Below are 115,343 nucleotides of genomic sequence, written 5' to 3' on the forward strand. Positions count from 1 at the left end.
GCAAGACCGAAATGGACGCGCTGGTGGCCTACCTGCAAGTGCTCGGCACTGCCATCAAGAGCAAGAGGTGAGCCATGGTTCTTGAAATGAGTACTGGAATGATCCGCGGCCTGGGCACGGTCGTGGTGTTCATCGCCTTCATCGGCCTGACCCTGTGGGTATTCAGCAGCAAACGTCGTCCAGAGTTCGCCGAAGCGCGCCTGCTGCCGTTCGCCGACGAACCACCTGCCGACATCGCCCCCCCCCAAGACCCTGCAACAAGGAGTACCCGGCCATGACCACCTTCTGGAGTACGTGGATCTGCGTACTGACCATCGGCAGCCTCATCGGCCTGACCTGGTTGCTGATCGGCACTCGCAAGGGCGAGACCAAGGGCAGCGTCGACCAGACCATGGGCCACAGCTTCGACGGCATCGAGGAGTACGACAACCCGCTGCCGCAGTGGTGGTTCCTGTTGTTCGCCGGCACCCTGGTGTTTTCCGTCGGCTACCTGGTCCTCTATCCGGGCCTGGGCAACTGGAAAGGCATCCTGCCAGGCTACGAGAACGGCTGGACCGGCGCCCATGAATGGGAAAAGGAAATGGCCAAGGCCGACGCCAAGTTCGGGCCGATCTTCGCCAAATTCGCCGCCATGCCCGTGGAGGAAGTGGCCAAGGACCCACAAGCCTTGAAGATGGGTGGCCGCCTGTTCGCCTCCAACTGCTCGGTCTGCCACGGTTCGGACGCCAAGGGTGCCTTCGGCTTCCCGAACCTGGTCGACAGCAACTGGCGCTGGGGCGGCGCTGCCGACACCATCAAGACCACCATCATGGGCGGCCGCATGGCGGCGATGCCGGCCTGGGGTGAAGTGCTGGGAGAGGCCGGGGTCAAGAACGTGGCCGCGTACGTACGCCACGATTTGGCCGGCCTGCCTCTGCCGGCGGACAGTGGTGCCGACCTGCAAGCCGGCCAACAGGCCTTCAGCACCACCTGTGTCGCCTGCCACGGCGCCAACGGCCAGGGAACCGAAGCCATGGGCGCGCCGAACCTGACGAAACCGGCCGGCTTCATCTACGGCACCAGCCTGGCACAGTTGCAGCAGACCATTCGCCATGGTCGCCAGGGCCACATGCCAGCGCAGAATGAGTTGCTGGGCAATGACAAGGTGCAGCTGCTGGCCGCCTACGTCTACAGTCTGTCCCACACCGCCGGTGCCGAGCGCCTGCAAGCCGAACACAAAAGCGAATAAATCTTGACCGCGTGAACAGCCGCATCCGTCTGGATGCGGCTGCTCCGTGTCCCTGCGCGACGCATTGTCGCACCCTCCCATAGTCTTTCTTTCGGTTCCCCGGAATCGGGTCTAAGCTTGCCTTTGCGTGCGCTGGCGACTGCCGGTTTCAGGTCGACCCGACCCGATGCGTTCGACAATCGTTCGTCAAAAAGGCCGCAAAGGCAGGTGAATACCGGCTGTTGCGACAGTTGCCTGGCATCACCCGAACGCTGTGTTTGAACACACCCCGTTACAACCGACCTGACCCCCTCGCCTCATTCCTTCGTTGCGACATTTTGCCGTGGGCCATTTTTGTCCCTACAAGGAACATGGAAAGGCCGCAGAATCAGCTTTGGAAAGCATTGACCCAGGTCATGGCGCGTTGCAATGACCCCCCGCTTTCTCCATACTTGCGACCGATTTTTATCCTAATAAAACACCCAAACCGTGGAACCTTAGAATGAGCACAGCAATCAGTCCGACTGCTTATAACTATAAGGTAGTCCGCCAGTTCGCCATCATGACGGTGGTCTGGGGGATCCTTGGCATGGGGCTCGGTGTCTTCATCGCCTCGCAACTGGTCTGGCCGGAGTTGAACTTCGATCTGCCATGGACGACATTTGGACGCCTGCGCCCGCTGCACACCAACCTGGTGATCTTCGCCTTCGGTGGTTGTGCATTGTTTGCCACTTCTTACTACGTCGTGCAGCGAACCTGCCAAACGCGACTGATCTCCGACAGCCTCGCCGCCTTCACCTTCTGGGGCTGGCAAGCGGTCATCGTCGGTGCGATCGTGACCTTGCCACTGGGTTACACCACCACCAAGGAATACGCTGAGCTGGAATGGCCCCTGGCTATCCTGCTGGCCATCGTCTGGGTGACCTACGGTCTGGTGTTCTTCGGCACCATCGTCAAGCGCAAGACCAAGCACATCTACGTCGGTAACTGGTTCTACGGTGCGTTCATCGTCGTGACAGCCATGCTGCACATCGTCAACCACGCTTCCCTGCCGGTCAGCTTCTTCAAGTCGTACTCGGCCTATTCGGGCGCGACGGATGCGATGATCCAGTGGTGGTACGGCCACAACGCCGTAGGCTTCTTCCTGACCACGGGCTTCCTGGGGATGATGTACTACTTCGTGCCGAAACAGGCCGAGCGTCCGATCTATTCCTATCGCCTGTCCATCGTCCACTTCTGGGCGCTGATCACCCTGTACATCTGGGCCGGTCCTCACCACCTGCACTACACCGCACTGCCAGACTGGGCGCAGTCCCTGGGCATGGCGATGTCGATCATCCTGCTGGCGCCAAGCTGGGGCGGCATGATCAACGGCATGATGACCCTGTCGGGCGCCTGGCATAAGCTGCGCACCGACCCGATCCTGCGGTTCCTGGTTGTGTCGCTGGCGTTCTACGGCATGTCGACCTTCGAAGGCCCGATGATGGCGATCAAGACCGTCAACTCCCTGAGCCACTACACCGACTGGACCATCGGCCACGTACACGCTGGTGCGCTCGGCTGGGTTGCGATGATTTCCATCGGCGCCATCTACCACATGATCCCGAAACTGTTCGGTCGTGCGCAGATGCACAGCACCGGCCTGATCAACGCGCACTTCTGGCTCGCGACCATCGGCACCGTGCTCTACATCGCCTCGATGTGGGTCAACGGCATCACCCAAGGCTTGATGTGGCGTGCGATCAACGATGACGGCACCCTGACCTACTCGTTCGTCGAAGCCCTGCAAGCCAGCCACCCGGGCTATATCGTCCGAGCCCTGGGCGGCGCGTTCTTCGCCAGCGGTATGCTGTTCATGGCCTACAACGTGTACCGCACCGTTCGTGCCTCTGACCCGGCTGAAGCTGAAGCCGCCGCCAAGATCGCCGTAGTTGGAGCTCACTGATGAAGCACGAAGCAGTAGAGAAGAATATCGGCCTGCTGGCCTTCTTCATGGTCATCGCCGTGAGCATCGGCGGCCTGACCCAGATCGTTCCGCTGTTCTTCCAGGACGTGACCAACAAGCCGGTCGAAGGCATGAAGCCACGTACCGCCCTTGAACTGGAAGGCCGTGACATCTATATCGCCAACGGTTGTGTCGGCTGCCACTCGCAGATGATCCGTCCGTTCCGCGCCGAAACCGAACGCTATGGCCACTATTCGGTCGCCGGTGAAAGCGTCTGGGACCACCCATTCCTGTGGGGTTCCAAGCGTACCGGTCCGGACCTGGCCCGCGTTGGCGGCCGCTACTCCGACGACTGGCACCGTGCGCACTTGTACAACCCGCGCAACGTAGTGCCTGAGTCGAAAATGCCGGCCTACCCGTTCCTCGTAGAAAACAAGCTCGACGGCAAAGACACCGCCAAGAAAATGGAAGTCCTGCGCACCCTGGGCGTGCCTTACACCGACGAAGACATCGCCGGTGCCAAGGATGCCGTCAAGGGCAAGACTGAAATGGACGCGCTGGTGGCCTATCTGCAAGGCCTGGGCACCATCATCAAAAGCAAACGGTGATTCTTTATGGATATCGGGATGATTCGCGGCCTGGGCACCGTCGTCGTGATGGTGGCCTTCATCGGTCTGGCCCTGTGGGTGTTCAGCCCCAAGCGCAAGTCGGAGTTTGACGACGCGACCTTGCTGCCGTTCGCGGATGATCCCGAAGCCATCAAGCACGTCGAGCAAGCTTCTAGGAGTAACAAAGAATGACTACATTCTGGAGTCTGTACGTCACAGTCCTCAGCCTGGGAACGATCTTCTCCCTGACCTGGCTGCTGCTGTCGACCCGCAAGGGCCAGCGCGCCGAGCAGACGGACGAGACCGTCGGCCACTCGTTCGACGGGATCGAGGAGTACGACAACCCATTGCCGAAATGGTGGTTCATGCTGTTCGTGGGCACCATCGTGTTCGCCCTCGGTTACCTGGTGCTCTACCCTGGCCTGGGCAACTGGAAGGGCCTGCTGCCAGGCTATAACTACCTGGACACCGAAAAGCAGACCGCCTTCGCCAACGGCCAGACCGGCTGGACAGGTGTTCACGAGTGGGAAAAGGAAATGGCTCGCTCGGACGCCAAGTTCGGTCCGATCTTCGCCAAGTTCGCCTCCATGCCGATCGAAGAAGTCGCCAAGGACCCGCAAGCCCTGAAGATGGGTGGCCGCCTGTTCGCCTCCAACTGCTCGGTTTGCCATGGTTCCGACGCCAAGGGTGCCTATGGCTTCCCCAACCTGACCGACGCCGACTGGCGCTGGGGCGGTGAGCCGGAAACCATCAAGACCACCATCATGGGCGGTCGTCACGCCGTGATGCCGGGCTGGGCTGCCGTGGTCGGCGAGCAAGGCGTCGCTGACGTGGCTTCCTACCTGGTGACCAGCCTGCACGGCCGCAAACTGCCGGAAGGCGCCAAGGCCGATCCGGCCAACGGCCAGAAACTGTTCGCGGCCAACTGCGTGGCCTGCCATGGCCCAGCCGGCAAAGGCACGCCCGCCATGGGCGCACCTGACCTGACGCACCCTGCGGCGTTCATCTACGGTTCGAGCTTCGCTCAACTGCAGCAGACCATCCGCTACGGCCGCCAGGGCCAGATGCCTGCCCAGGCTGACCTGCAAGGCAACGACAAGGTCCACTTGCTGGCCGCCTATGTCTATAGCCTGTCTCATGGCGAAAAGGCTCCGGCCGCTGACGCCCAGTAAGACGAGTAGCTGATACACCAAAGGCCCCGCCAATCTGATTGGCGGGGCCTTTTTGTTACCGGCCGAAAACCTGGGTAAATCTGTTTCGCCTGTCGGCCACCCGCCCCGGTAGCAACATGCCTACATCGGCGTGGCAGTGCTCGACCCGTGGGTTGGCTGATGCATATTCGGCAGTCATCACAAGATGCCCTTCGGCTCGCCAACGCCACAGAAAGTCTATAGTCAATTGATCTGAGTCATGACTTGTTACATCCGCTACACCATTCTATGCAGACCCCCAACGCGACCAAAGGTCGCACCCTTGGGCTAGAGCGACAGGCGTATCATTGCGCCACCGCAACACCCTTTCTGACCGTGGTCGGCACGTACTGGCCCCGGCACTTTTCCACTGCCGTGGGATGCATTCGATGAGTAACCAGATTCCGGTACATGACGTCACCCCGCCTGCCAAGGACGCGAACAAAAGCGTCGACCTGTATGCCTCTCGGGAAAAAATCTACACCCGCGCCTTCACTGGCCTGTTCCGCAACCTGCGAATGGCTGGCGGCGCGCTATTGTTCCTGCTGTATTTCGGTACGGTCTGGCTGAACTGGGGTGGTCATCAGGCCGTCTGGTGGAACTTGCCAGAGCGCAAATTCTTTATTTTCGGCGCCACCTTCTGGCCCCAGGATTTCATCCTGCTCTCGGGGATGTTGATCATTGCCGCCTTTGGCCTGTTTTTCATCACGGTCTATGCCGGACGAGTGTGGTGTGGCTATACCTGCCCACAGAGCGTGTGGACCTGGATCTTCATGTGGTGCGAAAAAGTCACCGAAGGCGACCGCAACCAGCGCATCAAGCTCGACAAGGCCCCCATGGGCGCCAACAAATTCCTGCGCAAGCTCGCCAAGCACAGCCTGTGGCTGCTGATAGGTTTCGTCACCGGCATGACCTTTGTCGGTTACTTCACGCCAATCCGCGAACTGGTGTTCGAGTTCTTTACCGGCCAGGCCGATGGCTGGTCGTATTTCTGGGTGGGTTTCTTCACCCTCGCCACCTACGGCAACGCTGGCTGGCTGCGTGAGCAAGTGTGTATCTACATGTGCCCTTACGCACGCTTCCAGAGCGTGATGTTCGACAAGGACACCTTGATCGTTTCCTACGACCCGCGTCGTGGCGAAAGCCGTGGCCCGCGCAAGAAGGGCGTTGACTACAAAGCCCTGGGCCTGGGGGATTGCATCGACTGCACCATGTGCGTCCAGGTCTGCCCTACCGGTATCGACATCCGCGACGGCCTGCAGATCGAGTGCATCGGCTGCGCGGCCTGTATCGATGCCTGCGACAACATCATGGACAAAATGGATTATCCACGCGGCCTGATCAGCTACACCACCGAACACAACCTTTCGGGGCAGAAAACCCATAAACTGCGCCCGCGCCTGATCGGCTATGCCTTGGTGCTGCTGACCATGATGAGCCTGTTGGCGGCGGCGTTCTTCATGCGCTCGCTGGTGGGTTTCGACGTCAGCAAGGACCGCGTGCTCTACCGTGAAAACGCCGAAGGCCGGATCGAGAACGTCTACAGCCTGAAGATCATGAACAAAGACCAACGCGACCACACGTATGTCCTGGAAGCCGCCGGCCTACCCGACCTCAAGCTGCAAGGCCGGCGGGAAATCAAGGTCGCGGCCGGCGAGATCTACAGCCAGCCGGTCGAGCTGTCCAGCGCACCGGAACAACTGCCATCGAGCACCAACGAGGTGACCTTCATCCTCAAGGATGCCGATGACGAAAGCGTACATGTCGAAGCCAAGAGCCGGTTCATCGGCCCACAAACTCGTTGAGAGAACTGAACATGCCTGCAGCAACCGCCTCCAGCCCTTGGTACAAGCACCTCTGGCCGTGGATCATCATCGCGATCCTGACCTGTTCGGTGACACTGAGCCTGACGATGGTGACCATTGCGGTGAAGAACCCGGACAACCTGGTCAACGACAACTATTACGAAGCCGGCAAGGGTATCAACCGCTCGCTGGAGCGCGAATTGCTGGCCCAGACCCTGCAACTGCGTGCCAACGTGCAACTGGACGAGCTCACCGGTGAAGTGAACCTGCGCCTGAACGGCAACAGCCGTCCCCAGACCCTGGAACTGAGCCTGATCTCGCCGACCCAGCCGGAGAAGGACCGCAAGATCGTCCTGACCCGCAACGACAGTGAACCGGGGCGCTACGTCGGCCAGTTGACCGACAAGGTCGAAGGCCGGCGCTTTGTCGAATTGCTGGGTGTGGAGAACGACAAGACCTGGCGCCTGTTCGAAGAAGAACAGATCAATCACGGCCAGGACCTCTTGCTTGGCGATGAACCGCTGCAAGGCGCTGAAGACCTGAAGAAATAAACGACGGCGCTTCTGATCGTTCCCACGCTCCGCGTGGAAACGCGGCCCGGGACGCTCTGCGTCCCTTCTAAGCGTGACGCGGAGCGTCACAGGATGCATTCCCACGCAGAGCGTGGGAACGATCATTGGACAACGTTCTGTGAACACGCAATGACCACTCCACAGCCCTGCTACCACTGCGCCCTGCCCGTCCCCCCGGGCAGTCGCTTCACCGCCGTTGTCCTCGGTGAAACCCGCGAGCTGTGCTGCCCGGGCTGCCAGGCGGTGGCCGAGGCCATTGTCGCCGGAGGCCTGGAAAGTTATTACCAGCATCGCAGCGAAGCGTCGGCCAATCCCGAATCCCTGCCCGTCCAGTTGACCGATGAACTGGCGCTCTACGATCGCCCTGACGTACAGCAATCATTCGTGCGCCATGAAGGCGAACTGGCCGAAACCACCCTGTTGATGGAAGGCATCAGTTGCGCCGCCTGCGGCTGGCTGATTGAAAAACAATTACGCAGCCTGCCGGCCGTGGCCGAAGCGCGATTGAACCTGTCCAATCATCGCCTGCATGTACGTTGGGCCGACGCTCAACTACCGCTGAGCACGCTGCTCGCCGAATTGCGCCAGATCGGCTACGTAGCGCACCCGTACCAGGCCGACCAGGCCTGTGAACAACTCGCCGCACAAAACCGCCTGGCCCTGCGCCAATTGGGCGTGGCCGGTCTGTTGTGGTTCCAGGCGATGATGGCGACCATGGCCACCTGGCCGGAATTCAACATCGACCTGAGCCCGGAGATGCACACCATCCTGCGCTGGGTTGCCCTGTTCCTCACCACGCCCATCGTCTTCTATAGCTGCGCGCCGTTCTTCAAAGGCGCCATGCGCGACCTGCGCACCCGCCACCTGACCATGGACGTTTCCGTGTCCCTGGCCATCGGCAGTGCCTACGTTGCCGGGATCTGGACGTCGATCACCGGGGTCGGCGAGCTGTACTTCGATGCCGTTGGCATGTTCGCCCTGTTCCTGCTGGCCGGCCGTTACCTGGAACGCCGGGCTCGGGAACGCACGGCTGCCGCCACCGCCCAACTGGTCAATCTGTTGCCGGCCTCGTGCCTGCGCCTGGAGGATAACGGCCAGAGTGAACGCATCCTGCTCAGCGAATTGCGCACCGGTGACCGGGTGCTGGTGCATCCCGGGGCAGTCCTGCCGGCCGATGGCAAGATCCTGGATGGCCAGTCCAGCATCGACGAATCGCTGCTGACCGGTGAATACCTGCCACAACCTCGCCAGGTGGGCGACGCGGTCACCGCCGGCACGCTGAACGTCGAAGGGGCCTTGACGGTCGAGGTGCTGGCCCTCGGGCAAGACACCCGGTTGTCCGCCATCGTGCGGCTGCTGGAGCGGGCCCAGGCCGAGAAGCCGCGACTGGCGGAAATCGCCGACCGCGCCGCCCAATGGTTCTTGCTGTTCTCCTTGGTCGCCGCTGCCGTCATCGGGCTGGTGTGGTGGCAACTGGACGCTTCGCGCGCGTTCTGGATCGTCCTGGCGATGCTCGTCGCCACCTGCCCTTGCGCGTTGTCACTCGCCACGCCGACCGCCCTCACCGCCGCTACCGGCACCTTGCACAAGCTCGGCCTGCTGCTGACGCGCGGGCATGTGCTGGAAGGCCTGAACCAGATCGATACGGTGATTTTCGACAAGACCGGTACCCTCACCGAAGGCCGCCTGGCGTTGCGCGCCATTCGGCCATTGGCGGCCCTCGACAGTGATCAATGCCTGGGCTTGGCCGCTGCCCTGGAGAACCGCTCGGAACACCCCATCGCCCGCGCCTTCGGCCGCGCGCCATTGGCCGCCGAACAGGTGCAAAGCACCCCCGGGCTGGGGCTGGAAGGCCTCGTGGCGGAACAGCGCCTGCGCATCGGTCAGCCGGGTTTTGTCTGCGAACTGAGTGGCGCCGTCGTACCGCAAATGCCGGACGAACCCGGGCAATGGCTGTTGCTCGGCGATGAGATCGGGCCCTTGGCCTGGTTCGTCCTCGATGACCGCTTGCGCGTCGAAGCCCCGGCGCTGCTGGCGGCCTGCAAGGCACGGGGCTGGCGGACGCTGCTGTTGTCGGGTGACAGTTCGCCCATGGTTGCCAGCGTCGCCGCCGAACTGGGCATCGATGAGGCTCGCGGCGGCCTGCGCCCGGACGACAAACTGGCCGTGTTGCAGCAGTTGCATCAACAGGGCCGCAAGGTGCTGATGCTCGGCGATGGGGTGAACGACGTGCCCGTGCTGGCGGCAGCGGACATCAGTGTCGCCATGGGCTCGGCCACCGACCTGGCCAAGACCAGCGCCGACGCGGTGCTGCTGTCCAACCGCCTCGACGCCCTGATCCACGCCTTCAGCCTGGCCCGACGCACCCGCCGGGTGATCATTGAGAACCTGGTGTGGGCAGGGTTGTACAATGGCCTCATGTTGCCGTTCGCCGCCCTTGGCTGGATTACCCCGGTGTGGGCGGCGGTCGGCATGTCCATCAGTTCGTTGACCGTGGTGTTGAATGCGCTGAGGCTGACACGTCAGCCCAAGACGCAGGTTTTCGACGCCACGCCCGATACCCGCCCGCTGCCGGCCTGAGCCGCGCGGGCATGGAGTTCCGACATGCCAGCTCTCTACGTGATGATCCCGGCCGCGCTGCTGATCGTGGCCATCGCCGTGTACATTTTCTTCTGGGCCGTGGACAGCGGCCAGTACGACGACCTCGACGGTCCGGCCCACAGCATTCTGTTCGACGATCAGGACCCGAACCACAAGGCGGCGGTGGACGAAGCCAGCGGCGAAGCCCGCAAGCCGGACGACAAGGCCCCGCCCCATGCTTGACCTGGCACCCCTGTTGGTTTCTGCGGTCATCCTTGGCCTGCTCGGCGGTGGACACTGCCTGGGCATGTGCGGCGGCCTGATGGGCGCCCTGACCCTGGCGATTCCCAAGGAACAGCGTAGCCGACGCTTCCGGTTGCTGCTGGCGTACAACCTGGGACGGATCCTGAGCTACGCCACCGCCGGGTTGCTGATCGGCCTGGCCGGTTGGGCCGTGTCCAACAGCCCGGCAGCGATGATCATGCGGGTGCTGGCCGGCTTGCTGTTGATTGCCATGGGCCTGTACCTGGCGGGCTGGTGGAGCGGCCTGACTCGCATCGAAGGTGTGGGACGCGGCTTGTGGCGACACATCCAACCCGTCGCCAACCGTTTGCTGCCGGTGTCGAGCCTGCCTCGGGCCTTGCTGCTCGGCGCGCTGTGGGGCTGGCTACCGTGCGGCCTGGTCTACAGCACCCTGCTCTGGTCCGCCAGCCAAGGCAATGCACTGGACAGCGCGCTGCTGATGCTCGCCTTCGGCCTGGGCACCTGGCCGGTGCTGCTCGCCACGGGCCTGGCCGCCGAACGCGTCACCGCCCTGCTGCGCAAACGCAGCGTGCGCATGGCCGGTGGTTTGTTGGTGATTATTTTCGGGGTATGGACACTGCCGGGGCCGCATCAACATTGGCTCATGGGGCACTGACCGAGTTGCCCCAATCGCGAGCAAGCTCGCTCCCACATGGAAAGTCTCCTGTGGGAGCGAGCTTGCCCGCGATGAGGCCTGCATCGACAACTCCGATGCCCCGTTGACGCAAATCAAAACGGCCACGCCCACGCGCCCCTAGACTCGCCCCATGCCAGTCTATCCGGGGAATGCCCGCATGCTCGACACCATTTGTTGGGACTCAAATCTTATCCGCCGTTACGACCTGGCGGGACCACGCTACACCTCGTACCCCACGGCGGCGCAGTTCGGCAGCCAGGTGGGTACCTTCGACCTGCTCCACGCCCTGCGCGACAGCCGCAAGGCCCTGCGGCCGCTGTCGCTGTACGTGCACATACCGTTCTGCGCGAACATTTGCTACTACTGCGCCTGCAACAAGGTCATCACCAAGGACCGCGGCCGCGCCCACGCCTACCTGCAACGCCTGGAACAGGAAATCCAACTGATCGGCTGCCATCTGGACCCCACCCAGCGCGTAGAACAGTTGCACTTTGGCGGCGGTACCCCGACGTTCCTCAGCCACGATGAGCTGCGCCAACTGATGGCCAAGCTGCGCCAGCACCTGAACCTGCTGGACGACGATTCTGGCGACTACGGCATCGAAATCGACCCCAGGGAAGCCGACTGGTCGACCATGGGCCTGTTGCGCGAACTGGGTTTCAACCGGGTCAGTATCGGCCTGCAAGACCTTGATCCAGCGGTGCAGCGGGCCGTCAATCGCCTGCAAAGCCTCGAGGAAACCCGCGCAGTGGTCGAAGCCGCCCGGACCTTGCAATTCCGCTCGATCAACATTGACCTGATCTACGGCCTGCCCAAGCAGACCCCGGAAAACTTCGCCCGCACCGTCCAGGAAGTCATCCACCTGCAACCGGACCGGCTCTCGGTGTTCAACTACGCCCACCTGCCGGAACGCTTCATGCCCCAGCGGCGCATCAACAGCCAGGACTTGCCGACCCCGGAGCAGAAACTGGCGATGCTGCAAGGCACCATCGAACAACTGACCGCCGCCGGCTACCGCTACGTCGGCATGGACCACTTCGCCCTGCCCGACGACGAACTGGCAATCGCTCAGGAAGAGGCCACGTTGCAGCGCAACTTCCAGGGCTACACCACCCATGGCCATTGCGACCTGATCGGCCTTGGCGTGTCAGCCATCAGCCAGATCGGCGATTTGTATTGCCAGAACAGCAGTGACCTGAACCATTACCAGAACACCCTCGCCGACGGGCAACTGGCGACCAGTCGCGGGCTGATCTGCAATGCCGACGACCGGTTGCGGCGCGCGGTGATCCAGCAGTTGATCTGTCATTTCCACCTGCCCTTCGCCGAGATCGAGCAAACCTTCAACATCGACTTTCGTGGTTACTTCGCGCCGCAATGGCCGCAATTGCAGGCCATGGCCGCGGATGGGCTGATCGAGCTGGATGACACCCATATCCGGGTATTGCCCGCCGGGCGCCTGCTGGTGCGATCCGTGTGCATGGTATTCGATGCCTACTTGGACCAGCACAATCGCCAACGCTTCTCCCGAGTCATTTGAGCGCGACAATTTGACGACGACATCGCACTGGCCGGAGTGCCATCTCTGGGGTACCCTTACGCCTTATGCGTGATTTCCCACAAGGATTTAAGAAATGTCCGAGCCAGTCAAACTGCGCGCCCACAACCAGGCCCATTGCAAGGATTGCAGCCTGGCCCCCCTCTGCCTGCCGCTTTCGCTGAACCTGGAGGACATGGACGCGCTGGATGACATCGTTAAACGGGGCCGCCCGTTGAAAAAAGGTGAATTCCTGTTTCGCCAGGGCGATACCTTCGATTCGGTCTATGCGGTGCGCTCGGGCGCCTTGAAGACCTTCAACCTGAGCGATGGCGGCGAAGAACAGCTCACCGGCTTCCACCTGCCCAGCGAACTGGTGGGCCTGTCCGGCATGGACACCGAGTCCCATCCGGTCTCGGCCCAGGCGCTGGAAACCACCTCGGTGTGCGAAATTCCCTTCGATCGCCTGGACGAGCTGGCCATACAGCTGCCGCAACTGCGCCGCCAGTTGATGCGGGTCATGAGCCGGGAAATCCGTGACGATCAGCAAATGATGCTGCTGCTTTCGAAAAAAACCGCCGACGAGCGTATCGCCACGTTCCTGGTCAACCTCTCGGCACGCTTCCGCGCCCGTGGGTTCTCGGCCAACCAGTTCCGCTTGAGCATGTCGCGCAACGAAATCGGCAATTACCTGGGCCTGGCGGTGGAAACCGTGTCCAGGGTCTTCACCCGCTTCCAGCAGAACGAGTTGATTGCCGCCGAAGGCAAGGAAATTCACATTCTCGACCCGATCCAGCTCTGCGCCCTGGCCGGCGGCTCGATCGAAGGCTGATGGCCGCGCGCGGCTGAGGGATGTTCCCAGCCGCGCTATACTGCCGCGTTTGCAGCTCAGCCAGGACACCTCCACGATGGTCTTTGACTCCTTCGATATCAAATCCCTGATCCGCCCCGTGATCGATTTCCCCAAGCCCGGCGTGATCTTTCGCGACATTACCCCCCTGTTCCAATCCCCGACCGCCCTGCGACTGGTCATGGACAGTTTCGCCCACCGGTATGTCGAGGCCGAGTTCACTCACATCGGCGCGATGGATGCGCGGGGTTTCCTGATTGGCTCGATCCTGGCCTACCAGCTGAACAAGCCGCTGATCTTGTTCCGCAAGCAAGGCAAGCTGCCGGCCGATGTGCTGGCCGAGGGTTACCAGACCGAATACGGCGAAGCCTTCCTTGAAGTGCATGCCGACAGCTTGTGCGAGGGTGATTCGGTGGTGATGTTCGATGACCTGATTGCCACTGGCGGCACGCTGATCGCCGCCGCCAACCTGATCCGCCGCATGGGCGCCAAGGTCCACGAAGCCGCGGCGATCATCGACCTGCCGGAGCTGCTCGGCTCCCAGCGCCTGGAGGACATGGGGATTCCCACGTTCTGCCTGACGCAATTCTCGCTCAGCGAAAAATAATCCTCGGCAACGAAACACAACCCCTGTGGGAGCGAGCCTGCTCGCGATAGCGATGTGTCAGCCAGCATAGATATTGGCTGATCTACCGCTATCGCGAGCAAGCTCGCTCCCACAGGGGATTGGTTGCTGTTACAACGCGATCGGCTTGCGCCCCGCAAACGAATGCGCCAGTGTCCCGCCATCCACCAACTCAAGCTCCCCACCCAGCGGCACGCCGTGGGCGATGCGCGAGGCGATCAGGCCTTTGTTGTTGAGCAGTTGGGCAATGTAATGGGCGGTGGCTTCGCCTTCGACCGTCGGGTTCGTAGCAAGGATGACTTCCGTGAACGTACCCGCTTCTTCGATCCGCGCGATCAACTGTGGAATGCCGATGGCTTCAGGCCCCAAGCCGTCGAGCGGTGACAAATGGCCCTTGAGCACGAAATAACGGCCACGAAAACCGGTCTGCTCTACCGCATACACATCCATCGGCCCTTCCACCACGCAGAGCAGGCTGTCGTCCCGACGCGGGTCGGCACATTGCGGGCAGAGGTCGTCTTCGGTGAGGGTGCGGCACAAACGGCAATGCCCTACGCCTTCCATGGCCTGGCTCAGGGCCTGGGCCAGGCGCGAACCGCCGCTGCGATCACGCTCGAGCAATTGCAACGCCATGCGCTGGGCAGTTTTCTGACCTACACCCGGCAACGTTCGCAGGGCATCGATCAGTTGGCGAATCAAAGGGCTGAAGCTCATGGAGGAAATGTCCGACATAACAACGAGACGCGGTTTATACCCGCGCCTCCGATTAGCGTCAAATACTCAATCCTGCGCGACCCGCACCACCAACTTGCCGAAGTTGCGCCCTTCCAACAACCCGATAAACGCCTGTGGCGCATTCTCAAGGCCATCGACCACGTCCTCACGGAACTTGACCTTGCCATCGCGCACCCAAGGGGCCATGGCGCTGATGAACTCCGGCTGACGGTCACCGTAGTCGTCAAACACGATAAACCCCTGGATCCGCACGCGCTTGGTCAGCAAAGTGCGCTGCAACTGCGGCAAGCGATCCGGGCCACTCGGTGCTTGATGATCGTTGTAGGAAGCGATCAGGCCACAGAGCGGGATCCGCGCCTTGGCGTTGAGCAGTGGCACGACAGCATCGAAGACCTTGCCACCGACGTTTTCGTAATAGATGTCGATGCCCTTGTCGCAAGCCTGCGCCAGCTCCTCGGCAAAACGTGCGCTCTTGTGATCGACACAGGCGTCAAACCCCAGCTCGTCGACCACGTACTTGCATTTCTCGCTGCCACCCGCGACGCCGACGACGCGCAGGCCCTTGATCTTCGCCACCTGGCCAACCACCGAGCCCACCGCACCCGAGGCCGCCGCGACCACCAGGGTTTCCCCGGCCTTGGGCTGGCCAATGTCCATCAGCCCCATGTAAGCGGTCATGCCCGGCATGCCCAGCACACCCAGGGCCATCGACGGGCTCGGCAGCCCCGAAGGGACGGGCATCACGTTGCGCCCGTCGCTGATGCCGTGGCTCTGCCAACCGGTGGCCCCCACCACCAGATCACCCTCCTGGAATTTCGGGTGCATCGAGCGCTCCACGCGGCTCACGGCGCCGCCGGTCATCACCTCGTCGATTTTTACCGGAGCAGCGTAGGAAGGCGCGTCACTCATTCGCCCGCGCATGTAAGGGTCCAAGGACAAAAACTGCGTCTTGAGCAGGATCTGCCCCTGCGCCAGGTCCGGCAGCGTCACGTGCTCCAGGCGGAAATTGTCCGCGGTTGGGGCGCCGTGAGGACGGGAGGCAAGGACGATGCGCTGGTTGGAGGTCGATGCTTGTGACATGGAAGCGTCTCCTTGATCGTTGAGTGGCACGTATAGGGAGCAGACCATTGCCGAGGGGGCGGCGTTCGATGTTTGTTCAGCGGGTACTTGTGGGAGCAAGGCTTGCTCCCATAGGCAAGGTTTCGCTCGCCCTAGACAGAAACAAAAATGCCAGGCGCGATGCCTGGCATTGTGTGTAGCCCATCCCGACCGGGATGGCGAATCAGAACGGCAGTTTCATGCCCGGCGGCAGTTGCATGCCGGCCGTCATGCCAGACATCTTGTCCTGGCTGTTGGCTTCGATCTTGCGCACCGCGTCATTGACGGCGGCGGCGAACAGGGCTTCGAGCATTTCCTTGTCGTCTTCGCTCATGCCTTCGACCACGCTTGGGTCGATGCTGACGCGCTTGATGTCGTGGCGACCGGTCATGACCACGGTCACCATGTCGCCGCCGGACTTGCCGGTGACTTCGGCGTTGGCCAGTTCTTCCTGCATCTTGGCCATTTTTTCCTGCATTTGCTGCGCCTGCTTCATCAGGCCGGCCATGCCACCTTTCATCATGGGAATCACCTCGAAAGTACTTGGATAAACAACGCGCCCGGCCCGTTCGGCCCGGCGCCTTCAGTTATGAGCCCTGGGTGACCGGGGCCTCGACAGGTTCGATAGTATCGTGACGGACCACGGCGCCGAACTGTTGCATCATCTGCTGGATGAATGGATCACCGTGGATCGACTCCTCGGCTTCGCGCTGACGGTCGGCACGGCGCCGGGACGCGGCCTGGGCCGGGGTCTCCTGCTCGGGCTTGATCAGCTCGATGGTCAGCGTCAGGGTGCGCTGGTGATACTGGTTCAGCGCATCGTTGAGGCGACGTTGCTGGGTCGCGTTGAACAGTGCGCTGTGGGCCGGGTCCAGGTGCAGCAGCCAGTGGTCGCCTTCCACGGCCATCAGCGTGCAGTTGGCGGCAATACTGCCGGTCATGCCGCTGATCGGCAGTTTAGGAAACAGCTCCAGCCATTGCAGGGCCAGCCCGGTGGCCGGCATCGCCGCGGGTTCCGGCTCGGGCTCCGGGGCCGGCTCAGCGGCGTGCTCACTGGCCAGGTCGTCCAGGTAGCTGTAGGCCGAATCCATGTCTGGCTCGATGTAATCCTCGTCCAGCGGCGGTTCGTCGTCCTGATCGAGGCCTGGCGTGGCGACATCGACGTCGGCCACTGTTGGTTCGGGCACCGGCGCGGCGACCCACTCCGGTGCATCGGGCACCACACTGTCGGGCGTCGGCAAAGGCATCGGCGGCAACTCGGGTTGCTCGGCGATGGTCTCCAGGACCGGCTCCACGGCAGGTTGCTGGACAACCTCGGGCTCGATCGGATCGTTCCAGGGCAGATCGACAACGGCTTCAGCGACCGGTTCGGGCAGCGCCTCGACGACCGGTTCAGGTTCTGGCTCAGGGGCCGCGACAACGGGTGTCGGAGCCGGTGCTGCCACAGGTGCCGGCGCTACCGGAGCCGAAGCCACTGCCGGCGCAACGACGGGCGCGGCAGCCACTGGCTTGGCGGAATCAGCTGTGGCCTGGCTGATCCCCACTGGCTTTAGCGCTTGCCTCGGGACGTCCGTCGTATCGGCTGGCCGGAACGCCAGCATTCGCAGCAGGACCATTTCAAAGCCGCCGCGCGGATCCGGTGCCAGGGGCAGGTCGCGACGACCAATCAGACCCATCTGGTAATAGAACTGCACGTCTTCGGCCGGCAACGCCTGGGCCAGGGCCAGTACGCGATCACGGTCGCCGTGGCCGTTGTCGACGCCATCAGGCAAGGCCTGGGCGATGGCGACCCGGTGCAGCACATTGAGAATTTCCGAGAGCACGCCATTCCAGTCCGGGCCCTGCTCGGCCAGGTGACGCACCGCTTCGAGCAACGCCTTCGCGTCGCCTTCGATCAGCGCATGCAAAACGTCATAGACCTGGCCGTGATCGAGGGTACCGAGCATGGCCCGGACATCCGCGGCCATGACCTTGCCTTCACCGAAAGCGATGGCCTGGTCGGTCAGGCTCATGGCGTCGCGCATCGAACCATCGGCGGCGCGGCCCAACAGCCACAGCGCATCGTCCTCGAAGGGCACGTTCTCGACGCCCAGTACATGCGTCAGGTGCTCGACGACCCGTTCCGGCGTCATGTTCTTCAGGGAGAACTGCAGGCACCGCGACAAAATCGTTGCAGGAAGTTTCTGCGGGTCGGTGGTCGCCAGGATGAACTTGACGTAGGGCGGCGGCTCCTCAAGGGTCTTGAGCAGCGCATTGAAGGAATGGCTGGAGAGCATGTGCACTTCGTCGATCAGGTAGACCTTGAAGCGCCCACGGCTCGGCGCGTACTGCACGTTGTCGAGCAGCTCGCGGGTGTCTTCGACCTTGGTACGGCTGGCGGCGTCGATCTCGATCAGGTCGACGAAACGGCCCTCGTCGATTTCCCGGCAGACCGAACACTCGCCGCAGGGCGTGGAGGTAATGCCGGTTTCACAGTTCAGGCACTTGGCAATGATCCGCGCGATGGTGGTCTTGCCCACGCCGCGGGTGCCGGTGAACAGGTAGGCATGGTGCAGCCGCTGGCTGTCCAAGGCATTGATCAGGGCCTTGAGCACATGGGTCTGGCCGACCATTTCGCGGAACGAGCGCGGACGCCATTTACGTGCAAGAACCTGATAACTCATCGAAAACCGTCGCATCGAAGGAACATAAGCGGCTAATGCTAGCGGAGCAGGGGCGAAATTGCATCCGGTGTGCTCGTCTAATCTGACTAAGATTGGATCAGGGACTCGGTTGTCGACGCGGTTTTGCACAGTCAGGAGAGTTTATGCGCTCAGCCATGGGGGCTTTGCTGTTGTTGGGTACAGGTTGTTTTGCTGATGAAGTACCTTTGCGTTTTGCCGTTACCGACGGCTGGGCGATGCCCATGGTGCAGATCGAACGGGGTCGCCCGACCCAGGGCATCCTTCCCGACATAATGACCAGCCTGGCGACCCGGATGGGACTGCCGGCGCAATTCCATGTCCTATCCCGCGCCCGGCTGGACGGCGCCATGAAACACGGCGAGATCGACATGCGTTGCTACGTCAGCCCCGACTGGGTAAAGGACAGTGGCGATTACCTATGGAGCGTCCCGTTGTTTTTCCAGCGCGACCTGCTCGTCGCCACGGCAAGCGCCCCTGCGGCGGTCACACTAGCCACGTTGCCGGAACAGCCCATCGGCACGGTGCTCGGCTATACCTACCCGACCTTGCAACCCTTGTTCGACCGCAGCCAACTGCACCGCGACGACGCCCGCAGCCAGGAACAAGTGCTGGCGAAACTGCTGGCCGGGCGTTATCGCTACGGGATCAGCAACCAATGGGCGCTGGACTGGTTCAATCAACGTCATACCGCTGATCGGCAACTCCATGAGGTGGCAGTGCTTCAGGAACAGCAGTTGAGCTGTTATGTGCGCAACGATCCGAACATTCCAGCACAACGCATTCTGAGGACCCTGTTGAACATGAAAACCTCCGGGGAGATCGACGCGATCATCCAGCTTTACACGGGCCGCAGTGACGCATCGCAGGCCAGGAGCGAGGCCCCCTCCCCCTGATCGCCTGGCCGCTGCTGCCATTGCGACGGCGGGATGAACCCCTGCACCCAGCCGGGTATCCGTTCGGGCGGCATGGGCCGGGCGATGAAATAACCTTGTGCCACCTCACAGCCCAGGTTCAGCAACAGTTGGCCATGCTCAAGGCTGTCCAACCCTTCGGCGACCACCTCACGGCCAAACGCCCGGGCCAGGCCGATCACCGCTTCGGTCAGTGCCAGGTCGTCGCGATCATGGAGAATGTCGCGAACAAAGGTCTTGTCGATCTTGATGGTTTGCGTGCGCAAGTGCTTGAGGTCGTTGAGCGAGCAGTAGCCCGTGCCGAAACCACCCAGAGAAAACCCCACGCCCAAGGCATGGCAGGCCTGGAGGCAGGCGCTGACGTGGGCAAGGTTTTCCAATGCGACCGATTCGACAATCTGCAGATCCAACAGGCGTGGCGGTACCGCCGGATGCCGTTCCAACACCTGTCGCAACCGCTCGACAAAATCCGCCCGCTGGAAATGCCGCGCCGAGATATTGATGCTCACCGGCCAGCCCTGCCCCGCTTGCTGCCATTGCTGCAACTGGGTCAGTACCTGCTCCATGACCCACTCGCCGATCTCGACAATCAGGTCGGTCTCTTCCACCAGCGGCAGGAACTCCCGTGGCGGCACCAGGCCACGTTGCGGATGCTTCCAGCGCAGCAGCGCCTCCATGCCGACCACGGTGCCATGACGCATGTTGACCTTGGGCTGGAAATGCAGCCGCAACTCGTTACCGGCCAGTGCCTGGCGGACCCGCTCGACGGTCTGGTAAGTGGCTCGCACTTCCTTGTCCCGGGACACATCGAACAAGTGGAAACGATTGCGACCGCTTTGCTTGGCCACGTACATCGCCTGGTCGGCGTGGCGCAACAAGGTCTCGGCGTCGTCGTTATCCCATGGGAACAATGTGACGCCAATGCTGGCGAAGACCTTGATGTCCTTACCGTCAATGCCATACGGCATGGAAACGGCGATCAACACCCGGCTCAACGCGGCATGCAACTCATCCATCCCACGCACATGGCGCAGCACCAGCACGAACTCGTCCCCACCCAGCCGCGCCACCACGTCCTCGCCACGCACGATACTGCGCAGGCGCCTGGCGACCTCCACCAACAGCCGATCGCCACTGGCATGACCATAACCGTCATTGACCGCCTTGAAGCCATCGAGGTCGAGCATGCACACCGCCAGAGGCAAGTTTTCCGCACGGGAAAACTCCAGGGCCTGGTCCAGCAGATCGGACAGATAAGTGCGGTTGGGCAACCCGGTCAACACATCGTGACCAACCCGCCATTGCAGGGAATGCAGCAGGCGACGCTTTTCGCTGACATCGAAGCGAATTGCCAGGTAGCGTTCGATTTGTCCTGTATCGTCATCGATCACTGGTACCAGGGTCGTGTCGACCCAGTGCAGCGTACCGTCCTTGGCCCGGTTGCAGATTTCCCCTTTCCAGACCTGGCCCAGGGCAATGGTGCGCCACATGGCGCCGAAGAACTCGTCAGGGTGCTGGCCGGAATTGAGCAGGCGATGGTTCACACCCAACAACTCATCGCGCCGGTAACCAAAAAGGCTGCAAAATTGATCGTTGACGTAGGTGATGCGCCCGCTCAGATCGGTTTCGGAAAAAATCGCGGCGGCGTCAACGGCTCTGCGGTACTTCTTATCCATCGAAGCAGTCATCCATGAGTCAGGCTCATTTGTCGCGCGCGGTTGCACCGCCTTCAAGACAGGCGAAAATCAACTAGGCTCAAACACTTTGAGGGAAGCTGGAGCGCGGGCCCTGGCGGTGCTAAGGGAGAGCTTCAGCCCTTGCCGTGTATCGCGGCAAGAAACGCAAGGCCCGGTCTTTGCACACACCCCGGCTTCTGAAGCAAGTCACCAAATACCCGTGCCAAAGGCCGATTCTACGAAACACATCACACTTTGCAAAGCAAGGTGATGGATCACGCGGTTGTCTAATGCGAAAATCTATCGTTAAGTTCTTGATTCTAAATGGGAATTAAGCGATGCAAATTTCAAGTTTGGGTCCAGCCATCAGACGCTACCGCAAAGTAGCGGGGCTTACTCAGGCTGAACTTGGCGAAAAAACCGGTTTTGACCCCAAAACCATCAGCCGCTTCGAAACCGGCACCTACACCCCCAGCGTCGAAGCCTTGTTCCTGCTTGCCAATGTGCTGGATGTACAACTGAAAGCCTTTTTTGCCGACATGGGCGATGAGGACGAACAGCGGGCGTATCTGTTCGGCGTCATACACAAAGCCACCTCCAAGGACCTGGGCAAGCTGATCGCGGCGGTCGACCAGGCCTTGTCCAAGCCTTGATGCAGATGTGAAAGAGAAGCCGGGGCTGCCGAGGGGAGGCAGGCCGGGCTTTTCTTTGGCGTTCGTTTGCCCGCTCGACTAATTCCGAGGGTGACGCAAGACATAATGTCACGTTGACATCGCCAGCTACGAACCTCGACTATCAACGCGCTGATTCCTGCGTCCCTATGGCGCCTATGACTCGTCGACACAATAAAATCCAAGGGGACACTGTGCATAAATTTTCGATCATTCTTGTCTCGATACTCGCTACCGGCTGCACCGCCAAATACGCACAGCAAGACGTATTCTCCAACCAGGCAAAACTTGATCGACAAATGCCCGTCACCATCGCCACACCGGTCGACGGCAGCTACGAAACAACGCCTTACCCGGCATCCGGCGATATGACAGCTGCCGCCGTTAAAACGGCCTTTTCTTATTACACCAACCGCGTGACGGTAATGGGCGCGTGCCGTGAATTGAGCTGCCTGAGACAGAACGGACCTTCTGGTTACTACGTCATCCCGGAAATCCTGCATTGGGAAGAACGCGCCACAGAATGGTCGGGGCTTCCCGACAAGATTGAAGTAAAACTCGCCATTTATGGCCCGACAGGAGAGCAGCCGCTGGGGTCCTCGGTCCTGTCCGGCAAAAGCAAATGGGCGACCTTTGGCGGGGATCATCCACAGGATTTGCTGCATGAGCCGATTGCTGAGTATGTGAAAGCTCAATACTGATCCAATCGGTCTACGATAGGAACTCGGTCCGTCGATGCAGGACGGGCCGGACTTCCCCTTCAGCACTCGTTTGCCCTGGCCGCGGCAAAATCCGGATAGCAGAAAGCAATGACCGATATCGATCAGCGAAACAAAAGAAATGATTGGAATTTGACAAACCTTGCGAACGAAGGTTTGGGCGTTATGGAGGCAACCCCACCAGCCACACCCCGGCACACAATGTTCCCGCTGTGGCTGCTTCCTTCCGGATCTGACCAGGTTCACGGGTAATCGTTGCGGGGGGACCGATGGGGTCACCATAACGACGCCCGCCTGACGGCGAGCCGCGCCATTGTACCTATCTGGCAAGAAGTTACAACCGTTCGTGCCGGATTAAAAAACTGAAGATGTTCAAGCACTTGCTGTGGGAGCAAAGCTTGCTCGCGATGATGTCGGCACATCAGGCATGGATGCAGGCTGCTCTCACAGAACTACAACAACACCTCATCCGCCCGACCACCCTCTTCCTGGATCACCAGGTGGATGAAATGCAGCTTGGTGATGACGGCAGCCGGCACGACGAACGGGTAGAAATCCGGCTGGCCCATGCTGCGGGACAGTTCGTTGAGCATGCCAGCCAGTTCGATCCAGGCGTTGACGAACGAAAGAAAAGCCGCACCGCCTGCATGTTCGGCGTCGTACAAGGTCTCGGGCGGGAACGGCTGGTAGTCGAAATCCATTTCCCGAGCGCTCATGCCGAAACCCAGGGCGGTGTCCACCGCGTCCATCATGTGCAGGTAATGGGCCCAGGTTTCGGCCCAGTCCTCCCACGGGTGCATGGTGGCATAGGCGCTGACGTAGCGGGTTTGCCAGTCCAGCGGCGCGCCTTGCTGGTAGTGCTGCTCCAGGGCGTCGGCGTAGCTGGCGCGCTCATCGCCGAACAGCTCGCGAAAAGCCTCGAGCCAATGGCTGTTGGCGACCAGCCGGTCCCAGTAGTAGTGCCCCACCTCATGCCGGAAATGCCCGAGCAAGGTGCGATACGGCTCGCGCATCTGCTGGCGCACGTATTCGCGATGGGCATCGTCAGCTTCCTTGATGTCGAGGGTGATCAGTCCGCTGGCGTGACCGGTGGTGGGTGGCGTGCCGTCGGGATCGACACCGATGAAATCAAACGCCAAGCCGATATTTTCGTCGACGGTTTTCGGGATGACCGGCAAGCCGAAAGTAATCAACTGCGCGACCAGACGACGCTTGGCGGTCTCGACCTTGCGCCAGCGTTCGGGATTTTCCGGGATCGACAGGTCGGGAATAGTACGGTTCAGGCTACAGGCGATGCACAGGGTATCGCGCCCATTGTCCGGCAGCAGCCAATTGCAGGCCGCCGCAGTGTCGAGGTTGGCGCAACGGCGGAACAGCCCGGCTTGGGGATCGGCGTCCAGGGTCCAGGTCCCGGCTTGCTCGCCGGGTTGCAAGGACGTCAGGCGACTCTGCTCAGGTTGATAACCCAGCGCCGCCAGGCAGGCCAGGCATTGGCTATTGCGAAAAAACAACGACTGGCCACAGCGGCACGGCCAGACCTTGCTGTTACGTGACCGATCGCCCAGGAACGGCGCGGCGATGCGTGAGCTCAGTTGTTCGAAGAAGCGGTACATGGCGATCTCTCCCTGGAGCCTGCAAGACTAGATCACCCCACTTCCATGATCGTTCCCACGCGTTGCGTCATAGTGCCCGATAAACCGTGGCGAGGGAGCAAGCTCCCTCGCCACAAGAGCCAACCCGGCTAAACCGTGATGCCATGCTGACTCAGAAAGACGACAAACGCCTCTTCATCCAGCACCTTGAGCCCCAGCTCATTGGCCTTGGTCAATTTCGAACCGGCACCCGGCCCCGCCACCACGCAGTGGGTTTTCGCCGACACGGAACCGGCGACCTTGGCCCCCAGGCTCTCCAGCTTGTCCTTGGCGACGTCGCGACTCATCAACTCCAGCGAACCGGTCAGCACCCAGGTGTGACCTGCCTCGGGCAAGCCTTCGACGACCTTCTTCTCGCTCTGCCAATGCATGCCAAAGTCGCGCAACTGTTGCTCCGCTGCCTCGGCCTGCTGACGGTTGGCGGCAACGGCGAAAAACTCGCGCACGGCGTTGGCCTGCTTTTCCGGCAACGCCTGGCGCATGTCCAGCCAGTCAGCGTTCATCACCGCCTCGAGTGAACCGAACTTGTCTGCCAGTTTCTGCGCCCCTCCCGGCCCGACCGAGGGGATGTTCAGTTTGTCGAGAAAGCCACCCAGGGTCGTGCTGGCAGAGAACTCGGCGCCCAACTCGCCCTGGTCCTGGATCTCCAGGCCGTGGTGCAGCAGGTCCTTGATCACCTGGCGGTTGTGTGGATCTTCGAAGAAGCTGTGGATCTCGTGGGCCACTTCCAGGCCGACGTCGGGCAGGTAGGTGAGTACCTGGGGCAAAGCCGCTTGTACGCGCTCCAGCGAACCAAGAGAGCGAGCCAGGACCTTGGCGGTCTCCTCGCCCACGTCCGGGATACCGAGGGCGTAGATGAAACGCGCCAGGCTCGGCTTCTTGCTGTCGACGATGGCCGCCAGCAAGTTCTTGCTCGACAGTTCGGCGAAACCTTCCAGGTCGACCACCTGCTCGAAGGTCAGGGCATACAGATCGGCGGGCGAACCCACCAGCCCCTCATCCACAAGTTGCTCGACGCTCTTCTCGCCCAGGCCCTCGATGTCCATGGCCCGGCGCGACACGAAATGAATGATCGCCTGCTTGAGCTGCGCGCCACAGGCCAGGCGACCGACGCAACGGTACACCGCACCTTCGCTGATGGTTTCACGGCCCTTGCTGCGCTTGATCAGTTGCGTGCGCTCGACATGGGAACCACACACCGGACACTGCCGGGGGATCTCCACAGGGCGGGCATCGTCCGGGCGGCGCTCGGTGATCACTTGCACCACTTGCGGGATCACGTCGCCGGCACGGCGGATGATCACGGTGTCGCCGATCATCAGGCCCAGGCGCGCCACTTCGTCCATGTTGTGCAACGTGGCGTTGGCCACGGTCACGCCAGCGACCTTGACCGGTTTGAGGCGCGCCACGGGCGTCACGGCGCCAGTGCGGCCGACCTGGAACTCGACGTCCAGCAACTCGGTGAGTTCTTCAGAGGCCGGGAATTTATGAGCGATGGCCCAGCGTGGTTCCCGAGCGCGGAAACCCAGTTCGCGCTGAGAAGCGATGCTGTTGACCTTGAACACCACCCCGTCGATTTCATACGGCAACGCGTTGCGCCGCTCACCGATGTCGCGGTAGTAATCCAGGCATTCGTCAATGCCGTGGGCCAGCTTCAATTCACGGCTGATGGGCAAGCCCCAGGCCTTGAGCTGCTTGAGATTGCCGATGTGGGTATCGGCAATGTCCGCGGTCACCTGGCCGATACCGTAGCAGCAGAATTCCAGCGGGCGGTTGGCGGTGATCTTCGAATCCAGCTGGCGCAGGCTCCCCGCCGCCGCGTTGCGCGGGTTGGCGAAGGTCTTGCCACCCGCTTCCAGTTGCGTAGCGTTGAGGCGCTCGAAGCCGGCCTTGGACATGTACACCTCGCCGCGCACTTCCAGCAATGGCGGCCAGCCGCTGCCCTGCAGCCTGAGGGGAATATTGCGCACGGTACGCACGTTGACGCTGATGTCTTCGCCCGTGGTGCCATCACCGCGCGTGGCTCCGCGCACCAGCATGCCGTCCTGATACAACAGGCTGACCGCCAGGCCATCGAGTTTCGGCTCGCAGCTGTATTCCACCGCCGCGCCACCGCCCAGCAAATCGCCCATGGGCAGATCGAGGCCTTCGGTCACCCGCCGGTCGAATTCGCGCATGGTGGTTTCGTCGAAGGCGTTGCCCAGGCTGAGCATCGGGATCTCGTGACGCACCTGGCTAAACGCCGACAGCGCCACGCTGCCGACGCGCTGGGTCGGGGAATCGCTGGTCACCAGCTCCGGGTGTTGCTCTTCCAGGGCCTTGAGCTCGTGGAACAAGCGGTCGTACTCGGCGTCCGGGATGCTCGGTTCGTCGAGGACGTGATAGCGGTAGTTGTGCTGATCCAGCTCGGTGCGCAGCTGTTGGATGCGGGTTTCAACGGCGTTCATGGGTGTTCTCTCATAAAGCAAAAGAGCAGCCTAGGCTGCTCATTCTCAATACTTCGATCGCGTGCAGGAGCTGCACTCGTCAGCTCCTGCAGGCCAGCGATCTTTGGCCTCAGCGCTTCTGGGTCAATGCCCGGCGCTCGAATTCGACGATGCGCTGGCGATAGTGCTCGATGGTCTGGGCAGTCAGCACACTGCGCTGGTCATCCTTGAGTTCGCCATTGAGCTCCTGGGACAGCTTGCGAGCCGCGGCCACCATCACGTCGAAGGCCTGCTTGGGATGACGCGGGCCCGGCAGGCCGAGGAAGAAACTCACCGCCGGCGTGCTGAAATGATCGATGTCATCCAGGTCGAACACGCCAGGCTTGACGGCGTTGGCCATGGAGAACAGCACCTCGCCGTTGCCGGCCATGCTCTCGTGACGATGGAAAATGTCCATCTCGCCGAAACGCAGGCCGCTTTCCAGGATGTTCTGCAGCAACGCCGGGCCCTTGAAGCCGGCCGGGTCGCGGCAGATCACGCTGATCACCAGCACTTCTTCAGCCTGGGCCTGGTCTTTGTCGGCGCTCGAGGTTTTGTTCTCGTCCGGGAAATCGCTGTCGCGACTGCTGAAGCTCGGGCCACCATCCAGGTCGAGGTTCAGGTTCAAATCACCCTGGGACGGCTCGCTGTTGCGCTTGCCGCGCTTGGAACTCGACTCCCGTGGCTCACGGGCAGGCGCGCTCATCGACGGCAAGTCGTGTTCGTCCAGCTGCGGCTCCTTGTGGGTGTCCAGCACCCGGGGCGGGCCTAGCAGTTCGGCGCTGTCATCCTCATCGGGCAGGTTCGAAAGGCTGCGGTCCAGGCGAAACTTCAGTTTCCCCTTACCGCCGCGCATGCGGCGCCAGCCGTCGAAAAGAATACCGGCAATGACAATGATGCCGATGACGATCAGCCACTCGCGCAGACCGATTTCCATGTAATCCCGTGCCTCTATAAAAATGCTGAAAAATAAGGGGCTTAGCTATTTGCAAACCGCTTTAAAACGTGGCGCCAACTCTATGTTCTGAATGGCGTTTTGCCCACGCATACGAAAAATTGACATTAAACTAGCACGACCAAAGATAACTTTACACCGTCTGTCGCACAGGCTTGTGTCCAATCTGTGATTTGAACAACAGGCCCCAGGGTAAAAAATACCTACAGCGTTCCAAGTAGAAGCCCTACAAACCGTTCTTCAGGCATCCACCATTGCCATGGCCTCCTCCACATCCACCGCCACCAGCCGCGAACAGCCCGGCTCATGCATGGTCACCCCCATCAACTGATCGGCCATTTCCATGGCGATCTTGTTGTGGGTGATGTAGATGAACTGCACCGTTTCAGACATCTCCTTCACCAGCCGTGCGTAACGGCCTACGTTGGCGTCGTCCAGTGGTGCGTCGACTTCGTCGAGCATGCAGAACGGCGCCGGGTTCAATTTGAAGATGGCAAAGACCAGGGCCAACGCGGTCAGCGCCTTTTCGCCACCGGAGAGCAAATGGATGGTGCTGTTCTTCTTGCCAGGAGGACGCGCCATGATTGTCACCCCTGTATCGAGTAAATCTTCGCCCGTCAGTTCCAAGTAAGCGCTGCCGCCACCGAAAACTTTTGGGAAAAGTGCCTGCAAACCGCCGTTGATCTGATCAAAGGTATCCTTGAAGCGATTGCGGGTTTCCTTGTCGATCTTGCGAATGACGTTTTCCAGGGTCTCCAGCGCCTCCACCAGATCGTCGTTCTGAGCGTCCAGGTAGCGCTTGCGCTCGGACTGCTGCTGGTACTCGTCGATGGCCGCCAGGTTGATTGCCCCCAGGCGCTGGATGCGCTGGGCAATGCGTTCCAGCTCCTCCTCGGCGTCCTTCTCGTTCGCCCCGGCCACCAGGGTGGCCAGCACGCCGTCGAGGTCGTAGCCGTCTTCCAGCAACTGGTCCTGCAAGGCTTTGCGCCGCACCGTCAGGGCCTGCCACTCCATGCGCTGCTGTTCCATCTGGCCGCGAATCAGTTGCGATTGCTGCTCGGCCTGGCTGCGGCGCTTTTCGGCGTCGCGCAGTTCACGGTCGGCGTCCTCCAGGGCGATCTGCGCCGTCTTGAGCTCTTCGTCGACGCTCATGCGCTTGTCGAGCAACTCTTCGAGCTTGAGGCGCAGCTCCTCCAGCGGCGCTTCACCCTCCTCCAGATTGAGGCTCAACTGCTCGCGTTTTTCGGTCAGGCGTTCGGACTGCATTTCCAGCCGTTCCAACGCCTGGCGCGTGGAATCGTGCTGAGCCTTGAGCGAGCCCAGGCGCACCGCCAACTGATGGGCATGGTCCTTGTGCTGGCGTGCTTCCTGACGCACCCGGTCCAGGCGCTCGCGCAGGCTGTCGCGCTGGGCCAGCAGCAGTTCGCGCTGCTCGGTGTCCAGCGCCATGGCATCGAGGGCTTCCTGCAGTTGCAAGCGCGCCTCGCCGATCTGTTCGTGCTCCAACGCCCGCTGCTCGCCCAGTTCGGCGATTTCTTCTTCCAGGCGGGTGCGGCGCAGCGCCAGCTGTTCAACCTTGGCCTTGCCGGCCGACAACTGCGCCTTGAGCTCGCCTTGCTGGCGCGCTTCATCCTGCAATAGCCGCCGCAGGTGTTCGCGGCCGTTCTCCTGCTGACGCTGTTGCGCCCGCAGGTTCTGCAATTCGGTTTCCAGGGCTTCGACGCTGGCCTCGCGCTCTTCGCGCTCTTCGCTCAGGCGCTGGATTTCCTGACCACGGGCAAGCATGCCGCTCTCGGCTTCGCTGGCCCGGCGTACCCGCAGGAAATGCCGGCCGACCCAATACCCGTCACGGCTGATCAGGCTTTCGCCGACCGCCAATTGCCCACGCAGGGCCAAGGCTTGCTCAAGACTGTCCACCGGTTTGACCTGCCCCAGCCAGGGCGACAGGTCAACCTGGGCCTCGACCTTGTCCAGCAAGCTGCCGGGGATTCGTACGCCGTCGTCAGCCGGGCTGAGCAGGCGCAGATCGCCCTGGGTGAAACCCGACAAATCGAAGCCGCCAAAGTCATCCACCAGCACCGCCTGCAGATCGGCACCCAGCACGGTTTCCACCGCCAGCTCCCAACCGGCATCGACCTTCAGGCCCTCGGCCAGTCGCGGACGCTCGGCCAGATGCTGATCGCGCAGCCATTCGGCGGTGCCGGTGCCTGGGTCCAGCGCGGCTTGCTGCAGGGCTTCCAGCGAGGCCAGGCGTCCATTGAGTCGCTGCAATTCGCCCTGGCCCTGCTGCTGGTTCTGCAAGGCCAGTTGCAAGGCCTGGCGCAGTTGCTCGAGCCGTTCGACCTGGGCATCTTCGCTGGCCTGCAAGTCTTCGAGGGTGGCTTCACTGGCCGCCAGTTGCTCGCTCAGATCCAGAATCGCCGCGTCCTCCGGATCCGCCGCGAGCAAGGCGCGCTCTTCGGACAGGCGGCGCTGACGTTCGGCCAGGCGCTCCATGCTGGTTTCCAACTGCTGGATGCGCGACTGCTGGACTTCAGCCTGGCGCCGCGGCTCGGCCGAGGTCAGGTTGAAACTGTCCCACTGCTCTTGCCAGCCGTGCATGGTCAGCTCGGCTTCCTCCAGGGCTGCGGCGGCCTCTTCGGCGGCGGCGCTGGTGATTTCCTGCTCTGGCGTGAGCCGGTCCAGTTCTTCGCCAAGGGTCAGCAGCAGCGTGCGGTCGTGACCCAGGTGCGATTCGGTTTCCAGGCGCGCCCGCTCGGCTTCCTTCAAGTCATCCTGCAACTGCCGCAGTCGTTGTTGACCATGCTGGATGCTCTGCTCGACCCGGGCGATGTCGCCCCCCACGGAATAGAAGCGCCCCTGCACCAGATTGAAGCGCTCGGACAGGTCGTGGTGTCCGTCACGCAGGCGTTCGATGGCGGCGTCGGCGTTGCGTTGCTCGGCCACCAGGGCTTCGAAGCTGACTTCCTGGTTGCCGATGATCGCCTCACGCTGGCCGACCTGCTCGTTCAACGCTTGCCAGCGCAGGGCCGACAGCTGGGCCTTGAGCTGGCGCTCCTCACCCTTGTATTCCTGGTACTTCTTCGCGGCCTCGGCCTGACGGTGCAAACGCTCGAGTTGGCGTTCGAGTTCTTCGCGCAGATCGGTCAGGCGCGCGAGGTTCTCGTGGGTGCGACGAATGCGGTTTTCAGTCTCGCGCCGCCGCTCCTTGTATTTGGAAATACCGGCGGCTTCTTCGATGAAGTTGCGCAGGTCTTCGGGCTTGGCCTCGATCAGCTTGGAGATCATGCCCTGTTCGATGATCGAGTAGCTGCGCGGGCCCAGGCCGGTACCGAGGAAGATATCGGTGATGTCGCGACGCCGGCACTTGGCGCCGTTGAGGAAATAGCTGTTCTGGCTGTCGCGGGTCACTTTGCGACGAATGGAGATTTCCGCATACGCCGCGTATTCGCCGACCAGGGTACCGTCGGAGTTATCGAACACCAGCTCGATGCTGGCCTGGCTCACCGGCTTGCGGCTGGTGGAGCCGTTGAAGATGACGTCGGTCATCGACTCGCCGCGCAGGTTCTTGGCCGAGCTCTCGCCCATCACCCAACGCACGGCATCGATGATGTTCGACTTGCCGCAACCATTGGGCCCGACCACCGCCGCCATGTTACTGGGGAAGTTCACCGTGGTCGGGTCGACGAAGGATTTGAACCCCGCCAGCTTGATGCACTTGAGCCGCACGTTCAGGCCTTCGTCAAGGCAGAGACCACCAGGTCGCAACTGCGCTGGGCGTAGGCCGTGAGCACGATGCGGATCTGCGGTAAATCACGGGCCAGCACAGCGGCGAGCAGGCGCTGGAACAGGTCGAGGAACTCGCTCATTTCCGCCTTGCGCTGGTCCAGGGCCAGGAAATAGGCACGGCTCATGGCCGGTTGCAGGTTCTCGACGGTTTCCTGCAAGTACGGGTTGTCGGCAAAGGGATAGGCGGCGCGCATCACGCTGAAGCTTTCATCGACGAAGGTACGGATGTCCTGGCGCGCGTAGGCGTCGTTGAGACGCTGCTGGATCGCTACGAACGGCGCCATGTCGGCCTGCTCTTTCCAGCCATGGGCCACGGCGTTGCCCAGCAGGATGTACAGCTCGCTCATCAGCGTGCAGAGGCTGCGCACCTTGTGTTCGGTGAGTTCGGTGACGTGGGCGCCACGGCGCGGCAGGATCGCGATCAAGTGGCGTCGTTCCAGGATCAGCAAGGCCTCGCGGACCGAGCCGCGGCTGACGTTGAGTGCCAGCGTGACCTTCTGCTCCTGGATGCGCTCTCCCGGTTTCATTTCACCGCGAATGATGCGTTCGGCGAGGTGATGGGCGATTTGCTCGGCGAGGCTGTCCGGGGCCTTGAACGTCATGGTTGTCCTTCAAACTCTTCGATTTGCACAAGCGGCGCAGTGTAGCGCACTCGATACGTCATGGCGCAGGGCCTGTACCGGGTTTTTGGCACGATTCAAGCAAAAAAAGTTTGAGCTTTCCTGCTGAAACAGAACCTGTGGAAGAACCTGTGGGAGCGAGCTTGCTCGCGATAGCGGTCTGTCATCTTGCATCCATACTGAATGTACCGCTGTCATCGCGAGCAAGCTCGGCTCCCACAGGGTTCTACAGTGTCCATAGATCGTTGTTCATCGACCAAGTGGAATTTCTTGACCTTTAAGTCAGAAAATCGTTGACCGAAAAGTCAGAACTGATAAATTCAGCCCACGTCGATACAACAATAATGAGTCTGCGAGGCCTTCCGTGATCCAGTTTTTACTCAACCAGGAACTCCGTAGCGAGCACGCCCTGGACCCGAACCTGACCGTGCTCAACTATTTACGCGAACACGTTGGTAAACCAGGCACCAAAGAAGGCTGCGCCAGCGGCGATTGTGGCGCGTGCACCGTGGTGGTGGGCGAATTGGAAACGGACGCCGATGGCCGCGAACGCATTCGCTATCGCAGCCTCAACGCGTGCCTGACCTTCGTCTCGTCCCTGCACGGCAAGCAACTGATCAGCGTCGAAGACCTCAAGCACCAGGGCCAACTGCACAGCGTCCAGCAGGCGATGGTCGATTGCCACGGCTCGCAATGCGGCTTCTGCACACCGGGCTTCGTCATGTCGCTGTTCGCCCTGCAAAAGAACAGCGAGCAACCCGACGCCCATAAAGCCCACGAAGCCCTGGCCGGCAATCTCTGCCGTTGCACCGGCTACCGGCCGATCCTGGCCGCTGCCGAGCAGGCCTGCTGTGGCCAGCAGCCAGACCAGTTCGATGCCCGCGAAACCGAAACCATCGCCCGCCTCAAAGCCATTGCGCCGACCGAGACCGGCGAGCTTAACAGTGGCGACAAACGCTGCCTGGTGCCGCTGACCGTCGCCGACCTGGCCGATCTCTACGATGCCTATCCCCAGGCGCGCCTGCTGGCCGGCGGCACGGACCTGGCCCTGGAAGTCACGCAATTTCACCGCACACTGCCGGTGATGATCTACGTGGGCAACGTCGCCGAACTCAAGCGTATCGAACGCTTCGACAATCGCCTGGAAATCGGCGCCGCCGCCGCCCTCTCCGATTGCTACGAAGCCCTGAAAGCAGAGTACCCGGACTTTGGCGAATTGCTGCAGCGCTTCGCCTCGCTGCAGATCCGCAACCAGGGCACCCTGGGCGGCAACATCGGCAACGCCTCACCGATTGGCGACTCGCCGCCCCTGCTGATCGCCCTCGGCGCGCAGATCGTGCTGTGCAAGGGCCAGACCCGCCGCACCCTGGCCCTGGAAGACTATTTCATCGACTACCGGGTCACCGCCCGCCAGGAAAGCGAATTCATCGAAAAGATCATCGTGCCACGGGCCAGCGCCGAACAGGCGTTCCGCGCCTACAAGGTCTCCAAGCGCCTGGACGACGACATTTCCGCCGTGTGCGCGGCGTTCAACCTGCGCATCGACAACGGCGTGGTCCGCGACGCCCGCGTGGCCTTCGGCGGCATGGCCGCGACGCCCAAACGCGCCAAGCATTGCGAAGCGGTATTGATCGGTGCGCCGTGGACCGACAGCAGCGTCGAACGCGCCTGCCTCGCACTGGCCGAAGACTTCACGCCGCTGTCGGACTTCCGCGCCAGCAAGGAATACCGCCTGCTCAGCGCCCGCAACCTGTTGCGCAAATACTTCATCGAACTGCAAACGCCGCACATCGAGACTCGGGTGACCGCTTATGTCTAACCATCACACCGTAGAGAAGACCCAAGCCGAACTCGCCGAGCTGTTCGCCCGCGACCTGACCACCGGCGTGGGCCGCAGCGTCAAGCACGACAGCGCCGCCAAGCATGTGTCCGGCGAGGCCCAGTACATCGATGATCGCCTGGAGTTTCCGAACCAGTTGCACGTCTATGCCCGGCTGTCGGACCGCGCCCACGCCCGGATCATTCGCATCGATACCACGCCCTGCTACGCCTTCGAAGGCGTGCGCATCGCCATTACCCACCAAGACATCCCTGGCCTGAAGGACATTGGCCCGCTGTTGCCGGGTGATCCATTGCTGGCCATCGATGACGTGCAGTTCGTCGGCCAACCAGTGCTGGCCGTCGCCGCCAAGGACCTGGACACCGCGCGCAAGGCGGCGATGGCGGCCATCGTCGAATACGAAGACCTGGAACCGGTGCTGGACGTGGTCGAGGCCCTGCGCAAGCGGCACTTCGTGCTCGACAGCCACACCCACCAGCGCGGCGATTCGGCCACGGCACTGGCGAGCGCCGAGCATCGCATCCAGGGCTCGCTGCACATCGGCGGCCAGGAACACTTTTACCTGGAAACCCAGATTTCCTCGGTGATGCCCACCGAAGACGGCGGCATGCTCGTCTACTGCTCGACCCAGAACCCCACTGAAGTGCAAAAACTGGTGGCCGAGGTGCTGGGCGTGTCGATGAACAAAGTCGTGGTGGACATGCGCCGCATGGGCGGCGGCTTTGGCGGCAAGGAAACCCAGGCCGCCAGCCCGGCTTGCCTGTGCGCCGTCATCGCGCACCTCACCGGCCAGCCGACCAAGATGCGCCTGCCCCGTGTCGAAGACATGCTGATGACCGGCAAGCGCCACCCCTTCTACATCGAATACGACGTCGGCTTCGACAGCACCGGACGCCTGCACGGCATCGCCCTGGAACTGGCCGGCAACTGCGGTTGCTCGCCGGACCTGTCGGCCTCGATCGTCGACCGGGCGATGTTCCATGCCGACAACGCCTACTACCTGGGCGATGCGACCATCAACGGCCACCGCTGCAAGACCAACACCGCGTCGAACACCGCTTACCGCGGTTTCGGCGGGCCCCAAGGCATGGTCGCCATCGAAGAGGTGATGGATGCCATCGCCCGGCACCTGGGGCTCGATCCGCTGGCCGTGCGCAAGGCCAACTATTACGGCAAGACCGAACGCAACGTCACCCACTACTACCAGACCGTCGAGCACAACATGCTCGAGGAAATGACCGCCGAGCTTGAAGAAAGCAGCCAGTACGCCGAACGCCGCGAAGTGATCCGTCGCTACAACGCCAATAGCCCGATCCTGAAAAAGGGCCTGGCGCTGACCCCGGTCAAATTCGGCATTTCCTTTACCGCCAGTTTCCTCAACCAAGCCGGGGCGCTGATCCACGTCTACACCGACGGCAGCATCCACCTGAACCATGGCGGCACCGAAATGGGCCAGGGTTTGAACACCAAGGTCGCGCAAGTGGTGGCCGAGGTGTTCCAGGTGGAAATGGACCGCGTGCAAATCACCGCGACCAACACCGACAAGGTGCCGAACACTTCGCCCACCGCCGCCTCCAGCGGTGCCGACCTGAACGGCAAGGCCGCGCAGAACGCCGCCGAAACCATCAAGCGGCGCCTGGTGGAATTCGCCGCGCGACAGTACAAGGTCAGCGAAGAGGACGTGGAATTCCACAACGGCCATGTGCGGGTGCGCGATCACATCCTGACCTTCGAGTCGCTGGTGCAGCAGGCGTATTTCGCCCAGGTTTCGCTGTCGAGCACCGGCTTCTACAAGACCCCGAAAATCTACTACGACCGCAGCCAGGCCCGTGGCCGGCCGTTCTACTACTACGCCTATGGCGCGGCCTGTGCCGAGGTGATCGTCGACACCCTCACCGGCGAGTACAAGATGCTGCGCACTGACATCCTCCACGACGTCGGCGCCTCGCTGAACCCGGCCATCGACATCGGCCAGGTCGAGGGTGGTTTCATCCAGGGCATGGGCTGGCTGACCATGGAAGAACTGGTGTGGAGCGACAAGGGCAAGCTGATGACCAATGGCCCGGCCAGCTACAAGATCCCCGCCGTGGCCGACATGCCGCTGGACCTGCGGGTCAAGCTGGTGGAAAACCGCAAGAACCCCGAAGACACGGTGTTCCACTCCAAGGCCGTGGGCGAGCCGCCGTTCATGCTCGGCATCGCCGCGTGGTGCGCCATCAAGGACGCCGTGGCGAGCCTGGGGGATTACCGGCACCAACCGAACATCGACGCCCCGGCAACACCGGAACGGGTGTTGTGGGGGTGTGAGCAGATGCGCGGGTTGAGGGCGGTGGAGGTTGGGGAAGCTGAAACCGAGTTGGCTTCGCTTTAGACCGCGGCGCGGCCAATCGCGAGCAAGCTCGCTCCCACATTGGGTCGGTGTTCACAAATCCCCTGTGGGAGCGAGCTTGCTCGCGATGAGGCCGGAACAGACAACAAAGATGTCGAGGTGAATATGTACAACTGGATCAGCGCCCTCGCCGACCTGCAAACCCGCGGTGAACCGTGCGTGCTGGTGACGATCATCGAAGAGCTCGGCTCCACCCCGCGCAACGCCGGTTCGAAGATGGTCATCAGCGCCAGCCAGACGTTCGACACCATCGGTGGCGGACACCTGGAATTCAAGGCCATGGAAATCGCCCGGCACATGCTCGCCAGCGGCCAGCAGAACACCCATCTGGAGCGCTTCAGCCTCGGTGCGAGCCTGGGCCAGTGCTGCGGCGGCGTCACCGTACTGTTGTTCGAACCCATGGGCCAGGTCCAGGCGCAGATCGCCGTGTTCGGCGCCGGCCACGTCGGCCGTGCCCTGGTGCCGCTGCTGGCGAGCCTGCCCTGCAAGGTGCGCTGGATCGACTCACGGGAGGCGGAATTCCCCGAACACCTGCCCCATGGCGTGCGCAAGATCGTCACCGAGGAGCCACTGGATGAAGTCGACGAATTGCCCGTCGGCAGCTACTGCATCGTCATGACCCACAACCATCAGCTCGACCTGGAACTGAGCGCCGCGATCCTCAAGCGCAACGACTTTGCCTACTTCGGCCTGATCGGCTCGAAGACCAAACGGGTCAAGTTCGAGCATCGCCTGCGTGATCGTGGTTTTGACAGCAGCACCTTGCAGCGCATGCGTTGCCCGATGGGCATCGGCGAAGTCAAAGGCAAGTTGCCTGTGGAAATCGCCATCTCCATCACCGGCGAAATCATCGCCACCTATAACGCCGACTTCGGCCAGCACACCGCCCGCGCCGAACCGATTGCCAAGCTGCTGCCGGCCTCGCGCCGCAGCCAGGCGAACCGTTGAACACTCGTTGAGAATTCCCATGCCCCTGACACGCAAAGCCTACCGCGCCGCCCTGCTCCACAGCCTCGCCGACCCGGCCGAAGTCGGTATCGAGGCGTCCTATGAATATTTCGCAGACGGTTTGCTGGTGGTGGAAAACGGCCAGATCAGTGCCATCGGCCACGCCCATGACCTGCTGCCGACCCTGGCAACTGACATCGAAATCACTCATTACCCGGACGCGCTGATCACCCCCGGCCTGATCGACACCCACATCCACCTGCCCCAGACTGGCATGGTTGGCGCCTATGGCGAGCAATTGCTGGACTGGCTCAACACCTACACCTTCCCCTGCGAAAGCCAGTTCGCCGACAAGGCCCACGCCGATGCCGTGGCCGATATTTTCGTCAAGGAACTGCTGCGCAACGGCACCACCACCGCACTGGTGTTCGGCAGCGTGCACCCGCAATCGGTGAATTCGTTTTTTGAAGTGGCCCAGAAGCTCGACCTGCGGATGATCGCCGGCAAAGTGATGATGGACCGCAACGCCCCGGACTACCTGGTCGACACCGCCGAATCCAGCTACACCGAGAGCAAGGCGCTGATCGAGCGCTGGCACGGCAAGGGCCGCCTGCACTACGCCGTGACCCCGCGCTTCGCCCCCACCAGCACTCCGGAACAACTGGCCTTGGCCGGTCAGTTGCTGGGGGAATACCCAGACTTGTACATGCAGACCCACATCAGTGAAAACCTGCAGGAGGTGCAATGGGTCAAAGAGCTGTTCCCGGAGCGCAAGGGCTACCTGGACGTCTACGACCACTACCAACTGCTCGGCGAACGTTCGGTGTTCGCCCACGGCGTGCACTTATGTGACGACGAATGCGCTCGCCTGGCCGAGACCGGTTCGGCCATAGCCTTCTGCCCGACCTCGAACTTTTTCCTCGGCAGCGGCCTGTTCAACCTGCCGATGGCGCAGAAGCATAAAGTGAACGTGGGGTTGGGCACCGACGTGGGTGGCGGCACCAGTTTTTCGCTGCTGCAAACCCTGAACGAAGCCTACAAGGTGATGCAGTTGCAGGGCGCGCGGCTGAGCCCGTTCAAGTCGCTGTACCTGGCCACCCTCGGCGGCGCCCGGGCCCTGCGCCTGGAGGACAAGATCGGGACGTTGCAACCGGGTACCGATGCGGATTTCCTGGTGCTGGACTACAACGCCACGCCGCTGCTGGGCTATCGCCTCAAGCAGGCCAAGGACATTGCCGAGCGGTTGTTCGTGTTGATGACGCTGGGGGATGACCGGACGGTGGCGCAGACTTATGCGGCCGGTAAATTGGTGCATCAGCGGTAGATTTTTGATCGTTCCCACGCTCTGCGTGGGAATGCCTCAACGGACGCTCTGCGTTCGGCTTTTGGGACGCGGAGCGTCCCGGGCTGCGTTCCCACGCAGAGCATGGGAACGATCAGGGTCGGGGGGGTTAGAGCTTAGCGGTCGACCGCCCAGGCTTCTTGCTCTGCAGCAGGTGCGAGAACACCGCATGCAAGTCATCCGACGCACTTTCCTCGTCGAGGTTGAGCTTGCTGTCGATGTGGTCCATGTGATGCATCATCAGGTCCACTGCCAGCGTCGCATCGCGAGCCTCGATGGCGTCGATCAGCTGGGTGTGTTCGTCATAGGAACAGTGGGAACGGTTGCCGCTTTCGTACTGGGCGATGATCAGCGACGTCTGGGACACCAGGCTGCGCTGGAAGCTGATCAGCGGGGCGTTCTTCGCCGCTTCGGCCAGCTTGAGGTGGAACTCGCCCGACAAACGGATGCCGGCGCCGCGGTCGCCACGGGAGAAACTGTCGCGCTCATCGCTGACCATCTGCCGCAGCTCAGCCAATTGTTCGGCCGTGGCGTGCTGCACCGCCAATTCGGTGATCGCCCTTTCCACCAGGCGCCGGGCCATGAATACCTGGCGAGCCTCTTCGACACTCGGGCTCGCCACCACGGCACCGCGGTTGGGCCGCAGCAACACCACGCCTTCGTGAGCCAGGCGTGACAGCGCCCGGCGAATGATCGTGCGGCTGACCCCGAAAATCTCCCCCAGTGCCTCTTCGCTCAACTTTGTACCGGGCGCCAGGCGTTGTTCGAGGATGGCCTCGAAGATATGCGCATAGACAATATCGTCCTGGGTTCCGCTGCGGCCGGCTTTACCGGCTCGCGGTTGTTTCTTGAGGGGCTGCAACTGTTCGTTCATGGGCACTCGAGTCGGGAGAACTGCGGCGAATTGACCGTGACTGTAATACGGCACAGCGGGTCGCTGGCAAGTATCGCGTAAAAAACAGCTCGATTGTACACAACCTCTGATGGCAACACGACTGTACGGCTGTTTGCGGGCATGGCTGTATTGCAATCGGCTACTGCGTTGAGTTTAGGCTTCAAACCCAAAACCTGCGGCGCGATCAAGCCCAGTCAATCTACAACAAGGACCACCGCCCACCATGACCGAAGTCACGACCACACCACTTCGTCCATTGGCCGATACCTCGCCTTCAGCCATCGTCGCCGGGTTCATTGCGATGATGACCGGCTACACCAGTTCCCTGGTGCTGATGTTCCAGGCCGGGCAAGCGGCAGGGCTGACCAGTGGGCAGATTTCTTCGTGGATCTGGGCGATTTCCATCGGCATGGCGGTGTGTTCCATCGGGTTGTCGCTGCGCTATCGCACGCCCATCACCATCGCCTGGTCGACACCCGGCGCGGCGCTGCTGATCACCAGCCTGGGCGGTGTGAGTTACGGCGAGGCCATCGGCGCCTATATCACCTGTGCAGTATTGGTGACGATCTGCGGCCTGACCGGCAGTTTCGAGCGCCTGGTCAAGCGTATTCCAGCCTCGCTGGCGGCGGCGTTGCTGGCGGGGATCCTGTTCAAGATCGGCAGCGAGATCTTCGTCGCCACCCAGCATCGCACCGGCCTGGTGCTGGGGATGTTTTTCACCTACCTGATCGTCAAGCGCCTGTCGCCCCGCTACGCGGTACTGGCGGCACTGTTGATCGGTACGGCGCTGTCGGGCCTGCTGGGGCTGTTGGACTTCAGCGGCTTTGCCCTGGAAGTCGCGACGCCGGTCTGGACCACGCCGCACTTTTCCCTGGCGGCCACCATCAGCATCGGCATTCCGCTGTTCGTGGTGGCGATGACCTCGCAGAACATGCCCGGCATCGCCGTGCTGCGGGCCGACGGTTATAACGTGCCGGCCTCGCCGTTGATCACCAGCACCGGCATCGCCTCGCTGCTGCTGGCACCGTTCGGCTCCCATGGCATCAACCTGGCGGCCATCAGCGCGGCCATCTGCACCGGCCCCCACGCCCACGAAGATCGCAACAAGCGCTACACGGCGGCGGTCTGGTGCGGGATCTTCTACGGGATTGCCGGGGTGTTCGGCGCCACGCTGGCGGCGTTGTTCGCGGCGCTGCCCAAGGAGCTGGTGCTGTCCATCGCGGCCTTGGCGCTGTTCGGGTCGATCATCAATGGCTTGAGCATCGCCATGAGCGAAGTGAAGGAGCGGGAAGCGGCGTTGATCACCTTCATGGTCACGGCGTCGGGGCTGACGCTGTTCTCCATCGGTTCGGCGTTCTGGGGGATTGTGGCGGGGGTGTTGACCTTGCTGATCCTGAACTGGCGTAGCGCCTGATCGTTCCCACGCTCTGCGTGGGCATGCAGCCCGTGACGCTCCGCGTCACTGGACGCGGAGCGTCCCTAGAGGCATTCCCACGCGGAGCGTGGGAACGATCAACCCAACAGACAGGCACAAAAAAACCGGCGCCCGAAAGGGCTGCCGGTTTCTGACCATCAAGCGACCGGATTGATCGGCTTTTCCGGGTACCAGACGTCCATCAGTGGGCTGACTTCAACGCTGGTCAGCTCAGGACGTGCCTTGAGCCAGGCTTCAACGGCAGCGCGCTGCTCTTCGGAAACCGAGCCACGCTTCTGCAGGCAAACCAGACCGTAGTCGTCACCGCCGACGTAGCCCAGGCCGTTGGCTTCCATGGCTTCTTTCAGGAAAGCGTCGAGGAAAGCGTCAATAGCCTCATCGGCCAGATCTTCTTTGAAATCCAGGTTCAGTTCGAAACCCAGCTCTTGAAATTCATCCACGCACAGTTTTTTGCGCAGACGCTGGGAACGGTTAGTCGCCATTGGAACAATCCTCATAAGTAATAACGGCCGGCACTTTACCAGTTTGATGCGTCGATTGCCCGACTGATCGGGCGTATCGGCCTACCGTCGGTAAAAAATAGCAGCCGAAGGGCTCAGGCACGGCCCAAGCGGCTGCGGCTTGGGGCATAATGCCGACACTTTCGTGACCGTTGAGGACGTTCATTTTCATGTCCTCGTTATTTCCCCCTCGCCCGTAGGGTTTTATTTCAAATGATCAAATCTTTGCGTCCACTGCTTCTGGCCAGCCTTCTTCTTCCCCTGGCCCTCCCTGTCACCAGCCACGCCGCCACGATCAACACTGCCCTGTCGCCCAACGTGCAAAAGGCCCTCAAGGCCAGCAAGCTGCAGGATGACGCGCTGTCCCTCGTGATGGTGCCGCTCAATGGCCCCGGCACCCCGACCCTGCACAACGCCGACGTTTCGGTTAACCCCGCTTCCACCATGAAACTGGTGACCACCTACGCGGCCCTGGAAATGCTCGGCCCCAATCACCAGTGGAAAACCGAGTTCTACACCGACGGCACCCTCAACGGCGGGATCCTCAACGGCAACCTGTATCTCAAGGGCGGCGGCGATCCCAAGCTGAACATGGAAAAACTCTGGCTGCTGATGCGCGACCTGCGGGCCAACGGCGTGCAGCAGGTTACCGGCGACCTGGTACTGGACCGAGGCTTCTTCATCCAGCCGCAACTGCCTGAATTCAACGACGACGGCAACGACGAAAACAAACCGTTCCTGGTCAAGCCCGACTCGTTGCTGGTCAACCTCAAGGCCCTGCGCTTCGTCGCCCGTAACGACGGCGGCCGGGTGCTGGTGTCGGTGGAGCCGCCGATTGCGAGCATTCGCATCGACAACCAGGTCAAGGCCGTCAACTCCAAGCAATGCACCGGCGGTGTGCGCTACAACCCGGTGGCCCAGACGGACGGCAGCGTGACAGTGACCGTCGGCGGCCAGCTCGGTGACGGTTGCAGCTCCCAGACCTATCTTTCGCTGCTGGACCATGCCACCTACACCGCAGGCGCGGTGCGGGCGATCTGGAAAGAGCTGGGCGGCAGCATCCAGGGCACGGACCGCCTGGCCGCGACCCCGAGCAACGCCAAGGTGCTGGCCCGGGCGTTCTCCCCGGACCTGGCGGAGATCATCCGCGACATCAACAAATACAGTAACAACACCATGGCCCAGCAACTGTTCCTGAGCCTCGGTGCGCAGTTCCGTAACGAAGCCGACGGTGATGACGCCAAGGCCGCGCAACGGGTGGTGCGCCAGTGGTTGGCCAAGAAAGGCATCACCGCGCCGCACCTGGTGATGGAGAATGGTTCCGGCTTGTCCCGTGCCGAACGGGTCAGCGCCCGGGAAATGGCGGCCATGCTGCAGGCTGCCTGGCGCAGCCCGTACTCGGCCGAGTTCATCAGTTCGATGCCGATTGCCGGCACCGACGGCACCATGCGCAAACGCCTGAAGACCACCGCCATGGCCGGCGAAGCCCACGTCAAGACCGGTACCCTGAACACCGTCCGCGCCATCGCCGGCTTCAGCCGTGACATCAATGGCAATACCTGGGCGGTGGTGGCGATTCTCAACGATCCGAAGCCTTGGGGCGCTTCATCGGTGCTGGACCAGGTGCTGCTGGACCTGTACCGCCAGCCGAAACTGCCGCAGACGGCTTCGGTGCTCTAATCCAGCACAACCCCTATGTGGGAGCGAGCCTGCTCGCGATTCGGTAGGTCAGCAGACATCGATGCTGAATGACACACCGCTTTCGCGAGCAAGCTCGCTCCCACACTTGATCTGCCGCGGGCACAAAACTGGTGTGCGAAGCCGACCCACTGCGGAAGCGAGCTTGCTCGCGATAGCGGCATGTCATTCAGTCTATTCATCAACTGAACCACCGATATCGCGATGATATGTGGCTACCCCAACTGCACCTCAACCCGATCCCGCCCGGCCTGCTTGGCCGCATACACGCCCGAGTCAGCCCTTAGCAGCAACGCATCGGCACCCTCCCCGACGCGCCAGGTGGCGATACCGAAGCTGGCGGTGACAAACCCCACACCCTCGATGGGCGCCGCCCGCAAGCCTTCCCACAGCTCCAATGCCAAGGTGTAGGCACTCTCGCTGTCAGTGTCCGGGCACAGCACCACGAACTCTTCTCCGCCCAGCCGGCAGAACACATCGGTGCGCCGCAACCGTTGGCCGACGCGCTGACAGACGGCCTGCAACACCCGGTCGCCTACTGCGTGGCCATGCTGGTCGTTGATGCGCTTGAAGTGGTCGATGTCGAGCATGATGACCGCCAGCCCCCCGGAACCGCGCTCGACCCGAGCCATCTCCGAAGTCAGGCGATCCTGGAAATAACGACGGTTGCGAATACCGGTCAGGGCGTCGGTCACGGACAGGGCCCGCAGCTCTTCTTCTACGCGCTTGAGGTCGGAAATATCCGAGATGTAGCCGTGCCACAACACCCCGCCGCCGGGCAGTTCCTCGGGCGTGGCCTCGCCGCGTACCCATCGCAGGCCGCGCAAAGGCAGTTGCACCCGGTACTCTTCCCGCCAGGGGCTCAAGGTGTGGGCCGAAGCGCGAATCGAAGCGCGGACGCGCGTGCTGTCCAACGGGTGAATGCGCGAGAAAATCGCCTCGGCGTTCTGCACCAGCACATCGGGTTCCAATTCATAGATGTCGCGAATGCCGTCACTGGCATAGATCACGCTGAAGCGACCGTTGAAATCCATTCTGAACTGGTAGATCCCCCCGGGTACGTGGGCACTGAGCTTTTTCAGCAACAGGTCACGGGCAGCCAATGCTTCGTGGACGCGCTTGCGTTCTGTGATGTCGATGCAGATCGCCAGGTGCCCGATCCACAACCCCTGGTCATCGAGCATCGGTGTGGCGAGCATGTTCACGGTCAGGTGGCTCCCATCGCGGCGCACCAGGGTCCACTCCCGCGCCTGTTGCCCGCCCTGCTCGCCGCCTTCGAGCAGCATCGCGTGGCACGCCGGGATCGGCTTGCCAAAACGCGCGCCGAGTTGGGCGGCGCGGGCCTGGAGTTCGCGCGGTACATGCAGGCTTTCCAGGGTCATGCTCTGCAGGACCTCGCAGCTCGGGTAGCCGAGCATCTGTTCGGCGCCGGCGTTGAAGGTGGTGATGACGCCGCGCAGGTCAGTGGCGATGATCGCGACTTGGGTTGCGGCATCCAGTACACCGCGCAACTGGCCGTGGGTACCGCGCAGCTCCTGCTCCCGGGCGCGCAGTTCACGGGTGCGTTGCTCTACCAGCTTCAAGGCCCGCTGCCGCTGGCTGACCAGCACATAGAGCAAGGCGCTGAGCAGCAGGCTGAGCAAACCGCCAAGTATCACCATGCTGGTGACCGAAGAATGATTGGTGGCCAGGAACACCCGGCTGGGCCGCAATTCCACCCGGTAGTCGCGATCGGCCAGGCGCAGCAGGCGGGTCGACGACAAATCACTACGGCCTGGCGGGTTGTGGGATTCGAACAACGCCTCCTCCGCGTTTTCGCCAGACAGGTCCATGACACGCATCGACAGATTGTCGTGACTGGACGCTGGCAGCCCATCACCCGTCAGTTGCCGCATGCTGATAGCCGCCACCACGTACCCCAACGGTTCGCTGGCCGACTCCCGGGTGACGGGCGCGACCAGTAGTACCCCGCGGGCAAACACCGGGTCGGTGCTCATCAGGTCCAATGGCTGCGAGGCCACCAGTCCGTCACGCTGGCGGGCCCGCTCGAGGGCGGCCCGAGGCAACGGTTCGGAAAGCAGGTCCAGGCCTAGCGGCGCCCCGTAGGAAGCCTGGCTCTGGATGTAGAGCATCGGAGCGTATTCGTCCCGTTCGGAGGCCTGCCGCAAGCCACCGTCGCCGTCTGCCTCGCGGATCGTGAATTGAGTGGCCCCTTCGGCCTGCGCGTGTTGTTCGAACGATTGCCGTTCGTCGCGCAGCACCCTGGGTGCCCAGGCGAAGGCGCGAGTACGCCGCAACAGCGCGTCGGCGTAACCACGAAATTCAGCGTTGGAGACCCCTTCGGAGTTGGCAAAGAAACGCCTGAGGCTGTCGAGGCGTTGCTCCTGGTCCTGGAAGTGTTCTTCGATGCGGCTGAAACGCTCCTCGGCTTGCAGCTCGAAGCGCTGGCGCAATTGCTGATTGAACAGGTTCATCATCGCCCAGGTCAGCAAGCCGGTCAGGACCGTACCGGCCAGCAGGACCAGCGAAGCCACCAGCCAGGCCGAAACGTCTTCGCTGATAAAGCCCAGGATCCTGGGACGCACCTGATGCAATGCCATAAATACAACTCAGAAAGGAACCAGGCATAGGCACAGCCCTGGACACAGCCTAAGTTATAGCTATTCGCCATCACTTTGACCAGTCCCCAAACGAGGCTAGAAGCCTTGAATTACAAGGCTTCGTGGATCCAATCAGCCCCGACTCAACGCGCCATGATCTTCCAGGCGCGGTGGATCTTGCCGTTGCGGGCAAAATCCGGATCAATGGTCTTGGCGGTGATTTCTTCCACCGCATAACGCTCGCCGAGGTTGTCCTCGAGCTGGAACTTGCGGAAGTTGTTGGAGAAATACAGCACGCCGCCCGGCGCCAGGCGCGCCATGGCCAGGTCCAGCAACTGCACGTGGTCGCGCTGCACGTCGAACACGCCTTCCATGCGCTTGGAGTTGGAGAAGGTCGGCGGGTCGATGAAGATCAGGTCGTATTCGTCACGACTGGCTTCAAGCCAGGCCATCACATCGCCCTGCTCCAGGCGGTTCTTGTCGGAAAAACCATTGAGCGACAGGTTGCGCCGCGCCCAGTCCAGGTAGGTCTTGGACAGGTCGACGCTGGTGGTACTGCGCGCGCCACCCTTGGCGGCGTGGACGCTGGCGGTCGCGGTGTAGCAGAACAGGTTGAGGAAACGCTTGCCGGCCGCCTCTTTCTGGATCCGCAGGCGCATCGGCCGATGGTCGAGAAACAGCCCGGTGTCCAGGTAGTCGGTGAGGTTGACCAGCAGCTTCACGCCACCTTCGTTGACCTCGGTGAACTTGCCCTGGGCGCTCTGGCGCTCGTACTGCTTGGTGCCGCTCTGGCGCTCGCGACGCTTGATCACCACGCGGCTCTTGTCCACGTTCAGCGCCTGGGGAATCGCCGCCAGGGCGTCGAACAGCCGGGCCGAGGCTTTTTCCGGGTCGATGGACTTCGGCGCGACGTATTCCTGGACGTGCACCCAGTCGTGGTACAGGTCGATGGCCATGGAATATTCCGGCATGTCGGCATCGTAGACCCGATAACAGTCAACGCCTTCACGCTTGGCCCATTTACTCAGCAGCTTGAGGTTTTTTTGCAGGCGATTGGCGAACATCTGCCCGCCTTCGCTCAACCGCGCCTGCTCGACCACAGGGGCCGGCGCCGGTGCTGGCTTGATCGGGTTGCCGTTCTTGTTGTACTGGCGCTCCTGCGGTACTTCCGGGGCCTGATCGTAGACGGCCTGTTCACGCTCGGCCTGACGCTGTTCCGGGGTACGACGCTCACCCGTGACGAACTGGTCCGGCAACACCTTGATCAGCAGCAATTTGCACGGCAAGGCGCCGTTCCAGAACGAATACTGCTTGTGACTGCGAATGCCCATGCGCTTGCCCAGGTCCGGCGCGCCGGTGAACACCGCCGCCTCCCAGTTCAGGCAGGCCTGGCGCAGACGCTCGCCAAGGTTCTGGTAGAGGTAAAGCAGGCTGGCTTCATCGCCCAGGCGCTCGCCGTACGGTGGGTTGCAGATCACCAGGCCCTTCTGGTTCTGGTCCGGACGCGGCTCGAAGGTGGCGACTTCGCCTTGATAGATCTTGATCCATTCGCTCAGGCCGGCACGTTCGACGTTGTTACGCCCCGGCTGGATCAGTCGTGGGTCGGCTTCGTAGCCGCGAATCCACAACGGTGGCTTGGCCAGGCCAGCGGCGGCGCGTTCACTGGCCTCTTCGTGGAGTTTCTTCCACAACGCCGGCACATGGCCGAGCCAGGCGGTGAAACCCCACTGCTGGCGGCGCAGGTTCGGCGCCATGTCGGCGGCGATCATCCCGGCTTCCACCAGGAACGTGCCCACACCGCACATCGGGTCGGCCAGCGCCCCGCCTTCAGCGGCAATGCGTGGCCAACCGGCACGGATCAGGATCGCGGCGGCGAGGTTTTCCTTCAGCGGCGCGGCGCCCTGCTGCAGGCGATAACCGCGCTGGTGCAGGCTGTGGCCGGAGAGGTCGAGGGAGAGGATCGCTTCGCCGCGGTCCAGGCGCAGGTGGATGCGCAGGTCCGGGTTGAGCTTGTCGATGGACGGCCGCTCGCCCGTCGGCGTGCGCAGCTTGTCGACGATGGCGTCCTTGACCTTCAAGGCGCCGAAATGGGTGTTGTCGATGCCCGAGCCGTGGCCGCTGAACTCCACCGCCAGGGTGCCATCGGCCAGCATGTGGTCTTGCCAGTCGACATCCAGCACGCCGTGGTACAGGTCTTCGGCGTCCTTCATCGGGAAGCGCTTGAGTACCAGCAACACGCGGTTGGCCAAGCGCGACCACAGGCACAGGCGATACGCCGTTTCCATGTCGGCCATGCCGCGCACGGCCGAGGTGTGCTCGCGCGCCTCTTCAAGGCCAAGCCCGACGGCTTCCTCGATGAGCAGGCCTTCGAGGCCCTTGGGGCAAGTGAGGAAGAGTTCGAAACGATCGGACATGGGATTTCCAGAGCCTTTGGCTAAGTGGACCGGGCAACGCATTGCCGGGCCGGGTTCAATCAGGTGCTTTTCTCAAGAGCACCCGCGTGGCACGAAAGTGTGCCGTGCCACCCTCGCCGCTCAGGTTAAAAGAGCTTAGATGCGAAGGCAGAAAAAAAATTCTGTGCAACAAATTGTGAAAACTCGACCCTTTCGTCGAATAGTACCCGAGTGCAACGGGAGGACATTCTCATCCGAGCCAGACCTACCCCTTTCGGCGCAGGGCCGATCATACAGGGGTCTTGCTCAAAAGCGGTCAACGAACATCAAGTTACTTATCGCCCTAACATCTTTATTGTTACGTGCTTATGACAAAACGATCATTCCATCCATGTGACGCTTTGGTTAGAACTCAACACAGGTTGACGTCGCAACGGCGTCAACACCTCGGCTCGTCACGCCGGCAACGAGCCACCAACGGCAGAATGATTCTGCCCCGGCCTCGATAGAGGTCGACGCTAAGTAACAGTCAACAAGTGAGGGCAACACCCTATGAGAAGACTTAAGCGTGATCCGTTGGAAAGAGCATTTTTACGTGGTTACCAATATGGCGTTGGTGGTAAATCCCGTGAGCTTTGCCCCTTTACTCTACCGTCGGTACGTCAAGCCTGGATCAATGGCTGGCGAGAAGGACGCGGCGACAACTGGGACGGTATGACCGGCACTGCGGGTATCCATAGACTCAACGAACTTCACGCCGTCGGCTGACACAGGGCTTAATACTCAAGAACTCGACAATTTGACACTCATATCGATTTAACCACGCACGTCCCATCCGGACGGCGGGCTACGGCCCAGGGGGCTCCTTCGAGGAGCCCTTTTTAATGCCTGGGTTTCAAGAGGTTGAGCTGCAAACACTGTTGTGGCGACACGCTGTGGGAGCAAGGCTTGCCCGCGATGAAGACGACGCGGTCTACCTGGAACCGAGGCGCCTGCATCGCGAGCAAGCTTTGCTCCCACAACTTGCTCGCATCAATAGATGCCGACCGTTCCTGAATCAACCCAACGCCGCAATGGCATCCACCGACTCACGAATCAACGCCGGCCCCTTATAGATAAAGCCCGAATAAATCTGCACCAGGCTCGCCCCGGCGGTGATCTTCTCGGCGGCGTGGCGGCCTTCGGTAATCCCGCCCGCGGCGATGATCGGCAAGCGCCCCGCCAATTCAGCGGCCAGCACCTTCACGGTGTGGGTGCTCTTGTCACGTACTGGCGCGCCAGACAAGCCGCCCGCCTCGTCACCGTGTTCCAGCCCTTCGACACCTTCGCGACCCAGGGTCGTGTTGGTGGCGATTACTGCGTCCATGCCCGTCTCGATCAGGGCCTGGGCCACCTGGGTGGTCTCTTCGTCGGTCATGTCCGGGGCGATCTTGATCGCCAGCGGCACGTGCCGGCCGTGAATCAACGCCAGTTCTGCGCGCCGCCGGGCCAGGTCGGCCAGCAGTTGCTTGAGCGAATCACCGAACTGCAGGCTGCGCAGCCCCGGAGTGTTGGGGGAGCTGACGTTGACGGTCACGTAGCTGGCGTGGGCGTAGACCTTGTCCAGGCAGATCAGGTAGTCGTCGACGGCGCGCTCCACCGGCGTGTCGAAATTCTTGCCGATGTTGATGCCCAGCACGCCCTTGTACTTGGCCGCGGCCACACGGGCCAACAGATGATCGACGCCCAGGTTGTTGAACCCCATGCGGTTGATGATCGCCTCGGCTTGCGGCAGGCGGAAAAGCCGTGGCTTGGGGTTGCCCGGCTGCGGTCGGGGGGTGACGGTGCCGATTTCCACGAAACCGAAACCCAACTGGGCGAACCCGTCGATGGCCGCGCCATTCTTGTCCAGGCCCGCCGCCAGCCCGACCGGGTTGGGGAATTCCAGGCCCATGACCGTCACCGGCAATTTTGCCGGGGCCTTGCACAACAAACCGTTTAGGCCGAGGCGTCCGCCCGCGCCGATCAAGTCCAGGGACAGGTCGTGGGAAGTTTCCGGGGAGAGTTTGAACAGCAGTTCACGGGCCAGGGTGTACATGGGCGGCTTTGACTCGGGCGACGAAATGAGGCGGCGATTATAGCCGGGCAACGGCGGCTCAAGCGAGGCGCCCGCACAAAACGATAGCGCTGGCATATGCCTTGCACCCTTTTGGTCATCAGCGCCCATGCCAACGACGGAATGAGTGCCACACTGTTTTAAGGGACAACGGCGTCGTCGTCCGGTCTCCTGGGCCCGGACACGGCGCTTTTTTATGTGGAAGGTGATACCGATGAATGAAGTTCCAGCCAACCCCCTGGCCTGGGTCAACGGCAGCGATGCCCCGGAAAAGAGCGCGGTCAACCTCGGTTTCATGGCCTTGAGCGACTGTGCCCCGCTCGTCGTGGCCGCCACCCAGGGCTTCGCCCAACCCTACGGCCTGACCCTGAACCTCAAGCGCCAGGCCTCCTGGGCCAACCTGCGCGACAAGCTGGTCAGCGGCGAAATCGATGCCGCCCATAGCCTGTATGGGCTGATCTACGCGGTGCACCTGGGCATCGGCGGGGTCGCGGCGAGCGACATGGCCGTGCTGATGGGGCTGAACCAGAACGGCCAGAGCATCAACCTGTCCCATGGCCTGCAGGCCCAGGGCGTGACCAGTCCTGAAGCACTGGAACGGCACGTGCACCAAACTCGCCCGAAACTGACCTTCGCCCAGACCTTCCCCACCGGCACCCACGCCATGTGGCTCTATTACTGGCTCGCCGCCCAGGGCATCCACCCGTTGTCGGATGTCGACAGCGTGGTCGTGCCTCCACCGCAAATGATCGCGCACCTGCAAGCCGGGCGTATCGACGGGTTTTGCGTCGGCGAGCCTTGGTGCGCCAGCGCGGTGAAGCAGAACCTCGGTTTCACCCTGGCGACCACACAGACCATCTGGCCCGATCACCCGGAAAAAGTCCTGGGTTGCACCCGCGCGTTCGTCGAGCAATACCCCAATACCGCCCGGGCCCTGGTGATGGCGATCCTCGAAGCCAGCCGCTTCATCGAACAAAGCAGCGAAAACCGTCGCAGCACCGCGCAACTGTTGACTGCGCCTGAATACCTCGACGCCCCGCTGGACTGCATCGAGCCGCGCCTGCTGGGGATCTATGCCGACGGCTTGGGCAACAGCTGGCAGGATCCCCACGCCATGCGCTTTCATGGCAATGGCGAGGTGAACCTGCCATACCTGTCGGACGGCATGTGGTTCATGACCCAGTTCCGCCGCTGGGGCCTGCTGCGCGAAGATCCCGATTACCTGGCCGTGGCCCAGGACGTCCAGCAACTCAAGCTGTACCGCGAAGCCTGCGCGGCGCTGGACATCGCCTCCCCGCGCCAGGACATGCGCAGCAGCCAACTGATCGACGGCATCACCTGGGACGGCTCGGATCCGGCCGGGTACGCCCGCAGCTTCAAACTGCACGCCTTGAGCGATGCGGCTCCCCTTCTCGCCAGCCGCTGACAGGAGCCACGACCATGCTGCGTATCCTGCTGATCAACGACACCGCGAAAAAAGTCGGTCGCCTCAAGGCTGCCCTGATTGAAGCCGGGTTCGAAGTCATCGACGAATCCGGCCTGACCATCGACCTGCCAGCGCGCGTCGAAACGGTGCGTCCGGACGTGATCCTGATCGATACCGAGTCACCCGGACGCGATGTGATGGAGCAAGTGGTGCTGGTCAGTCGCGACCAGCCACGACCGATCGTCATGTTTACCGACGAGCACGACCCCAATGTGATGCGCCAGGCGATCAAGTCGGGCGTCAGCGCCTACATCGTCGAAGGCATCCACGCCGCGCGCCTGCAACCGATCCTCGACGTGGCCATGGCCCGCTTCGAAAGCGACCAGGCCCTGCGCGCCCAGCTCCTGGCCCGGGATCAGCAATTGGCTGAGCGCAAGCGCATCGAACTGGCCAAGGGCATGCTGATGAAGATGAAGGAATGCAACGAGGAACAGGCCTACACCCTGATGCGCCGCCAGGCCATGAGCCGCCAGCAGAAGCTGATCCAGGTGGCGGAGCAGATCATTGCCATGAATGAGCTGCTGGGCTGAAAGCCTTGTAGCGCCTGCCTCGCCCCCTACTAATGATCGTTCCCACGCTCTGCGTGGGAATGCCGCCAGGGACGCTCCGCGTTCCGCTTCACAAGGTGACGCAGAGCGTCACGGGATGCATTCCCACGCAGAGCGTAGGAACGATCATGACAGACCTGGCACAGATCTCGCTTAAGCAAACCCACAGGTAACCAACGGCGGTTGCCCCACCTACGACAAAGACGTCGCACACCCTTCTTGCCTCTCTGGCGATCCGGGTTGCGGCGTTTTTTTGTTTTGGCCCTTCGGGACCGGTGGTGCGACCACAGACGGCGCACTGCTCAAAGCACTGACTCATTTCTCGAGACTTTTACAGCTGAGGTGCGCGATGAATTCAAGCTTCTGGAAATCCGGCCATACCCCGACCCTGTTCGCGGCCTTCCTCTACTTCGACCTGAGCTTCATGGTCTGGTACCTGCTCGGCCCACTGGCGGTACAGATCTCCGCTGACCTGCACCTGACCACCCAGCAACGCGGCCTGATGGTCGCGACGCCGATCCTGGCTGGCGCCGTGCTGCGTTTGTTCATGGGCCTGCTGGCCGACCGGATCTCGCCAAAAACCGCCGGCATGGTGGGCCAGGTGATCGTGATCAGCGCGCTGTTCTGCGCCTGGAAACTGGGTATCCACAGCTACGAACAAGCCCTGCTGCTCGGCCTGTTCCTGGGTGTGGCCGGTGCTTCGTTCGCCGTGGCCCTGCCGCTGGCGTCCCAGTGGTATCCGCCACAGCATCAAGGCAAGGCCATGGGCATTGCCGGTGCTGGTAACTCGGGCACCGTGCTCGCTGCGTTGATCGCACCGGTCATGGCCGTGGCCTTCGGCTGGACCAACGTGTTCGGCTTCGCGCTGATCCCGCTGGTGCTGACCCTGGTGCTTTTCGCCTGGCTGGCCAAGAACGCCCCCGAGCGGCCAAAAGCCAAATCCATGGCCGACTACCTCAAGGCCCTGGGCGACCGCGACAGCTGGTGGTTCATGTTCTTCTACAGCGTGACCTTCGGCGGCTTCATCGGCCTGGCCAGCGCCCTGCCCGGCTACTTCAACGACCAATATGGCCTGAGCCCGGTCACCGCCGGCTACTACACCGCTGCCTGCGTCTTCGGTGGCAGCCTGATGCGCCCATTGGGCGGCGCCCTGGCGGACCGTTTCGGCGGCATCCGCACCTTGCTGGGCATGTACACTGTGGCGGCCGTCTGCATCGCCGCAGTGGGCTTCAACCTGCCGAGTTCCTACGCGGCCCTGGCCCTGTTCGTCTGCACCATGCTCGGTTTGGGTGCGGGCAACGGCGCGGTGTTCCAACTGGTGCCACAACGCTTCCGTCGCGAGATCGGCGTGATGACCGGGCTGATCGGCATGGCCGGCGGCATCGGCGGTTTCGCCCTGGCGGCGGGCATGGGCGCGATCAAGCAAAGCACCGGCAGCTATCAACTGGCGCTGTGGTTGTTCGCCAGCCTCGGTGTCCTGGCCTGGTTCGGCCTGCACGGCGTCAAGCGTCGCTGGAGAACCACTTGGGGTTCGGCAGCTGTCACCGCTGCTCGGGTATAAGCTGCAACCATGAGCCTGCAACTGAGTTTCGCCGAAGCCAGTGCCATCGGCCCGCGGGAGGAAAACCAGGACGCCCTGCGCCTGGTCACCCCCGCCCCAGCCCTGGCCGCCAGCAAGGGTTACCTGTTCGCCATCGCCGACGGCGTGAGCCAATGCGCCGACGGCGGGCTGGCCGCCCGTTCGACCTTGCAGGCGCTGGCCCTGGACTACTACTCCACGCCGCAAACCTGGGGCGTGGCCCAGGCGCTGGACCGGCTGTTGCTGGCGCAGAATCGCTGGCTGCAAGCCAACGGTGGCGGGCAACCGCTGCTCACCACCGTCAGCGCCCTGGTCCTGCGGGGCCGGCGCTTCACCCTCGCGCATGTCGGCGATTGCCGAGTCTACCGCTGGCACGCCGACCACCTGCAACGGGTCAGTGAGGATCACGTCTGGGAACAGCAAGGCATGCAGCATGTGCTCAAGCGCGCCCTGGGCCTGGATCAACACCTGATCCTCGACTTTCTCGACGGCGAGCTGCGCACCGACGAAACCTTCGTGCTGCTCAGCGACGGCGTCTGGGCGGTCCTGGGGGATACGGCCATCGCCGGTATCCTGCGCGACCAGCCGGACCTGGACCTGGCCGCGCAGACGCTGGTCAACGCCGCACACCTGGCCGGTAGCCAGGACAACGCCAGCGCCTTGCTGGTGCGGGTCGATGCGGTGGGCGAAGCCAGCATCGGCGATGCCCTGATCCAGCTGCAGCAATGGCCCCTGCCACCTGCGCTGAAACCGGGCCAGGTGTTCGAGGGCTGGCAGATCGAAAGCCTGCTCGGCCACAGCCAGCAATCGTTGCTCTACCGGGTACGCGACGGCCAGGGCCAACCCTGGCTGCTGAAAACCCTGCCCGTGCATCTACGGGACGACAGCCGGGCCGGACAGGCCCTGCTTTCGGAAGAATGGTTTCTCAAGCGCGTCGCCGGGCGGCAGTTTCCCGAGGTCCATGGCGTTCCCCAGCGTCAGCATTTGTACTACGTGATGCGGGAATATCCGGGTGCGACCCTGGCCGAGCTGTTCAACCAGGGCGGGCCGCTACCTCTGGCCCAGTGGTTGGACCTGGCGCAACGGCTGGTGCGGGCGGTGGGCCTGTTGCATCGAAGGCAGATCTACCACCGCGACATCAAGCCGGAAAACCTGCACCAGGGCGACGACGGGGAATTGCGCCTGCTGGATTTCGGCCTGGCGTACTGCCCGGGCCTGTCCGAGGACCAGGCCAACGTCTTGCCCGGCACCCCCAGCTACATTGCCCCGGAAGCCTTCGGCGGCACCGCGCCAACGGCGCAACAGGATTTGTATGCCGTCGGCGTGACCTTGTATTTCCTGCTGACCGGGCACTATCCCTACGGCGAAATCGAAGCCTTCCAGCGCCCGCGCTTTGGCGTGCCGGTCAGTGCCAGCCGCTATCGGCCGGACCTGCCCGAATGGCTCGGGCAAAGCCTGGAACGCGCCGTCGCGGCGGATCCGGAGCAGCGTTTTGAAACCGCCGAGGAATGGTTGTTGCTGCTGGAACAGGGCGAGCGCCGCAGCTTGAGCGTCAGGCCCAGGCCGCTGCTGGAAAGGGAGCCGCTGAAGGTCTGGCGGACGTTGGCGCTGGTGTCGCTGGTGGTGAATCTGGTGCTGCTGTTTCTAGTGTTTCATGGCTGAGATCCGGTCGCGCCCATCGCGAGCAAGCTTTGCTCCCACAGGGAATTTGCTGCCACAGGGGATCTGCTGTGGGAGCAAAGCTTGCTCGCGATGGCGGCCTGCCTGCCACTACCAAGCTGCCGGCTGCCACGCTCCATTACCGGGCAACACGCTTTGATTCGGTGCAATAAATCCCTCCCCAATCCGCTCCACCAGCCCGCCACTCAATAAATCCGTGCCTTCGCGCCAGTTGGCACAACCACTGCATAATCCCTTTCAACAGACATAAGGCAACGCCTCCAACGATGAAGGCGGTGCTTCCCGAGAGAACGGGACCAGGACAAAGGCGTCCTCGCTAGCTTGCTAGCGGGACGCCTTTTTTTGTTTTCGTAAAAATGACCGAGCCAGTCCGATCGCCGTGATAAAGCGGACCTGAGCTTGCGGAGAACCCTGATGAAAAAACTCAAACTGGTGATGATCGGCAACGGCATGGCCGGGGTTCGAACCCTCGAGGAACTGCTCAAGCTGAGCAACGAGCTGTACGACATCACGGTGTTCGGCGCCGAGCCCCACACCAACTATAACCGCATCCTGCTCTCGCCGGTGCTGGCCGGTGAGCAGACGTTCGAAGAGATCGTGCTCAACGACCTGAGCTGGTACCTGGACAACAACATCAAGCTGCTGCTCAACCGCAAAGTGGTGGAAATCGACCGGGTCAAACGCCGGGTCATCGCCGAAGACGGCAGCGAAGCCGAGTACGACCGCTTGCTGATCGCCACCGGCTCCACACCCTTCATCCTGCCGATTCCTGGCAACACCCTGGAAGGCGTGATCGGTTACCGCGACATCGCCGACACCCAGGCGATGATCAACACCGCCAAGACCCACAAGCACGCCGTGGTGATCGGTGGCGGCCTGCTCGGCCTGGAAGCCGCCAACGGCTTGAAGCTGCGGGGCATGGACGTGACTGTGGTGCACCTGGGCGAATGGCTGCTGGAACGGCAACTGGACAAGACCAGCGGCCAACTGCTGCAGACCGCCCTGGAAAACCGTGGTCTGAAATTCCGCCTCAGCGAGCAGACCCAGGCCTTGCACGATGCCGGCAATGGCCGGGTCGGCTCGGTCCAGTTCAAGAACGGCGACATCATCCCCGCCGACCTGGTGGTGATGGCCGCCGGCATCCGTCCCAATACCGAACTGGCGGAAAAATCCGGCATCCCGTGCAACCGCGGAATCCTGGTCAACGACACGATGCAAACCTACGACCCGCGCATCTACGCCATTGGTGAATGCGCCAGCCACCGTGGCACCGCCTACGGCCTGGTGGCGCCGTTGTTCGAACAGGCCAAGGTCTGCGCCAACCACCTCGCGCAACTGGGCTTCGCCACTTACAAAGGTTCGGTCACCTCGACCAAGTTGAAGGTCACCGGCATCGACCTGTTCTCCGCCGGGGACTTCATGGGCGGCGAAGGCACCGAGACCATCACCCTTTCCGACCCCATCGGCGGCGTCTACAAAAAACTGGTGATCAAGGATGACGTGCTGGTCGGTGCCTGCCTGTACGGCGATACGGCGGATGGCGGCTGGTATTTCCGCCAGATCCGTGAGAACCATGGCATCAGCGAGATCCGCGATCACTTGATGTTCGGTGAAAACGCCTTGGGCGACGTAGGCCACCAGGGCCAGGACAAGGCCATGAGCATGGCCGACAGTGCCGAAGTCTGCGGCTGCAACGGCGTGTGCAAGGGCACCATCGTCAAGGCGATCCAGGAACACGGGCTGTTCAGCGTCGACGACGTGAAAAAACACACCAAGGCCGCCAGTTCCTGCGGTTCCTGCGCCGGCCTGGTGGAGCAGATCCTGATCAACACGGTCGGCGGTGCGGCGGACGTCAAGCCGAAAAGCGAAAAAGCCATCTGCGGTTGCAGCGACCTCAACCATGGCCAGATCCGCCAGGCGATCCGCGACCAGCATTTGCTGTCCATCGCCGGGGCCATGAGCTACCTGAACTGGCGCACCCCCAACGGCTGCGCCACCTGCCGCCCGGCGTTGAACTACTACCTGATTTCCACCTGGCCCGGAGAAGCCCAGGACGACCCACAGTCGCGCCTGATCAACGAACGCGCCCACGCCAACATCCAGAAAGACGGCACCTATTCCGTGGTCCCGCGGATGTGGGGTGGCGTGACCAACCCTTCGGAACTGCGGCGCATCGCCGACGTGGCCGACAAATACAACGTGCCCATGGTCAAGGTCACCGGCGGTCAGCGCATCGATTTGCTGGGCATCAAGAAGCAGGACCTGCCCGGCGTCTGGAAAGACCTCGACATGCCGTCCGGCCACGCCTACGGCAAGTCCATCCGCACCGTGAAGACCTGCGTGGGCAGCGAGTTCTGCCGCTTCGGCACACAGAATTCCACCCAACTGGGTATCGAGCTGGAGCACGACCTGTTCAACATGTGGTCGCCGCACAAAGTGAAACTGGCCGTCTCCGGTTGCCCACGCAACTGTTCGGAAGCCGGCATCAAGGACGTCGGCATTATCGGTGTCGACTCCGGCTGGGAGATGTACATCGGCGGCAACGGCGGGATCAAGACCGAAGTCGCGGAGTTTTTCGTCAAACTCAAGACCGCCGAAGAAGTGCGTGAATACAACGGTGCCTTCCTGCAGCTGTACCGCGAGGAAGCCTTCTACCTCGAACGCACCGTGCACTACATGCAGCGGGTCGGCATGGAGCACATCAAGAAAGCCGTGCTTGAAGATCCGGTTCGACGTAAGGCGCTCCATGAACGCCTGAAGTTTTCCCTGTCGCTGGAACAAGACCCGTGGAAACAACGCCTGGAACAACCCCAGTTGAAGAAAGAGTTTGAGGTCATCCCCGTGAAAAACCTGGAGGTGCCGGCATGAACTGGCTGGATATCTGCGCACTGGAAGACATCAATATCCTGGGTTCGCGCATCATCAATGGCCCGAAAGGCGACATCGCGATTTTTCGTACCAGCGACGATGAAGTGTTCGCCCTCGATGACCGTTGCCCGCACAAGGGTGGCCCGTTGTCCCAAGGGTTGGTCTATGGCAAACGCGTGGCCTGCCCGCTGCACAACTGGCAGATCGACCTGGAAAGCGGTCAGGCCCAGGCCCCGGACGTAGGCTGCGCCCATCATCATTCGGCCCGGGTCGAAAACGGCCGGGTGCAGTTGGCCCTGCGGGACGCAAGCTGATGAACCGCCAGATCACTGCCTCGACCTGCTGTTATTGCGGGGTCGGTTGCGGCGTCCTGATCGAGCATGACGGCGAGCGCATCCTCGGCGTCAGCGGCGATCCCGCCCATCCGGCCAACTTTGGCAAACTGTGCAGCAAGGGCTCGACCCTGCACCTGACCGGCGACCTCGCCGCACGCGCGCTCCACCCCGAACTGCGCCTGGGCAAAGGCCTTGCCAGGGCCCGCACCGACTGGGACAGCGCCCTGGATCACGCCGCCAGCGTCTTCGCCGAGACCATCGCCGAGCACGGCCCGGACAGCGTGGCGTTCTACATCTCCGGCCAATTGCTGACCGAGGACTACTACGCCTTCAACAAGCTCGCCCGGGCATTGGTGGGTACCAATAATATCGACAGCAATTCGCGGCTGTGCATGTCCTCCGCCGTGGTGGGCTACAAGCGCAGCCTCGGCGCCGACGCCCCGCCCTGCAGCTACGAAGACCTGGAGTTGAGCGACTGCGTGATGATCGTCGGCAGTAACATGGCCTACGCCCACCCCATCCTCTTTCGCCGTCTCGAAGAGGCGAAATCCCGCCGGCCGCAGATGAAAATCATCGTCATCGACCCCCGGCGCACCGACACTTGCGATCTGGCAGACCTGCACCTGGCGATCCTGCCGGGCACCGATGTCGCCTTGTTCCATGGGATTTTGCACCTGCTGCTGTGGGAAGACTGGATCGACCGCGACTTCATCAAGGCCCACACCGAAGGCCTGGCGGAGCTGAAAAACCTGGTACGCGACTACGCCCCGAGCATGGTCGCCCAACTGTGCGGCATCAGTGTCGAACAACTGCATCAGTGCGCCGAATGGGTCGGCACCTCGCCAAGTTTCCTGTCGTTGTGGTGCATGGGTTTGAACCAGTCCACCGCCGGTAGCGCGAAAAACAGCGCCCTGATCAACCTGCACCTGGCCACCGGGCAGATCGGCCGTCCAGGTGCGGGGCCGTTCTCGCTGACCGGTCAACCCAACGCCATGGGCGGACGGGAGACCGGCAGCCTGTCGAACCTGCTGCCGGGCCATCGCGAAGCCGCCAACCCGGAACATCGTGCCGAAGTCGCCCACTACTGGGGCGTCGAGCAACTGCCCGCCACCACTGGCTTGAGCGCCATCGAGCTGTTCGAGCAGGTTCGCAGCGGCAAGATCAAGGCCTTGTGGATCGCCTGTACCAACCCTGCCCAATCGATGCCGGACCAGACCGCGGTACGTGAAGCCCTGCAAGCCTGCCCGTTCGTGGTGTTGCAGGAAGCGTTCCGGACCACCGAAACCGCCGCGTTTGCCGACCTGCTGCTGCCAGCGGCCAGTTGGGGCGAGAAAGAAGGTTCGGTGACCAACTCCGAACGGCGCATTTCCCACGTCCGCCGGGCCATCGGCGCACCGGGTGAAGCACGGCCGGACTGGGCAATCACGGTAGATTTCGCACAACGCCTGGAAAAACACCTGCGCCCGGGCCAACCCAGCCTGTTCGCCTTTGAAAGCCCGGCCCAACTCTTCGATGAATACAAACAGCTGACCCGTGGCCGCGACCTGGACTTGTCCGGCATCAGCCATGCCCTGATCGACCAACTCGGCCCTCAGCAATGGCCTTTCCCGGAAGGCGCCACGGTCGGGACGGCGCGCCTGTACATGGACGGAATTTTTCCTACTGACAGCGGCCGGGCGCGGTTTGTGGCCGACCCCTATCGCACCGCCAAGGAACTGCGTGACGCCCGCTACCCGTTGACCCTGAACACCGGCCGCCTGCGGGACCAATGGCACGGCATGAGCCGTACCGGTACCGCCGCGCAGTTGTTTGGTCATGTGAACGAAGCGGTCCTCAGCCTGCACCCCGACGAACTGCAACGCCATCGCCTGCAAGCGGGCGACCTGGTCAGCCTCAAGAGCCGTCGCGGCAGCGTGATCGTGGCCGTGGACAGCGACGACAGCGTGCGTCCCGGCCAGGCATTCCTGCCCATGCACTGGGGCGACCGGTTCCTCAAGGGCGGCGTGAATACCCTGACGCAACCGGCTTTCGATCCCTTGTCGAAACAACCGGAACTCAAGCACAGCGGCGTACGCCTGGAACCGGTAAACCTGCCTTGGCAGCTTTTCGCCTTGATCGAAGGCGATGTTCAACAGCATCTGGAGGCCCTGCGCCCCCTGTGCGAGGCGTTTTCCTACGTCAGCCTGAGCCTGACTGGCCGTGAGCGTCCCGCGTTGCTGATTCGCGCTGCCAGCGCTGCCGCCCCCGAACCGCAACTGCTCCAGGCCATTGATGAACAATTGGGCCTGATCGATGGGCCGGTGCTGGCCTACGACGATCCGCGTCGCTCCATCGGTAAGCGGGTGCGCATCGAAAACGGCCGCATCACCGCCATTCGCCTGGCCGGCGAAACCCTGGCCCGGCACTGGTTGCAGAACCTGTGGCTGGAAGGTCGTGCCGATGAACAACTGCGGCGCTGGCTGCTGGCGCCTTTGAGCGCGCCGCCGGGCAATGTCGGCGCCGCAACGGGTGGCAGTAAAACGCTGTGCAACTGCATGAACGTCAGCCAGCGTGCGATCTGCGCAGGCATTGAACGCGGCCTGGACTTGCAGGGGCTCAAACAGGAGCTGGGCTGTGGCACGCAATGCGGCTCCTGCGTACCGGAAATCAAGCGCCTGCTGGTTGCCACTGCGCAACCGCTGGCGGCTATCTCGTGAGGAAAACACTATGAACGCAAAAGTCTGGCTGGTGGGTGCAGGTCCTGGTGACCCTGAATTGCTGACCCTCAAAGCCGTGCGCGCCTTGGGCGAAGCCGACGTGGTGCTGATCGACGATCTGGTCAACGCCGCGGTGCTGGAACATTGCCCCGATGCGCGCATCATTGCCGTGGGCAAGCGCGGCGGCTGCCGCTCCACGCCCCAGGCCTTTATCCATCGCCTGATGCTGCGCTATGCCCGCCAGGGCAAATGCGTGGTGCGTCTCAAGGGCGGCGACCCGTGCATCTTCGGCCGCGGCGGTGAAGAGGCGCAGTGGCTGCGCAAGCAGGGTGTCGAAGTGGAGATGGTCAATGGCATCACCGCCGGCCTCGCGGGGGCGACCCAGTGCGATATTCCACTGACCCTGCGCGGGATTGCCCGGGGCGTGACGCTGGTGACGGCCCACACCCAGGACGGCAGCAGCCTGAACTGGCAAGCCTTGGCGCAAAGCGGCACGACGCTGGTGGTGTACATGGGTGTGGCGAAACTGAGCGAAATTCGCGAACAGTTGCTGGCCGGTGGCCTGGCCGCGAACACGCCTGTCGCCATGATCGAAAATGCGTCCCTGCCCCATCAACGTGACTGCCGCAGCGACCTGGCCTCGATGGAAGCCGATGCCAGCACCTTTCAACTCAAGAGCCCGGCGATCCTGGTGATTGGCGCGGTGGCCGGTGCTGCCGAACTGGCCACCTCCCCGTCTGCCTGGGTCCAGGTTTCAGCCCTCTGACATAGACCCCCTACCAGTGTGGGAGCGAGCTTGCTCGCGATGGCGGTGTATCAGCAGCCTGGATGGTGACTGACACACAGCAATCGCGAGCAAGCTCGCTCCCACAATGGGATCTGAGTTCGACCGGGAGAGCCAGGCCGGCTGTTAGGCCGCCTCGCGAGCAAGCTTTGCTCCCACAGATCGGATGGGCGTACGACCGGGAGAACCAGACCGGCTGTTAGGCCGCCTCGCTTTTGATTTTGATCTGGGACGCCCCGTTAACCACGCTGGCCGAACGCAGGCATTGCGCAGTGGGCAACCCGGCATGGATGCCGGGTTAGCCGCGCTGGGCCATGGATGGCCCTTCGCGGCGGGCCCACGGAGCAATGCCGGAGTGAGGGCATGCCGAGCCTAAGCGAGGCACCGAGTGGTGGGGCAAGCCTTTTTTGCTTACTTTTTTTGGCGTCTGAAAAAAAGTGAGCCGCCGTAAGGGCGGAACCCTAAGTAGCCGTTACCGCAGCAATGGATATGTACCCGGTCATGCCGTCAGACCGCCATCGCGCAGCAATGGATATGCACCCAATCAAACCGCCACCGTAAACTATTTCCCCGCTGATTTTCATAAATCCCAGGCAAAGAAAAGCCCGGCCTAGGCCGGGCTCTTCCAAAGCTGTGGGCTAATTACTTAGCTTGGGCTTCAACCTGCGCTTCTACGCGACGGTTAACTGCACGACCAGCTTCAGTGGCGTTGTCAGCAACTGGGCGGGATTCGCCGTAGCCAACAGACTGAACGCGGGACGATTCAACACCGTACTGATTGGTCAGAACTTGCTTAACGGCGTTTGCACGACGCTCAGACAGTTTCTGGTTGTAAGCGTCAGGACCGACGGAGTCAGTGTGACCTTCAACAGTGGTGCTGGTGGATGGGTACTGCTTCATGAAGTCAGCCAGGTTCTTGATGTCGCCGTAGCTGTTAGGCTTGACAACCGACTTGTCGAAGTCGAACTTCACGTCCAGCTCAACACGTACGACTTCAGCAACAGCTGGGCAGCCATCAGCGTCAACGGTTACGTTGGCTGGGGTGTCAGGGCACTTGTCGACGTTGTCGCACACGCCATCGTTGTCGCTGTCGGAGCAGACTTCAGCCGGAGCTGGAACTGGAGCAGCAGCAGGCTTGGAGCCGCCACCGAAGTTCACACCGATACCGACGCTTGGAGCCCACTCGGTGTCGCCCTGGTCGATGTTGTACTGAGCTTCAACGCCAGCACGGGCGTAGAAGTTCTCGGTGAAGTACAGCTTGGCACCGCCGCCAACGTTGGCGAAGGTGGAACGGTTACGGCCGTTGCTGCCATTCTGGTCGATGCTCTGGTCGGAGAAACCGGCCGAAACGTATGGACGCAGCATGTCGCCTGGGTTGTTGAAGTGGTACAGAGCGTCCAGAGCGGTGTTGGCGCCTTTGACGTTGGTGCCGTCGTCAGTACGGGCGTTGTGCACTTCGTCGTAGGCCAGACGCAGTTCAACGTCGTCGGTCAGGAAGTAACCAACCGAACCGCCGAACAGGTTGCCGTTGTTCTTGAAGTTACGAGCGCTGTCGAATTGTTCTTTCTTGGCGAAGCCTTCGATTTCAACTGCGCCTTGGCCTTGTGCCAGAGCGCCGAACGAAGTGGCAGCAATCAAAGAACCAATGGCAAAGCCCAAGGTGTTTTTCAGTTTCATCCGTTAAATCCCCATCTGGTGATTGTGAAGCAGTCCCGCAAACCGGGGGACAACTCGGCGGCAAGTCTAACAGAACTTGCCTACACGTAAGAGATATTTGCGCCGAACTTAAGTTTCAGCAATGCCTGCAAATTTCTCACGCAATTTGTCAAGAGCGCGCTTGTAACGCATTTTTGTCGCGCTCAAACCCATATGCATTATGTCTGCGATCTCCTGGAATTCCAGCTCTGCGACAAATCGTAGCACCAGAATTTCCCGATCGATCGGGTTCACATAGACCAGCCAGCGATCGAGTCCCCCCTTCTCCTCGGGCTTGGGCGCCTTATCTTCCGACGCTTCCTCCAGAGGATCCAGGCTCAAAGCGTCCATCAAGCGACGCTTTCGCCGTTCCTTGCGATACTGCGTGATGCATTCGTTGTAGGTGATGCTGTAGAGCCAGGTCTTGAACTTCGATTTCCCCTCGAAGTTCTTCAACCCATACAGCACCTTCAACATCACCTCCTGACAGACATCGTCAGCATCGCGATCGTTCCCAAGATATCGTGCACAAACGTTAAATAATGTTCTCTGGTAGCGGCGCATCAATTCTTCATAGGCGCGCGTTACGTGAAACAGCTCGGTATGCGCGCGCGCGACCAACTCCTCATCGGAGAGATCACGGGGGTCGTAGCGCGTAGATAGCGATTGGGGTTTGTTCAAAACAAGTCGGGCCGACAGTCTAGGTCAATGTGCGCCGCAGCCTGCGATAGCAGGCATTTTGCGGCGGCATACATTAGCAGGGTTTGCCGGGTTAGCGGCTACTCACATGCTGTTCCAGCAGGATCCGATTGGAAAGCGACACCAGCTCGCCCTCCTCGGTCAGCAATGTGGTCTTCACCGTGCCAATCTCTTCGATCTGGCCTTCGACCTCGCCAACACGCACTTGTTGCCCAACCTCATACAATTCACGCACATAGATTCCCGCCAGGATCTGACCGGCGATTTCACGACTCCCCAATCCCATTGCCAGCGCAACCGCCAGACCAACGGTAATCAAAACGATCACGATCACGTGGTTGAGCAGGTCAGTCTTGACCTCCAACTGGCTGATCGCCACCGAAATACTGATGATGATCACCAGGCCCTGAGCAATTCGCCCTACGCCAGCGGCGTAGTCCAGCCCAACGCCCTCGGCCGCGCCGCGCACCAGCCCATTGGCCAGTTGCGCCAGCAGAACGCCGACCAGCAACACCAGCGCAGCACCAAAAACCTTCGGCAAATACAATGCGAGCATATCGAGCGTAGCCGAAACTCGCTCAAGGCCAAGGGATTCTGCTGCCGAAACCAGGAAAATCAGCAATACGAACCAATACACGATCTTGCCGACCAGGGTCGAGATCGGTACCTGGATGCCGCCACGGGACAGCAACTTGGTCAGGCCGGTGCCACCCATCAGGCGATCGAGGCCCAGCTTGGCAAGCAGCTTGGACAGCAGCGTGTCCAGCAGCTTGGCCACGACAAAGCCCAACAGCAGCACCACCAGGGCGCCAAAGAGGTTCGGGATGAAGTTAGCTACTTTGGTCCACAACGCAGTCATCGCCGTGACGAGGCTCTGGGTCCAGAGATCAAGTTCCATATTCAATCAGCCTTATCAACGGTGCGAGTAACAGGTTTACGGCGGGAAACCGGCGAGAGATGGGCCGATCCGTTATTCAGGGCGATCATCAGCGCGGGCAACCAGCGGCCCAGCAGGCTGAACAGATCACCTGCGCCGACCTGGCGGTTGGCGGTTTTCAGTACACGTCCCAGGCATGCATCGTCGTCCCGGCTGGACGGCGAAGCCTTGAGCATGTCGCGCAAAGACTGTTCAAACGGATCGTGCATACGCACCTCTCGTGATGTCTGTGGAAGACGCGATCAAATTTCGTCGGGTCACATGAAACCCCATCACACCCAGCGCAAACGACGGAACAACCACCACTGCCCCAGCGCCACGCAGATCATCAGCAGGCAGGCGACCATGAAACCGTAGGGGCTTGCGGAAAACGGAATGCCGCCGACATTGATACCCAGAAGGCCGGTGAGAAAACTCATCGGCAGGAAAATCCCGGTGACGATACCGAAGCGGTACATGGTGCGGTTCATGCGCACCGAAAGGCGCCGGTCTTCGGCCTCCAGCACAAGCCCCACGCGCTCTCGGGTCAATTCCAGCTCCTCAAGGTAACGGGTCAGGCTGTTGTTCAATTCGTTCCAGTAGTCGCCGTCATCGTCGCAAAACCATGGCAGTTTGAGCCGCGTCATCTGGCCGAAGATGTCCCGCTGTGGCGCCAGGAATCGCTTGAGCCCGGCAGCCCTTCGACGGATGTGCAAAATGGCGTCGTGCTCAGGGGTATACCGTTCGTCGGTATCGAGTTTTTCTTCCTCGGTATCGACGATTTCGGAGAGGCAGGTGACCAGGTCCTGCACCTTATTGGTGAGGTATTGCGCCATGTAGAGGATGAGTTCGGACGCCGTTTTCGGACCCTTGCCCTCGGCCAGCTGCGCCAGCAGCTCATCGGTGGCGCGCAACGGACGCAGGCGCAGGGAGATCACCCGCTGGGCAGACGCAAAGATCCGTACCGACACCATGTCTTCAGGCTCGGCACCCGGGTTGAGGTTGATCCCCCGCAGGAACAGCAGCAGTTCGGCGTTGGGCAACGGCAACAAGCGCGGCCGGGTGTTCTCTTCGAGCAGCAAGTCGCAGTTGAATTCGCTCAGGCCGCTGGATTTGCGCAGCCAGGTGTGGGTTTGCGGATGACTGCGATCCCAGTGCAGCCACAGGCTTTCATGGGCCTGCAACTGCAAATCGTCCAGTTCGGTCCGGGCTATGGAACGCGCGCCGCCTTTACCGTCCAGCACCAGGGCATGCACCAGCCCCCATTGCGCGTTTTCTTCCTCGAACATCCTCATCCCTTATGGCTGTACTGCTTCATTCAGGCATTTTCAGCGGGCTTGGCGAGACGATTACGCCGTTATTGTCCGCATAGACATACTCGCCCGGGCGAAACGTCACGCCGGCAAAGGTCACCGGCACATTGAGCTCGCCGACGCCACGCCGGTCGGTCTTCATCGGGTGACTGGCCAGGGCCTGAACCCCGAGGTCCGTCTGGGCGATGATGTCGACGTCGCGGATGCAACCGTAGACCACCAGCCCTTCCCAGCCGTTTTTCGCGGCTTTTTCCGCCAGCATGTCCCCCAGCAGCGCCCGACGCAGGGAACCGCCGCCATCGACCACCAGCACCTTGCCGTTGCCCTTGAGTTCAACCTGCTCCTTGACCCGCGAGTTGTCCTCGAAGCACTTGATGGTCACGATTTCGCCGCCGAAGGAATCGCGGCCGCCGAAATTGCTGAACATCGGCTCCAACACCTGTACCAGTTCCGGGTAGGCGTCGCACAGGTCGGGCGTGAGGTAATGGTTCATCGAACAACTCCTGAAAGGCTGGAACGTCGGACTGAATGAGCAACCGTTTGTGACTGGAACCGCTTGAAGCGTCATATCTTAGCCGCAAGCCGACCAGAGCGAAATGCCCTTGTCAGAGCCTTCGCCTCAAACCGCCTCGGCCAACTGGGGCTGTTCGGCCAGCAAAGGGGCCTGCTGATCCTTGAGCCAACGCGCCACCAGCGGCCAGACTTCAAGATGCGCAGCCTTGCTGACCAGCATCTCGACGTGACCGAAGTCTTCGGTGAAACCCTGTCCCCGGCCCAGGCAGACAAACTGCTTGTGCTCGGAACCAATCTGATCGAAGAGCTTGCGGCACGCCCAGGTCGGGTCCTGGTGATCGCCTGTGGCACTCACCGCCAACACCGGCAACTGGACATCGGCCAACCCGGCCCACCAGTTCTTCTCGGCATCGCCGAAACGTCCGAACAGGCCGTACCAGCGCATGCTTTCCAGGGCCAGGCCGATGGGCTCGTCCTCGGGGCCGCGCTTGAGCCTTGAACCGGACAATTGAGCAAAACGCTTGAGGATGAAGCGACCGCTCCACTCCACTGGCGGAATCTTCAACGGCCAGTAGGTACGGCTGACCTGGGTACCAAAGAACGCCGCCGAAGCCACCGCCGGCTCGCCCAGGTAATGGCCGCCCAAGGCGGCCGCCAGGGTGATGCCACCCAGGGAGTGACCGATCCAGTGGGGCACTTGCCCACTCTGCTCACGCACGAAGGCGCCAATGGCCGGCAAGTCGTAGCGGGCGTAGTCGGCCACGCGATTGTTGCGATAGCCCTGGTTGCGCTGGGACAACCCATGGCCGCGCATCTCGGGAATCCAGACATCGAACCCCAGGCGTGCCAGGTACGCGCCCAGGCCCAGGCCCTTGGGGGAATACCAGAAACGCCGATTGGAAAAACTGCCGTGCAACAGGATCACCGGGACCCCACGGGTTTCGCAGGCGTCGGCCATGCCCAGCCGGGTGACGGCCAGTTCGACGCTGGCGTCCGGGCTGTTGCCGGGTTTCAAGCGATAGACATCTTCGCTCAGATCACCGCGCCGCTCGGCGCTGATCAGGGCGACAGGAAAGAGGTTGCTGCTGCTTTGCATGATCTTCTTGCACAAAAAAAAGACGACTGTGGGAGCGAGCTTGCTCGCGATGGCGGTGGATCAGCAAAACAATCTTGGCTGACACTCCGCTATCGCGAGCAAGCTCGCTCCCACAAAGGTTACCCGGCTTACATTACCGGTGAGGCCCCTTCACTCGATCAGACCGCCGCCTGACCCTCAGCCAGGAAGAACCAGGTTTCCAACACGGAGTCCGGGTTCAACGAAACGCTTTCGATGCCCTGCTCCATCAGCCACTTGGCCAGGTCCGGGTGGTCCGAAGGGCCCTGGCCGCAGATGCCGATGTACTTGCCAGCCTTGTTGCAGGCGGCGATGGCGTTGGCCAGCAGCTTCTTGACCGCCGGATTCCGCTCGTCGAACAGGTGCGCGATGATCCCGGAGTCGCGGTCCAGGCCCAGGGTCAGCTGGGTCAGGTCGTTGGAACCGATGGAGAAGCCGTCGAAGAACTCGAGGAATTCTTCAGCCAGGATCGCGTTGGACGGCAGCTCGCACATCATGATCACGCGCAGGCCGTTTTCGCCACGGGCCAGGCCGTTTTCCGCCAGCAGGTCGACGACCTGGCTCGCTTCGCCCAGGGTCCGGACGAACGGCACCATGATCTCGACGTTGGTCAGGCCCATCTCGTTGCGCACGCGCTTGAGGGCGCGGCACTCGAGTTCGAAGCAGTCACGGAACGCTTCGCTGATGTAGCGCGAAGCGCCACGGAAGCCCAGCATCGGGTTTTCTTCTTCCGGCTCGTAAAGCTTGCCGCCGATCAGGTTGGCGTATTCGTTGGACTTGAAGTCCGACAGGCGCACGATGACCTTTTTCGGCCAGAACGCTGCGGCCAGGGTGCTGATGCCTTCCACCAGCTTCTCGACGTAGAAACCGACCGGATCGTTGTAACCGGCAATACGCTTGTCGACGCTGTCCTTGATTTCCTGCGGCAGGCCGTCGTAGTTCAGCAGCGCCTTGGGGTGCACGCCGATCATGCGATTGATGATGAACTCCAGGCGGGCCAGGCCCACGCCAGCGTTCGGCAGCTGCGCGAAGTCGAAGGCGCGGTCCGGGTTGCCGACGTTCATCATGATCTTGAACGGCAGGTCCGGCATGGCGTCCACGGAGTTCTTCTTGATGTCGAAGCCCAGTTCGCCTTCGAAGATGTAGCCGGTATCGCCTTCGGCGCAGGACACGGTCACACCCTGGCCATCCTTGAGCAGTTCGGTGGCGTTGCCGCAACCGACCACTGCTGGGATCCCCAGTTCACGGGCGATGATCGCCGCGTGGCAGGTACGCCCGCCGCGGTTGGTGACGATGGCGCTGGCGCGCTTCATCACCGGTTCCCAGTCCGGGTCGGTCATGTCGGAGACCAGTACGTCACCGGCCTGGACCTTGTCCATCTCCGAGACGTCCTTGATGATCCGCACCTTGCCGGCGCCGATGCGCTGGCCGATGGCGCGGCCTTCCACCAGCACGGTGCCGGTTTCCTTGAGCAGGTAGCGCTCCATGACGTTGGCCTGGGTGCGGCTCTTCACGGTTTCCGGGCGGGCTTGCACGATGTACAGCTTGCCGTCGTCACCGTCCTTGGCCCATTCGATGTCCATCGGGCACTTGTAGTGCTGTTCGATGATCATCGCCTGCTTGGCCAGTTCGCTGACTTCGGCGTCACTCAGGCAGAAACGCGCGCGCTCGGCCTTGTCCACGTCGACGGTCTTCACCGAACGACCGGCCTTGGCTTCGTCGCCGTAGATCATCTTGATGGCCTTGCTGCCCAGGTTGCGGCGCAGGATGGCCGGGCGACCGGCTTGCAGCGTGCCTTTGTGGACGTAGAACTCATCCGGGTTCACCGCGCCCTGCACGACGGTTTCACCCAGGCCGTAGGCGCCGGTGATGAACACCACGTCACGGAAGCCCGACTCGGTGTCGAGGGTGAACATCACGCCGGCGGTGCCGGTTTCGGAGCGGACCATGCGCTGCACACCGGCGGACAGGGCAACCAGCTTGTGGTCGAAGCCCTGGTGCACGCGGTAGGAAATGGCACGGTCGTTGAAAAGGGAGGCGAAGACTTCCTTGGCGGCGCGGATGACGTTTTCCACGCCACGGATGTTCAGGAAAGTTTCCTGCTGGCCGGCGAAGGAGGCGTCCGGCAGGTCTTCGGCGGTGGCCGAGGAACGCACGGCGACGGCGATATCGGGATTGCCTTCGGACAGCTTGGCGAAAGCGGTGCGGATCTCGGCGTTCAGTTTCTCGGGGAACTCGGCGTCCATGATCCATTGACGGATCTGGGCACCAGTCTTGGCCAGGGCATTGACGTCATCGACGTCCAGGGCATCGAGCGCATCGTGGATCTGCTTGTTCAGGCCGCTCAGTTCCAGGAAATCACGATAAGCCTGGGCGGTCGTGGCGAAGCCACCTGGCACCGATACGCCGGCACCGGCGAGGTTGCTGATCATCTCGCCCAGGGATGCGTTCTTGCCCCCCACATGCTCCACATCATGGACGCCGAGCTTATCGAGGGAAACTACGTACTCTACCAAGGTGATCTCTCCACTAACTGTGTTGGAAAAGCTCAAGGCACCGGTGGCTCCAGGGGAGCGATGACCGGCGATATGGCCTGGACCTGGAAAATAAGTGAGAATGCGGACCACTGGCGGCCAGCAAATCGCGCCTATCATATCCAAGAATCGTCACTAGCTCACTAGCTTAAGGCCCAAGGCGCAAATGAAACGATCTGCTTTCTTTATCTCCGACGGCACCGGCATTACGGCCGAAACGCTAGGCCAAAGCCTGTTGGCACAGTTCGAAAACATTACCTTCGCCAAGTTCATACGGCCGTACATCGACAACGTCGACAAGGCGCGGGCCATGGTACAGCAAATCAATAAAGCCGCCGAAACCGACGGTTTCCGCCCGATTATCTTCGATACCATCGTCAATCAGGACATCCGTGAGATTCTCGCAACGTCCAATGGTTTCATGATCGACATTTTTTCCACGTTCCTGGCGCCCCTTGAGCAGGAACTGAGCGAGCATTCCTCCTACTCGGTCGGCAAGTCCCACTCCATTGGCCACAACTCCAACTACATGGAGCGGATCGAGGCGGTCAACTTCGCGCTGGACAACGACGACGGGGCCCGCACGCATTATTACGACAAGGCCGACCTGATCCTGGTGGGGGTGTCGCGCTGCGGTAAGACGCCGACGTGTCTGTACATGGCGATGCAGTTCGGCATCCGTGCGGCCAACTATCCGCTGACCGAAGACGACATGGAGCGCCTGCAACTGCCCAGCGCCCTGCGCGCACACCAGCACAAGCTGTTCGGCCTGACCATCGACCCGGACCGCCTTACCGCGATCCGCAACGAGCGCAAGCCCAACAGCCGCTATTCGAGCTATGCCCAGTGCGAGTTCGAAGTGCGCGAGGTGGAAAACCTGTTCCGGCGGGAGAATATTCCGCACATCAATTCCACGCATTTTTCCGTGGAAGAGATTTCGGCGAAGATCCTGGTGGAGAAAGGGGTGGAGCGGCGGTTCAAGTAACCCCGCAACAACACAAAACCCTTGTGGGGGCGAGCCTGCTCGCTCCCACAAGGGTTGAGGCGTTCTTACAACCGTTGTATCAATGAGCCACAGCCGCCTGTTCTTCCATCTTCTTGCGCAGGCTCAGCGGGCGCATGTCGGTCCAGACTTCTTCTATGTAGGCCAGGCATTCCTTCTTGAACCCGCTTTTGCCGACGGTGCGCCAACCTTCGGGGACGGCCTTGTAGTCTGGCCAGATCGAATACTGTTCTTCGTGGTTGACCACGACCTGAAAGACGATGTCCTCGCGGTCGAATACTGAAGTCATGGGTGTCTCTCCATCTTTGCTCGAGGTTCGCGGCGGCGCATGCGCAGCCAGGATATGAAAGGAACGTACGGGCCGGGGTGAAAATTAGGCCTCGACGACCGCCGCCTGCAGGGCTCGCCCGAAAATCTCGGCAACCCGGTCGATTTCCGCCTTTGTGATGATCAGCGGTGGCAGGAACCGCACCACGCCGCCTTGCCGGCCACCCAGCTCCAGGATCAGCCCGCGCTTGAGGCATTCACGTTGCAGCTGTGGCGCCAGCCGTGCATGTACCGGCGGATGGCCCAGGGCGTCAGGCTTACCCGCCGGATCCACCAGTTCGACGCCGAGCATCAACCCGCGACCGCGGATATCGCCCAGTTGCGGGAAGTCTCGCTGCAGGATGCGCAGGTGCTCGCTCAAGCGTTCACCCATGGCCGCGGCGTGGGCCGGCAGGTCGTGCTCCTGCAGATAGCGCATCACTGCGGAACCGGCGGCCATGGCCATCTGATTGCCACGGAAGGTCCCGGCGTGAGCGCCCGGCAACCAGGTGTCGAGCCAATCGCGATAAACCACCACCGCCAGGGGCAGGCTGCCACCGATGGCCTTGGACAGCACGACCACGTCCGGGATGATCCCGGCGTGCTCGAATGCAAACATCTTGCCGGTACGGCCAAAGCCGCTCTGGATTTCGTCGACGATCAACGCCACCCCCGCCTGCTCGGTGATCCGCCGCAAACCGCGTAGCCAGTCCAGGTCGGCGGGAATCATCCCGCCCTCGCCCTGCACCACTTCGACGATGACGGCTGCCGGCAATTGCACGCCGGCCTCGGGGTCATTCAGCAGGTTTTCCAGGTAATGCAGATTGGCCTTCACGCCTTCGACACCACCCAGTCCGAACGGGCAGCGGTAATCGTAGGGATAGGGCATGAACTGCACGCCGCTGCTGAGCAAGGCGCCCAAGGGTTTCTTCGGCCCCAGGCTGCCCATCAGGCTCAACGCCCCTTGGCTCATGCCGTGATAACCGCCCTGGAACGACAGCACGGTGCTGCGGCCGGTGGCGGTGCGTACCAGCTTGAGGGCGGCTTCCACCGCGTCGGTACCGGTGGGGCCGCAGAACTGGATCTTCGCCTCGGCGGCCAGCTCTGCCGGCAACAAGCCGAACAGGTCCTGGACAAAACGATCCTTGACCGGCGTGGTCAGGTCCAGGGTATGCAAGGGCAGCTCATCGGCCAGCACCTGCTGGATCGCTTCGATCACCACCGGATGGTTATGCCCCAGCGCCAAGGTGCCGGCGCCGGCCAGGCAGTCGATGAAGGTGCGACCCTCGACGTCCTCGACATACAGCCCCTTGGCACGCTTGAGGGCCAGGGGAATCCGCCTTGGGTAGCTGCGGGCGTTGGACTCCTGCCGATTCTGGCGGGCCAGCAGCGGCGACTCATTGAACTGGTAGAGCGTCTCGACCGGCGCAGGGCTGACCCGGGCCGGCTGTGCTTCGATAAGACTGTTGGCGACTGACATCCCTCGACCCCGCAATACACTGAAGTAATGACCCAACGACACACCGCACAGGTGCATCTCCGGTCGGAGCGCACATGCAGGTTTCCTGTTGTGGAAACGCATCAGCAACGCAGGGATTTACTCTCGGGCAGAACTTTGCGGGTCGACGCGATCAGTGGCTTGTTCATGAAGCCTGTGGGAGCAAAGCCGTTGCACAGGCCATTGTTGGAGTGAATCAGGCCGGTAACACCTGCACCGGCACCGTCAACTCGACCCGCAACCCATCCGGGCGCGTGTCGAAATGCAGGCCGCAGCCGCAACGCTGGACGATGGCCTGGACGATCGCCAGCCCCAGTCCGCAGCCGGTGCTATGGCCATTGCGCCAGAAGCGCTGGGTCAGGTGCTGGATGTCGTCGGCGGCGATGCCGGGGCCGTGGTCGCGGACCTGGAAGCGCACGCGCTGGCCGACCATCTCCAGGCTCAGCTCCACATCGGTATCGTCCGGGGTATGGCGCAGGGCGTTATCCAGCAGGTTGCGCAAGGCGGCGATGGAGAGCACCGCCGGCATCTGCACCGGTGCATCGGACAACCCTGGGGATACGTGCAGCCTGATCCGCCGCGAATCACTGCTGGCGGCATCCTGGATCGCCAGTCGGGCGACCTGCTCGGCGTTGCATTGCACGCCATCGTCGAACGACAGGCTGCCTTCGACCCGCGCGAGCAACAGCAACTGTTCGAGTGTGCGGTGCATGCGGTCGGCGCCCTCCTCGGCCCGGGCCAGGGACTGGTCGCGGGCGGCGCCTTCGGTCATGCGCGCCACTTGCAGGTGCGTCTTGATCGCGGTCAGCGGGCTGCGCAGCTCGTGGGCGGCGTCGCCGGTCAGCCGGCGCTCACGCTCGATGGTCTTGCCGATGCGCTGGAACAACTGGTTCTGGGTCTCCAGCAGCGGTCGCAATTCGCTGGGCAGTGGATGGATCTGCAAGGGCTCCAGGGAATCGGCGCTACGCCGCATCAGCGCATCGCGAATGCGATTGAGCGGTGCCAGGCCCTGGCCAATGCCGAGCCACAACAGGCACAGGCAACCGAGCAGCGCCACGCCCACCGGCACCGAGGCGGCCAACAGTATCGACATGTTCAGGGCTTCGCGTTCGATCTGGCGGTCGGCGGTGGTGATGCGCAAATCGCCCCGGGCCAGGGTGAAGCTGCGCCAGGGCGCGCCGTCGATCATCTGGTCGTGGAAGCCCATTTTCTCGGCTTCCAGGGTTTGCTCCGGGGTGCCGTGGCTGCGGGCCAGAATCTCGCCGCGCAAGGAACTGACCTGACAGGCCATGCCGCCTGGAATGCTCAATTGCTCGGAGCTCAAATGCGTGCCGTCGCCCTTGCTGGGCAACGGTGGCATCTGTTCCAGCAACCCGGCGACCATCCGCGCCGAAGCCACCAGGCGCTGGTCGAGGGAAAACATCATCTGGTTGCGCAGGTCACTGAGCATCCACGCCGCGGCCAGGGCCCAGATCAGGGCAAAGGCCGCGCCGAGGGTCAGGCTCAGGCGCAGTCGCAGGCTCATCACTTGGAAGACTCTCCACCTTCGGCCGGCCCCAGGCGATAGCCCAGGCCACGCACGGTCTCGACAATCCCGTTACCCAACTTGCGCCGCAGGTGATGGATATGGACGTTGAGGGCGTTGCTTTCCAGTTCGTCGTTGAACCCGTAGACGCTGTCCTTGAGCTGTTCAGTGGACAGCACCCTGCCGCGACTGTGCAACAGTGCCTGCAACAGCGATTGCTCGCGCCGGGACAGATCCACCGGTTGGCCGTCCAGGGTGGTTTCCCGACTGCTGGGGTCATAGGTCAGGCGACCGTGTTCGATCAGGTTGACGCTGCGCCCCGCCACGCGCCGCAGCAACGTGTGCAGGCGCGCCGCAAGTTCGCGCAGGTCGAAGGGTTTGAGCAGGTAGTCATCGGCGCCGGCCTGCAAGCCGTCGACCCGGTCGGTCACCGAGTCCCGGGCGGTGAGGATCAGCACCGGCGTCTCCAGCCCCTGCTGACGCAACTGCCTGAGCAGTTTGAGACCGTCCTCGTCGGGCAATCCCAAGTCCAGCACCATGACATCGAATTCCGCCACGCCGACCATCGCCCGCGCCGCCGATGCAGTGGCGACGTGCTCGACGGTCAGGCCCTGCGCCGTAAGGCCGGCAACGATCCCGCTGGCAATCAACTCATCGTCTTCGCAGACCAGTACGCGCATGGTAAGCCCCGTGGAAAAAGGTACATTAGGCCGCCGGCCGATTAAGCCGACATTATGCGACGAGTACGGCCAACATGGGCGATCATTGGCGCCTGCCGGCCGTCGTCGGGTTAATCGACGGTTAATCGCCAGCCGCCATTGTGTTTTCCACTTGCTTCGTTCTAAGGCTTTATCCATGCGTCGATTGTTTTTGCTGTGGCTGTTCCTGATCTCGGGCCTGGCCCAGGCCGCCAATCCCTTCGAGACCAAACCCGATTTCCTGCCGGTGGAAAAGGCGTTCGTGTTTACCTCCGAACGCCTGGACTCCGGTGAAACCCAGCTGTTCTGGCAGATCGCCGATGGGTACTACCTGTATCAGCAGCGCCTCAAGTTCGATGGCCTGGCCGAGGCGCAGAAACCCAAGCTGCCGGAGGGTGAAGCCCACAGCGACGAATTTTTCGGCGACCAGCAGGTCTATCGCCAGGCGCTGGAGCTGAAGATTCCGGCCGGTGCCACGGGCAAGATCAAGGTCGGCTTCCAAGGCTGCGCCGACGCCGGCCTGTGCTATCCACCCCAGACCCAAGTGGTCGACCTGGGGGGCAGCGCACCGGTGGCGGCCAGCGGCGAGGCGCCGGACCAGGCCCTGGCCAGCGGCCTGCAACAACGGGCCTTGGGCTGGAGCCTGCTGGTGTTCTTCGGCCTGGGCCTGCTGCTGGCGTTCACCCCCTGTTCGCTGCCGATGCTGCCGATTTTGGCCGGGCTGGTGGTGGGCAGCGGTGCCGGGCCGAGACGCGGCCTGGCCTTGGCCGGCAGCTACGTGATCAGCATGGCCCTGGTGTACGCCGCCATGGGCGTGCTCGCCGCGCTGCTGGGGGCCAACCTTCAGGCGCTGCTGCAACAACCGTGGCTGCTGGGCAGCTTTGCGGCCGTGTTCGTGTTGCTGGCACTGCCGATGTTCGGCTTCTTCGAATTGCAATTGCCGGCCGCCCTGCGTGACCGCCTGGAAAACGCCGGGCGCCAGCAGCGCGGTGGCAGCCTGGTAGGCGCCGGTATTCTCGGGGCGCTGTCCGGCCTGTTGGTGGGCCCGTGCATGACCGCGCCGCTGGCTGGCGCGCTGTTGTATATCGCCCAGAGCGGCAATGCGCTGCACGGCGGGCTGATCCTGTTCACCATGGGCATCGGCATGGGCCTGCCACTGTTGCTGTTGGTGACCGTGGGCAACCGCTTCCTGCCCAAGCCCGGTGCCTGGATGGACCTGCTCAAGGGCGTGTTCGGCTTCCTGTTCCTGGGCACCGCGCTGCTGATGATTCGTCCGATCATCGACGGTTCGTTGTGGGTCGGCCTGTGGGGCGTGCTGATGTTGATTGCCGCCTACAGCGCCTGGCGCCAGACCGAAGGGTTCGGCCGCATCGCCTATGTCTGCGGCAGCGCCTCGTTGCTGTTCGGCCTGTGGGGCAGCCTGCTGGTGATTGGCGCAGCAGGCGGCGGCGATGACTTCTTCCAACCCCTGAAGGTCTACGCCGGCACCGAAGGCCGCGCGACCGTCAGTGCCCACGATGCGTTCGTCACGGTCAACGAACCCGCCACCCTGCAACGGGAACTGGATGCCGCCAAGGCCCAGGGCCAGTGGGTGCTGCTGGACTACTACGCCGATTGGTGCGTGTCCTGCAAGATCATGGAAAAACAGGTCTTCGGCCGCAGCGAAGTGCTCGACGCCCTGAGCGGTGTGCGCCTGCTGCGCCTGGACGTCACCGCCGACAGCCCTGCCAGCCGCGAACTGCTGGGCCGTTACCAAGTGCCGGGGCCGCCGAGCCTGCTGTGGATCGGCGCCGACGGTGAAGAGCGCCGCAGCCAGCGGATCACCGGGGAAGTCGACGCCAAGGCGTTCCTGGAGCGCTGGAACCTCACCCGGGACGCGCGCTGATGCTGACGTTTACCTTGGGCACCTTTGCCATCGCCCTCAACCACCTGTTGCTCATCAGCGCCCTGGCGCTGGCGACCTTCGTGGGCTGGCGAGTGGCCAAGCGCGGTGGCGAAAACCCCGAGTCGGTGCTGTTCGTGCTGTTTCTACTGGGCCTGCTGGCCGCACGGATCGGCTTCGTCGTCGCCTATTGGCAACATTACCGGGACGACCCGTGGCAGATCGTCGACCTGCGCGACGGTGGCTTCCTGGCCTGGCCGGGCATCGTGGCGCTGCTGATTGGCGCCTTGTTGTGGGCCCGGCGCCGTCCGCCCCTGCGCCGGCCATTGGGCTTTGGCGTCGGCAGCGGCTTGCTGTTCTGGCTGGTGGCGACCCTGTCATTGACGATTTATGAACAAGGCACCCGGCTGCCGGACATAACCCTGCGCACCGCCGACGGCGCGACCGTGAAACTCACCGATTACCAGGGCGGCCCCCTGGTGATCAATCTATGGGCCACCTGGTGCCCGCCCTGCCGGCGTGAAATGCCGGTGCTCGAAGAAGCCCAGCAACAACGTCCAGACCTGACCTTCCTGTTCGTCAATCAGGCCGAAAGCATGCAAAGCGTCAGCACCTACCTCGCCACCCAAGGCCTGAGCCTGGACAACGTGTTGTTCGATGGCAGCGGTCGTCTCGGCCAGGCTGTCGGCTCCATGGCCCTGCCGACGACCCTGTTCTACAGCGCCGATGGCCGCCTGCTGGGCAGCCACCTGGGGGAATTGTCGGAAGCGAGCCTGGCTCGCGCCCTGGAAAACTTCGAAACGCCGGACTCGTCCACGACGCCCCACTCCGCCACAAGGAAAACGCCATGCCCCGCCTCCGCCACCTGCTGACCCTGGCCGTTGCCGCCGCACTGTCGCAGGCCCCGCTGCTCCAGGCCGAAGAATTGCCCGCAGCCATCAAGAAGATCGAAGCCAAGGGCGCAAAAATCGTTGGCACCTTCGACGCGCCGGACGGCTTGCGCGGTTACGCGGCGCAATACCAGAACCGTGGCATGGCGCTGTACCTGACCCCGGATGGGCAATACGTCCTGCTGGGCAACCTGTACGACGCCGACGGCAAGGACCTGAGCGCCGAGCCACTGCAAAAACTGGTTTATGCACCGATGGCCAAGGCCATCTGGGCGAAGATGGAGGGCAGCAACTGGATCGCCGACGGCAACAAGGACGCACCGCGCACGGTGTACCTGTTCAGCGATCCGAACTGCCCGTACTGCAACATGTTCTGGGAACAGGCACGGCCCTGGGTCAAGGCCGGCAAGGTGCAGTTGCGTCACATCATGGTGGGCATCATCCGCGAAGACAGCCCGGGTAAATCCGCTGCCTTGCTGGCGGCCAAGGACCCGGAAAAAGCCCTGGCCGAGCATGAAAAGGCCGGCAAGGGCAGCCCGCTCAAACCGCTCAAGGACATACCGCCGGCCATCCAGGCGAAACTGGACGCCAACCAGCAGTTGATGGACGAACTGGAACTGTCCGCCACCCCGGCAATTTTCTATCTGGATGAAAAAGGCGAACTGCAACAACAGCAAGGCGCGCCGTCGCCGGACAAACTGGCGAAGATTCTCGGGCCCAAGTGACTGGCCTCCACTGCAGACCCCTTGTGGGAGCGAGCTTGCTCGCGATAGCGGCAGATCAGTCAGCATTGATATGACAGACACACCGCAATCGCGAGCAAGCTCGCTCCCACAGGGGCTTTGCATCGGTCACAAAATCCCTGTTCGCGATGACGGCGGATCAGTTGCGCAATAACCCCAGCAATGTCCGATTCACGAATTCAGGGTTCTCCAGGTTGGAGATGTGCCCCGCCTCCGGAATCAGTATATGTGGGCAACCGATCAACTCGGCCATCTCCATGGACTCGGACGGCGGACGCGGTTTGTCCTGGTCGCCACACATCACCACCGTGCGCTTGGCATCCAGTTCATGCAGGCGCGGCAGGATGTCGTCCCGACCGAAAATGATCCGCCCCAGCGGCACGATACTGTCGCGCAGGCGATCGGTCGGCAACGCGGCCAGCGCGGCGCGAAACTGCTGATAGAGCGCCGACTGCGGGTCGATCCCCGGCCGGAAGAAGATTGGCACGATGATGTCCAGCAACGGCTCGGGAACGCTGCCGCTGGCTTCGATCTTGTCGAACAACGAGAAGTAGTACTGGCGGGTCGGTTCCGGCTCGACACCGACGTAGGTGTCCATCAATACCAGCGACAGCACGCGCTCAGGCGCCGCCAGCGCCAGCCGTGCCCCCCACATCCCGCCCACCGAGAGCCCGAGCAGGTTGAAACAGTCGATGCCCAGATGATCCATCAATGCCAATGCCTGACGAGCCAGGTCGTCCAGGGAGGTCATGCCCTCAGGCAAACGCCCGGACTGGCCGTGCCCCCACAAGTCCAGGGCGATGACCCGGTAATGTTGGGACAACACCTCGATCTGCGGCGCCCACATGGTGTGGTCCCACAGATAGCTGCTGCCCAGCAGCACCACCGGGCCCTGGCCTTGGTCCAGGTAGTGAAGCGGTTGTCCGTCAATGATTGAAAAGGGCATGGGTGACCTCCTTGTTTGTGTCTGGAAAAAGCCTTGGGAGACTGAGCTGTGCAGGCTGAGCAGTCAACCTTTGAGCCGGCAGTGCCTATGCTGCCCTCATCGCGGGCAAGCCTTGCTCCCACAGGGTTGATGCTCGAACACAAATACTCTGTTCACAGCTGATCCCTGTGGGAGCAAGGCTTGCCCGCGAAGGGGTCCTTATAGACGCCGCAAAACTACATTCCTTCCAACTCCGCCATCAAATCATTCAACCGATCCACCTTCTCCTCAGTGATTTCGCCGACCGCCAGCCCATCGATGTAGTCGGCCAGTTCCTGCACCGTGCTGCATTCGAACATCGCCCGCAGCGGTACGTTGCGTTGCAGGGCCTTTTGCACCCGTGAGGCGATCTGCGTCGCCAGCAGGGAATGCCCGCCCAGTTCGAAGAAGTTGTCCCGCACCCCCACCCGCTCGACTTTCAGCACCTGGGCCCAGATGTCTGCCAGGGTCTGTTCCAGTTCATTGCCGGGGGCTTGGTAGTCCTGGCTTTGCAACTGACCGATCTCCAGGGTCGGCAAGGCCTTGCGATCGAGTTTGCCGTTGGCGTTGAGGGGTAGGCGCTCGAGCCACAGCCAGTGCAGCGGCACCATGTATTCCGGCAGTTCGGCCCGCAGGCGCTGCTTGATGCGCTCCAGTCGTTCGGCGGATTTGAGCGCCGAGTCGGTGGCCACGAGGTAGCCCACCAGATGCTTGCCATTGGCGCCCTCCTGCACACCCACCGCCCCATCGCGCACTTCCGGCTGTTCATGCAAGCGTGCTTCGATTTCCCCCAGTTCGATGCGGTAGCCGCGGATCTTTACCTGATGGTCGATGCGCCCGACATACTCCAACACCCCATCGCTGCGCCGCCGTGCCAGGTCGCCGGTGCGGTACAGCCGCTCCCCCGGCGCGCCGAACGGGTTCGGCACAAAGACCGGGGCGGTGCGCAACGGATCGCTGACATAACCACGCCCGACCCCGGTGCCCGCTACGCATAGCTCACCCACCGCGCCCAGCGGCACCAGGTCCAGCGCGCCGTCGAGCAGGTACAGACGATTGTTGTCGGTGGGTGTGCCAATCGGCAGATACGTACCACGGGTCGAGGCCAGGTCGACCCGGAAGAACGCCACGTCGTCGGAGCATTCCGCCGGGCCGTAGGCATTGACCAGACCAATGTCCGGGTAACGCAACAACCACTGGTGGGCCAGTTCCGGCGGCATCGCTTCGCCGGTGGGCAGCATCCAGCGCAAGCCGTCCAGACCGATGCGTTCCTGGGCGAGCATGCCCTGGATCAACGACGGCACGCTTTCCAGCACGCTAATGCCCTGCTGCTGTACATGCTCCAGCAACCCTTGCGGGTCGTGGGCAATGGCGTTGGGCACGATGTCGACCCGGGCACCGAACAACGGCGCGGCCAGGAACTGCCAGACCGAAATATCGAAGCTCTGGGACGCCGTCTGGGCGATCACATCCGCCTCGCTCAGCGCCAGGTATGGCACCTTGCTCAGTTGGTTGTTGAGCATGCCCCGCTGTTCCACCATCACGCCTTTGGGCAGGCCGGTGGAACCGGAGGTGTAGATCACGTAGGCCAGGTTATCCGGCCCGCTGTAGATCCCTGGGTTTTCCAGCGAAAGAGCGCTGGCCTGGACGACTTCCCACACCAGCAACTTCGGCCGCCCGGAACAGGCGAACTCGTCCAGCAAAGCCTGCGCCTGGGCCTCGCAGGCCTGGGTGCAAACCAACAACGGCGTGCGACTCAATTCGATGATGCGGCTCAGGCGCTGGCTCGGCAGGCCCGGGTCCAGCGGCAGGTAGCCGGCACCGGCCTTGAAGCTGCCGATGATCATGCCCAGCAGCTCGGCATCCCGTTCGGCCAGCAGCGCCACGGGCTGATCCAGGCCGACACCGGACGCGATCAGGGCATGACCGAGGCGGTTGCTGCGCGCATTCAGCTCGGCGTAGCTGTAGCTCGCGTCCAGGCAACTGACCGCAGGGCGCTGCGGATGGGCCGCGACTCGGGCCTCGAACAGCTCGACGTAACTCTGCTCCAGCGGATAGGCATGCTCGCTCTGGTTGCAGCCCTCGATGAGGAAGTCCTGTTCTTCGGCACCGATCAGCGGCAGCTCGCTCATGTCGCCGTGCAAGCCCGCCATCAATGCCAGCAGCAACCGCTTGAACTCGCCCAGCAGCCCCTGGACGGTGCTTTCATCGAAGTAGCGCTGGTCGTATGAAAGGTGCAGCCCCAGGTCATCCCCCGGGTAGCAGACCGCCGTCAGCGGGAAATTGGTGTGGGTCCGGCCCGAGTCCGAAGTGGCATTGAGACTTTGGGCGCGGTCCAGCACCGAGACCTCCACCGGGGCATTCTCGAACACGAACAAACTGTCGAACAGAGGCTGGCCCTTGGGCAGTTCACTGACTTCCTGGATGCTCACCAGTGGCAGGTATTCGTACTCGCGCAGTTGCATGTTGCTGTCCAGCAAATCGCTGAGCCACTGGCGCACGCTGCAGCGCTGATAGTCTTCAGGCATCTGCACGCGCAAGGCGATGCTGTTGATGAACAGCCCCACGGTGCGTTGCATCTGCGGCAGCTCCACCGGACGCCCGGCCACAGTGACGCCGAACAGCACGTCGCGGTCGCCGCTGACCCGCCGCAGCACCAGGGCCCACGCCGCCTGGGCGAACGTGTTGACCGTCAGTTGATGGGCCTGGGCCAGTTCCCGTAGCCGTGCGCCATCCTCGACATCGAGACGGGTGTAGCAGTCGCCGACGATCATGCCGCCGCTGTCACCGGCGTGCTCGCGCAGGAACGGCCGGTCGCCAGGGATCGGCGTGGTCCGCTCGAAGCCTTGCAGGTTGCGCTGCCACCAATGGCGGGCTTCGGCCAGGCTCTGGTGCTGCAGCCAGCCGATGTAGTCGCGATAACGCGGTGGCACGGCCAACTGCGGTTCGCGGTTTTCACCCAGGGCGGTGTAGATCTCGAAGAAGTCGTCCATCAGCAGCGAACGGCACCACGCATCGATGAGGATGTGGTGGTTACTCATCATGAACCAGTAGCGTGCCGCGCCGACCCGAATCAGTCGCAGATGAAACGGCGCCTGGTTCAACAAATCGAAACCGGCTTCGCGCTCGTTCTTGAGCAGCGCCTGGAGCTTGGCTTCCTGGGCGTCTTCGGGCACCTCGGACCAGTCGAGGAAGTCCACCGGGGTGTGGCCGGGCTTGTGGATAATTTGCAGCATGTCTTCGCCGACGTTCCAGCAGAACGACGCGCGCAAGGCTTCATGCCGGGCGATGACCGCTTGCCAGGCCTGGGCAAAACGTTGCGGGTCCAGTTCGCTGTTGATGCGATAGCGATCCTGCATGTAGTACAGGCCCGTGCCAGGTTCCAGCAAGGTGTGCAACAGCATGCCTTCCTGCATCGGCGTCAGCGGGTAGACGTCTTCGATCTGCCCGGCCGGCACCGGCAGGCTGTCGAGCTGGCCCTGGGTCAGCTTCGCCAGGGGGAAATCCGATGGCGTCAGGCCGCCCGCCTCGTCTGTCAGGCAGTGCTCGATCAGGCGTTGCAACTCATCGAGGTAGGCCTCGGCCAGGGTGGCGATAGCCTGACGATCATGCCGTTCACGGCTGAACGTCCAGCGCAGCACCAACTCGCCGCCGCTGACCTGGCTGTCGACGCTCAGCTCATTAGGCAGCGGCACCTCGGGATCGTGGATCGCGCCCAGCGGCGCATCCAGCGGCTGGAACAGCGCATCCTGACCCAGGGTCTGGTCGAGCTGGCCCAGGTAGTTGAAGGTGATCGCCGCGCGCGGCAGGCTGGCCATCGTCTCGCGAGTCGCCGCGTCGGCCATGTAGCGCAATACGCCATGGCCGAGGCCCTTGTGGGGCACCGCGCGCAGTTGTTCCTTGATGGCCTTGATCGACGCACCGAAGCCTTCGGCCGCGGGGCTCAGGCGCACGGGATAGACGCTGGTGAACCAGCCGACGGTGCGGGTCAGGTCGATGTCGTCGAACAGCGCTTCGCGGCCGTGGCCTTCAAGCTGGACCAGGGCCGAGGCACGGCCACTCCAGCGGCACAGCACCCGGGCCAGCGCGGTAAGCAACAGGTCGTTGACCTGGGTGCGATAGGCGCTCGGCGCCTGTTGCAACAGTTGCCGGGTGCGCTCGGCGTCCAGGCGCACGCTGACGGTTTCAGCATGACGCTCCTGCAGTCCGCCCTCGGGATTCGCGCAGGGCAACTGCAGCTGCGCGCCACTCAACTGCGCTTGCCACCACTCCAGTTCTTCGCGCAGGGATTCGCTGCCGGCGTAAGCCAGCAAGCGCGCGGCCCAGTCGCGCAATGGGCTGGTCTTGGTCGGCAACTGCACCTGCTGCCCGGCGGTGAGCTGGCGGTAGACGGTTTGCAAATCGTCCATCAACACCCGCCACGACACACCGTCGACCACCAGGTGATGGATGACGATCAGCAAACGTTGCTGGCCGTCGGGTAACTGCGCCAGCACTGCGCGCAGCAATGGCCCGGTTGATAGATTGAAACGGCTCTGCGTCTGGGCAAACAACGCTTCGCAATCCTGCGCGGTGGCCACGGATATGTGCTGCAACAACGCCGCGTCTGACAATGGCTGGTGCTCGGCACGCCAGTGCCCGACGCTTTCGCCGAAGCCCAGGCGCAAGGCATCGTGGTGCTGGAAGACGCTGCGCAGCGCCTGTTCCAGAGGTTGCGGTTCCAGGGCCGTGGTCGGCGCCAGCACCAGCGCCTGGTTCCAGTGGTGCTGGTTGGGGATCTGGCGCTCGAAGAACCAGTGCTGGATCGGCGTCAACCCGGACTCCCCCTGCAACAGGCCCTGCTCGGCAAGCACCTGCTGGCTGCGCGTGGCAACCGCGGCCAGGGTCTGCACGGTCTGGTGCTGGAACAGGTCCCGGGGCGTGAAGTGAATGCCCTGCTGCCGGGCGCGGCTGACCACCTGGATGGACAGGATCGAATCACCGCCCAGCTCGAAGAAGTTATCGTTAAGGCCCACTTGCCCGACGTTCAGCACGTCGCACCAGATCGCCGCCAGGGTCTGCTCCAGGGCATTGCTTGGCGCCACGTAGTGTTGGCGATTGAGTTCGGGATCGGGCAACGGCAAGGCACGGCGGTCGAGCTTGCCGTTGGCGGTCAGCGGCATGCTCGCCAGCAGGATCAGGTGCGCGGGCACCATGTAGTCCGGCAGCTGGGCCTTGAGGTGGTTTTTCAAGGCTTCGCGCAGGGTCGCTTGTTGCTCGCCGTCCTGGCTGGCAAGGTCGCTCACCAGGTAGCCGGCCAGTTGCTTGCCGCCGGGCGTGTCGAAGGCCAGTACCACGGCCTCGCGCACCGCGTCATGTTCCAGCAGGCGGGTTTCGATTTCCCCCAGTTCGATGCGGAAGCCGCGGATTTTCACCTGATGGTCGATCCGTCCCAGGTACTCCACCAGACCGTCGGCACCCTGGCGCACCAGGTCGCCGGTGCGATAAAGGCGTCCGCCCTCGGTGGCGAACGGGTCGGCGACGAAACGCTCGGCGGTCATGCCAGGACGCTGGTGATAACCCTGGGCCAGACCGGCGCCGCCCACATACAACTCACCCGTGGCGCCTTGCGGCACCAACGCCAGGTCGGCGTCGAGGATGTATGCCACGCGGGCGCCAATCACGCTGCCAATCGGCACACTGGCAGCGCCCTCTTCCAGTCGCTCCGGGGCCAGGCTCGCCAACGGCATGACCACGGTTTCGGTCGGGCCATAGGCGTTGAAGAACAGGCTAGGGTTGAATGCCGCGCGAATGCGCTGCAAGTGCTCGCCGGTCAGGGCTTCGCCGCCGGTGATGCACATGCGCACCGGCAAGCTCTGGCCCTGGGTCGCCAGCCACTGGGCCAGCTGGCTGCCGTAGCTGGGGGTGAAGCCAAGAATGTTGATGCGATGCTGGCGAATCAGCCCACAGATTTCCTCGGCGTCCCATTGGCCCTGGGCCCGCAGCACCACGTGGGCGCCGCTGAGCAATGGCACCAGCAGTCGTTCGGTGGCCGCATCGAAGTTGATGGAGTAGAAATGCAGTTCGCAATCGTCCGGGCGCATGCCGAAACGCTGGATCACTGCCTGGCAATGCATGGCGATTTCACCGTGGGACACCACCACGCCCTTGGGCTTGCCGGTGGAGCCGGAAGTGTAGATCAGGTACGCCTGGTGTTGCGGCAGGTTGATCAGCGGCAGCGGCTGATCCGGGTATTGGGCCAGGGCTGGCGAATCATCGTCCAGGCACCAGCAGCCCACGCCCTCGGGCAATGCACCGAGGGCCTGGAACATCGCCCGGTCACTGAGCAGCAGGCTGATGCCGCTGTCCTCGATCATGTAGCTCAAGCGGTCCAGCGGGTATTCCGGGTCCAGCGGCACGTAGGCACCGCCGGCCTTGAGGATCGCCAGCAGGCCGATGACCATTTCCAGCGAACGCTCCAGGGCCAGGCCGACCCGCACCTGCGGCCCGACGCCTCGTTCGCGCAGCATCCAGGCCAGGCGATTGGCGCGGCTGTCCAGTTGCGCATACGTCAGGGTCTGCCCGGCGAAAGTCAGGGCCGACGCATCGGGACGCATCCGCGCCTGTTCGTCGAACAGTTCGTGGAGGCATTGGTCCAGGCGATGCTCACCGGGCTCGACGCCCAGGCTGTCGAGCAGCTGTTGCTGCTCGCGGGTGTCCAGCAACGGCAGTTCGCTCAGGCGTCGGGCCGGATCGACCAGCAACGCTTCCAGCAGATTGCGCCAGTGCCCAGCCATCCGCGCGATGCGCGGTTCGTCGAACAGGTCGGTGCTGTAGGTCAGGCAGCAACCCAGGCGCTGATCCAGGTCGGTGACTTCCAGGTTGAGGTCGAACTTGGTGGCCCGGGCGTCGTTGACCAGGTATTCCACAGTCATGCCGGCCAGCGTGCGGCTCTGCTGGAACTCCCAGCGCTGCACGTTGCACATCACCTGGAACAGCGGGTTGTAGGCCGCACTGCGCGGCGGCTGCAGGGCTTCCACCAGGTGATCGAAAGGCAAATCCTGATGGGACTGGCCTTCAATCACGGTGTGGCGCACCTGCTCGAACAGTTCGCCCACCGACATCTGCCCGTCGAGTTGGCAGCGCAGGACCTGGGTGTTGAGGAACGCCCCGATCAGCCCTTCGCTTTCCGGGCGGATGCGGTTCGCCACCGGCGCGCCGATGCGCAGGTCGGTCTGGCCACTGTAGCGATAGAGCAGCACGGCCAGGGCGGCGGTCATGGTCATGAACAGGGTCAGGCCCTGTTGCGCGTTGAAGGCACGGACCCGCGCCGCCAAATCATCACTGAGGTCGAAACGGAACAATTCACCGCGATGACTTTGCACCGATGGACGCGGGCGGTCGCCGGGCAGTTCCAGCGGCGGATGCTCGCGGCCCAATTGCGCGGTCCAATAGTCGAGTTGTCGCTGACGCTCGCCGGACTCCAGCCACTGACGCTGCCAGACGCTGTAGTCCAGGTACTGCACCGGCAAGGCTTCCAGCGGCGACTCACGGTCATCAATAAAGGCTTCGTACAGCGCGCTCAGTTCACGGGCGAAGATGTCCATCGCCCAGCCTTCGGTGACGATGTGGTGCAACGTCAGGACAAAGTAATGCTCATGCTCGGCGGTCTTGACCAGGCAGGCTCGCAGCAGCGGCGCGGTTTCCAGGTCGAAAGGCTGGTGGGCCTCACTGTCGGCCAGTTGTTGCACCCGCTGCTGGCGAATGTCGGCAGCCAGCATCGAAAAATCCTTCCAGCCCATGCGCAGACCCGTCTCGCCGTGCACCTGCTGGCGGGCCACGCCGTCGACGCTCGGGAACGTGGTGCGCAGGGTTTCGTGGCGCAGGATCAACGCCTGCAAGGCCGCCTCGAAACGCCCGACATCCAGCACCCCGCGCAACCGCGCCATGCCACCGACGTTGTAGGCCGGGCTGTCCGGCTCCATCTGCCAGAGGAACCACATGCGCTGCTGGGAATAGGACAGCGGCACCGGTTGGCTACGGTCAACTTTCTCGATCGGTGGCTGGCGGTTGGCCTGGCCGCTGGCCTGGATCAAGCGCACCTGTTCGGCGAAGGCGCCCAGCTCGCTGGCCTCGAACAAAGTGCGCAGCGGCAGTTCGACGTCACAGGTTTGGCGGGTGCGGGAAATGATCTGGGTCGCCAGCAGCGAATGACCGCCGAGGGCAAAGAAATCGTCCCGCAGGCCGATGCGCGCAAGGCCCAGCACCTCGCGCCAGATGCCGGCGATTTGCTGCTCCAGGGCGCTGGCCGGCTCGACGTGCTCGCGCACCTGCCATTGCGGCTCGGGCAAGGCGCGGCGGTCGAGCTTGCCGCTCGGGCCCAGGGGCATGGCGTCCAGGCGCAGCAGTTGGGCGGGCACCATGTGGTCCGGCAGTTCGGCGGCCAGGGCGGTTTTGAGCCGAATGTTCAACGCGTCCTGATCCTGAGCGACATCCGGGGCGGTGTAATAGCCGATTAACTGAGGGCCGGCCGAGGTGTCGCGCACCAACACCGCCACTTGGGCGACGCCGTCCTGGGCCAGCAGGCGCGCTTCGATTTCCTGCGGCTCGACCCGGAAACCGCGCAGCTTGACCTGCTGGTCGAGGCGGCCGAGGTACTCGATCACGCCGTCGGCGTTCCAACGCGCGCGGTCGCCGGTACGGTACAACCGCGCACCGGCCGGCCCCAGAGGGTCAGCGACAAAACGCTCGGCGCTCAGGCCCGGACGACCGAGGTAACCCCGGGCCAGGCCCAGGCCGCCGATGCACAGCTCGCCGGGCACGCCGGCCGGCACGGGATTGAGGTCGCTGTCGAGTACCCGGCACAGGACGTTGTCCAGGGGCCGGCCGATCGGCGAGCGCTCGCCATCGGCCTCGGTGCAATGCCAATGGGTGACGTTGATCGCGGTTTCGGTCGGGCCGTAGCGGTTGTGCAATTGCACCGCCGGCAGTTGCGCCAACACCCGCTTGCGCAGTTCGGCGGGCAAGGCTTCGCCACCGGAGAACAGCCGACGCAGGCTGCTGCAGCGGGCGCTCAGCGGCTCATTGACAAACAGGCTGAGCAACGGCGGCACGAAGTGCAGCGTGGTGACGCCAAACTGCTGCACCAACTGGGCGATGCGGTGCGGGTCACGGTGTTCGCCGGGGCCGGCCAGTACCAATTCGCTGCCGGTGATCAGAGGCCAGAAGCATTCCCAGACCGACACGTCGAAACTGATCGGCGCTTTTTGCATCAGCACATCGGTGGCATCCAGCCCGTAGGTCGCTTGCATCCATTGCAGGCGCTCGGCCAGGGCCGCGTGGGTATTGCCGACGCCTTTGGGCTGGCCGGTGGAGCCGGAGGTGTAGATCACGTAGGCCAGATGGTCGCCGTGCAGGTGCAGGCCCGGCGGATTGCTTGGCCATTGCTCCAGATGCAGGGCGTCCATGGCGATGACACTGACGCCGTCGCACGCCGGCAAACGTTCGAGCAGCTCGGTTTGGGTCAGCAGCAAGTCGACGCCACTGTCGTGGAGCATGTAGGCCAGGCGTTCGGCCGGGTAGTCCGCATCCAGCGGCACATAGGCACCGCCGGCCTTGATGACGGCCAGCACACCGATGAGCAGCCGCGGCGAGCGCTCGGCGGCAATCGCCACGCACACGTCCGGGCCAACGCCCTTGTCCCGCAGGTAATGGGCCAGGCGATTGGCCTGGGTGTGCAGCTCGGCATAATCGAGTTGACCACCGTCCCAGCGCAACGCAGTGCGTTGCGGCGTGCACCGGGCCTGTTCGTTCAACAGCTCCGGCAGCCATTGGCTGGCCGGCGCGCACGGGGCCGCGCTCCATTGCTGCTGTTGGCTGTGTTCATCGGCGGCCAATAACGGCACATCGCCGATGGCTTGCTGCGGATCGGCACAGACCGCCCGCAACAGGTTGCAGTAATGCGCCGCCAGCCGCTCGATGGTCGCCGCCTCGAACAGTTCGTCGGCGTAGTCGAACGACAGCGTCAAGCGGCCGTTGCGATCTTCTTCGCTGTGCAGTTGCAGGTCGAACTTGGCTTCGCGGCTGTGCCACGGCAACTCCTCGGCCAGCAACCCCGGCAGGCGCCGCAAGGCACTCAAGTCACGCTGCTGGTGGTTGAACATCACCTGGAACAGGCCTTGTTCACGCGCCTCGGGAAACGCTTCGAGCAGTTGTTCGAACGGCAGGTCCTGGTGGACCTGGGCACCGAGTGTGGCTTCCCGGGCCTGGGCCAGCAGCGCAGCGAATGGCTGACGTGAATCGACCTGCCCGCGCAGCACCTGGGTGTTGATGAAGAAGCCGATCAGCCCCTGGGTTTCCAGGCGCGGACGGTTGGCGTTGGGCACGCCGATGCGGATGTCGGATTGGCCGGTGTAACGCTGCAACAGCGCCTGGAAGGCTGCCAGCAACAGCATGAACGGCGTTGCGTCGTGTGCCTGGGCCACGTGGCGCAAGGTATCGCAGAGGCCCTTGTCCAGGCGCAGGCTATGCCGCGCGGCACTGCGCTGGCGTTGAGCGCTGCGTGGATGATCCGTGCCCAGCACCAGGGCCGAAGGTTCCGCGCCCAGTTGCTGCTTCCAGTAGCTCAGTTGGTGCTCGGCCTCGCCTTGGGCGAGCCACTGGCGCTGCCAACTGCCGTAGTCGGCGTATTGCAAGGGCAACGGCGCCAGCTCGGCGAGCTGACCTTGGGAGGCGGCGGCGTACAAGCGGGAGAATTCTTCAATCAACACATTCATCGACCAGCCGTCGGCGATGATGTGGTGCAGTGTCACCAGCAGCTGATGGTCATCCTCGTCGAGACGCAACAGGCTGACCCGCAGCAGCGGCCCCTTCTCCAGATCAAACGGCGTGGCCGCTTCGTCTTCTCGAACCTGCCGCGCCCGGGCTTCGCGCATGTCGGCAGGCAGGTCGCCGAGATCGATGACATGCAGCTTGAATTCACCGGCCGGATCGACCTGTTGCAGGGCCACGCCATCCCGCTCCAGGAACCGCGTGCGCAGGGACTCATGACGCTCGATCAGTCGCTGGAAACTGGCGCGCAACGCGTCTTCGTCCAGCTCGCCGCGCAGGTGCAAGGCGCCAGGAATGTTGTAGGCATGGCTCGTCGGATCGAGCTGCCAGGTAAACCACAAACGGTTCTGGGCCAGGGATTGCGGCAACGCATCGTCGCGCGACAATGCGCTGATCGCGCCTTGAGGCTGGCCGCCGTCCTGTTGCTGGTTCGCCACCGCTGCGGCGAACGCGGCCAGGGTTGGCGCTTCGAACAGCAGGCGCAGGTTCAGTTCCAGCCCCAGGGTTTCCCGTAGTCGTGCGATCACCTGGGTGGCGGAGATGGAATTACCGCCCAGCAGGAAGAAATGATCGTCAGCCTGGACCTGTTCGACCTGCAGTTGCTCGCGCCAGATTTGGCCGATGAGCGTTTGCAGCTCGGATGACGGCGCAGATTCGTCAGCGACTTCTGCCTCGGCTGATGGGAACTGTGCATAACTGTCCAAGCTGCCGTCAGCCAATCGAATGCGGCACGCCGAGCGCTGCAACTTGCCGCTGGAGGTCTTGGGCAACGCGCCGGGATTGAGCAGCACCACCACGCTCGGGGCTTGCTGGCAGGCCTCGGCCACGGCCTGGCGAATGGCTTTGATCAAGGCTTCGGGCGGGAGGATTTTCTGCACGCTGCGGCTGATTTCCGCAGCGATACCGATGCCTTCCTCGCCGCCATCGTTGACCGCGAACGCGGCCACGCGGCCCTTGCGCACCACCTCCACTTCGCGCTCGATGGTTTGCTCGATGTCCTGGGGATAGAGGTTATGCCCGCGCACGATCAGCAGGTCTTTCAGGCGGCCGGTGATGAACAGTTCGCCGCCGCGCAGGAAACCCAGGTCACCGGTACGCAGCCAGGTCCGCCCGTCGTGCTGGACAAAGGTCTTGGCGCTGGCTTCAGGGTTGCGCCAGTAACCCAGGGCGATGCTCGGCCCAGCAGCCCAGACTTCACCGACCTGATTGTCGGCCAGCGGCTGCAACGTGGCGGGTTCGACGATCAGCACCGCGTGCCCGGGCTGGCTGACACCGCAACTCATCACCGCACGGCCCTGCCCCGGCTCGGCACGGTTTTGCGTCAGTGCCGCATCATCCACCCGCAGCGAAGGAATGCCGTGGCGGCGTGGCGTACCGGCGACGAACAGGGTCGCTTCTGCCAGGCCGTAGGAGGCCATGAAATTGTCCGGCGTGAAGCCGCACGGGGCGAACTTCTCGGCAAACCGCTCCAGCGTGTCGAGACGGATCGGCTCGGAACCGGAATAGGCCACGCGCCAGCCGCTCAGGTCGAGACGCTGCAGGGCCGAGTCACTGACCCGTTCGCTGCACAGCCGATAGGCGAAATCCGGGCCACCGCTGATAGTGCCGCCGTATTCGCTGATTGCTTCGAGCCAACGCAGGGGCCGGGCCAGGAAGTAGGCCGGCGACATCAATACGCAGGGGACGCCGCTGAACACCGGCTGCAGCAAGCCGCCAATCAGCCCCATGTCGTGGTACAGCGGCAGCCAGCTGACGATGACGTCATCGGGGTTCAGGTCGATGCCGAAGCCATGACGGATCAGCAGTTCGTTAGCGACCAGGTTGCCGTGGCTGACCTGCACGCCCTTGGGCAACGCGGTGGAGCCGGAGGTGTATTGCAGGAAGGCAATGTCATCGTCCTGCAGCGTCGGCATCCGCCATTGTCCGGCGCGGGCTGGGTCGAGGGTATCAACGCACAACACTGGCGGCGCCGATTCGATGGCTTGCAACGGCTCGCGCAGATCACTGCTGGTGAGCAGCAGGCGCGGTTCGGCGTCTTTGAGGATCGACAGCAAGCGCTCTTGATGATGGCGACGGGCGGACTCCGGCGGATAGGCCGGCACGGCAATCACCCCGGCATAGAGGCAGCCAAAGAACGCCGCGACGTAATCCGGGCCGCTGGGGAACAGCAGCACGGCGCGATCCCCCAGCGCGGCCTCGGCCTGCAAGGTGGCGGCGATGGTCCGGGCACGCAGGTCCAGGTCGCGATAACTCAATACCACACCCTGCCCTGGGGTGTCGGCGAGGAAGCGCAGGGCCACCCGGTCCGGCGTCAACGCGGCGCGGCGCTGGAGGGCATGAGCCAGGGTGATGGGGAGTTCGAACGCGTCGGTCATGGGGGTTTCCTGCCTGGATTCGGCTTGCAAGTTGTCACCCATGGGAACGGATAGTCCCGACAAATAATTAGTCGAGGAGCCTACTCACCGAGGCATCGAACCGAAGCATCCGCCAGCCACGCGCCGCGGCAATGAGTCGCGGCATCAAGGCTGGACGCTGCATCATCAATAATTCTTCTTCTCAATTGACAATCATTATCATTAAGCCTAATTTGGCGCTCGATGTGTAGGGCGAGTGCGGCATCCGGACGTCCTGCTAACTTTTTGCAGCAAGGTGAATTCCATGACGGAACAAGTATCCACAAGCAGGTGCGACTCACCGTTACTCCAGGCATTCGTGGACAACCGATTGATCCTGGTCAAGATCGCGGCACGCATTACCGGCTGCCGATCCCGTGCCGAAGATGTGGTGCAGGACGCGTTTTTCCGGCTGCAATCGGCGCCCCAGATCACCTCCTCGTTCAAGGCACAGCTCAGCTATCTGTTCCAGATCGTGCGCAACCTGGCGATCGATCACTACCGCAAGCAGGCGCTGGAACTGAAATACTCGGGGCCGGAAGAGGAAGGGTTGAACGTGGTGATCCAGGGTGCTTCGCCAGAAACCTCCCATATCAACTTTTCCACGCTGGAGCACATCGCCGACGCGCTGACCGAACTGCCCAGCCGCACCCGCTATGCCTTCGAGATGTATCGCCTGCATGGCGTGCCGCAGAAGGACATCGCCAAGGAGCTGGGCGTCTCGCCGACCCTGGTGAACTTCATGATCCGCGATGCCCTGGTGCATTGCCGCAAGGTGTCGGGGGTTCGGGGGGATACCTTCGCCCGGCGGTAACTTGCGGTGGTTTTACCGGCCTCATCGCGAGCAAGCTCGCGACGAGGCCCTAAGGCCCTACTCCCTTACATCAACCCACACCGATCAAAAAACCGCTCACGCCCCAGGATCATCAGCGCCGCGCGCTTGTGGGGGAAATCGAATTCCTTTTCACAATGGAAGCACTGGTTGTGCAGGTGCCCGATCATCCGGGCATTGTCGGCCCGGGGCTCGGCGACCACGCGCTGGGTGCGCGGGTCGTCCAGGAACAGGTAATGCACCAGCGCCGACAACCAGCTCGCCACCTTGTGCGGCCCCCGGTGTTGCTCTTCGCCCACCAGCATGTGGATGCCGCGATCGTAGTTGCCGGCGGCATAGAACGGCGCGATCCGATCTTCCTTGGCCCAATAGGCTTCGAAATAAGCGAACGGCTGGTCATCGAAGCAGCCGATCAGGGTCAAGACCCGGGGATCGGCCTGCAGCTTGCCCAGGTACTCGCGATGCTGTTCCAGGCTGCCCTCCTCCTGCCAGAAGCTCGCCACTCGCGGGCTGTTCTGCCAGCGGTTGAAACGCGTAAGGTCCTGCTCGATTTCCAAGGTGCGCAAGGACACCCAGGCGCCCAGCCGCGCATCAAAACGCCGGTACACCTCGCCACGAGGCTTGATGGGCCGGCGTGGATGGCGCTGGCCATCGGTGATGATCATGTGTTGCGGGTAACTGCCGTTGAACGACACTCCCAGCCAGGGCTGCGGCAATTGCCAGAACATCGTGCGCTCGCAAATGTATTCACCGGCACGTTCGGTGGCCATCAACAAACCGCTGAGCAAGGCTTCGCCGGGGCGCTCGTCGAGGTGCCAGGTCAGGCGCTGGCAGTCGGGGTCGCGAGCAAACAGCCAATAGCAGGCCGCCCACAGCGCCGGGCCCACTGGTCGGTCGTCGAGTTCCTGCAAGTGCACGTGCAACTCGGGACCGCGCGCAAGGCGCAGCCGGATCAGCGGCGCACCTTCGAGCATCAGGCTCAGGTGGCGTTCGGTTTCATCGGCGCCGAGGCGACGGCCGCCGGGCAAGGGCAACGTCGTCGGGGGGTTGAGGTTGGACATGGGAGGGGCTCGCGTATTCGTCGGTAGTCAACGTGGGACGTGAACCAGGAAGGGAAATTTAGTGGTGCATTCAATGGGTATGCATGGGCACCAGATGAATCTGGTAGGGCTGGAAAATCTTCAGCAACTGACCGTTATCCCGCAACATTTGCAGCAACTGCGCAAACGCCTCACTGGAAATGGGCGCCTGCGGGCGGATCAGCGCGTAATGGTGGTAGACCTGATCGATGCGTTCAGACACCAGCAATTGCGGGCCGACTTCGGGGTTGCGCAACACGTAATCGTTGAGGTACGAACGGGTCACCAGGGCGATATCCGCGCGCCCGCGCAAGACCATCAGCAGGTTGCTGTCGTGGGAGTACGTCAGCGTGGCGTTGTATTGGCCGGTAAGGAACTTGGGATCGGCGTTGAATTCGGCAAAGGCATAGTGATAACCGCTGAACAGTGCCAGGCGCTTGCCCCTGAGGTCGGTGAAATAACTTTGCTGTCGATCCGGCTCGCTCTGGGCGACGAAGACTTCCGCATCCTCCAGGCCCATGTCTACCGAGGTGTGCGGCACGTCCTGCCAGCCCCAGGCCGGGTTCTCGAAGATCGCCATGTCGACCCGGCCCTGCTTGAAATCATTGAAGCGGCGCGGGATCGATGTTGGCACCAGCACGAACTGATAGTCCGTTTGCGCCTGGTTCAAGGCCTCCACCATTTGCGGAAGCAGGCCGGTGTCGGCGCCGTTCTCGGGACGAACGGTATAAGGCGGAAAATGCGCCGCGCCGATCCGTACCAGTTGCGCTGCCTCGGTCGGCAACGCCAGGAAAACGGCCAGAGCAGCCAGCACCAGACGCGAGGTCATCCCCATCGGCGAAAACGTCAAGATAACCCACTCCCCAAAAGTCCCATCAATAACAATCAAGCTAGGCGGTTTCAGCCACTTAGCCAGCCACACGGTCATTCAAGGCACTGCTCGATTATTGTTTTCTTCAAGCACCAGGATCAGGGCTTGCTCGGCCAGCTCATCGAGGCTCAGGCTGCCTTCGGCGCGAAACCAGGTGGTGGTCCAGGACAGCGCTCCCGTGAGGAACCGCCGGGTAATGAACACGTCTCCACGAATATACCCGGCCTCCTTGGCCTGGCCCAGCACCTCGAGCCACAAGTCCTCATAAATATCACGCAGGGCCAGCACATGCCGCTGCCCATCCTGCGATAGCGAACGCCATTCATAGACCAGCACCGCCATGGCCTCGCCGGTGCCGCCCATGATCGACTGCAATTCGCAGCGGATCAGCGCCAATACCCGCTCACGCACGCTGTCGGCCTCGGCCAGGGCGGCGCGCATCAATGCGGTGTTGTAGCGGATGGTTTCTTCCATCACCGCCCGCAGGATTTCGTCCTTGCTCTTGAAATGGTGAAAGATGCTGCCCGACTGAATGCCCACGGCACTGGCCAGGTCACGCACCGTGGTGCGCTCGAAGCCTTTGTTGCGAAACAGGTGGGCGGCGGTCTGGAGCAGTTTGCCGCGAGCACTGTCCGGGTCGGTCAGTTGCCCGTTGTCGACCAGCTCCCGCATCACGCCCAGGGCTTTTTGCTCGTCCACCCATTCTCTCCTACAGTCGATCAACCCACGCGCGAGCATTGCACACCAAACCATCAGTGGCGCGGGCAATTTAAGCTGACCGAGGCAGCCAAGCAAGCGCTCGGCCAGAAGAACCAGTCGTCGTTTACAAACCAAGCGCTTGCTTGGTAGTCTCGAACCACCTTTGCCGGAGGGAACGCCATGCCAAAAACGATCCGTATCGGTTGCGCCAGCGCCTTCTGGGGCGATACCTGTACAGCGGCAGCGCAACTGGTCGAGGGCGGGGCGCTGGATTACCTGGTATTCGACTACCTGGCCGAGGTGACGATATCGATCATGGCCGGGGCGCGCCTGAAGGATTCTTCGAGCGGTTATGCCACGGACTTCATTGAGGTCCTCACACCGCTGCTACGGCGTTTGCATGACCACGGCATCCGTGTCATCAGCAACGCCGGCGGGGTCAACCCCCAGGCCTGTGCGAAGGCCCTGCAAGCGGCCTGCGATCAGGCCGGCGTGCCGTTGAAGATCGCCGTGCTGCTGGGCGATGACCTGCAACCGCAATTCGATCGACTCGCCGCCCAAGACATTCGCGAAATGTTCAGTGGCGAACCCCTGCCCTGCGCGTGCGTGTCCATCAACGCCTACCTTGGCGCGCCCGGCATCGTCGAGGCGTTGCGCCTGGGGGCCGATATCGTGATCACCGGACGCGTGGTGGACAGCGCCGTGGTCAGCGCGGCCTTGGTGCATGAATTCGGCTGGGCCTGGGACGATTACGACCGATTGGCCCAGGCCGCACTGGCTGGGCACCTGATCGAATGCGGCGCCCAGTGCACGGGCGGCAACTTCACCGACTGGCAGCAAGTGCCGGATTACGAGCACATCGGCTTTCCCATCGTCGAGGTCAGCGCCGACGGCCAGTTCACGGTCACCAAAGCCGAAGGCAGCGGCGGGTTGGTCACGCCATTGACCGTCGGCGAGCAGTTGCTCTACGAAATCGGCGACCCGCAAGGCTATCTGTTGCCGGACGTGGTCTGTGACTTCAGCCAGGTCAGGTTGATCCAGCAAGGCAAGCACGCCGTGCGCGTCCACGGCGCCAAGGGCTTGCCACCCACCGATCAATACAAGGTCAGCGCCACCTGGCTGGACGGCTGGCGCTGCACCGCCACCTGCCTGATCGCCGGCATTGATGCGGTGGCCAAGGCTGAACGGGTCAGCCAGGCAATCGTCGCCAAGACCTCACAGGTGTTCAGCCAGCATGGCTGGGCGCCCTACAGCGAAGTGGACATCGAACTGCTGGGCAGCGAAGCCACTTACGGCCAGCACGGCCAACGCCAGGACAGCCGTGAGGTGGTGATCAAGCTGGCGGTACGGCACTCGGACAAACAGCCGCTGGTGCTGTTTTCCAGGGAAATCGCCCAGGCCGCCACCGGCATGGCGCCAGGGCTGACGGGGCTGGTCGGTGGCCGGCCGACGGTGTCGCCGTTGATTCGCCTGTTCTCGTTCCTGACCGACAAAACCACTTGCCGGCTCGACATCGAACTCGACGGCCAGCGTCACCCTTGCCCCCTGCCCGCGTTCGAACCGCTGCACACCGTCGATCTGCCCGTTGCCCCGGACCTGCCCAAACCCCAGGGCCGGGCCGATGCCAGCGTGCCGTTGGTCAAACTGGCGGTGGCGCGCTCCGGCGACAAGGGCAACCACAGCAACATTGGCGTGATCGCCCGGGAACCCGAATACCTGCCCTGGATCGCCGAAGCACTGACGCCGGAGGTGATGGTCGATTGGATGAGCCACGTGCTCGACCCGCGCTTGGGCCGGGTCGAACGCTGGTACCTGCCGGGCACCCACAGTTTGAATTTCCTGCTGGAAAACGCCCTCGGCGGCGGCGGTGTCGCCAGCCTGCGCATCGATCCCCAGGGCAAGGCGTTCGCCCAGCAGTTGCTGGAGATTCAGATTCCGGTGCCGCAAGGCATCGCCGACCAGGTCAACTAAGGGACGGTCGCCAATGCCAGTCATCGAATCGCACCTTGATCCCCACAGTGCTGACTTCACACGCAACCACGCGGCGATGCTGGCTGGTGTCGAACAGCTGCGCCAGCTCGAACAGGCCGTGCTGGAGAAAGCCGCCCAGGCCCAGGGCAAGTTCGACCAGCGCGGCCAGTTGTTGCCGCGCCAGCGCCTGAACCTGCTGCTGGACCCTGGCGCGCCGTTCCTCGAACTGGCGAGCCTGGCCGGCTACAAACTCCATGACGACAAGGACGGCAGCCAGGCCGGCGGCGGCCTGATCGCCGGGATCGGCTACGTGTCCGGGGTGCGGCTGCTGGTGGTGGCCAACAACAGCGCAATCAAGGGCGGCACGATTTCCCCCAGCGGCTTGTACAAGACCCTGCGCCTGCAACAGATCGCCATGGAGAACAAACTGCCGGTCATCACCCTCGCCGAAAGCGGCGGCGCCAATCTCAATTACGCGGCGCAGATTTTCGTCGAAGGCGCGCGCTGCTTCGCCAACCAGGCACGCATGTCGGCCATGGGCCTGCCACAGATCACCGTGGTGCATGGCTCGGCCACCGCAGGCGGGGCTTATCAGCCAGGGTTGTCGGATTACGTGGTGGTGGTGCGCGACAAGGCGCGGCTGTTCCTGGCCGGGCCGCCGCTGCTCAAGGCCGCGACCGGCGAAGTGGCCAGCGAGGAGGAACTGGGCGGTGCACAGATGCATGCGCAGGTGGCCGGCACCGCCGAATACCTGGCCGAGAACGACGCCGACGGCGTGCGCCTGGCCCGGGAGATCCTCAGCCTGCTGCCCTGGAATGCGCAACTGCCGCCACAGCTCGAACGGACGTGGACGGAACCGCTCTACCCCGCCGACGAATTATTGGGACTGGTCCCCGACGACCCGAAGAAACCCTATGACGTGCAGGAAATCATCGCCCGCATCGCCGACGGCTCGAATTTCCTGGCCTTCAAAAGCGAGTTCGACGCCCAGACGATTTGCGGCCACGTGCACATTCGCGGCCACGCCTGCGGCCTGATCGGAAACAACGGACCGATCACGCCGCAAGGCGCCAGCAAGGCCGCGCAGTTCATCCAGTTGTGCGACCAGAGCCGCACGCCGTTGCTGTTTTTGCACAACACCACCGGGTTCATGGTCGGCACCGAGTCGGAGCGACAAGGGGTGATCAAGCACGGCGCCAAGATGATCCAGGCCGTGGCCAATGCCCGAGTGCCCAAGCTGACCGTCGTGGTGGGCGGCTCCTACGGCGCCGGCAATTACGCCATGTGCGGGCGTGGGCTGGACCCACGCTTCATCTTCGCCTGGCCCAACAGCCATACGGCAGTGATGGGCGGCGCCCAGGCCGGCAAGGTCCTGCGCATGGTCACCGAGGCCACGCAGATCAAGAACGGCCTGACCCCCGACCCGAAGATGCTGGACCTGCTCGAGCAAACCACCGCGCAGAAACTCGACAGCCAGTCCACCGCTCTCTACGGCAGCGCCAGCCTGTGGGACGACGGGCTCGTCGACCCGCGCGACACCCGCACACTGCTGGGCTACCTGCTAGACATCTGTCACGAGGCCGAGCAGCGGCCACTGCAAGCCAACAGCTTCGGCGTGGCCCGTTTCTGAGGACGCTCCACGGCTCACAGGAGAACACTAGAAATGATCTTCACCCAGGAACACGAAGCACTGCGGCGCACCGTCCGCCAGTTTGTCGAGCATGACATCAACCCCTACGTCGACGAATGGGAGAAGGCCGGGCGTTTCCCCATCCACGAGGTTTTCCGCAAGGCCGGCGAGCTGGGCCTGCTGGGCATTTCCAAACCAGCTGCCTTCGGCGGCATGGGCCTGGACTACAGCTATTCGATCGTCGCGGCCGAGGAATTCGGCACCATTCATTGCGGCGGCGTGCCCATGTCCATCGGCGTCCAGACCGACATGTGCACCCCGGCCCTGGCCCGCTTCGGCTCCGATGAGTTGCGTGAAGCGTTCCTGCGCCCGGCCATCCGCGGCGAACAGGTCGGCTGCATCGGCGTCTCGGAGGTCGGCGCCGGCTCCGACGTCGCCGGCCTCAAGACCACGGCGCGCAAGGACGGCGACGACTACGTCATCAACGGCAGCAAGATGTGGATCACCAATGCACCCAGCGCCGATTTCATTTGCCTGCTGGCCAACACCTCGGACGACAAGCCCCACGTCAACAAATCGCTGATCATGGTGCCGATGCACAGCCCCGGCATCAGCCTCGGCCAGCACTTGGACAAACTCGGCATGCGCAGCTCGGAAACCGCCCAGGTGTTTTTCGACGACGTGCGGGTGCCACAACGCAATCGCATCGGCCAGGAAGGCGCCGGGTTCATGATGCAGATGCTGCAGTTCCAGGAAGAACGCCTGTTCGGCGCGGCCAACATGCTCAAGGGCCTGGAGCATTGCATCGACAGCACCATCGCGTACTGCAAGGAACGCAAGACCTTCGGCGCGGCCCTGATCGACAACCAGGTGATCCACTTTCGCCTGGCGGAACTGGCCAGCGAGATCGAATGCCTGCGGGCGCTGGTCTACCAGGCCACCGAGCAGTACATCAACGGCCAGGACGTCACGCGGCTGGCGTCGATGGCCAAGCTCAAGGCCGGACGCCTGGCCCGGGAAACCACCGACAGTTGCCTGCAATACTGGGGCGGCATGGGCTTCATGTGGGACAACCCGGTCGCCCGGGCGTATCGCGACGTGCGGCTGGTGTCCATAGGTGCCGGTGCGGACGAGATCATGCTGGGCATCATCTGCAAGCTCATGGGGATTTTGCCGGGGAAGAAAAACTGAGTACATCGCCTGCCAGACCGCCATCACGAGCAAGCTTTGCTCCCACAGCTGAATGCACTCACCGGGCATTGTGGGAGCAAAGCTTGCTCGCGATGAGGCCCAGACAGACACCGCAAAAACCCAGGAATGACCCCATGCCCGCCTTCAGCAAAATCCTCATCGCCAACCGTGGCGAAATCGCCTGCCGGATCCAGCGCACCGCCCAGGCGCTGGGCTATCGCACCGTGGCGGTGTTCAGCGAGGCTGACGCCGATGCGCTGCACGTGCGCATGGCCGATGAAGCCGTGCTGATCGGCGCGGCCGCGGTGCAGCAGTCCTACCTCAACCCCTCGGCGATTCTCGATGCAGCCCGGCGCTGCGAGGCCGATGCGATCCATCCCGGCTACGGCTTTCTTTCGGAAAATGCCGGGTTCGCCAGGGCCTGCGAAGCGGCCGGCATCGTGTTCATCGGCCCCAGCCCCGAGGCCATCGACCTGATGGGCAGCAAGCGCCGGGCAAAAATCGCCATGATTGAAGCCGGCGTTCCCTGCATCGCCGGTTACCAGGGCGCCGCCCAGGACGACGACACGCTGCAGCGCGAAGCCGGGCGCATCGGCTACCCGTTGATGATCAAGGCCAGCGCCGGTGGCGGGGGCCGAGGCATGCGCCTGGTCCAGAGGGCCGAGGACCTGCTGGAGCAGTTGCGCAGCGCGCGCTCGGAAGCCCTGCACGGTTTTGGCAGCGACGAGTTGATCCTCGAACAGGCCCTGATCGATCCGCGGCATGTGGAAGTGCAGATTTTCGGCGACCACCACGGTCAGTTGATCCATCTGGGCGAACGGGACTGCTCGATCCAGCGGCGCCACCAGAAAGTCATCGAGGAAGCGCCCTGCCCGGTCATGACCGCCGACCTGCGCCAGGCCATGGGCGATGCGGCACTCAAGGTGGGGCGCGCAGTGAAATATGTCGGGGCCGGGACCGTGGAGTTCCTGCTCGCTGCGGACGGTCGGTTTTACTTCCTGGAGATGAACACGCGCCTGCAGGTCGAACACCCGGTCACCGAGTTGATCACCGGCCTGGATCTGGTGGCCTGGCAATTGGACGTCGCCGCCGGCAGGCCGCTGCCCCTGCGCCAGGAGCAGGTGACGCTCAGCGGCCATGCCATGCAAGTGCGGCTGTACGCCGAGGACCCGGCGGCCGATTTCCTGCCTCAGACCGGGCAGTTGATCGGTTGGGAGCCGCCCATACGGGACGGCGTGCGAATTGACCACGGCCTGCTGGAGGGCCAGGCCATCACGCCGTTCTACGATTCGATGCTGGGCAAGCTCATCGTCCACGGCGCCACTCGCGAGGAGGCCCGACGCAAATTGTTGCGAGCGGTGGAAGATTGCGTACTGCTTGGCGTGCAGAGCAACCAGCGATTGCTCGTCGGGTTGCTGGCACACCCGCGGTTCATCGACGGCGACTTCGGCAACGGATTCATCGGGCAGCACTTTGCCAATCATGGGGCGCTCCAGCCCCTCGATCCCTCTGCCGAACAACTCGCCATCGCCACGGCGGCGTTTTATCTGGCCTCGCAAGCACAACGCGCACCGGGCCTGGGCGGATGGCGCAACAGCATCGGCGCGGCGCTGCACTACCGGATCGGCGTCGGGGAGCACGACTGGACGCTGAGCCTGGTGGCCGAAGCCGACGGCACACTCAACATACGCAGTGCCGGGTGCTTGATCGAACTGAGGCTGCTCGACGCTGATCCCCATGGCGCGACACTGATGATCGATGGGATTCGCCGGCGGCATTCCTGGCGACTCGATGGCAACGATCTCTGGCTGTTCACCCGCCCTGGCGGCCTGCACCTGCAAGATCGAACCCTGTCCCCCATCGCCGCCAAGACCAGCCCCGGCGACGGCACGCTCAAGGCGCCCATGGACGGCGCCATTGTCGAGCTGCTGGTCCGCGAAGGCAGCACGGTGCGCCAAGGCCAACTGCTCATGGTGCTTGAAGCCATGAAAATGGAGCACCCACTCAAGGCAGGCGTCGACGGCGTGGTCAGGCAATTGCAGGTCACGCGGGGGGACCAGGTGAAAAACCGCCAGGTTTTGTTGCGCGTTGAAACAGCCCACTAGTCGGATGCCGAGGGTTTGACTACGCTCAAACCCATCAGCACGCCGATACCGGGAACCCTGCAATGCCTCACTGGCTGGTGATTGATCTGGAGGCCACCACCGATGAAGGTGGCTGGCCGGTAACCGAAATGGAAATTATCGAAATCGGCGCCACGCTGGTGAATCGTGACGGCCGCGAAGTGGATCATTTCCAGCGCTTCGTGCGGCCCCTGAGGCGACCGCTGCTCACGCCCTTCTGTCGCGAACTGACCCACATCACCCAGGCCAATATCGACAGTGCCGCGCCCTTGACCGAGGTCTGGCCGGCGTTCGAGCGCTGGCTGGCGCCGTATCAGTCGAAGCTGGAAAGCTGGGTCAGTTGGGGCGATTACGACCGCAAGCAACTGCTTCAGGAATGGCAGCACCAGCAGTTGCACAGTGTCCTCGGCCAGGTACCGCACATGAACCTCAAGCAACGCTTCGCCAAGGCCCGTCGGCTGGAGCGACCGTTGGGGCTCAATGGCGCGCTGCAACTGGCTGGCCTGCAATTCTGCGGTCAACAGCACCGTGCGCTGGAAGACGCGCGCAATACCGCGCGGTTGTTGCCCTTGGTGCTTCCGGGTTGAGCGGCAGCCACCTCCCAGTGCGGCAGATGACGAATGTTGCAGCCTTGTGCATACTGGCCGGCCTTTTTCAGCCCCTTTTTCGAGGAATCGCCCATGTTTAAAGTCAACGAGTACTTCGACGGCACCGTCAAGTCGATCGCTTTTGGCACAGCCGAAGGCCCTGCGACCATCGGCGTCATGGCACCGGGCGAATATGAGTTCGGCACGGCCCAACGGGAAATCATGCACGTGGTCTCCGGCGCGCTGACCGTGAAGCTGCCTGACAGCACCGACTGGGAAACCTTCGAGGCCGGCAGCCAGTTCAATGTTCCGGCCAACAGCAAGTTCCAGCTCAAAGTGGCCGTCGATACCGCTTACCTGTGTGAGTACCGCGGCTAAGCCTGCCCTCATCACAAAAGCGGTTGAGTTATAAACAAAAATGCCCGTGTCCAGTGACACGGGCATTTTTGTTTACGGATCTTTTTATTCGAGCACTTCAACCGGCATGCCGACTTCAAGCCGGCCGTTGCTGTCGTTGACCAGGTTCTGGCCGAACATCGCACCGTCCGGTGTCGAACGGTATTGCTGCAACGTGGCAAAGGGTTCGCGATTCGGATCGCGTTCGCCGGTTTGCGGATCGACCGTGGTCATGATGCAACGTGAGCATGGCTTGACCAGCCGGAACTCAACCTCGCCGATACGAATGCGCTTCCAGCCGTCCTCGGCAAACGCCTCGCTGCCCTCGACCACCAGGTTGGGGCGAAAGCGCAACATTTCCAGCGAACGACCGACCCGGTTCGACAGGTCCTGCAAGGACGCCTGGCCAATCAGCAGCAGGGGGAAACCATCGGCAAAGGCAACCTTGTCGTCATCCTTGCCATAACCGGCGGCAGTGGTACGCGCCAGATCCACCGGCACATGCACCAGGCGGGTAGGATTGCCGATGAACTCGCTGACCCAGGCCGCGGCCTCGTCACCGGCATCCGGCACACGCAAGGTGTCACGCCAGATGATCACCCCGCGCCGCTGTTCCTCCACCACTGGTGGTAGCGGCACGTCGATGGCGCCATGGCCCGGCGCGCTGAGCGTCAGGCCGCCCGCTTCGTTCCACGAGGCTGAGAGCTGGCTCATCTTCGCCACGGCGCGCTGGGTCAGGAAACGCCCCGTGCCCTCATCCACCAGCATCCAGCGCCGGTCACCGTCCAGCCCGAGCTTGTCCAGGCCGATCCCTTGCAAGGGCTGGCCCTTGCCGGACTTCAACGGATACCGATACAGCGCGCTCAGCCGCAACATGGTCAACTTCCCTGGTGGCGAAAAAATGCCACCTTATACGAGCCGGCCATTGAAGCAAACCACCATCGGTTTCAGTCGAGCATCAGCCGCTGGCGCACCACATCGACCAGCTTGTCCGGCTGGAATTTGGAGAGGAAGTTGTCGCAACCGACCTTCTTGACCATCGAATCGTTGAAGCTGCCGGACAGCGAGGTGTGCAGTACGACATAGAGCCCACGCAAGCGCGGGTCGTTGCGGATCTCGGTGGTCAGGCGGTAGCCGTCCATTTCCGGCATTTCCGCGTCGGTGAAAATCATGAGCAATTTATCGGTCATCACCTCGCCGGTATCGGCCCAGGCCTTGAGCATGTTCAGGGCTTTGAGGCCGTCGCTGGCAATGTGCATTTTCACGCCCAGTTGCCCCAGGGTATCGCGCAGTTGCGAGAGCGCGACGTTGGAGTCGTCCACCAGCAACACTTCGCGACCACGGGCGCGCTCCAGCACCGGGTCTTCGAGCTTGTCCCGGGAGACCTTGGCGTTGTACGGAACGATTTCGGCCAGGACTTTTTCCACGTCGATGATTTCCACCAACTGATCGTCCACCTTGCTGATGGCCGTCAGGTAGTGCTCACGGCCAGCGCTGGTCGGCGGTGGCAGGATGGCTTCCCAGTTCATGTTGACGATGCGGTCGACGCCGCCCACCAAAAATGCCTGAACCGAGCGGTTGTATTCAGTCACGATAATGGTGCTGTTGGGGCCCGGCACCAGCGGACGCATGCCAATGGCCTGGGACAGGTCGATCACCGGCAACGTCTGGCCCCGCAGATTGACCACGCCACACACGAACGGGTGGCGCTGCGGCATCAGGGTCAGTTTCGGCAGTTGCAGGACTTCCTGGACCTTGAACACGTTAATGGCGAACAACTGTCGACCCGCCAGGCGGAACATGAGAATTTCCAGGCGATTCTCACCCACCAGTTGGGTTCGTTGATCTACTGTGTCGAGAATGCCGGCCATCGATGACTCCTGGGCTTGTTCGGATGAATCCAATGAATGAGATATCGGCTGCACGAGCCGAATCTTGACCCCCGGATAAAATACAAGCGCGGGGCATTGATGTCACATTAACATCATGCTTTACTGGCTTCATGACTTCATCTGCAATTTTTCTCTGCCGCGCGACCCGGGTTTGCGTGCAAAGTTCCCCTGTCTAAGGGATTCCCCTAGGCACAATCAGGTCCAACCTGATATTCCCGTTATCCAATAGCCATTAATGTGACGCCATTCTCATTGCTGAACGGAGTCAGGCTTTTGTGCGCGACCACAGGACATCGGACCTCCAGCCTTTCGGCCGATCCCACCCGTGCAATTGTTTGCGAATTCACTTTCGCTAAACGGCAGGGACGTGTCGCTGTGCGTCCGACCGCGGTCGACCTTGAGATCCAGCCGTTCGCCATAAGCGGGTTTCTTTCGCCTGACATGATGTTGTGGAGATAAGCATGCCGAACGATCGTAGGAACTGGAGCCAGCGTCTTCCCGAGCTTCTGATCGAGGCCGAGACGCTGCTGGCCAAGTCGGAGGAATGCCTGAGTCATCTGCAATTGATCAACAACGACAAGGACGCCATCGATTGCATGCTCAGCACCTTGCTGAAACTGTCGAACAAGGCCAATGCCCTGGCGCTGGAAGCCGTTTCGGAGTTTTCACTGCATATTCATGGCTTGCTCAGTCACGCGCAAAACCACATGGAGTTGCATGACCAGGCCTTGGACGCCCTGAAGGATTGCTTGACCCTGATGGCCTGGCAATTGGAACTGGTCGATCACACCACCGGCCAGTTGGGCCTGGACAGCAGCGAACAGACCTTGTTGATCGAGGCATTCGCTTTCCAGGTAGGCCAGAGCCCCGACCAGGCATCGGCAGCGTCACGTCCGCTGGCGTTGGTACCCTACTCCCAGAAACAAGCCTGAGACGATGATGCCGGCTCAGTGCTGCGTGCCTGGTACGTAGCGCTTACACCGCGCCATGCCGAACGCGACCAACGATAGGTGAAGTGGTACTATCTCGCGCGTCAGCCACTTCAAGACAGCGCCGTAAAAGCCGCCGACCGAAGCTGCCCTCGACCTGAAACGTTTACCCGACCGGGCCTGTCAGATGCGCTGACCGGCCAGCCCGCAGCGAACATTCATTGGCTCCATCCGCTATGTACGCCAGCCTCAAGTCACTCATCACCTGGCCTCCCTCCCGAGAAAACGCCCGTCGCTTCACATTATTACTGTGCATTTGCTCGGCCGTCGGCTGCCTGCTGGCCTACCTGTTCGCCCCTACGGTGCCGTTGAGCCTGCTGGCACTGAATGTGGCGGCCATGACCTGTGTCTGGATCCACCATCGGTTGTCACGCAAATCCATCAAGTTCCAGCCCCAGGAACTGGCCGACCGGTTGCTTGAGGTCCAGGAAAACGAGCGTCATCGCCTCAGCCGCGAACTGCACGACGACATTGGCCAGTTGCTGACCGCGGCGAAACTGCAAGGCGAATGGCTCAAGCGGCGGACACCGGAAGAACTGCAAGGCCAATGCGCGCTACTCTGCGAGACCCTGGACGAAACCCTCAACAAGGTCCGCGACGTATCGGCGATCCTCAACCCCCGGCAACTGACCAGCCTCGGACTGGAGGCCAGCCTGCGGGCGCACCTGCTCAAGACGCTGGCCAATGCCCCGGTGAAGTGGAGCCTCGATTGCCAACAGCGCATGGCAGGCATCCCGGAGGAAATGTCGGTCGCGGTGTTCCGGATCACCCAGGAAGCGGTCACCAACATCTTGCGTCATGCCCGAGCGACGAATCTGCTGGTACGCTTGCAACGCCTGCCTGACGGCCTGACCCTGCTGATCAGCGACGATGGCCAAGGGTTTGTCCCGGCCACCCACCCCGCTCGCGAAGGTCAACGGGGCATGGCCGGCATGTCGGAGCGGGTCGAACAGTTGGGCGGCACCCTCAAGGTCATCAGCGAGGCCGGCAAGGGCACGCACATCGAAGCACGCTTCCCCTGGGCACCGCGAGCTCTGGAACGAGCCAGTAAGAATAAGGTTTTCCTTTGATTTGTAATTTGCTTCTGGTAGATGACCACTCCCTGATCAGGGCCGGCGTACGCGCGCTGGTCATGGATATCCCGGGCTATGCCGTCATTGGCGAAGCCAGTGATGGCACGCAATTGCTCGAACTGGTCGAACGGCTGAACCCCGATATCGTGCTGCTGGACATTTCCATGAAGGACACCTGCGGCCTGGACGCCTTGCAACAGCTCAAGCGGGCACGCCCCCACAGCAAGGTACTGATCCTGTCCATGCATACGGATCCGTCGTTGATCATGCAGGCGCTGGAATCCGGCGCCCATGGCTACCTGCTCAAGGACACCACCGCCAATGAGCTGAAACACGCCTTGGAGGCGCTGCGCAACAACGAACGCTACCTGAGCCCGGCCATCGCCCATACCGTGATCAACCAGGCGCTGACCCGCGTCCAGAAGCATCAGGCGGACCCTGCCCGGGCCCATAACCTGACGGCACGCCAGCTGGAAATACTGCGGCTGATCGTGCGCGGCAAGTCCACCCGGGAAATAGCCAATGGCCTGAACCTGAGCATCAAGACCGTGGAAACCCACCGGGCGCAAATCATGAAGCGCCTGCAGATCCATGACGTGGCCGGCCTTGTGCTGTTCGCGGTGCGCGAACAGATCATCAGCCTGGACGATTGAGCGCCGTCGCGCCGCCCAACAGCGGCGAATCGGACGGCAGGTGCACGCGCAGCGCTTTTGGGTGGACAGTGAAGCGCAGGGTGTCTACCTGCAGCGGCTCGCCATCGAGATTGATATCCAGGCCTTGCGCGACCTTGATCTCCACCCATGGCAAGCGCGCGCGGACAAACATGTTGTCGATGCCCAGGCCACCCGCCAGCAAGTCCTTCAACGTACTGACCACTTCCTGAGGCGCCGGCAAGATGCTGATGTCCAGCAACCCATCATTGGCCAACGCCTCCGGGCACAGCACGTGGCCCCCCCCTGCCTGCCGGCCATTGCCGATACCCAGCGCGAGCAAATCGCCCTGCCAGTGGAAATCGGGGCCTTGCAACTCACCGTAGGCGGCACTCAGCTCACTGAATCGCGATAGGCCGGTGAACAGGTAGGCGGCGCCTCCCAGGACTTTCTTCAGGTCCTCGGAAGTGTTCGCGGTCACCTGACTGCCGAAACCGCCGGTGGCCATGTTCAGGAAAATCCGACCGCAGACTTCACCCACATCCACGACCTGCGGCGCAACGTCGAGCAAATCCAGGGCCTGCGCGGGCTCCAACGGAACACCGGCCGCCCGGGCGAAATCGTTGGCCGTGCCCAGCGGTAGCAATACCAGGCTGGCATCACTCGAATGGAGGACGATCGCTTCAGCGATATCACGCAAGGTCCCATCACCGCCGCCGGCGATCAGTCGCGTATAACCGGCCTCCAGCGCCTCATCGACGCATCGTTGGGCATCACCCGCCTCCCAGGTCAACCGTACCGCCAGGTCCCAGCCCTGCTCGCGCTTGAGCATCACTGCCGCGCGAACCTCTTCGTTGAGCGCTTGCTTGCCATGCAAAATCAACAGCGCCTTGCCTTTGCTCATCGTTGTCTCCGTCATTGGAAGGTTCAGGAAATGGGACCGCTCATTCGAGCGAAAAAGCCCGAAACATCTCAATTTATTAAAAAAGCAGGAAGGCTTGCCCCCGGGAGAAAACCCGCAGGGCAGCTCGTTCGACCGGGACGTCTTGATTCGAAGAGTTTTCTTACAAGATCTGGCGAATCAGCTCAATTGACCCTCTAGCGGTATTGAGACACCTTGGTCTTCTGTTTTGCTGGAACGCTAAAACCCTCATCAGACAAGGAAGCAATTACCCATGGATGGATACGTCACGGCCCGCTGGGGCCGGATCAGTCGTTCGAACAGTTATGGCCAAGGGGATGATCCGTCCCATGCATAACCGTGAATACAAGCTGTTGCCCCAGCAGCGCGCGCCCCTTGGAAGCGGGCGGGCCGATACTCAGAACGAATGCAAAAGTTGCAGTAATCCCGTTGGAGGAATTGATTTGGAACCGCGCGTCGTTGAACTGGAAACCCACCTCAAATACATCCGCAAAGACATGGATGAAATTCGCACCGACGTAAAGGTGATCCGCCACAGGCTGGCCTATTCGGCTGGCGCTGCAGCGGTGGTGCTCGGCCTGCTGGGCTGGATTTCGAACAATCGATTCGATCAGGTGGTGATGCTGCTCACACGATGAAGGTGAGGCGCGTGAAGGCCCGAGGATCCGGCTCGGGCCGCAGAACACCTGCCACAGTGTTAGCCCAGGACTTCGCTCAAGGGAATGAAGCCCACTTCATCGCCCTCCACCAGCGTCCGTCCCTCGAACACTTCGACCAGCCCTTCGGCCCAGGCGGCGCTGCGCAGGACACCCGAGCTTTGATTGCGGTAGATGATCGCTCGACCATTCTCCATGCGGCCTCGCAAGTATTCTCGTCGACTGCCTGCCTTCGGCCAGGCGAAACCAGCCGGCACCTTGAACTTGAGCGGCGCCACCGACTGAACGCCCTGGCGTCTTAACAGGTAGGGCCGCGCCAGCAGTGCGAAAGTCACGAGGGTCGAGGCAGGGTTTCCAGGCAGGCCTATGACCGGCACGCCACGGTAATGCCCGAACGTCAGCGGCTTACCCGGCTTGATGGCGAGTTTCCATAACGCCAGCTCGCCGTCCTCGCGCAAGGCGATGCCCAGGAAGTCCGCCTCCCCTACCGATACTCCCCCGGTGGACAGGATCAGATCGACATCAGACAACTGTGCCAGGCGCTCGCGGGTGGCCGATAAATCGTCGGGCAGGATACCCGCGTCAATCACTTCACAACCCATGCGTTGCAGCCAGCCACACAGCAGCACGCGGTTGCTGTTATAGATCTGGCCTGGGCCCAACGCCTGACCGGGTTCGACCAACTCATCCCCCGTGGACAGGACTGCGACGCGGACTTTGCGCACCACGTCCAGCGATGCACAGCCCAAGGAGGCCGCAAGCCCCAGCTCGATCGGCCCCAGGCGAGTACCGGCAGAGAGAACCTGCTCGCCGACGGTGGTTTCCTGCCCCTGGGGGCGAATGTTCTGTCCGCCGACCATGGGCTCGGTAAACCGCACCCGCTGGTCGTCTTCAACCACGGCATTTTCCTGCATCTCGACGCAATCGGCGCCAGCAGGGACTGGCGCCCCGGTGAAGATCCGCGCGCACGTGCCAACGGCCAGCGGCTCCGGGGCCTGCCCGGCAAAAATCCGCTGGCTGACCTTCAACGGCTCGCCGTTCCAGTCAGCCAGCCGCAAGGCATAACCGTCCATGGCGCTGTTGGGCCATGGCGGCAAATCCAGGGTCGACACCAGATCCTCGGCGAGCACTCGCCCTAGCGCCGCGGCCAAAGGCAAATGCTCGCGCTGGACGATCGGCGTGGCCGCCGCCATCTCGAGCAGTCGCTCCAACGCGACCTCAACGGCCATCAAGGCGCCTGCCTTGCCCGGTTTACCCACGGGATTCACAAGGCGCTGCCTGTTTCAAATGAGCCACGAAGTTGCACGGCCGATGCCGCACATCCAGTTGTTCGCCCAGGATGCCATCCCATCCGGTACGCACCGCGTTGGTCGAACCCGGCAGGCAACACACCAGCGTGCCATTGGCCAGGCCTGCCAGCGCGCGGGACTGCACGGTGGAAGTGCCGATGTCGGCCACGGATATCTGTCGGAACAACTCGCCAAAGCCATCGACCTGCTTGTCCAGCAGGCACGTGACGGCTTCCGGCGTACTGTCACGCCCCGTGAAACCGGTGCCGCCGGTGATCAGCACCACCTGCACCACGTCCTCGGCAATCCAGGTCGCGACTTGCGCCCGGATCTTGTACAAATCATCTTTGAGCAGGACCCGCTCCGCCAGGTTGTGGCCGGCCGCTGTGAGCCGATCGACGAAGAGCTGCCCGGACGTATCGGTTTCCAGGGTACGGGTATCACTGACAGTCAGTACCGCGATATTGAGCGGCACGAAAGGTACATCAGCCTTGGCTTTCATAGGCTCGTCCAGTTGTGAAGGAAACAGCCCGGTGTTATATCACAGCGCTTCATTTTTTCGCCCGTGCGGAGACACGCCATGACCTCGAATACGTCACTGCCACCCTGCTCCATCCTGCTCTTGGCGGGCGGGCGCGGACAACGCATGGGCGGCCAGGACAAAGGCCTGGTGCCGTGGCAGGGCGAACCGCTGATTGCCCATCTGCATCGCCAGACCCGGGCCATGAGCGATGACCTGATCATCTCCTGCAACCGCAACCCGCAACATTATGCGATGTATGCCGATCAGTTGGTGCATGACGAGGAAGACGACTTTCCCGGGCCACTGGCAGGTATCCGGGCAGGCCTCAAGGCTGCGAAGCATCCGTATTTGCTGGTGCTGCCGTGCGACGTACCGCAAATCGACTCGAGCCTGCTCGACAATATGCGCAAGACGGCCAGCCAGCACCCCGACAAGCCGCTGATGGTGCGGCACGGCGAGCATTGGGAGCCGCTGTTGTGTGTCATCCCGTTGTCCCTGGCATCAAGCTTCGAACAAGCCTGGCGCGAAGGCGAACGCAGCCCCGGTCGTATCATGCGCGCACTGCACGCGGTTGCATTGCAATGCCCTGCCGACGATCCGCGGCTGGCAAATCTGAACACCCCGGAACTGCTGGCCCAACACAAAGGCGTGTCAGATTGACACTAGCCAGGAACTTGCGCGCAATGTATACGTCTGAAGGTCAGTAACTTGAAGAATCCATTTCGGAGAAACACCATGACACAACGGACCCTCGCCACGTTCATGCTCGCTCTGGGCCTCGCCACCCTTGCCGGGTGCGCTTCGCCAACAGTGATCACCTTGAATGACGGTCGCGAAATCCAGGCCGTCGATACCCCACATTACGATGAAGAAAGCGGCTTCTACGAATTCGAGCAACTGGATGGCAAGCAGACTCGCGTGAACAAGGATCAGGTTCGTACCGTTAAGGATTTGTAATCTGTAACGCTGCTGCCCTAAGTCGCTAGAAAAAACGGCGCTTCCTGAAGAGGGGAGCGCCGTTTTTTTTGGGCTTGGTTTTGGGTGTATATCCGTTTTTTTGGTAACGGATATACACACCATACCCCGAACAAAAAACTACCATCGCAACACAATATCACTCTCGAACACCCGGTCCTGACCAGTAACCGGATCAACAAAACGCAACCCTTGAGCCAGCAGCTTCAAAGGATTCGAGTAATCATCCTCAACATCCCGAAGCACATCAGGATAAAACGGATCATTGCAGATCCCCGCCCCAAGGGCATTCATGTGAACCCGCAACTGATGCTTCTTACCCGTAACCGGATACAAGCCATAGCGCCACAACTCGCCGTTCCTTTCCAGCACTTCGATGGCCGTTTCGGTATTGGGCTCGCCGGGCCCTTCCTGCATTCGGAAGAACGGTTCGCCATCGATCATCCGGCTTTTATGCACCCGCGGAAAGGTCAGCCCAGGCAATGCGCGGGCAATGGCCTGGTAGCGCTTCTCGATCTGCCGCGTCGGGAATAACGACTGATACGCCGAGCGGGTGTTCGGGTTGGCCGAGAACAACACCAGCCCGGCCGTGTGCCGGTCGATGCGGTGCAGGGGCACCAGATGAGGATTGTCCAGCCGCCGGATCAGCCGTCGCAACAAGGTTTGCTCGACGTATTCGCCCGCCGGGGTGACAGGCAGAAAATGCGGTTTGTCTGCCACCACCAAGTGCTCGTCGGCATACAGGATCGACTCCACCACCGGGATCGGCTTCTCATCGGGCACCTCACGGAAATAGTGGATGCGCAGGCCCTCACGGTAGGGCAAGTCGACCTGGATGGCCTTGCCCTCCCCGTCCAATACCCGGCCCCGAGCGATCCGGTCCAGCCACTGTTCGCGACTGATGGCACTGAAATGCTCGCACAGGCACTCCAGCACCGTCTGCCAGGAACCGGGCGGCAGGTACAGCGTACTGGCCTGATGATGAGCGGCGGAAAACGATGAACCGGACATTGAAAACTCTTAGGCATTGTTGCGAGGCGGTATTATCCGACAGTCGCACAGGCCAGCCCAGCAATGATTGCTCACGCGGTGACTGACGTCGATTTTGCCGCCGCTTCGGTGAACTCTTTCAACCAGCGCAGTACTTCCACCGCCTCCCAGCGACCTGGATCGTACAGCGCGTATAACAGGCCCTGGTAACCCACCACATCCAACTGTTTGTGATAGCCGGCACGCTGGAACAACGCTTCAATCTCGGCGAAACAGGTGTTGAAATGCAGTTTATTGAAGGGGGTCTTGCCTTCGGTAACCAAGCCATCCAGGCGCAGCTCCAGGACTGCCTCGCGCACAACGTCCGCGGACATCCTGTTCACGCTGCTTTTCAGTTGTTCGACATTGACCAAGGGGATGCACTCCAGATAACTGTATAAGCATACAGTAACCGAAGAATGCGACTTTCGCCAATGGCCTCGCGTGAAGGCAAGCCAGGAAATGGGTCAACGCAGAAATTCAGCCACCCGGCCGGAGTCATCGAAAGGCCACTCCAGCTCCGCCC

The 115,343-nt window shown here is 62.4% G+C and carries 90 protein-coding genes and 1 other RNA gene (2 of these 91 cut by a window edge); 50 read left to right on the forward strand and 41 right to left on the reverse strand.

Annotated features, from left to right (window positions below):
- The 15 genes from ccoO (KGA89_RS27645) to KGA89_RS27715 form a co-directional block, all read left to right on the forward strand.
- On the forward strand, positions 1-71 hold the final stretch of the coding sequence (gene ccoO, locus KGA89_RS27645) for a cytochrome-c oxidase, cbb3-type subunit II (protein WP_003199612.1). Its footprint begins 538 nt before the window's first position; 71 of the gene's 609 nt are visible here — the last part of the coding sequence; the start codon falls outside the window, past its left edge; its stop codon occupies positions 69-71.
- Between the two features lie 3 nt (positions 72-74).
- Positions 75-278 carry a cbb3-type cytochrome oxidase subunit 3 gene (locus KGA89_RS27650; protein WP_223473042.1) on the forward strand — a complete coding sequence of 68 codons (204 nt, stop codon included), beginning with the start codon at positions 75-77 and terminating at the stop codon, positions 276-278.
- Positions 275-1,228 carry a cytochrome-c oxidase, cbb3-type subunit III gene (gene ccoP, locus KGA89_RS27655; protein WP_003199609.1) on the forward strand — a complete coding sequence of 318 codons (954 nt, stop codon included), beginning with the start codon at positions 275-277 and terminating at the stop codon, positions 1,226-1,228. The genes KGA89_RS27650 and ccoP (KGA89_RS27655) overlap by 4 nt, the downstream gene beginning before the upstream one ends.
- A gap of 481 nt (positions 1,229-1,709) precedes the next feature.
- The gene (gene ccoN / locus KGA89_RS27660; protein ID WP_003199607.1) at positions 1,710-3,152 is read left to right on the forward strand and encodes a cytochrome-c oxidase, cbb3-type subunit I; all 1,443 of its coding nucleotides are present in this window, start codon (positions 1,710-1,712) and stop codon (positions 3,150-3,152) included.
- Positions 3,152-3,760 carry a cytochrome-c oxidase, cbb3-type subunit II gene (ccoO, locus tag KGA89_RS27665; protein ID WP_003199605.1) on the forward strand — a complete coding sequence of 203 codons (609 nt, stop codon included), beginning with the start codon at positions 3,152-3,154 and terminating at the stop codon, positions 3,758-3,760. Before ccoN ends, ccoO (KGA89_RS27665) begins: the two co-directional genes overlap by 1 nt.
- A 6-nt stretch (positions 3,761-3,766) precedes the next feature.
- Positions 3,767-3,952 carry a CcoQ/FixQ family Cbb3-type cytochrome c oxidase assembly chaperone gene (locus tag KGA89_RS27670; RefSeq protein ID WP_003183474.1) on the forward strand — a complete coding sequence of 62 codons (186 nt, stop codon included), beginning with the start codon at positions 3,767-3,769 and terminating at the stop codon, positions 3,950-3,952.
- Complete coding sequence (gene ccoP / locus KGA89_RS27675) at positions 3,949-4,932, forward strand: cytochrome-c oxidase, cbb3-type subunit III (protein ID WP_003199603.1); 984 nt, start codon at positions 3,949-3,951, stop codon at positions 4,930-4,932. Before KGA89_RS27670 ends, ccoP (KGA89_RS27675) begins: the two co-directional genes overlap by 4 nt.
- A gap of 407 nt (positions 4,933-5,339) precedes the next feature.
- Positions 5,340-6,755, forward strand: coding sequence for a cytochrome c oxidase accessory protein CcoG (gene ccoG, locus KGA89_RS27680; RefSeq protein ID WP_003199601.1), 1,416 nt, complete (start codon positions 5,340-5,342; stop codon positions 6,753-6,755).
- Positions 6,756-6,766: 11 nt separating this feature from the next.
- Positions 6,767-7,306, forward strand: coding sequence for a FixH family protein (locus tag KGA89_RS27685; protein WP_003199599.1), 540 nt, complete (start codon positions 6,767-6,769; stop codon positions 7,304-7,306).
- A 150-nt stretch (positions 7,307-7,456) separates the two neighbouring features.
- Positions 7,457-9,907, forward strand: a complete 2,451-nt coding sequence (locus tag KGA89_RS27690; protein WP_223473043.1) for a heavy metal translocating P-type ATPase — start codon at positions 7,457-7,459, stop codon at positions 9,905-9,907.
- A gap of 24 nt (positions 9,908-9,931) precedes the next feature.
- A complete protein-coding gene (gene ccoS, locus KGA89_RS27695; protein WP_003183505.1) occupies positions 9,932-10,150 on the forward strand; it encodes a cbb3-type cytochrome oxidase assembly protein CcoS in 219 nt (72 codons plus the stop codon).
- Positions 10,143-10,826, forward strand: coding sequence for a sulfite exporter TauE/SafE family protein (locus KGA89_RS27700; RefSeq protein ID WP_013692616.1), 684 nt, complete (start codon positions 10,143-10,145; stop codon positions 10,824-10,826). Before ccoS ends, KGA89_RS27700 begins: the two co-directional genes overlap by 8 nt.
- Positions 10,827-11,004: 178 nt before the next feature.
- Positions 11,005-12,387 (forward strand): oxygen-independent coproporphyrinogen III oxidase, encoded by a 1,383-nt coding sequence (hemN, locus tag KGA89_RS27705; protein ID WP_027912674.1) that lies wholly within the window; start codon positions 11,005-11,007, stop codon positions 12,385-12,387.
- Between the two features lie 94 nt (positions 12,388-12,481).
- Entirely contained in the window at positions 12,482-13,216 is a 735-nt protein-coding gene (gene fnr / locus KGA89_RS27710; protein WP_003199588.1) for a fumarate/nitrate reduction transcriptional regulator Fnr, read from the forward strand.
- A 76-nt stretch (positions 13,217-13,292) separates the two neighbouring features.
- Positions 13,293-13,841, forward strand: a complete 549-nt coding sequence (locus tag KGA89_RS27715) for an adenine phosphoribosyltransferase (protein ID WP_003199587.1) — start codon at positions 13,293-13,295, stop codon at positions 13,839-13,841.
- Positions 13,842-13,970: 129 nt separating this feature from the next.
- Here KGA89_RS27715 and recR read toward each other — a convergent pair whose 3' ends face one another.
- The 4 genes from recR to dnaX all read right to left on the reverse strand — a co-directional run bounded on the left by recR (position 13,971) and on the right by dnaX (position 18,355).
- Positions 13,971-14,573 carry a recombination mediator RecR gene (recR, locus tag KGA89_RS27720; protein WP_003199585.1) on the reverse strand — a complete coding sequence of 201 codons (603 nt, stop codon included), beginning with the start codon at positions 14,571-14,573 and terminating at the stop codon, positions 13,971-13,973.
- A gap of 66 nt (positions 14,574-14,639) precedes the next feature.
- The gene (locus KGA89_RS27725) at positions 14,640-15,674 is read right to left on the reverse strand and encodes an NADP-dependent oxidoreductase (RefSeq protein WP_223473044.1); all 1,035 of its coding nucleotides are present in this window, start codon (positions 15,672-15,674) and stop codon (positions 14,640-14,642) included.
- 202 nt (positions 15,675-15,876) lie between these two features.
- Positions 15,877-16,215, reverse strand: a complete 339-nt coding sequence (locus KGA89_RS27730; protein ID WP_223473045.1) for a YbaB/EbfC family nucleoid-associated protein — start codon at positions 16,213-16,215, stop codon at positions 15,877-15,879.
- 64 nt (positions 16,216-16,279) lie between these two features.
- The gene (dnaX, locus tag KGA89_RS27735; protein WP_223473046.1) at positions 16,280-18,355 is read right to left on the reverse strand and encodes a DNA polymerase III subunit gamma/tau; all 2,076 of its coding nucleotides are present in this window, start codon (positions 18,353-18,355) and stop codon (positions 16,280-16,282) included.
- 143 nt (positions 18,356-18,498) lie between these two features.
- On the opposite strand from dnaX, the gene KGA89_RS27740 reads away from it, so the two are divergent.
- Positions 18,499-19,269 carry a substrate-binding periplasmic protein gene (locus KGA89_RS27740; protein ID WP_223473047.1) on the forward strand — a complete coding sequence of 257 codons (771 nt, stop codon included), beginning with the start codon at positions 18,499-18,501 and terminating at the stop codon, positions 19,267-19,269.
- Here the strand turns inward: KGA89_RS27740 and KGA89_RS27745 are convergent.
- Positions 19,215-20,963 (reverse strand): putative bifunctional diguanylate cyclase/phosphodiesterase, encoded by a 1,749-nt coding sequence (locus KGA89_RS27745; RefSeq protein ID WP_223473048.1) that lies wholly within the window; start codon positions 20,961-20,963, stop codon positions 19,215-19,217. The two genes, KGA89_RS27740 and KGA89_RS27745, sit on opposite strands and share 55 nt — an antisense overlap.
- 338 nt (positions 20,964-21,301) lie before the next feature.
- On the opposite strand from KGA89_RS27745, the gene KGA89_RS27750 reads away from it, so the two are divergent.
- A complete protein-coding gene (locus KGA89_RS27750; protein WP_003199578.1) occupies positions 21,302-21,616 on the forward strand; it encodes a helix-turn-helix domain-containing protein in 315 nt (104 codons plus the stop codon).
- Positions 21,617-21,828: 212 nt separating this feature from the next.
- Positions 21,829-22,335: a DUF4823 domain-containing protein gene (locus KGA89_RS27755; RefSeq protein WP_223473049.1), complete on the forward strand. Its 507-nt coding sequence runs from the start codon at positions 21,829-21,831 to the stop codon at positions 22,333-22,335.
- Between the two features lie 193 nt (positions 22,336-22,528).
- Here the strand turns inward: KGA89_RS27755 and ffs are convergent.
- The 6 genes from ffs to KGA89_RS27785 form a co-directional block, all read right to left on the reverse strand.
- Positions 22,529-22,625: signal recognition particle sRNA small type (ffs, locus tag KGA89_RS27760), an RNA gene on the reverse strand.
- 180 nt (positions 22,626-22,805) lie between these two features.
- Positions 22,806-23,966 carry a putative zinc-binding metallopeptidase gene (locus KGA89_RS27765; RefSeq protein ID WP_013692610.1) on the reverse strand — a complete coding sequence of 387 codons (1,161 nt, stop codon included), beginning with the start codon at positions 23,964-23,966 and terminating at the stop codon, positions 22,806-22,808.
- 128 nt (positions 23,967-24,094) lie between these two features.
- Positions 24,095-26,452 carry an NAD-dependent DNA ligase LigA gene (ligA, locus tag KGA89_RS27770; RefSeq protein WP_223473050.1) on the reverse strand — a complete coding sequence of 786 codons (2,358 nt, stop codon included), beginning with the start codon at positions 26,450-26,452 and terminating at the stop codon, positions 24,095-24,097.
- Between the two features lie 109 nt (positions 26,453-26,561).
- Positions 26,562-27,407, reverse strand: coding sequence for a cell division protein ZipA (gene zipA / locus KGA89_RS27775; protein WP_003199570.1), 846 nt, complete (start codon positions 27,405-27,407; stop codon positions 26,562-26,564).
- Between the two features lie 258 nt (positions 27,408-27,665).
- Complete coding sequence (smc, locus tag KGA89_RS27780) at positions 27,666-31,154, reverse strand: chromosome segregation protein SMC (RefSeq protein WP_223473051.1); 3,489 nt, start codon at positions 31,152-31,154, stop codon at positions 27,666-27,668.
- Between the two features lie 2 nt (positions 31,155-31,156).
- Entirely contained in the window at positions 31,157-31,816 is a 660-nt protein-coding gene (locus KGA89_RS27785) for a GntR family transcriptional regulator (RefSeq protein WP_003199566.1), read from the reverse strand.
- 382 nt (positions 31,817-32,198) lie between these two features.
- Here KGA89_RS27785 and xdhA point away from each other — a divergent pair, with 382 nt between their 5' ends.
- The 4 genes from xdhA to guaD all read left to right on the forward strand — a co-directional run bounded on the left by xdhA (position 32,199) and on the right by guaD (position 38,335).
- On the forward strand, positions 32,199-33,653 hold the full coding sequence (xdhA, locus tag KGA89_RS27790) for a xanthine dehydrogenase small subunit (protein ID WP_069971037.1): 1,455 nt from the start codon (positions 32,199-32,201) through the stop codon (positions 33,651-33,653).
- The gene (gene xdhB / locus KGA89_RS27795; RefSeq protein WP_223473052.1) at positions 33,646-36,045 is read left to right on the forward strand and encodes a xanthine dehydrogenase molybdopterin binding subunit; all 2,400 of its coding nucleotides are present in this window, start codon (positions 33,646-33,648) and stop codon (positions 36,043-36,045) included. Before xdhA ends, xdhB begins: the two co-directional genes overlap by 8 nt.
- Before the next feature lie 123 nt (positions 36,046-36,168).
- Entirely contained in the window at positions 36,169-37,011 is an 843-nt protein-coding gene (gene xdhC, locus KGA89_RS27800) for a xanthine dehydrogenase accessory protein XdhC (protein ID WP_003199560.1), read from the forward strand.
- Between the two features lie 19 nt (positions 37,012-37,030).
- Complete coding sequence (gene guaD / locus KGA89_RS27805) at positions 37,031-38,335, forward strand: guanine deaminase (RefSeq protein WP_003199558.1); 1,305 nt, start codon at positions 37,031-37,033, stop codon at positions 38,333-38,335.
- Between the two features lie 127 nt (positions 38,336-38,462).
- Here the strand turns inward: guaD and KGA89_RS27810 are convergent, their stop codons facing one another.
- A complete protein-coding gene (locus KGA89_RS27810) occupies positions 38,463-39,227 on the reverse strand; it encodes a GntR family transcriptional regulator (protein WP_003183531.1) in 765 nt (254 codons plus the stop codon).
- Positions 39,228-39,471: 244 nt separating this feature from the next.
- Between KGA89_RS27810 and KGA89_RS27815 the strand changes: the two genes are divergently transcribed.
- On the forward strand, positions 39,472-40,662 hold the full coding sequence (locus KGA89_RS27815; protein WP_003199555.1) for a benzoate/H(+) symporter BenE family transporter: 1,191 nt from the start codon (positions 39,472-39,474) through the stop codon (positions 40,660-40,662).
- Between the two features lie 158 nt (positions 40,663-40,820).
- Here KGA89_RS27815 and KGA89_RS27820 read toward each other — a convergent pair whose 3' ends face one another.
- Positions 40,821-41,165: a YggL family protein gene (locus KGA89_RS27820; RefSeq protein ID WP_003199553.1), complete on the reverse strand. Its 345-nt coding sequence runs from the start codon at positions 41,163-41,165 to the stop codon at positions 40,821-40,823.
- A gap of 231 nt (positions 41,166-41,396) precedes the next feature.
- Here KGA89_RS27820 and dacB point away from each other — a divergent pair, with 231 nt between their 5' ends.
- The gene (gene dacB, locus KGA89_RS27825) at positions 41,397-42,863 is read left to right on the forward strand and encodes a D-alanyl-D-alanine carboxypeptidase/D-alanyl-D-alanine-endopeptidase (protein WP_223473053.1); all 1,467 of its coding nucleotides are present in this window, start codon (positions 41,397-41,399) and stop codon (positions 42,861-42,863) included.
- A gap of 233 nt (positions 42,864-43,096) precedes the next feature.
- On the opposite strand, the gene KGA89_RS27830 is transcribed toward dacB, so the two are convergent.
- Positions 43,097-45,481: a GGDEF domain-containing protein gene (locus KGA89_RS27830; RefSeq protein WP_223473054.1), complete on the reverse strand. Its 2,385-nt coding sequence runs from the start codon at positions 45,479-45,481 to the stop codon at positions 43,097-43,099.
- 143 nt (positions 45,482-45,624) lie between these two features.
- Positions 45,625-47,895: a bifunctional 23S rRNA (guanine(2069)-N(7))-methyltransferase RlmK/23S rRNA (guanine(2445)-N(2))-methyltransferase RlmL gene (gene rlmKL, locus KGA89_RS27835; RefSeq protein WP_003199545.1), complete on the reverse strand. Its 2,271-nt coding sequence runs from the start codon at positions 47,893-47,895 to the stop codon at positions 45,625-45,627.
- A 531-nt stretch (positions 47,896-48,426) separates the two neighbouring features.
- Between rlmKL and rmf the strand changes: the two genes are divergently transcribed.
- Positions 48,427-48,642, forward strand: a complete 216-nt coding sequence (gene rmf, locus KGA89_RS27840) for a ribosome modulation factor (protein ID WP_003223300.1) — start codon at positions 48,427-48,429, stop codon at positions 48,640-48,642.
- Between the two features lie 289 nt (positions 48,643-48,931).
- On the opposite strand, the gene KGA89_RS27845 is transcribed toward rmf, so the two are convergent.
- Positions 48,932-49,951, reverse strand: coding sequence for a quinone-dependent dihydroorotate dehydrogenase (locus tag KGA89_RS27845; RefSeq protein WP_003199543.1), 1,020 nt, complete (start codon positions 49,949-49,951; stop codon positions 48,932-48,934).
- A 232-nt stretch (positions 49,952-50,183) separates the two neighbouring features.
- On the opposite strand from KGA89_RS27845, the gene KGA89_RS27850 reads away from it, so the two are divergent.
- From KGA89_RS27850 to cobA, 8 genes are all read left to right on the forward strand, one after another.
- Entirely contained in the window at positions 50,184-51,395 is a 1,212-nt protein-coding gene (locus KGA89_RS27850; protein ID WP_028237694.1) for a CmpA/NrtA family ABC transporter substrate-binding protein, read from the forward strand.
- 14 nt (positions 51,396-51,409) lie between these two features.
- Entirely contained in the window at positions 51,410-51,985 is a 576-nt protein-coding gene (locus tag KGA89_RS27855; RefSeq protein WP_003199539.1) for an ANTAR domain-containing response regulator, read from the forward strand.
- Positions 51,986-52,352: 367 nt separating this feature from the next.
- Positions 52,353-53,564, forward strand: a complete 1,212-nt coding sequence (locus KGA89_RS27860; protein ID WP_003199537.1) for a nitrate/nitrite transporter — start codon at positions 52,353-52,355, stop codon at positions 53,562-53,564.
- A 9-nt stretch (positions 53,565-53,573) separates the two neighbouring features.
- Complete coding sequence (locus KGA89_RS27865; protein ID WP_223473055.1) at positions 53,574-55,244, forward strand: bifunctional protein-serine/threonine kinase/phosphatase; 1,671 nt, start codon at positions 53,574-53,576, stop codon at positions 55,242-55,244.
- 432 nt (positions 55,245-55,676) lie between these two features.
- Positions 55,677-58,130 (forward strand): nitrite reductase large subunit NirB, encoded by a 2,454-nt coding sequence (gene nirB / locus KGA89_RS27870; RefSeq protein ID WP_223473056.1) that lies wholly within the window; start codon positions 55,677-55,679, stop codon positions 58,128-58,130.
- A complete protein-coding gene (gene nirD, locus KGA89_RS27875) occupies positions 58,127-58,444 on the forward strand; it encodes a nitrite reductase small subunit NirD (protein WP_003199531.1) in 318 nt (105 codons plus the stop codon). Before nirB ends, nirD begins: the two co-directional genes overlap by 4 nt.
- On the forward strand, positions 58,444-61,161 hold the full coding sequence (locus KGA89_RS27880; RefSeq protein ID WP_223473057.1) for a nitrate reductase: 2,718 nt from the start codon (positions 58,444-58,446) through the stop codon (positions 61,159-61,161). Before nirD ends, KGA89_RS27880 begins: the two co-directional genes overlap by 1 nt.
- Positions 61,162-61,171: 10 nt before the next feature.
- On the forward strand, positions 61,172-61,927 hold the full coding sequence (gene cobA / locus KGA89_RS27885) for a uroporphyrinogen-III C-methyltransferase (protein WP_223473058.1): 756 nt from the start codon (positions 61,172-61,174) through the stop codon (positions 61,925-61,927).
- 660 nt (positions 61,928-62,587) lie between these two features.
- On the opposite strand, the gene KGA89_RS27890 is transcribed toward cobA, so the two are convergent.
- The 8 genes from KGA89_RS27890 to ppsA all read right to left on the reverse strand — a co-directional run bounded on the left by KGA89_RS27890 (position 62,588) and on the right by ppsA (position 70,711).
- A complete protein-coding gene (locus KGA89_RS27890) occupies positions 62,588-63,622 on the reverse strand; it encodes an OmpA family protein (protein ID WP_003199525.1) in 1,035 nt (344 codons plus the stop codon).
- Positions 63,623-63,730: 108 nt separating this feature from the next.
- The gene (gene sigX / locus KGA89_RS27895; protein ID WP_003183614.1) at positions 63,731-64,321 is read right to left on the reverse strand and encodes an RNA polymerase sigma factor SigX; all 591 of its coding nucleotides are present in this window, start codon (positions 64,319-64,321) and stop codon (positions 63,731-63,733) included.
- A 91-nt stretch (positions 64,322-64,412) separates the two neighbouring features.
- Positions 64,413-65,237 (reverse strand): mechanosensitive ion channel family protein, encoded by an 825-nt coding sequence (locus tag KGA89_RS27900; protein WP_003199523.1) that lies wholly within the window; start codon positions 65,235-65,237, stop codon positions 64,413-64,415.
- Positions 65,238-65,239: 2 nt separating this feature from the next.
- Positions 65,240-65,491, reverse strand: coding sequence for a CrfX protein (locus KGA89_RS27905; protein WP_223473059.1), 252 nt, complete (start codon positions 65,489-65,491; stop codon positions 65,240-65,242).
- 57 nt (positions 65,492-65,548) lie between these two features.
- On the reverse strand, positions 65,549-66,544 hold the full coding sequence (locus KGA89_RS27910) for a zinc transporter ZntB (protein WP_003199519.1): 996 nt from the start codon (positions 66,542-66,544) through the stop codon (positions 65,549-65,551).
- A gap of 25 nt (positions 66,545-66,569) precedes the next feature.
- Entirely contained in the window at positions 66,570-67,061 is a 492-nt protein-coding gene (gene rraA / locus KGA89_RS27915) for a ribonuclease E activity regulator RraA (protein WP_003199517.1), read from the reverse strand.
- Between the two features lie 126 nt (positions 67,062-67,187).
- Complete coding sequence (locus KGA89_RS27920) at positions 67,188-68,177, reverse strand: alpha/beta fold hydrolase (protein WP_003199516.1); 990 nt, start codon at positions 68,175-68,177, stop codon at positions 67,188-67,190.
- A 158-nt stretch (positions 68,178-68,335) separates the two neighbouring features.
- Positions 68,336-70,711 carry a phosphoenolpyruvate synthase gene (gene ppsA / locus KGA89_RS27925; protein ID WP_223473060.1) on the reverse strand — a complete coding sequence of 792 codons (2,376 nt, stop codon included), beginning with the start codon at positions 70,709-70,711 and terminating at the stop codon, positions 68,336-68,338.
- A 184-nt stretch (positions 70,712-70,895) separates the two neighbouring features.
- Here ppsA and KGA89_RS27930 point away from each other — a divergent pair, with 184 nt between their 5' ends.
- Positions 70,896-71,714, forward strand: a complete 819-nt coding sequence (locus tag KGA89_RS27930) for a pyruvate, water dikinase regulatory protein (protein WP_014337326.1) — start codon at positions 70,896-70,898, stop codon at positions 71,712-71,714.
- A 79-nt stretch (positions 71,715-71,793) separates the two neighbouring features.
- Here the strand turns inward: KGA89_RS27930 and KGA89_RS27935 are convergent, their stop codons facing one another.
- The 4 genes from KGA89_RS27935 to KGA89_RS27950 form a co-directional block, all read right to left on the reverse strand.
- Positions 71,794-72,021 (reverse strand): MbtH family protein, encoded by a 228-nt coding sequence (locus KGA89_RS27935; protein ID WP_028237696.1) that lies wholly within the window; start codon positions 72,019-72,021, stop codon positions 71,794-71,796.
- A gap of 84 nt (positions 72,022-72,105) precedes the next feature.
- Positions 72,106-73,518 carry an aspartate aminotransferase family protein gene (locus KGA89_RS27940; protein WP_223473061.1) on the reverse strand — a complete coding sequence of 471 codons (1,413 nt, stop codon included), beginning with the start codon at positions 73,516-73,518 and terminating at the stop codon, positions 72,106-72,108.
- Positions 73,519-73,732: 214 nt separating this feature from the next.
- Complete coding sequence (locus KGA89_RS27945; RefSeq protein ID WP_223473062.1) at positions 73,733-75,064, reverse strand: ATP-binding protein; 1,332 nt, start codon at positions 75,062-75,064, stop codon at positions 73,733-73,735.
- A complete protein-coding gene (locus KGA89_RS27950) occupies positions 75,061-75,741 on the reverse strand; it encodes a response regulator (RefSeq protein ID WP_013692602.1) in 681 nt (226 codons plus the stop codon). Before KGA89_RS27950 ends, KGA89_RS27945 begins: the two co-directional genes overlap by 4 nt.
- A gap of 175 nt (positions 75,742-75,916) precedes the next feature.
- Between KGA89_RS27950 and dsbD the strand changes: the two genes are divergently transcribed.
- From dsbD to dsbG, 3 genes are read left to right on the forward strand one after another with little or no spacing between them, the layout of a single operon-like run.
- On the forward strand, positions 75,917-77,644 hold the full coding sequence (gene dsbD / locus KGA89_RS27955) for a protein-disulfide reductase DsbD (protein WP_003199501.1): 1,728 nt from the start codon (positions 75,917-75,919) through the stop codon (positions 77,642-77,644).
- The gene (locus tag KGA89_RS27960; protein ID WP_003199499.1) at positions 77,644-78,513 is read left to right on the forward strand and encodes a TlpA disulfide reductase family protein; all 870 of its coding nucleotides are present in this window, start codon (positions 77,644-77,646) and stop codon (positions 78,511-78,513) included. The genes dsbD and KGA89_RS27960 overlap by 1 nt, the downstream gene beginning before the upstream one ends.
- Entirely contained in the window at positions 78,489-79,256 is a 768-nt protein-coding gene (dsbG, locus tag KGA89_RS27965) for a thiol:disulfide interchange protein DsbG (protein ID WP_223473063.1), read from the forward strand. The genes KGA89_RS27960 and dsbG overlap by 25 nt, the downstream gene beginning before the upstream one ends.
- Positions 79,257-79,413: 157 nt before the next feature.
- On the opposite strand, the gene KGA89_RS27970 is transcribed toward dsbG, so the two are convergent.
- Positions 79,414-80,220 carry an alpha/beta fold hydrolase gene (locus KGA89_RS27970; RefSeq protein WP_003199496.1) on the reverse strand — a complete coding sequence of 269 codons (807 nt, stop codon included), beginning with the start codon at positions 80,218-80,220 and terminating at the stop codon, positions 79,414-79,416.
- A gap of 215 nt (positions 80,221-80,435) precedes the next feature.
- Positions 80,436-93,422, reverse strand: coding sequence for a non-ribosomal peptide synthetase (locus tag KGA89_RS27975; protein WP_223473064.1), 12,987 nt, complete (start codon positions 93,420-93,422; stop codon positions 80,436-80,438).
- A gap of 283 nt (positions 93,423-93,705) precedes the next feature.
- On the opposite strand from KGA89_RS27975, the gene KGA89_RS27980 reads away from it, so the two are divergent.
- Entirely contained in the window at positions 93,706-94,254 is a 549-nt protein-coding gene (locus KGA89_RS27980; protein ID WP_003199492.1) for an RNA polymerase factor sigma-70, read from the forward strand.
- A 65-nt stretch (positions 94,255-94,319) separates the two neighbouring features.
- On the opposite strand, the gene KGA89_RS27985 is transcribed toward KGA89_RS27980, so the two are convergent.
- From KGA89_RS27985 to KGA89_RS27995, 3 genes are all read right to left on the reverse strand, one after another.
- Positions 94,320-95,333 (reverse strand): GNAT family N-acetyltransferase, encoded by a 1,014-nt coding sequence (locus tag KGA89_RS27985; protein WP_223473065.1) that lies wholly within the window; start codon positions 95,331-95,333, stop codon positions 94,320-94,322.
- A 70-nt stretch (positions 95,334-95,403) separates the two neighbouring features.
- Positions 95,404-96,180, reverse strand: a complete 777-nt coding sequence (locus KGA89_RS27990) for a substrate-binding periplasmic protein (protein ID WP_223473091.1) — start codon at positions 96,178-96,180, stop codon at positions 95,404-95,406.
- 99 nt (positions 96,181-96,279) lie between these two features.
- A complete protein-coding gene (locus KGA89_RS27995) occupies positions 96,280-96,921 on the reverse strand; it encodes a TetR/AcrR family transcriptional regulator (RefSeq protein WP_223473066.1) in 642 nt (213 codons plus the stop codon).
- 180 nt (positions 96,922-97,101) lie between these two features.
- On the opposite strand from KGA89_RS27995, the gene KGA89_RS28000 reads away from it, so the two are divergent.
- The 6 genes from KGA89_RS28000 (at position 97,102) to KGA89_RS28025 (ending at position 104,801) form a co-directional block, all read left to right on the forward strand.
- Positions 97,102-98,892, forward strand: a complete 1,791-nt coding sequence (locus tag KGA89_RS28000; protein WP_223473067.1) for an acyclic terpene utilization AtuA family protein — start codon at positions 97,102-97,104, stop codon at positions 98,890-98,892.
- A 13-nt stretch (positions 98,893-98,905) separates the two neighbouring features.
- On the forward strand, positions 98,906-100,522 hold the full coding sequence (atuC, locus tag KGA89_RS28005) for a geranyl-CoA carboxylase subunit beta (RefSeq protein ID WP_223473068.1): 1,617 nt from the start codon (positions 98,906-98,908) through the stop codon (positions 100,520-100,522).
- Between the two features lie 33 nt (positions 100,523-100,555).
- Positions 100,556-101,713, forward strand: a complete 1,158-nt coding sequence (gene atuD / locus KGA89_RS28010) for a citronellyl-CoA dehydrogenase (RefSeq protein WP_079305661.1) — start codon at positions 100,556-100,558, stop codon at positions 101,711-101,713.
- Positions 101,714-101,847: 134 nt separating this feature from the next.
- On the forward strand, positions 101,848-103,818 hold the full coding sequence (locus tag KGA89_RS28015; RefSeq protein WP_223473069.1) for an acetyl/propionyl/methylcrotonyl-CoA carboxylase subunit alpha: 1,971 nt from the start codon (positions 101,848-101,850) through the stop codon (positions 103,816-103,818).
- 62 nt (positions 103,819-103,880) lie between these two features.
- The gene (locus tag KGA89_RS28020) at positions 103,881-104,423 is read left to right on the forward strand and encodes an exonuclease domain-containing protein (protein ID WP_057451016.1); all 543 of its coding nucleotides are present in this window, start codon (positions 103,881-103,883) and stop codon (positions 104,421-104,423) included.
- 93 nt (positions 104,424-104,516) lie between these two features.
- Positions 104,517-104,801 (forward strand): pyrimidine/purine nucleoside phosphorylase, encoded by a 285-nt coding sequence (locus KGA89_RS28025; protein WP_014337306.1) that lies wholly within the window; start codon positions 104,517-104,519, stop codon positions 104,799-104,801.
- 84 nt (positions 104,802-104,885) lie between these two features.
- Here the strand turns inward: KGA89_RS28025 and KGA89_RS28030 are convergent, their stop codons facing one another.
- Together KGA89_RS28030 and KGA89_RS28035 are read right to left on the reverse strand one after the other, a co-directional pair.
- The gene (locus KGA89_RS28030) at positions 104,886-105,695 is read right to left on the reverse strand and encodes an MOSC domain-containing protein (RefSeq protein WP_003199473.1); all 810 of its coding nucleotides are present in this window, start codon (positions 105,693-105,695) and stop codon (positions 104,886-104,888) included.
- A 71-nt stretch (positions 105,696-105,766) separates the two neighbouring features.
- On the reverse strand, positions 105,767-106,690 hold the full coding sequence (locus tag KGA89_RS28035) for a chemotaxis protein CheV (RefSeq protein WP_003183670.1): 924 nt from the start codon (positions 106,688-106,690) through the stop codon (positions 105,767-105,769).
- A gap of 482 nt (positions 106,691-107,172) precedes the next feature.
- Here KGA89_RS28035 and KGA89_RS28040 point away from each other — a divergent pair, with 482 nt between their 5' ends.
- The 3 genes from KGA89_RS28040 to KGA89_RS28050 all read left to right on the forward strand — a co-directional run bounded on the left by KGA89_RS28040 (position 107,173) and on the right by KGA89_RS28050 (position 109,426).
- Positions 107,173-107,643 (forward strand): hypothetical protein, encoded by a 471-nt coding sequence (locus tag KGA89_RS28040; protein WP_223473070.1) that lies wholly within the window; start codon positions 107,173-107,175, stop codon positions 107,641-107,643.
- Between the two features lie 233 nt (positions 107,644-107,876).
- Positions 107,877-108,770: a sensor histidine kinase gene (locus tag KGA89_RS28045; protein WP_223473092.1), complete on the forward strand. Its 894-nt coding sequence runs from the start codon at positions 107,877-107,879 to the stop codon at positions 108,768-108,770.
- Positions 108,767-109,426 (forward strand): response regulator transcription factor, encoded by a 660-nt coding sequence (locus KGA89_RS28050; RefSeq protein WP_223473071.1) that lies wholly within the window; start codon positions 108,767-108,769, stop codon positions 109,424-109,426. The genes KGA89_RS28045 and KGA89_RS28050 overlap by 4 nt, the downstream gene beginning before the upstream one ends.
- On the opposite strand, the gene yegS is transcribed toward KGA89_RS28050, so the two are convergent.
- Positions 109,410-110,327 (reverse strand): lipid kinase YegS, encoded by a 918-nt coding sequence (yegS, locus tag KGA89_RS28055; protein ID WP_223473072.1) that lies wholly within the window; start codon positions 110,325-110,327, stop codon positions 109,410-109,412. The two genes, KGA89_RS28050 and yegS, sit on opposite strands and share 17 nt — an antisense overlap.
- Positions 110,328-110,674: 347 nt before the next feature.
- Between yegS and KGA89_RS28060 the strand changes: the two genes are divergently transcribed.
- Positions 110,675-110,983: a hypothetical protein gene (locus tag KGA89_RS28060; RefSeq protein ID WP_223473073.1), complete on the forward strand. Its 309-nt coding sequence runs from the start codon at positions 110,675-110,677 to the stop codon at positions 110,981-110,983.
- A gap of 59 nt (positions 110,984-111,042) precedes the next feature.
- Here KGA89_RS28060 and glp read toward each other — a convergent pair whose 3' ends face one another.
- Positions 111,043-112,230, reverse strand: coding sequence for a gephyrin-like molybdotransferase Glp (gene glp / locus KGA89_RS28065; RefSeq protein WP_223473074.1), 1,188 nt, complete (start codon positions 112,228-112,230; stop codon positions 111,043-111,045).
- Between the two features lie 22 nt (positions 112,231-112,252).
- Positions 112,253-112,792: a molybdenum cofactor biosynthesis protein B gene (moaB, locus tag KGA89_RS28070; RefSeq protein WP_003199458.1), complete on the reverse strand. Its 540-nt coding sequence runs from the start codon at positions 112,790-112,792 to the stop codon at positions 112,253-112,255.
- A 78-nt stretch (positions 112,793-112,870) separates the two neighbouring features.
- Here moaB and mobA point away from each other — a divergent pair, with 78 nt between their 5' ends.
- Together mobA and KGA89_RS28080 are read left to right on the forward strand one after the other, a co-directional pair.
- A complete protein-coding gene (gene mobA, locus KGA89_RS28075) occupies positions 112,871-113,473 on the forward strand; it encodes a molybdenum cofactor guanylyltransferase MobA (protein ID WP_223473075.1) in 603 nt (200 codons plus the stop codon).
- Positions 113,474-113,548: 75 nt separating this feature from the next.
- A complete protein-coding gene (locus KGA89_RS28080) occupies positions 113,549-113,770 on the forward strand; it encodes a YgdI/YgdR family lipoprotein (RefSeq protein WP_003199454.1) in 222 nt (73 codons plus the stop codon).
- A 138-nt stretch (positions 113,771-113,908) separates the two neighbouring features.
- Here KGA89_RS28080 and KGA89_RS28085 read toward each other — a convergent pair whose 3' ends face one another.
- From KGA89_RS28085 to KGA89_RS28095, 3 genes are all read right to left on the reverse strand, one after another.
- The gene (locus KGA89_RS28085; RefSeq protein WP_013692591.1) at positions 113,909-114,799 is read right to left on the reverse strand and encodes a pseudouridine synthase; all 891 of its coding nucleotides are present in this window, start codon (positions 114,797-114,799) and stop codon (positions 113,909-113,911) included.
- A gap of 71 nt (positions 114,800-114,870) precedes the next feature.
- Positions 114,871-115,191, reverse strand: a complete 321-nt coding sequence (locus KGA89_RS28090) for a hypothetical protein (RefSeq protein WP_003199451.1) — start codon at positions 115,189-115,191, stop codon at positions 114,871-114,873.
- Positions 115,192-115,284: 93 nt separating this feature from the next.
- Positions 115,285-115,343, reverse strand: the 3' portion of a protein-coding gene (locus KGA89_RS28095) for a glutaredoxin family protein (RefSeq protein WP_003199449.1). The gene runs 181 nt beyond the window's last position; 59 of the gene's 240 nt are visible here — the last part of the coding sequence; the start codon falls outside the window, past its right edge; it ends in the stop codon at positions 115,285-115,287.

Source organism: Pseudomonas sp. A-RE-22 (genome assembly GCF_019956035.1).
Classification (GTDB): Bacteria; Pseudomonadota; Gammaproteobacteria; order Pseudomonadales; family Pseudomonadaceae; genus Aquipseudomonas; species Aquipseudomonas brassicacearum.

Bases quoted from the DNA above. Each gene is read 5' to 3' on its own strand.
- KGA89_RS27890 (WP_003199525.1), bottom strand. From the start codon at position 63,622: ATGAAACTGAAAAACACCTTGGGCTTTGCCATTGGTTCTTTGATTGCT.
- atuD (WP_079305661.1), top strand. From the start codon at position 100,556: ATGATCTTCACCCAGGAACACGAAGCACTGCGGCGCACCGTCCGCCAG.
- ccoS (WP_003183505.1), top strand. From the start codon at position 9,932: ATGCCAGCTCTCTACGTGATGATCCCGGCCGCGCTGCTGATCGTGGCC.
- KGA89_RS28085 (WP_013692591.1), bottom strand. From the start codon at position 114,799: ATGTCCGGTTCATCGTTTTCCGCCGCTCATCATCAGGCCAGTACGCTG.
- dsbG (WP_223473063.1), top strand. From the start codon at position 78,489: ATGCCCCGCCTCCGCCACCTGCTGACCCTGGCCGTTGCCGCCGCACTG.
- recR (WP_003199585.1), bottom strand. From the start codon at position 14,573: ATGAGCTTCAGCCCTTTGATTCGCCAACTGATCGATGCCCTGCGAACG.
- KGA89_RS27685 (WP_003199599.1), top strand. From the start codon at position 6,767: ATGCCTGCAGCAACCGCCTCCAGCCCTTGGTACAAGCACCTCTGGCCG.
- dnaX (WP_223473046.1), bottom strand. From the start codon at position 18,355: ATGAGTTATCAGGTTCTTGCACGTAAATGGCGTCCGCGCTCGTTCCGC.
- glp (WP_223473074.1), bottom strand. From the start codon at position 112,230: ATGGCCGTTGAGGTCGCGTTGGAGCGACTGCTCGAGATGGCGGCGGCC.
- moaB (WP_003199458.1), bottom strand. From the start codon at position 112,792: ATGAAAGCCAAGGCTGATGTACCTTTCGTGCCGCTCAATATCGCGGTA.
- KGA89_RS27820 (WP_003199553.1), bottom strand. From the start codon at position 41,165: ATGGCGACTAACCGTTCCCAGCGTCTGCGCAAAAAACTGTGCGTGGAT.
- ccoO (WP_003199605.1), top strand. From the start codon at position 3,152: ATGAAGCACGAAGCAGTAGAGAAGAATATCGGCCTGCTGGCCTTCTTC.
- zipA (WP_003199570.1), bottom strand. From the start codon at position 27,407: ATGGAAATCGGTCTGCGCGAGTGGCTGATCGTCATCGGCATCATTGTC.
- dsbD (WP_003199501.1), top strand. From the start codon at position 75,917: ATGCGTCGATTGTTTTTGCTGTGGCTGTTCCTGATCTCGGGCCTGGCC.
- xdhC (WP_003199560.1), top strand. From the start codon at position 36,169: ATGTACAACTGGATCAGCGCCCTCGCCGACCTGCAAACCCGCGGTGAA.
- KGA89_RS27785 (WP_003199566.1), bottom strand. From the start codon at position 31,816: ATGACGTTCAAGGCCCCGGACAGCCTCGCCGAGCAAATCGCCCATCAC.
- ccoP (WP_003199609.1), top strand. From the start codon at position 275: ATGACCACCTTCTGGAGTACGTGGATCTGCGTACTGACCATCGGCAGC.
- KGA89_RS28045 (WP_223473092.1), top strand. From the start codon at position 107,877: ATGTACGCCAGCCTCAAGTCACTCATCACCTGGCCTCCCTCCCGAGAA.
- KGA89_RS28040 (WP_223473070.1), top strand. From the start codon at position 107,173: ATGCCGAACGATCGTAGGAACTGGAGCCAGCGTCTTCCCGAGCTTCTG.
- ligA (WP_223473050.1), bottom strand. From the start codon at position 26,452: ATGAACGCCGTTGAAACCCGCATCCAACAGCTGCGCACCGAGCTGGAT.
- rlmKL (WP_003199545.1), bottom strand. From the start codon at position 47,895: ATGTCCGATCGTTTCGAACTCTTCCTCACTTGCCCCAAGGGCCTCGAA.
- KGA89_RS27860 (WP_003199537.1), top strand. From the start codon at position 52,353: ATGAATTCAAGCTTCTGGAAATCCGGCCATACCCCGACCCTGTTCGCG.
- KGA89_RS27765 (WP_013692610.1), bottom strand. From the start codon at position 23,966: ATGTACCGCTTCTTCGAACAACTGAGCTCACGCATCGCCGCGCCGTTC.
- KGA89_RS27670 (WP_003183474.1), top strand. From the start codon at position 3,767: ATGGATATCGGGATGATTCGCGGCCTGGGCACCGTCGTCGTGATGGTG.
- KGA89_RS27980 (WP_003199492.1), top strand. From the start codon at position 93,706: ATGACGGAACAAGTATCCACAAGCAGGTGCGACTCACCGTTACTCCAG.
- KGA89_RS27940 (WP_223473061.1), bottom strand. From the start codon at position 73,518: ATGTCAGTCGCCAACAGTCTTATCGAAGCACAGCCGGCCCGGGTCAGC.
- nirD (WP_003199531.1), top strand. From the start codon at position 58,127: ATGAACTGGCTGGATATCTGCGCACTGGAAGACATCAATATCCTGGGT.
- KGA89_RS27855 (WP_003199539.1), top strand. From the start codon at position 51,410: ATGCTGCGTATCCTGCTGATCAACGACACCGCGAAAAAAGTCGGTCGC.
- KGA89_RS27815 (WP_003199555.1), top strand. From the start codon at position 39,472: ATGACCGAAGTCACGACCACACCACTTCGTCCATTGGCCGATACCTCG.
- ccoG (WP_003199601.1), top strand. From the start codon at position 5,340: ATGAGTAACCAGATTCCGGTACATGACGTCACCCCGCCTGCCAAGGAC.
- KGA89_RS28030 (WP_003199473.1), bottom strand. From the start codon at position 105,695: ATGTTGCGGCTGAGCGCGCTGTATCGGTATCCGTTGAAGTCCGGCAAG.
- KGA89_RS27900 (WP_003199523.1), bottom strand. From the start codon at position 65,237: ATGGAACTTGATCTCTGGACCCAGAGCCTCGTCACGGCGATGACTGCG.
- KGA89_RS27740 (WP_223473047.1), top strand. From the start codon at position 18,499: ATGCGCTCAGCCATGGGGGCTTTGCTGTTGTTGGGTACAGGTTGTTTT.
- rraA (WP_003199517.1), bottom strand. From the start codon at position 67,061: ATGAACCATTACCTCACGCCCGACCTGTGCGACGCCTACCCGGAACTG.
- KGA89_RS27715 (WP_003199587.1), top strand. From the start codon at position 13,293: ATGGTCTTTGACTCCTTCGATATCAAATCCCTGATCCGCCCCGTGATC.
- KGA89_RS27985 (WP_223473065.1), bottom strand. From the start codon at position 95,333: ATGTCCAACCTCAACCCCCCGACGACGTTGCCCTTGCCCGGCGGCCGT.
- atuC (WP_223473068.1), top strand. From the start codon at position 98,906: ATGCCAGTCATCGAATCGCACCTTGATCCCCACAGTGCTGACTTCACA.
- KGA89_RS27910 (WP_003199519.1), bottom strand. From the start codon at position 66,544: ATGTTCGAGGAAGAAAACGCGCAATGGGGGCTGGTGCATGCCCTGGTG.
- yegS (WP_223473072.1), bottom strand. From the start codon at position 110,327: ATGAGCAAAGGCAAGGCGCTGTTGATTTTGCATGGCAAGCAAGCGCTC.
- KGA89_RS28000 (WP_223473067.1), top strand. From the start codon at position 97,102: ATGCCAAAAACGATCCGTATCGGTTGCGCCAGCGCCTTCTGGGGCGAT.
- KGA89_RS27920 (WP_003199516.1), bottom strand. From the start codon at position 68,177: ATGCAAAGCAGCAGCAACCTCTTTCCTGTCGCCCTGATCAGCGCCGAG.
- cobA (WP_223473058.1), top strand. From the start codon at position 61,172: ATGAACGCAAAAGTCTGGCTGGTGGGTGCAGGTCCTGGTGACCCTGAA.
- KGA89_RS27880 (WP_223473057.1), top strand. From the start codon at position 58,444: ATGAACCGCCAGATCACTGCCTCGACCTGCTGTTATTGCGGGGTCGGT.
- KGA89_RS27930 (WP_014337326.1), top strand. From the start codon at position 70,896: ATGAAACGATCTGCTTTCTTTATCTCCGACGGCACCGGCATTACGGCC.
- KGA89_RS28025 (WP_014337306.1), top strand. From the start codon at position 104,517: ATGTTTAAAGTCAACGAGTACTTCGACGGCACCGTCAAGTCGATCGCT.
- KGA89_RS27990 (WP_223473091.1), bottom strand. From the start codon at position 96,180: ATGACCTCGCGTCTGGTGCTGGCTGCTCTGGCCGTTTTCCTGGCGTTG.
- rmf (WP_003223300.1), top strand. From the start codon at position 48,427: ATGAGAAGACTTAAGCGTGATCCGTTGGAAAGAGCATTTTTACGTGGT.
- KGA89_RS27810 (WP_003183531.1), bottom strand. From the start codon at position 39,227: ATGAACGAACAGTTGCAGCCCCTCAAGAAACAACCGCGAGCCGGTAAA.
- xdhB (WP_223473052.1), top strand. From the start codon at position 33,646: ATGTCTAACCATCACACCGTAGAGAAGACCCAAGCCGAACTCGCCGAG.
- KGA89_RS27830 (WP_223473054.1), bottom strand. From the start codon at position 45,481: ATGGCATTGCATCAGGTGCGTCCCAGGATCCTGGGCTTTATCAGCGAA.
- KGA89_RS27700 (WP_013692616.1), top strand. From the start codon at position 10,143: ATGCTTGACCTGGCACCCCTGTTGGTTTCTGCGGTCATCCTTGGCCTG.
- KGA89_RS27935 (WP_028237696.1), bottom strand. From the start codon at position 72,021: ATGACTTCAGTATTCGACCGCGAGGACATCGTCTTTCAGGTCGTGGTC.
- hemN (WP_027912674.1), top strand. From the start codon at position 11,005: ATGCTCGACACCATTTGTTGGGACTCAAATCTTATCCGCCGTTACGAC.
- KGA89_RS27950 (WP_013692602.1), bottom strand. From the start codon at position 75,741: ATGCGCGTACTGGTCTGCGAAGACGATGAGTTGATTGCCAGCGGGATC.
- KGA89_RS27650 (WP_223473042.1), top strand. From the start codon at position 75: ATGGTTCTTGAAATGAGTACTGGAATGATCCGCGGCCTGGGCACGGTC.
- KGA89_RS27970 (WP_003199496.1), bottom strand. From the start codon at position 80,220: ATGCCCTTTTCAATCATTGACGGACAACCGCTTCACTACCTGGACCAA.
- fnr (WP_003199588.1), top strand. From the start codon at position 12,482: ATGTCCGAGCCAGTCAAACTGCGCGCCCACAACCAGGCCCATTGCAAG.
- KGA89_RS27850 (WP_028237694.1), top strand. From the start codon at position 50,184: ATGAATGAAGTTCCAGCCAACCCCCTGGCCTGGGTCAACGGCAGCGAT.
- KGA89_RS28035 (WP_003183670.1), bottom strand. From the start codon at position 106,690: ATGGCCGGCATTCTCGACACAGTAGATCAACGAACCCAACTGGTGGGT.
- KGA89_RS28020 (WP_057451016.1), top strand. From the start codon at position 103,881: ATGCCTCACTGGCTGGTGATTGATCTGGAGGCCACCACCGATGAAGGT.
- dacB (WP_223473053.1), top strand. From the start codon at position 41,397: ATGATCAAATCTTTGCGTCCACTGCTTCTGGCCAGCCTTCTTCTTCCC.
- KGA89_RS27865 (WP_223473055.1), top strand. From the start codon at position 53,574: ATGAGCCTGCAACTGAGTTTCGCCGAAGCCAGTGCCATCGGCCCGCGG.
- nirB (WP_223473056.1), top strand. From the start codon at position 55,677: ATGAAAAAACTCAAACTGGTGATGATCGGCAACGGCATGGCCGGGGTT.
- KGA89_RS28080 (WP_003199454.1), top strand. From the start codon at position 113,549: ATGACACAACGGACCCTCGCCACGTTCATGCTCGCTCTGGGCCTCGCC.
- KGA89_RS27690 (WP_223473043.1), top strand. From the start codon at position 7,457: ATGACCACTCCACAGCCCTGCTACCACTGCGCCCTGCCCGTCCCCCCG.
- KGA89_RS27745 (WP_223473048.1), bottom strand. From the start codon at position 20,963: ATGGATAAGAAGTACCGCAGAGCCGTTGACGCCGCCGCGATTTTTTCC.
- KGA89_RS27730 (WP_223473045.1), bottom strand. From the start codon at position 16,215: ATGATGAAAGGTGGCATGGCCGGCCTGATGAAGCAGGCGCAGCAAATG.
- KGA89_RS28060 (WP_223473073.1), top strand. From the start codon at position 110,675: ATGCATAACCGTGAATACAAGCTGTTGCCCCAGCAGCGCGCGCCCCTT.
- KGA89_RS28015 (WP_223473069.1), top strand. From the start codon at position 101,848: ATGCCCGCCTTCAGCAAAATCCTCATCGCCAACCGTGGCGAAATCGCC.
- KGA89_RS27845 (WP_003199543.1), bottom strand. From the start codon at position 49,951: ATGTACACCCTGGCCCGTGAACTGCTGTTCAAACTCTCCCCGGAAACT.
- KGA89_RS27975 (WP_223473064.1), bottom strand. From the start codon at position 93,422: ATGACCGACGCGTTCGAACTCCCCATCACCCTGGCTCATGCCCTCCAG.
- KGA89_RS27960 (WP_003199499.1), top strand. From the start codon at position 77,644: ATGCTGACGTTTACCTTGGGCACCTTTGCCATCGCCCTCAACCACCTG.
- KGA89_RS27725 (WP_223473044.1), bottom strand. From the start codon at position 15,674: ATGTCACAAGCATCGACCTCCAACCAGCGCATCGTCCTTGCCTCCCGT.
- ccoN (WP_003199607.1), top strand. From the start codon at position 1,710: ATGAGCACAGCAATCAGTCCGACTGCTTATAACTATAAGGTAGTCCGC.
- KGA89_RS27750 (WP_003199578.1), top strand. From the start codon at position 21,302: ATGCAAATTTCAAGTTTGGGTCCAGCCATCAGACGCTACCGCAAAGTA.
- mobA (WP_223473075.1), top strand. From the start codon at position 112,871: ATGACCTCGAATACGTCACTGCCACCCTGCTCCATCCTGCTCTTGGCG.
- ccoP (WP_003199603.1), top strand. From the start codon at position 3,949: ATGACTACATTCTGGAGTCTGTACGTCACAGTCCTCAGCCTGGGAACG.
- guaD (WP_003199558.1), top strand. From the start codon at position 37,031: ATGCCCCTGACACGCAAAGCCTACCGCGCCGCCCTGCTCCACAGCCTC.